The following is a 115,343-nucleotide window of genomic DNA, read 5'->3' on the forward strand; positions in this document are numbered from 1 at the left end:
ATCCTTCCGAATCCTCTGGTTCTTCCGAATCCTCTGGTTCTTCCGAAACCTCTGGTTCTTCCGAAACCTCTGGTTCTTCCGAAACGCCACTGAGGGCTTCTTCCACTATGGAGTCAATCTCGGTGCTCGCATTATTTTCCGATTTGTCTGGGGGATCTTCTGTAAACCCCAAGTCCGCCATTGTTTCTTCTATTTTTTTGTATCTTCTGTACTTGGGGAGGAGCCCCATGAATCATCTATTTCCTCGTCATTGGCAGGGGCAACTTCTGTAGATTGCTCCAAAAGAGAGTAGATACTCATTGTTGGGATACGATCTTTTTTCCTTCGAGGGTTGGGTCGTGAGGGTATATCTGACGAAGGCAGCCCCGCACTTTTTCAGCTTCCTCCATATTGCCCATTTTTTCACTGATCTCAGAGAGAAGGGCAAGGGCTTTCGCATTTTGCGGTTCCTTTTTAAGAACTTCTGTGATATGAGTATATGCTCCTGTGTAGTTGTCCGCCTCAGAATAACATTGCGCCAGAACAATCCGCCCCGTAACGTAATCAGGGTATTGTTGTACCCCCGTTTCAGCTATGGTTGTTGCCTTTGTTCGCTTGCCATTTCCTAAGAGGAGAGCTGCAAGGCGTGCAAATAAAAGGGTTGTCGGGTCTTCATTATACAGCTTAAGAAGTGATTCTTCATTCACAAGGGATAGTGCCATGTATCTCTCCGGAGCAGTTCCTCAAACCATGAGTATCATCTGTAATATAACCCTCTCAAAGGAGGATGTCGGTATTTACTTGGAAAAAATAGTCCTGTTCATCTCTTTGTAGGTTCTTTGGTGTACAGTATTCGAGGAGTATCACAGGATTGTGAGGGAGACCGGTGCCACTCCTCTATCACGTATGCCTAGACGATCTGCAGCACGGCGGGAAAGGTCTATCACACGTCCTTCAACAAAGGGACCGCGATCGTTGATTGTCACTATAACAGAACGACCTGTCTCTTGGTGTGTTACCCGTACTCGAGTACCGAAGGGGAGGGTTTTATGGGCTGCCGTCATGGCCCGCATGTTATAGGTTTCACCACTTGCGGTTGTACGACCATGAAATTTTCGTCCATACCACGATGCTTTTCCCTGCAGTTCATGATCGCCTTGTTGTGCCTTTTTACCTTGACGATTTTGTGCCTGAATAGTGGCATAGCGTGGTGATGGACTGCATCCTACAAGAAATATAACGAGAAAGAAAAGAGACCATTGAAAATGCACGAACCTACTCCTTTGTTGCAGCGACAATATCTGTATATGGAAGAGGGCCTCCGAAAATATCGAGGGCACTTCCGATGGTAATATCTATACGGTTTTTTCCCTTTTTGCGAATGTGCGTAAGGTCTTCTAGAGTGTGCACGCCTCCGGCGTATGTTGTCGTAATGGGAGAATTGTTTCCTAAAAGAGAAATGAGTTCATAATCGGGTCCAGCCATTTTTCCTTCAACGTGTGCGGCATGGATGAGAAACTCATCACAGTATTGAGAAAGGTATTCCAAGGTTTCCTGGGTTATGGCAAGAGTTGTAACATTTTGCCATCGGTTGGTAACGATATAGTAGGTAGCGTCGATTTTCATACAGCTGAGATCAAGAACCAGTCGTTCTTTTCCAATGGCTTGAACGGTTTTCTTGAGATTTGCCGTGTTAAGATGGCCGTCATGAAAAATAAAGGAAGTCATTATCACATGGGATGCTCCCCAGTCAAGATAGGTTTGTGCGTTATCATGCCGTATACCACCACCAATTTGTAACCCCCCTGGCCATGTTTGCAAGGCATCCCTTGCAGCTTCTTCATTTCCTGGCCCTAACATTATCACATGGCCGCCACGCAGGTTGTCCCTTTGATAGAGACGGGCGTAATATTCGGGAGAGTGGGGGCTTTCAAAGTTTGTTTTGGCGTAATTGTCTGAATCACGAAGGGTTGCGCCGACAATTTGTTTCACTTTGCCCTGATGTAGATCTATACACGGTTTAAAATTCATACAACCTCCATGGTAAATATATATTCTTTAAGAGATGTTCAACCAGTAAATTCATTCCTGCAGTGAGCATACACCTCTCAATTATGTTCTTGCATAGGGGGAATAGAAAAGAGATATATTTAGGAGAACCATTTTATAAAAGGAAGTATTTATGCAGAAAGTGTGTTATGATGACAGTTCTTTAAAGAGTCTCATCTCGCCGGACGTGTATACGTCGTTTGCGGATCAGTTAGAGGCTGTGGAGACCATGCTGAACAAGAAAACCGGTCCAGGCAATGATTTTCTCGGGTGGCTCGAATTGCCAGAAGAACATTCCCCTAGCTTTTTAGATTCTATTCAAAAGCAGGCCGATGATGCTCGTCAACAATGTGATGTATTTATTTGTGTTGGTATCGGGGGGTCATATCTGGGCGCAAAGGCTGCCATAGAGTTTCTTTCTTCAACATTTCCGCAACAAAGAACACCGGAAGTTCTCTTTGCCGGACATCACGTAAACTCCGATTATCTAAAAGATCTTTTGTCCCATATTGAAGGAAAACGGGTCATCGTAAATGTTATATCTAAGTCGGGTACCACCACTGAACCAGGAATAACCTTTCGCGTACTACGTAAGTGGATGGAAGATGCTTATGGGCAAGAAGAAGCAGCACGTCGAATTATTGCTACCACTGATCCTGAGAAAGGTGCCTTACGTAAGTTGGCCGAAAGAAATGGATACAGGACCTTTGATATTCCGGACAATGTGGGAGGACGTTTTTCTGTGCTTACTCCGGTGGGATTACTTCCCATTGCTGTTGCAGGTATTGATATAAAAGAGTTGGTTTCAGGTGCTCGTGAAGCTATGAAGTACTGTAGTGGAACGGACCTTACAACCAATATTGCAGCGCGGTACGGGGTAAACCGAAATTGCCTCCTCCGTGAAGGGAAAACTATAGAGATGCTTGCGGCATTTCAACCTCAGTTTACCTTTGTGAATGAGTGGTGGAAGCAGCTTTTTGGTGAATCAGAGGGAAAAGATAGAACGGGGATTTTTCCTGCTTCCGTAGTGTATACCACAGACCTTCATTCCATGGGGCAGTGGATGCAGGAGGGCCTTCGTACTATTTTTGAAACCTTTCTTCGCGTTGATGAAACACGAGAAACCGTAGAAGTACCTCATTTTGAAGATAATGAAGATAATCTCGGATATCTTGTGGGCAAAAGTTTTGAATATGTTAATGAAAAAGCCTATGAGGGCACCCTGAAAGCACACCGTGATGGTGGTGTTCCTGCTGCAACAATTACCGTGGCAGATCGGAGTGCTGACTCCTTGGGACAACTATTCTACTTCTTTGAGAAAACCTGTGCTTACTCTGCGTATCTGCTTCGGGTGAACCCCTTTAACCAACCTGGGGTAGAAGCGTACAAGAAAAATATGTTTGCCTTTCTTGGCAAACCCGGTTTTGAAGATTTTGAATAATACTCGGTGAGAGGAATTCCGGGGAGTTTATTCTCCCCGGGGTTTTACTTTGTAAGATGCTTTAGCTTATTCCGCTGTTCCTGCTCAATGGGAAGCACATCTTCTGATTTATAGGCAAGGGCCTTATGAACGGCCGTAAGATCTCGCACAAGACGTCGCACGCCGTCGGGCTCGAGAGAGGCGGCATGGTCGGTTCCCCTCCATGTTCTATCCAATGTGTAGTGTCGCTCAATAATCTCAGCGCCCAGCGTATAGGCTGCTATATCAACAGCTATTCCCAAGTGATGTCCGGAAAAACCGATATCCTTGATACGTTCTCCATATGCTTCTATAAGGTTTTCAATTTCCAAAAGGGCAACATCTTCAAAGGGAACAGGGTACCCCGATGTGCAATTATAGAGTACGGTGTCTTTTGCTCGGTCGTGGTTTTCAAGAAATTGGACAATTTGTTCTATTTCTTCCTTTGTGGTCATACCTGTGGAGATATGTATTTCTCCTTCATACTCAGTGCATAGCCACGTAAGCATGGGAAAGTCCATATTGCACGCCGAGGGGATTTTAATAAACTTTGGAGAAAGTGATGCAATATCCTTCGCAGAAGGAAGGTCCCAGACAGAGCAGCTGTAGAGTATATCCATATCGTCACAAAATGCTTTAAGTTCCCTGTGTTGTTCCCGTGAAAATTCAAGGTTTTCCCGGTGCTCCCGATAGGTGTTTCCGTAGGCATGGACGGGGTTTGGGTGAGCAGCTTTGTATTGCTGCGGCTTTCGATCTGTCCATGTGGCAATGTCACGTTTTTGAAATTTCACGGCGTGGGCTTTACAAAATATCTTGGCCGTACTGATTAGCTCTCGGGCAATATCCATATCCCCGGTGTGATTACATCCTATTTCTGCGATTACCATTGGGTCATTCATGCTTTCACCTTTACTCATGAGTTACAGGATAAAATATCTCATTCCTCTATGAGGGAAAAGACCCTTTCGAAATCTAGGGAGAAAAGATATTGCAGTGCACTGTTTTCATGGTATACTCATAGGGTAACCTTTTTTATGGGGGCGTTTATGGCAGTTTATAAAAAAGTAACCGTGGAGTCTGCTGAGAAACATCTATGGGGTAATGCCGCCTCGTCCCGTGTTCTTGTGGAACACTCTCATGTTAGTATTGCGCAGCGTAGTTTGTCTTCAGGGTTGCGGGAGGTTGCGCACTATCATAGAGCGGCATGGCAGTTCTTTTATATTCTTTCTGGAGGGGCAACCCTTTCTGTCGATGGTGAGGAAATTGCTCTTGAAGCTCAAGAGGGGATTGAAATTCCCGCTGGAGCGACGCATCAGATGCGTAACACGGGGGAGGGAGAATTGCACTATTTGGTGGTTTCCACGCCGGATAGTCGCCATGATCGTGTGGAGGTATGATGGGAGTGCCTTCCGTTCCTCTTTTAACCAAATTTAAATCGGCAAAAAAACTAGGTATCCCAGCCCATGAGTTTGAAATATTAGTAAAAAGTGGAACCATAACACCGCGAGTACATGATAAATTTGGAGAGCGCTTCGGTGCAGATGATCTTGAACGTGTATATCAAGCAGGAGTTCGTCGTGTCCTGAAGGAGGCGGTTGAACGGTATCGCGTTATGCTTCAAGAACAGAAAAAAAGAATGATGGTCTTGCTCAGCTCTGTATACAGTCACCAGAAGATTATATCCGTGAATTAATTCAGTCGGTACAACAAATTGTATATGAGGGAGATTATTATCCTATCCCCTTGGCAGACGTACCCTTTCTTTCAAATACTGACCTGTATGTGCGTGATGCAAAGGGGGAGATGCAGTTGTACAAAAAGGCAGGGGTTGCGGTGTCTTCATCTCGTCTTGCAGAGTATCGGCTTCCGCAACTTTATGTACATAAGCTCAATTTTGAGAACTTTTCCTTAGATGTGCAGGCAGGGTACATTGAGGGGCTGAAAGAAATCTACACTTCTTATAAGAATACTGCAGAGAGTCAGAAGCAAAACTCTGAAAAAGAAGCGCAGGAAGATGTATTTGATCTCTTAGGACGACTCTATGAAAAGCTGGGGCGTACCCCCACCCCTGATTCATTACAACATCTTCTCCGTGGTGTTACGGAGTTTATTGATAGCACCATTGCTTCTCGCGATATGGTTAACCTTATTTTTGCCCGGGCAAAGCAACAACGAGGGGTGCAACAAAAGGCGGTGTCAAACCTGCTTCTCGCTCTTCATTATGGTCGCCAAAACAATTTTTCTCGTGATGATATTCGAAATATGGCTCTTTCGGCGTTTTTGCAGGATGTTGGTATCTACCGGTATTTGGGAAAACGAGTATCAGAAGAAGAGATTCAAAAACATCCGGAAAAAAGCGCCATGGTTTTGGAACGATGCAATATACAGAACGATGCGATCAAGTATGCGGTACTGGAACACCATGAGCGACTTGATGGAAGCGGTATCCCCTACGGAAAGCGACGGCTTTCATCCTTTGGACAACTTGTTGGTATTATTAGCGAATTTTATGGAATTTATTCAGAAAATAGTGTTCGTGATGTGCGACCGATCCACATATTTCAATATATGAAGCAAGATGTGCAAGATCAAAAGTTTAATCCAGAGCTGTTTAAACAGTTTGCGTACAGTTTACTCTAGGAGTACGGCATGTGCAAAAATGATACCTCTCTTTCAGATATGGTCGATGAATTTCGAGCGAAAGCGTATGAATCTTTTAAAGCACTTTTTTCTCCGGATCAGCTGGAGACAGGTTCGTGGGCATCAAACAAAAGCCTTCGTTCTTCCTTTGATTACATCCTTATTATAAAATCAGATAATGAAGAGTATTCCTCCATTATGTGTGTGGGGCTCGACCTTCATAAAATAGACCAATTTTTTCGAGACTCTGTTGATTCGGACAGGTCGTTAGACCTGCTCAAAGATGCGTTGACAGAATTTGGCAATGTGTATTGCGGGTTGATAAATGATATTCCTCTCTTTTCCAAGAAATACGGTATCTTGCGTCAGCATCCACCGCAAGAAGCGGTAAAATACGCTTTTTTTTCTACCATGGATAGTGCTGTTGAGGGGTATCTACTGCTTCCTGAGTATGGTGAAGAGCTCTATGTTGGTTATGGAATACATACCAAAAACAAGGCAGAACAGAAACAGGTGTCAAAGGAGTTCTCCACCCTGTTTGAGGGATTGTAAGGGGATGCGTATATTTTTATCTTACCGCAGTGACCGTGTGGGAAAACGTATATTTACGTTTGTAAAACGGTTTAGAAAGGTACGGTATGCAGGAGCAAAATATACGAGTTGGACAAAAAATAGCGGGTTTCATCCTTCAGGATGTACAAACGGTTACAGAGCAAAATAGTGTTGCTTACACACTTACCCACGAGAAAACAGGCGCGCAATGTATCCATCTGTTTAATACTGATGCGAACAATCTTTTTTCTGTTGCCTTTAAGACTCCGGTCTTTGACGATACAGGGGTTGCTCATATTTTAGAGCACTCGGTTCTTGCAGGATCGAAAAACTACCCTCTTAAAGACCCGTTTAAGGAAATGTTGAAAGGGTCCATGCAAACCTTTCTCAATGCCATGACCTATCCTGATAGAACGGTGTATCCCGTTGCCAGTCAGGTTGAACGGGATTACTTTAACTTGGTAGATGTTTATTGTGATGCTGTTTTTAATCCTCTTTTGCGTGAGAACACCTTCCGTCAAGAGGGGTGGCATTTTGATGTGCCCGAACCTGATGCCCCTGTTTCTATAAAAGGTATTGTCTATAATGAAATGAAGGGCGTTTTTTCAGACTTTCACAATAATGTCGCCCGTAAGATGCTTTCCGGTATTGCTCCGGGGACAACCTATTTTCATGAAAGCGGTGGTGATCCTAAAAAGATTCCCGATTTAACGTATGAACAGTTTTGCGATTTTCATGGGCGTTTGTATCATCCTTCAAATGCATATTTTGTACTGTATGGAAACATTCCTACAGAAAAAACATTGCAGTTTGTAGAAGACCGATTTCTTTCTTCTTATGAGCGGCAGGATGTGGATACATCTATCGGCGTTCTTGCTCCGTGGAATAGCCCGCGCCAAATGGATATTACCGTTCCGGCCTCGCGGGAAGATGACGGTTATGCATCGGTGTTGCTTAATTGGTACTGTCCGGGAGTACTCGATGGCTATGAGGGGTTAATTGGAGATGTGCTCAGTCACTACCTTTTTGACGGGGAAAGTGCGCCACTCAAGCGAGCTCTTCTAGATAGTGGTCTTGGTGAAGATCTGGACGATATGTGCGGATATGATAATGATCTTTTTATTACGGTTTTTACGGCCGGATTACAGCGAGTGCTTCCCCAAAATTCTGAAGCTGTGTTTTCCTGTATTATGAAAACTCTTCAAAATATTGCGGATACCGGCCCAGACCCAGAACTCCTCGAAGGAGCTATTCGTCGGGTGGAATTTACTTTGCGGGAGATTCGTGAGGGCGGGGGGTACCCCCATGCTCTGCAGGTTGCAACCCGTATTCATCGTAGCTGGATATATGGGGGTGATCCTCTTACGCATATTGCCTATGAGACGCCCTTGGCACAACTAAAGAAAAAGCTGGCGGAGCCGGGAGCTTTTTCAGCTTTTATTCGGCGCTTTTTCCTCGATAATGACCACTGTCTGCGCATGGTTGCCGAAGGCAGCAGTGCCATGGGTGAACAGCTGTCACGGCAAACAGAGGAGCAGGCGACTCGCCTCAGTGCTGATTTTACAGAAGAGGATCGTCATCGCTATCATGAAGAAACAAAGGCGCTTCTTGCAGAACAACAGCGTGCGCACACCCCTGAGGAGCTTGCCGTGTTGCCACAACTTGATAAGAGTGATATACCTCTTGAAAATGAGCTTGTGCCGTGTCAGGAGGAGCGTATTGAAGGTGTACAGATGTATACCCATCCTGTATTTACGGGCGGAGTGTATTATCTTGATTGGGCCTTTGATATTTCCCGAATTCCCCATAACCTCATTCCATTTTTCCCCCTCTATGCCTCCTATATTACCAAGGCGGGAGCAGGGGAGTATACTACGGCAGAGATGGCAAAGCGACTCAACCTGGTAACGGGAGGGTTTTCCTGTAATGATACGATTATTGAGGATGGTGAAGATTCGGACAAAATCCACGCGCGAGCAGTTTTTTCTGGAAAATGCTTGCGACAGAATGTACCGGCACTATTGGAGGTATTTGAAGATGTTTTTCTTCGTCCAGACTTTACGGATACCACCTTGGTGAAAAATATTCTTTTTCAGCAGGTGAATCAGTATGCTCACTCCATTGTAAGTGCAGGACACTCCTACGGAATTCGTCGTGGCTTAGGACAGCTCCTCCCTTCGAAACAGCTTGATGAAAAATTGAACGGTATCACGCAGTATCGTTTTATAAAAAAACGAACCGAAACGCATGACTATGATGAGATTTTACGTGCCTTTTCACAGATTCACAAGGCGTTACTCACACGGGATGGGTTGTTTCTCAGTAACACCTGTACTACCCCCGTTGAAGACGGAGATATGCTTTCGCGGATTATTCGTGCTCTTCCAGAAAGCAGTGAGGAGACGACATCTCTGAGTTTATTGGAAAACAGCTCTGCCGTAGCTGTTGCTGTGAACTCCTCTGTAAATTACGTGACACAATCGTGGAAACTGCCACATTTTGCCCCTTCCCTTGTGGGAACTTCCTATATTCTCGCTCGACTTCTTTCTACGGGTCTTCTCTGGGATACTATTCGTGTAGAAGGAGGGGCGTATGGTGGTATGGCGGTGTTTTCCTCTGCTCAGCGGGGGTTTTCCTTAGCGTCGTATCGTGATCCAAATCTGGAAGATACCCTGACGCGGTTTGTAGGGGCGTTGAAAACCTTGGCGGAGACGGTCACCCAAAGTGATGTTGATCGGACGATGTTTGCAGTGGTATCCAAGTTTGATGCCCCCCGTGGTCCCCATGCAAAAGGAGTAAGTGAGTCCTTTGCTCGTGTTACGGGTAACAGCCCAGAGCGGCGCCAAGCATTTCGTGATGCTGTTCTTTCCTGTACTGCCGAGAAGGTTTCTGATCTCTGTCGGTATCTCCTTGGATCAATAGAGCAGAGCCAAGTGGCAGTAATTGCCAATGAAGAATCAATACAAAAGGCCCGCGATACAGGGCGGGCCTTTGCAGTAGAGCAGTTATAGTGCCTCAGAGTTGAATGGAGATTGCCTCTTCCATGCGGAGAGCTTTCTCCTGTGCTTCAGAAATTGTTTTACCCGTTGACAAAAGCACTCCCATGCGGCGTTTTCCCGTAAGGGAAGGTTTTCCAAATAGCCGTAGGTCTGTCCCCTTTTCTGAAAGTGCCTTATCTATTCCGGAGAAGACTGCCGTCGTAGATTCTCCCTTCACAACAAGGGCACGAGATGCGGCAGGGGTATATTGAATGATTTCTGGTATGGGAAGACCAAGGATGGCTCGAGCATGGAGGGCGAACTCAGAGAGGTTTTGAGAGATGAGAGTCACCATACCTGTATCGTGAGGACGTGGTGATACCTCGCTAAAAATTACTTCCTCACCTGATACGAAGAGTTCTACGCCGAATAGGCCATATCCGCCCAGACTCTCTGCCACTGCTTTGGCAACTTCTTGCGCTCTTGCTAAGACCTTCTCTTTCATGGGGTGTGGTTGCCATGATTGTGCATAATCTCCATCTATTTGAACATGCCCAATGGGAGGACAAAAGGAGACTCCTGCAGAGTGGCATACCGTAAGGAGGGTTATTTCATAGTCGAAATCGACAAAACCTTCTACAATAATCCGTCCGTTCCCTGCACGTCCGCCCTCCTGTGAATACTGCCATGCTGCATCCAAATCATCGGGAGACCGAAGTATGGATTGCCCCTTACCGGAGGAGCTCATTATGGGTTTTACGACCGCGGGATATCCAATTTCTTCAAGAGCATCTTTCAGTTCTTCCATAGATGCAACGAATCGATAGGGTGAGGTGGGGAGGTTCAGGGTTTCTGCGGCAAGAGTTCGGATACTTTCCCGGTCCATGGTGATGCGTGTAGCCTTGGCTGTAGGGATAACGGTATACCCCTCTGATTCAAGCTCAAGGAGAGTGTCCGTAGCTATGGCTTCTACCTCAGGGACAATGAGGTCGGGTTGCTCTTTCTCAACAATGGCACGAAGAGCGTTGCCATCAAGCATGGAAAAAACAGAACTCTTTTGTGCAACCTGCATGGCCGGAGCGTTTTTGTAGGCATCACAGGCGATAATTTCAACGCCATAGCGGATCAATTCTATGGCAACTTCTTTTCCAAGCTCACCAGATCCAAGTAGAAGTACTTTTTTTGCTGTTTTACTTAGGGGGGTTCCCACGGTTGTCATATTACACCTCCAAGGATATTTGACGAAAAAATAAACTATGCACCACCGCAGGGTGGATATATTTCTATACGGGGAAAGTCCCTTCTTGGCAGGGGAGCATGCCCTGTGGTGTGAGGAGGTGAGTTACAAACTCATCGTGAAGAGCTTGGGGTATTTGTGAAACAATTCCAGCAGGAAGTGTTGGAGCAATGCGTGGGATGTTCTGTGGTATTTTTGAAAGATATCTATCATAATAGCCGGCCCCACGACCAAGGCGCCCTCCCCTTGTATCAAAGGCAATACCCGGCACAATAATGCAGTGCGGAATAGGGGTGTCACTTGTAGAGCACGAATTCTTCGGTATCGGTTCTAAAATACCGTATCGACCGACTCGGAGATCTTTATGCGTCGCAACGGGGAAAAAGAATAACTCTTTTGTGGCGGTAGTTTTGGGCAGAAAGAAGAGCTTCCCGTCACGCCGGCATTGATCCCAGAGGGTGGTTGTTTCTATTTCACCACCAAACGCCTTGTAGGCGAAAATATGGTGGCTGTTTTTGTAGAGGGATGAACAGAAGAAGTGGTCCCACATCTGTTTTGTTTCAGCACCCGAAATAACTGAACTGCCGAGACAGTTCAGCATCTTTGCGCGCAGGGCTTTCTTCCTGTTTATTGTGCTTCTAAAAGGTAGTATTTTTTCTTTCCTCTCTGGACAAGAAGGTACTTATCATTTACGAGGTCATCTACCGTAACCATCCGTGATTCCTTCTCAATACGTTCTTTATTAAGAATGACTGCGTTTCCTTTAATGTCACGGCGGGCTGCCCCTTTCGATGGGAATAGTTCTGTGCAAAGGGTTAACAGAGAGATAATGGATACTCCTGAATGAAGCTCATCTCGCGAGATAGTACCATGAGGAACACCGGAGAATATGGATAAAAATTGCCCTTCCGTAAGAGAGCGTAGTTCCCGTTGCGTATTGTTTCCAAAGAGTATTTTTGTGGCAGCAAGGGCTGTTTCGTAGTCATCACGGGAGTGTACCATGCAGGTTACTTCTTCAGCAAGACGTTTTTGCATGGGGCGTGTATGCGGTGCAGCGGCATGCTCTTCCACTAAACCTGCTATTTCTTCTTGGCTGAGCAACGTGAAAACCTTGAGATATTTTTCTGCCATGGCGTCTTCAACATTGAGCCAGAATTGATAAAACTCATAGGGACTTGTCATTTCCGGATCAAGCCACAGTTTTTGTCCCTCTGCAGATTTTCCAAATTTCGTCCCATCCGCACGTGTCACAAGTGGTGCCGTGATAGCAAAGGCATCACCGCCACCCATACGACGGATAAGCTCGGTTCCCGCTGTTATATTACCCCATTGGTCAGATCCGCCAAATTGCACAAGACAGTTTTTCTCTTTTTTTAAGTGATAGAAATCATATCCTTGCAGAAGCTGATACGAAAACTCCGTGTACGACAGGCCTGTTTCAAGGCGATTTTGAACGGAGTCTTTTGACATCATGTAGTTGATGGTAAGATGTTTCCCTACATCACGAAGGAAGTCTAGGAAGCGGATATTGCCAAACCAGTCGTGATTGTTCACGATCTGTGCAGGGTTTTTGGTCGCGGAAAAGTCGAGGAATTTTTTCAACTGTTTCTTAAACTGCGTCAGATTATATTCCACTTCCTCAGTATTCAACAGATTTCGTTCCTTTGACTTTCCCGATGGATCACCCACAACACCCGTAGCGCCACCCACAAGGGCGATGGGGGTATGGCCGGCTCGCTGAAAGTGAACCATAAGCATAATCGCAGCAAGGTTCCCCACTTGCAGGGATGGTGCACTGGGATCAAAACCGCAGTAGCCAGTTACTGTCTCGGTGGAAAGCTTTTCTTCTGTCCCAGGAGTCATTTGGTTCAGCATGCCTCGCCATCGCAACTCTTCAATAAAATTCATTCCCGTATCCTCTTCGTTTCAAGGAGTAAGTGCCATATCGTTATTCTTCAAAAATAATTTATTTTACTACAGGAAATAGATCTTGCTCGGAAAAGGTTGTGTAATAATTGCACAATACGTACAATAGATGTATATTAAAAGTACACATTGCAGATACACAGGTATATTCAGGGAGTTTCTATGAAAATGAAATCGGACAAGAAGTTTGTGGCTGTGCTCATCCTTTTCGTGTTTTTTATTATGGTAAGTGTTGCCGCTAACCTTACACCAGATCATTTTATTGAAGCGATTGAGCAGGTGCGTGATACTCAGCAGCGTATTTCAGATGTAAAAATAAAAAGGGGGCAGAGCCCCCCGGAACAATCGGTTGTGGGTAGTTGTCTATTTGATACGCAGATATTCCACAGAAAGAGAGCTTTCTCCTCCCACTTCAGGGTTTAGCTGTGGCACAAGGTACAGGGCGCTTACATTTTCCAGAAGTAAGGGGGTTTCGAGAGACTCTTCCGGTGCCCAGTCTGGTTGTTCAAAGTCAGCAATGGCTACGGTTGCCGTAGTTATTTCTCCGCTTGGAGGAAGAACATATTCGTAGTGCGCATAGGTGGCATCTCCTTCGTAGGAGAAATCGCTTTGGGCAAGTTTCAAGATAAGCGGTGCGTCACACTGATAGGCAATCTGAACTGTTTCTCGTTCAATAAAGTCTGCTTCTGTTGTCGCGATGAGTTCAACGTAAGGCCATTCTTCTCCTGTTTTCTCCGTCATGGTAAAATGTACCGTGGCACCGTCCTCCGAGAGTAGAGCGTCTCCTGTATCAACAATAGATCCGAGAGTGTCTGAGGTGGCATACCACGTAGCCCCGGAAGTAAGCAGGTTGTATCCAGGGTCAAAGGAGTGTTGTGCCTCCGACTCTTCAGCTGCTTCCGTGGAGGGAGTTTCGTCAATTTCAATCTCCGGTGGAGTTTGCTCGCCACACGCAAAAAGAAGAAGGATACCGATAAAGAGAAAAGAACATTTCATAAAACCATCCTGTTGAAAAGTGAATATTATTTGGATAATATACTATTTCGAAGGGAGGATCGGAGGTATGTAATCTACTTTTTTGCAAAAAGGATTGACAAAACTCTTTTCTATGGTATATATTGTACACACATCGCGGGATGGAGCAGCCAGGTAGCTCGTCGGGCTCATAACCCGAAGGTCGGAGGTTCGATTCCTCCTCCCGCTACCATTTATTTATATGATCACCAAGCAATTTTGTTTTTATTTCTTCCCTCGTAGTACGATGGGTACGGTTTGCTGACTCTTGTCAGCTGATGGTGCAAAGCAATGAGAAGTATCACGTAGGTATAAAAAAAGGTCTCTTTTAAAAGAGACCTTTTTACATGTCAATTCTTGTCAGCTTATGCTTCAATGCGAGCAACAGCTTTAGACAATTTTGATTTTTGCGTGTTAGCCTTGTTGCGATGAATTACATTGCGCTTTACCGCTTTATCCAGCACGGAATATGCGGTCACCAAGGCACGTTTTGCATCTTCAACAGACTCGGCACGTTTGACGCGCTTTGCGGCTGTCTTTACTTCAGAGCGTACTGCCCGATTTCTGACACGTGCTTTTGCGCTCACTTTCATTCTCTTCTTACATGATTTATGCTGCGGCATATCCTGTATACTCCTTATGTAACATCAATTCCGTGGAAAAATAAACCATGTTTGAATTGAATGTCAAATAAAATGTTATAATGATTGATATTTGGTATTCTAAAAGCGTATTTTTAGAGGTGATTACTCCAAATTCGGGAGATTATGAAACTTTTTTGTACACGTTTTGCGGATATTTTTTTTCTCCTTCGTCCGGTACTTTTAATACCGGTTTGGGCTGTTCTGTTTCTTGCTGCCATAACGGGGGCACCCCTTCCTCTTTTTTCGGGCATACGGGAAATTACCCCTGAGTTTTGGTATCTGTTCTTTTCTTTTTCTGCTGTTGCTGCTGCGATTTTCGTTCTGAATCAGATACGAGATATTGAGGGAGATCGAGAAAATAATAAACTATTCCTTCTTCCCCACGGGCATATTTCACTCTTTACGGCATGGGTTGTGTTGCTTGTTTCCACGGGGATATCTCTGCTTGTTTCTGCCCTCTTTGTAGGGAGCTTTGCCATGGGATGTATTTTCTTCTGTTTGCTCCTTGGGTATGCCTATAATATGCCGCCCTTTTCTTTGAAAGATCGCCCTGTGGGTGGGCTTGTTGCAAATTTTTTAGGACATGGGATTTTAACATACTATATTGGTTGGTATGGAATGCAGTACGGTGAGTTTGACTCTGTGCTTATGGGCTTTGTGTATGCGATTCCCGCAGGGTTTGCAAATGCTGCGGTGTATGCTGTTTCTACAATTGTTGACATGGACGGGGACGCTCGTGCAGGGAAAACAACCCTTGCAGTAAAGTATGGAGAGCGGAGTACTGTCTGGGTTGGGTTTTCCTTGGTTTTGTGTTCCTTTGGCACATCCTTTCTTCTCCCCCATAATGCCGTGGTAATGATTGCTACTGCTGGGGTTAGTGTACTTGTCTTTATATCGCTTCTCATACGCTATTCCCGTCAGAGGGTTTTTTCTGCCTTTCGCTGGCCTGTGGCATTTCTCTCCATATGTATTACCTTGTATATTCCCTTTTATGCTCTCTTAGTTGCAGGGGTTGTTCTGTGTAGTAGGGTTTACTACAAGCATCGCTTTTCCCTCTGTTATCCTGCTTTTGGGAGAGAGCGATGATACTTCGCAGTGTGGCTGACTACTTTTTCCTGACCCGTCCTGTTGTGGCGCTTCCCGCACTTGGCTTTGCTCTTTTTGGATACCGTATTGCCCAAAATGATCAGGGAGCAGGGAATAGCTGGACGGGGGATGCCGTTGTACAGCTTCTCCCATTCATTGCGTCTGTCCTTGCTGTATATGTGATAAATCAGGTGCAGGATCGGCATGTTGATGAGAAAAATGGGGGAGTACCTCTTCTTCTCCTAACAGGGATTTCCCATAAGGGGGCGCGTTTTTTTGCTTTTTTCTTGCATCTGTTTCTCTTTTGCTGCCTGTGTATTGGGGTAATTGGGGAATCTTTTTTGTTCTTTCTTGTCTCTTCTCTTGGGCTATGTGTACTGTTTTCGTCCGTGTTATGCTACGGGACGCCCCGTGGTTGATTTTATGACAAATGCAGTTGCATATGGCGGTGTAGCCTTTCTTGCGGGAGGGTATTCTGCTTCTCTTTCATTAGACAATACCCTCGATCTATTGCTGCATACGCCCCCCTACATTTTATATATGGCTGCAGGATCTATTAGTTCAACCCTTCCTGATATCTCAGGAGATCGGGACGAAGGCAAGCATACCACGGCCGTTGTGTTAGGTGCCCGGAATGCACATCTGCTTGCTTGTGTGTTGCTTCTAGGGGCAATTTGGTTATTTTATCTTCAGAAAGATTTCTTTGGTATGTGGATTGCCGTGAGCGCACTTCCGTTGTATCTTTTATTTTTAGTATATCCCACAACATTACTCATGGAACTGGTTTATAAGGTTGGTGGGGCAATTGCCATGGTGGCAATTTCCATGGTATACCCCCTGTTTTTTATTGTTGGAATTACCACATTCATTTTTACACTTCTTTATTTTAGGATGGTGCATCATGTCTTGTATCCTTCGCTTCGTTCCGATTCAGAGTAGTATCGTTCTTCTGCTGGTACTGGGTATCACTCAAGCCTATACCATTTCTGAAGAAGAAGTACGTAACGCCGCTATAATTAACGATCTTTTAGTAAACTGTGAATTTGAGCGTGCGCGAAGCAGAAGTGACTCACTTCTCATAGAGTCTCCTGAAAGTATACTGTATTACTATATGGGTGTTGCCGTAATTGGGCTTGAATCTCTTGATAGAAATGAAGTGGTTGATTTGTCACGTTTTGAGGAAATTTATACTGCTGGTTTGAAGCGAGTTGCTGCGGCGCAACGGCGCACGTCCGATGTGGTGATGTTGGAGGGGTTTCTTCAGGCGTCATACTTTTCGATACTTCTTTTGGATGGGCAATATGTGCGCGGAGTTCGTCAAGGCAGGGGAGCCTTAGATCTTATCAAAAAAACAAAGGAAATGAATCCTCAAAATTTTGATGCAGATTACTTTATTGGGTTTTATAGTTTTGCTCGCGGTGAGCTTCGTAATCGTCTCCGTTTTATGTTGTTCTGGATGCCTGATGAAATTGAAGAGGGGCTTGTTGCGCTCCAACGCTGTATGGAGCATGCCCGTTTTATGTCTACGGCAGCAGCCATGGTGCTTGCCGATGTGTCTGTTCGTGATGGACGGCTTGAAGAAGGGCGAGAGCTTTTAGATTCTCTTCTTGTGGAGTACACAGACAGCCGGTTTCTTTTGTGGACAAAGGCGCGGTACTATGAAGCTCTGGGGGAATACTTTCTTGCGGCTGATGTATATGGCGATCTTGCTCATCGATATGTTTCCGTATCTTTTTATACAAATGCCCTTAATACGGCAGAGCATGCCATGGATCTATATGAAAAAAGTTCCTATCCCGCTGAATCTGCATTGTATGAATTAGCCCGGACAATTACAGAAGGAGTACCTCGACGTGGTCTTTCTCGCGGTGATACCCGTTTGTTAGATGCCTTGGAAAAATATTTGTAAAGGAGATAGAATGATTACTCTTGATTCCCAGCGGTGTGATTCTTGTGGTACCTGTGTGGCCGTATGTCCTGTCGCTGCAATTTCCATGGAGAAGCAGCCCTGCATTAATTCATCCTGTATTGGATGTCAAAAATGTGTCCTCCTTTGTCCTTGGGGGGCTCTTTCTGCACAGGCGAAGGCAAAGGCATGAAAACATTTCGTATCTGTGATGACTCCGTGTTTTGTGCCGATTCTATGGCCTTGAATTATGTCGGAAATGGGGCAACCCTCGTTATTCCTTTTGGTGTGTTAGAGTCACTGCGAAGAAAGCAAACTTCGAAAGGGGTGGAAGGACGGAATTGTCGTGAGTTTTTCTCCTTGTTGAAACAAAAGGAGCTTGAAGGATGTGTTGGCACGGCTATCCAGGGGGATACGTCTATTCTTATATGGCGTGAGTCTAAGCAGATTATGAAAGAAGTGACCACCTTTCATACCACCGATAATGTGAGCTCATGTCTTGTTGCTGCTGCCTTTGAGCTGGGTGAGGAGACGGATTGTAATACCGTGATCGTAACGGCCAATAGTTTGGTTCATATAATTGTGGGCTCTTTTTCCCTGTCTGTGGAATATTTTCGCCCACGACCCTTCCGGGCAGAAGATGTATATCCCGGATGTGGAGAGGTGCAGCTTTCTTCCACGATGGTTTCTGCCCTTGCGGATGGAGATGTGGTTCCCTTTTCTGCAGCTCTTTTTCCCAATCAGTACTATAAAGCGTACAGTCCGGATGGTGCGTATGCGTATGGACGGTATGATGCAAAAAGCCATTCCTTGGTTCCATTACTTCCTGCTGCATCCACTATCCCCGGGTGGATATCGCCGCGAAATAGCGAGCAAACCTTTGCCCTTGATGCGCTTTTAAACGATCAGATCTCCTTAGTATCCTTAGTGGGACAAGCAGGCACTGGAAAGACCTTGCTTGCCTTGGCAGTGGGATTATATAAAAGTTTGGATGATATGGTGTATAATAAGGTTTTGGTTTCGCGGCCAACCATGCCTTTGGGAAATGATCTCGGTTTTCTTCCCGGTTCAGTGGAAGATAAACTTGGCCCGTGGATGCATCCCATTGCGGACAATGTGGAGTATCTTTTGAAAAATAAAAAAGTGGGACGGGCGAATTTGCGTAATTTTGAAGACCTGCTTAATATGGATTTTATCGTAACGGAGCCACTCAGTTTTATACGTGGACGATCAATTCATAATCAGTTTCTCATTGTTGATGAAGCACAAAATCTTTCCCTCCACGAGTTAAAAACAATTCTCACAAGAGCTGGAAAAGGGACTAAAATAATTTTAGCGGGTGATCCCTATCAGATTGATGCCCCCTATCTTACCACAGCGACCAGTGGTTTTGTGCAAATTGTAAAGAAATTTAGGGATGAATCTATTGCTGCTCATATTACTCTCAAGGCGGTAGTACGCTCTATTTTAGCAGAACGTGCTGCGACAATTCTATAATGTGAACTTTCCCCTTTGTAATGTTAATTCTGTTTTATATCAATAGTTGCTCATTTTTTTGATATGTTTACACGTACTTTTTGTTATGGTAGATGCGTATGAAAAGTATATGGTTCTGTGCTATCTTTAGAGCAATGGGTATGACAAAAAAGGAGAACAAATGGGTACAGATGCATCATCAAATAGGGGAGGTCAAGAGATAGCGCAACTACGTCAAGAAGTGCGTATGTTGAAACAAATTCTTCAAAATGAACTTACGCGACATCACCGCGACTTCCTCACGTATCAAAAAGAGAGTGATATGAAATTTGCGAAGCTGTATCGCCTGTTTCGCATAGAGCAGAAAAAGAATCTTCAAAGATATCGTGCGTGCTCCTCAGAAGTGGAACTCTCAGGTGAAGAAAAGTATACTACAGCGGAAGCATGGGGTGGGCGTGAGGCAAAGAGTTTAAAAGCAGGGGAGGACAATATGCGATATCAGCAAATTGTACCTCCTCCATCACATCATAGGAACTATTGTAAATAGTCCGGTACCCTAAAGACATCGGCATACCACTGTCCACCATCTTTTTTTAGGTAGAGCGTGTTGTCAGTGGCTTGGCCGTCTTCCCAGGTTGTTCGTACAACTAACCGTGCTTCAGTTGAATCAATTTCTTTAGTAAGAATATCAACGTCTGCTTCAGCAAAATGAGATACGACTTCTCCCGCAAACTGGTCTTCGAATTGCTCTAAAAACGCCTCTCGGTCGTCCTTGTGAATAAGACGAGCCGCAGCAGTGATATTGCCGTCACGCATGGCATCGTAATAGGAATGTACTATCCCTTTTGGAGATTGATTCTGATTTGTACACCCTGCAAAAAAAAGGATAACAGTAGAATACAGAAGGAATTGTTTCATATAAGATCCCACCTTTCTATATATGAAAAATTACAAATACGTCTAATAAATATATATAATTTTACCTAAAACAGTAACTGTTGTATGAATCGTTGAAACTCAAGAGGAAGCAGTACGGTGTTCCACAGGTTAAACCAAGGAAGAAATAGAGGTCGAATAATTAGCTGAGAGAAAAAGGGATACCCAAACCACTCCAGTAAAAGCAGGACAAGAAATATCTTGGGCAGCTCACGGGAGTAGCGTGCGTACGTAAGGGCTTTTTGTTGCGGAAGAACTCCTGTGAGAACAGTGTAGCCGTCAAGGGGCGCTATGGGAAGCAGATTGAACAAGGCAAGACCAAGACTTATAATGTATAAGAGCAAAAGAAATATAATAAGGTGACTCATTCCCTGCGAAGCTGCTGCCGCCCCTCCTCCCATGGAAATAGCCCGAAGCCCGAATCCAACAAAAACAGCAGTTGTTATATTCGACAAAGGTCCGGCTAATGCCACTTTAACCATATCTTTACGGGGCGATGTAAGCAGTTGTGGCTGCACCGGTACAGGCTTTGCCCACCCTATCGGGCCAAAGAACAGCATAAGTGTTCCCAGAAATGATAAGTGCGGAAGTGGATTAAGAGTGAGTCGTCCTGCATGAGCAGCTGTGGGGTCACCATTTTTATAGGCAACAAATCCATGGGCATATTCATGCACTGTCAAGGCAATGAGTATTGCGGGTATTCTCAGGATGGTAAAGATATCCATTGGGAAGCATGCCTTTTAAAGTCCGGGGCTCATAAAAGAGCCCCGGAGGAGTGTATTATTTATCAATGGGCCATTTCTTATTTAACTGAATAAGCACTGGTGTGGCAATAAAAATTGAGGAGTATGTCCCTGCAATTACCCCCACCAGCAAGGCGGCAGAAAAATATTTTAGTACATTTTCTGTTGGGAGAAATGTAACAAATATTGAGGTTACCACAAACAGAGTGGTAATAGAGGTGATAACTGTTCGTGACAAGGTTTGATTTACACTAATATTGAGCGTGTCAGACAAGCTAAGAGATTTGTCTTTATGCTCATTAAGATTCTCCCGGATACGATCAAAAAGAACAATAGTATCATTGAGCGAGTATCCCACAATAGTCAGTATTGCCGCGATAACGGGAAGAGATATCTCCCAATTAAATATTGAGAAAATACCTATGGTAATAATGATGTCATGGACAAGGGCAGCTATGGCGCCGATACCGTATGCGAGCTTAAACCGGAAAGCCACATATAAGATGATTACCAATAGGGAAAAGGCAATTGCCTTGAAGGCATTTGCCGTAAGTTCCCGTCCAACACGGGGGCCAACAACCTCGGCGGAAATTTCACGATTATGGAGTAGGTTCGGATAGATATCCTGTAATTCTGAAAGTATAGATTCACGGACTTCCGCTGCATCATGTTCTCCCTGACTTACAATAATCTGAAGATATGCCGCATCAGCATCTGAAAGGGTTTTGAGTTCATAGTCTGCGAACTGCATTGTTGCAATACGCTCTTCTACTCGTTCCCGGTGCTCTGCGATATCATCAGTATCAAAGGGTATCGTGAGGCTTACACCACCGGTAAAATCGATACCAAAGTTTGGGCCTCCACGGAGAATAAGGGAGGTGCACGTAAGAAGAATCAGAAGTGCAGAAAAAATAAGTGCACTTTTGCGTTTTCCAATAAAATTAATATTAAAATTTGTCGTATACATAAACTATACCTTCACTTAAATGCTGAGTTTTTTAAGGGCGTTCTTTTTTCCAAGGTAGTCAATTACAAAATGGTATACCATTTTTGTAAAGACAAGGGCTGTGAATAGAGATACAAAGATCCCGCTGATAAGCGTAACAGCGAATCCGCGAATTGGTCCCGACCCAACTTGATAGAGAATAAAGGCGGTAAAAAGGGTTGTAATATTGGCATCCATAATGGCAACAAAGGCTCGGTCGTAGCCCATATCAATCGCCTTAGATACGGTCTTGCCAGCTACCAATTCTTCCTTAATCCGTTCAAAGACAATTACATTTGCATCTACGGACATACCGATGATCAATATGAGACCTGCTATACCGGGGAGAGTAAGGGTTGCACCAAAACTTGCCATGATTGCAATTACTAAGATTAAATTCAGAAGAAGGGCGCATACTGCAAGAAGCCCGGAAAGTTTATAATAGAAGACCATAAAGAGCAATACCATGGCAAGGCCAAAAAGAGCTGCATTGAGAGCTCTTCGAACTGCATCTCGCCCGAGAGATGGTCCCACCGTTGTTGCTTGTTCTACCACAAGCGGGGCATCAAGGTCGCCCGATTCAAGCACAATAGCCAGTTGCTGGGCTTCTTCCCGCGAGAAATTTCCCGTAATTGAAGCTCTCCCAGAGGGGATACGCTCATTAATGTTTGGGGCAGAGTAGACAGTGTTGTCTAAGACGATAGCAAGTTGCCGTCCCGTATTTCTCCCCGTAACCCGACCAAACTCACGAGCACCACGAGGGTTGAATTGAAGTGATACTTGGTAACCGATTCCCTGATGTGCAGGCATTGCTTCTGCTCGTTCAAGATCCTTGCCGCCCATACTGGGTTCTGCCGTAAGGTAGTAGAGACGATAAATCGGGCTTCCATTTTCTGCACGAAGTGTATCGGTTCGTCCACCTTGTTGGCGAATTTCGGGAATGTTGCTCCATCGAAAAACGCCACCTTGCAATGCTCTTTGTACCCCAGGGAGAGCTAAGATAGAGTCAATGCGTGGTTTGGCAGAAGCAGGGGCCTGTGCGCTCATCTCATCGATATGGTAGATAAGATCGGAAAAGGTTGCGGTATACTCATCGTCGGCAAGATCTTCAAGATCCTCTTCCGCTACAGGTTCATCGTCCAATAGGTCCAGCTCATCAAGTTCGTCTAACTCATCTGCAGGAAGGTCTTCTTCAGCACCGCGATGATCTGCCACCGCCAGGGCTCGGTCAACATTGTCCAGTATTTGTTGAATGCGTTGATTTTCGTTGGATCGTACTAGGTGAAAATTAAGCTGGGCTGCTCGAGAGAGCATGTCGCGGGCTATTTCTTCATCACTGAGTCCGGGAAGTTCGACAATAAGGCGTTCATTTCCTTCTATCTGAATAATTGGCTCTGTCAGACCCAAGGCATTCACACGGTTTTCTACAACGGTGTAGACCCGATTCATGAGATTTTCGTCTTGGCGGATTCGTTCTTTTTCTTCCTCGGTTGCATGAGAGGTGTCTATACCGAGGACCATGCGAATACCACCCTGTATGTCAAGGCCGAGATTCAGGATTTGCCCACCCAGCCGAGGGTTTTCGCGAAGCATTTCTTGCTGCACCTCGGGAGATTCACGATACACCCTGAATGAGGGAATAAGAAATGCAACGGCCATTACACAGAACAGCAACGTAAATAGTAAACCCCAAATGTTGCTTTTTTTCATAGTGTACCTTTCATAAAACTGTTGAGTTTGTCAAATAATGTGGTAAAATACATTCACTTTCTCTGTATATTCAATAGGAGGTCTTAAAAACTTCTATGTGTGATATTCAGCATTGATTTTTACATAGTCGTAACTGAAATCGCAGGTATGTGCCACCGCATGAGTTTTGTGGGCAGAGCCGAGATCTATTTCAATGGTTACCGCTTTCGTTTTGAGATGCTGAGAAAGCTGTTCCGGGGAGAAATCGGTTGGTCTTCCCTGGGAAAAAACCACGGTGTCAGCCAAGGTTACGGTAATATCCTTTTCACGGCATTCGGCACCGCTATACCCAATAGCACAGAGAATTCTTCCCCAGTTTGGGTCGTTGCCAAAGAGGGCTGTTTTTACAAGGTTAGAATTTGCCACAGCCCGTGCTGCCATGCGGCAGTCATCAAAGGTGTTTCCTCCGTAAACATGAATTTCTACACGCTTAGTTGCCCCCTCTCCATCTGCTGCTATTTTTGCGCATAGAGCATTGTAAACGGTAAAAAGAGCACTTTGCATAATTTCAAGATCTTTTTCGCAAGAGATGCGAATCTTTGATTGACCATTGGCAAGGGTTAATACCATGTCATTTGTGGAGGTGTCACCATCAACCGTAAGATTGTTAAATGTCATCTCCACAGCTCGTTTATGCAAATAGTTTAAGTCGTCTGGAGCAATCTCGACATCGCTTGTGATGAAACCGAGCATGGTCGCCATATTTGGTTGAATCATTCCAGCCCCCTTGCATACTCCGCCTATTCGGGCAGTGCCGGTAGAAAATTCAACCTCTATGGCATACTCTTTTTCCACAGTGTCCGTGGTGAGAATTGCCTGTGCAAAGTCAGTTGACCCCTCTGGCATGAGAGCTGCTACAGCATGGGGCGCTGCATCGCAAATACGTTCAACGGGTAAATATTCACCAATAACGCCGGTGGAGGCAGTAAGGATTTCTTCTGGAGCTATGGACAGTTTTTGGGCAAAGGTTTCGGTGATGGTGGCTACATCGTCAAAGCCACGTGATCCTGTGCATGCATTGGCGTTTCCGCTATTACAAAATACAGCCCGGATATTCTCTGCCGGGACTTTACTCCGGTTGATTTGCACACAGGGAGCGCAAATACGATTTTGCGTAAATGAGCCTACTGCAACAGCGGGGTGACTACTGCAGAGAAGCCCCATGTCTGTTTTGTTTGATTGTTTTATGCCGGCTTTGCTGCCACTTGCTGTAAATCCAGCGGGGGCAGTAATTCCCCCAGGTATTTCCGTGTAGGTGATTTTTCGCACTAAACCTCCATGGTCACTCTTTTTTATGGGTTATAAAATAACAGTTGTAAAACAAAAGGGGTATTATATAATTTATTTACAAACACAGGAGTATCCTATGCGTAATAGCTTATTACTATGTCTTTTTACAGTGTGTGCGCTCACTGCTTACGAGTATCGGATTGAGCCCTTTGATAATCTTTGGAATCTGTCCAAGCAGTATTATGGGGACGGATTTCGTTGGGAGAAGATCTGGGAGCATAATCCCTACATCCAAAATCCTCATCTTATTTACCCCAACGATATTGTATACATTCCCGGTGTAGGGCATGTACAAAACGGTACGGTTATTCGTGACGACGAAGGAAACTATCGAGGAGACTCCTTTGCAGAAGCTGTAGCAGGGTTACGTGCAACCTCCGCAGAAAATATGTCACAGGGAACGGATCACCCTACTTCTTCTTTCTGGCTGCGAAGTGAAGCACCAGCGGCCTTTGACTTCATGCAACACCCGTTCTTTTCTCATCGAATCCCTACCATTGCGCAGGGGGAAGAATCAAAGGCGGGTGAAGTGTTGTTGCGACGAGACATGGGTACAGCACGGCACAGAACTATTCCTGTACGCTTCAACAACCATGAAGATGTTACAGAAGGGCAGTATTATTATCTTGTTGACACTGAGGATACTTTCCGCCATGCAGGGTTGGGGCGTGGCCGGGTGGTTCAGCCTGTTGGTTTTGGACAGGTTGTACAGGTTGGTGATACCCCCGAGGATACCTCCTATGTGCAGGTAGAGGCAAATTGGGAAGTGGTTTCGCGAAACAGCAAGCTTGCACCTTTTTCTCCAGACGCATCAGTACGTCTTACCGGCGACTTTGAATCTGTTGATTCTGTAAAAGCTGGCCTTGTTACTCGTTTGCGTACAAGCCCTCTGGTGCATCCTTACGAATTTATTCTTGTTGATCAGGGAGCTGAGGGAGGAGTCTCCATGGGCGATCTTTTTTCCTTGCGGGATCTCCGTTCAGGCCGAGAGGATCAACAAAAAATAGTAGCAGTAGCTGTGTCTGTACAGGATGATACGGCGACCCTCTTCGTTATTCATGTTGGTGCGGCAGAACCTATTGAAGATTTTACCTTTGTCCGTTTTGGAAATATTAAATAAGGAAACCTCCGCTCTTCCGCCTTGTTTCTATGCTGTGCAGTAATATATATTGCACAGCTGTATATTTTATACAGTAAGGTTGTGCAGTTTTCCTTACTAAAAGGGAGTGCTGTACGTAATTAAGAACCGTAAACAAATCTCAAAATAAAATGGTAGGGTATGGCAAAAAAGAATGATAAAAGCATGTTCTTTGTAGAGGAGGGAAGCCTCGGTTTATATCTCAAGGACATTGCCAAACATGAGTCTCTCACTCAGAAGGAAGAGCAGGAGTGTGCTCGTCGTATTCGGAAGGGTGATAAAAAAGCGGTAGAAACGTTGGTTCGAGCAAATCTCCGTTTTGTTGTCAGTGTTGCTCGTAACTATCAGAATCAGGGGATGCCCTTGGCAGATCTCATAAATGAAGGTAACCTTGGGTTGATTCGTGCTGCCTATCGCTTTGATGAAAAGAAAAATTTTAAATTTATTTCCTACGCTGTATGGTGGATTCGTCAAGCCATATTGCAAGGTCTTGCGGATCATTCACGAATTGTGAAGGTTCCCTTGAATCGGGTTGCTACAATTCATAAAGTGGGAAAAGCCCGAGTGCGTTTAGAGCAAAAATATCGTCGTTTGCCCAACGACAAGGAGATTGCTGACGAACTTGATATTCCCGAAAAAGAAGTGACCTCGACACTTAAAATCAGCAATCGTCACGCCTCTCTTGATTCTCCCATTAAAGATGAGAATGGCGGAAGCCTCTTTGATATTATTGGGAATGAAGATGTTGAAGATACTGATCAGCGTGCCATGGATACTTCAATTACACGGGAAGTGAAAAAAGTTCTTGAAAGCCTTACGGAGCGTGAGCAAAACGTGGTATGCATGTATTTTGGTATCAATGAAGATACGAATTACACCTTGGAAGAGATTGGTCAGCAATTGCAGATTACTCGTGAGCGGGTGCGTCAAATTAAAGATGCGGCATTGCGCAAGCTCCGGCGCTCGGGGAAGGCGCAGAAGCTTATCAAAAATGCCTTGTTTTCGTAAGAAATCAGTTGATTCTGCTGGGTACGTTGTGCTATGAAGCGTATTCTTAGCATCTTGTTGCTTTTTATGGCGTGGGGGTGTGGGGCCTCGGTGGATCCTCCTGAAGAGGAGGTGCTTTCTCTTTTTTTGCATGATATATCATCTGTGCCGTCTCTCTATTCATATCAATACGATGATTCTCTTCAACATCTCAGTGATGAGGCTGTATGGGAGTGGTATCGGCATGTTCGGTTCACGGCAATTGACTATCATGAGCAGGGTGAACATGCTTTAGCGGCAGCATTTCGCCTGAAGGCGGCAGAAGCTATGGTGCATTTGCATCGTGTTGATATTGCTGCATGGCAATTTAATAATGCGGGCAAACATTTACTCGATCTTTTCGAAGATGCCAAATCTCAGCATAGTGATGTCTCTATGGATGAGCTCCGTGATACCTACGGTATTTTTCTGACCTTAGCAAATCTCTATTTTACTACCGCCCATGAATTTACGTATTCTGCGCCAGATAGGGAGCGATCCCGAGTGATTGCGGCAAATCGTGCGTATTTAAAAAATATGGGTGTGGAACAACGGAAGGATTCTTTGTGAAACTCTTTGTCAATTTTATAACACTTTTGCGGTTACCATGTATATCTGCTGTGGTGATACTCAATCTTTTTTGGAACCCCGTTGAGTATCCTGCTATCTTTATTTCCACCTTGGTTTTAATCGCTCTCTGCGGCATAACAGATTATCTTGATGGGTATTTGGCACGACGTTTTTCTGTGGAAAGTAATTTTGGAGCCCATGCAGATCCCCTGTTAGATAAGTTGTTTTTTACAGGTATCTTCCCCGTACTTGTTTTTTTGGCCGCCTTAAATTGTGATACCTTCCATGCTCTTTTACTCGTTTTAACGACTGTGGTGTTTTCATTTCGCGATCAACTTGTTTCTTTTTTCAGAATGATTGGAGATCGTCAAGGTATTTCGCCTCGAGCATCAATGTGGGGTAAGTTGCGTACTGCAACGGCATTTCCCGGAATTATTCTTATCTATTCGTATCTTGGGTTTCCCCATGAATATGGTTCTTTTTTCGTTCCCCGCGGTTTTATTATTGCTGTAGAAATGTATCTTATTACGGTAACCTTGGTGACATTTTTCCTCTATCTCGTACAATATTTTCCTGCCTTGCGTAGGGAAATGGAGTAAGGGTGGAGTTTCTTACATCCTCCGAGACGTTTCTTCTTGATCTTGATGGAACGCTCTATCTTTCTGGTGAGGTGTTACCCGGGGCGTGTGAGTTTGTACACCGCTTACATAAATCAGGACGTTCATTTTTTTACCTCACGAATAATTCTTCAACCTCTCCCTCGGTGTATGAAAAGAAGCTGATTTCTTTAGGATTTCCCGTGCCCCCCAATACGGTACTTACCTCAGGAACTGCAGCAGCCCTTTTTCTTACTCGGCATTATGCGCAGTCGCGTATTGCCGTGGTTGGTACACAGGCCTTGCGTCAGCAACTTTCTTCGGCAGGTTTGTCTATATATACCGAACCCTCTCACGCAGATGTGCTTCTCATGGGATATGACACGGAGATTACCTACGATAAAATTCGATGGGCATGTGGGATCGTTGATCGCGGCATTCCCTTCTTTGCCACACACGAAGATCGCCTTTGTCCGCATCGGTTGGGGTGTTTTCTCCCTGACTGTGGAGCGATGACCAATTTAATTACTGAAGCGACCGGGGTAGAACCAACATATTTAGGTAAGCCCCATCAAGCCATGATTGACCTCGTATTTCGGTACTGCAATACCGTTCCGGGAAAGATTACCCTTGTTGGTGATCGTCTCTATACCGATATTGCCATGGCACATTCTGCGAAGATGAACTCTCTTCTGGTTCTTACGGGTGAAACAAAATTAGCCCCGAGCACTGGTCGATATCTGCCTTCAGGCGTTGTAGAAAATCTTCATAAAGCATGTGCGTATATATAAAAAAGGTCCCCTTTCTACAGAAAGGGGACCCAAAAGGCTCAAAGGAGGTAAACAGCCTTTTGAGAGGTCTATCACAGAGGACACCCATAAGCTATCTGCAAAGGATATTTTTTGCTTAAAAAAAAGCAAATTAAAAAAAGTATCAACTTTTCGTAGAAAAAAGTAAAGAGAGATGCTGGTGGTGTGTTTCTAGAGACGCGTCACACAGGATGATACCATGCTTATCTTCCCCGAATCGATCTGTTTTGACGAATACCAACACTGCCCCACATGGAAATTGCGTCAACGGGACATACCTTAATACATCTTCCGCACCCTATACATTTTGTTTTATGTACAATATGTCTTTCTTGATCTGTACCGGTAATGGCTCCTTTTACTGGACAGATACGAACACACTCACCACATCCGATACAGGCTGTACTAATATTTGCCTTGGGACGACTCTGTATATGATCAGAAAAACAGTTTGAGGGGCATTTATAGGCAGAGGTAAGGAAGTTTTCTTCCGTGGTATAATCTAGGCGTGGTAAATTGTCTTTCATGACAGCAGATCCGGGAATTTCAACTGCTTTTACGCAGAGTGTGCAAGCGGTACACCCAACAGAGCAGTATTTTTTAACACGGCCTCCACGGTCTTTGTTATTACAGGCGATAAAGATATTTCGACTTTTCGGCATCATCATAATAATAGAACGAGGACAGGTAGACACACATGCTTCGCAACCAGTACATTTATCAGGATCAATATAGGCAATGCCTGTATCAGTGATGGTAATAGCTTCAAATTCACACGCTTTTACGCATGAGCCAAGGCCAAAACAGCCGTACAGACACTCCTTAGAACCATGGGCTACAAGTTCTGCAGCGTTGCAATCAGGGAGTCCATCATAGACTGCGCGTTCTACGGATCTATCTTTCCCTCCTTTACATTGCACAACTGCCTTATACTCTTCCATTTCCTGTGCTGTTACGCCCACAATTTCTGCTACTGCCTGAGCTACGTCGTTTCCTCCGGCGATACATCCGGTGACCGGTGCCTCTCCTGAAACAACCGCCTTCGCGAATTGTGCACAGCCGGCATAGCCACATGCCCCGCAATTTGTTTGTGGTAATACGGCATCAACTTTTTCTACAGCAGGGTCTTCTCGAACGTGTAATTTTTTGGCACTGATACTGAGGGTAAGCCCGAAAAAGAGGCCCAAAGTACTGAGTATTATAAGTGGCGTAATCACTGACATATCCTTTTGTTAAAAACTCATTCCGGAAAAACCGAGGAAGGCAATGGAGAGTAATCCCGCGGTGATGAATGCAATGGGTAGCCCTTCAAATGGTTTGGGAATTGGGTCGAGCTCTATTTTTTCACGAATTCCAGCCATTAACACTAGGGCAAGGGTAAATCCTCCCCCGGACATAAAGGCATTTACCAAGGCTTCGAAAAAGGTAAAAGATTCTGTGGAAGCTGTGAAATTATTCGGACCGAGATTAATAATGGTAACCCCGAGGATGGCACAATTTGTTGTGATAAGAGGAAGGAAGACCCCAAGTGATTCATACAGAATAGGGGAGTGCTTCTTAAGAATCATTTCAACCAGCTGCACAATGGAGGCAATAACGAGAATGAACACAACAGTTTGAAGAAATACCGTATCCGATGTCTCCAATACAAAGGAGTAAATAGGCCAGGTAAACAGGGTGGCGATAGTCATAACAAAAATAACAGCCATACCCATGCCTGAAGCGGTGGAAAGTTTTTTTGAAACCCCCATAAAAGGGCAGAGACCAAGAAACTTTGTTAATACAAAATTTTCTATGAAGATTGCTCCCACAGATATTTGCAGAACCCGGATAAATAGATCTACCATATCCATTAATGCAACTCCTTATTTCTCAATTTGTATGCCCGTATACCGGCAATAATAAACCCGATTGTGAAAAAACCTCCTGGTGCAAGAATAAACAGTGTCATCGGTTCAAAGGAGGGGATAATCTCAATCCCCCAAAGTGTATTTGCGCCAAGGAGTTCACGAATTGAACTGATACATACGAGACCGATTGTAAATCCAGCACCCATTACCAGAGCATCAATAATAGAAGAAAATATTCCGTGTTTTGATGCAAAGGCTTCTGCCCTGCCAAGAATAAGGCAATTTACAACAATAAGGGGGATAAAAATACCAAGACGTTCATTTAACGCCGGAAAATAGGCTCCCATAACGAGCTGAACAATGGTTACAAAGGTGGCTATAATTATGATATAGCAGGGAATACGTATTTCCGTTGGTATTACATTTTTTATGAGAGAAACGATTGTATTTGCCGCAAGAAGGACAAAGGTTGTCGCAAGCCCCATGCCCAAGCCGTTTTCAAGGGAGGTTGATACCCCTAGGGCAGGACAAAGCCCAAGGGCGAGGGTGAAAATTGGATTTTCCTCAAGGATCCCCCGTTTTAACTCGGAGATGATCTTATTTCCCATGGGAAGAACCTTTCTCAAGAAGTTTAGAATGCAATTCTACTGGTGTAGTGAATAGAGAAGAGAGAACAGCTTCAGTTGAAATAGTAGCACCGGTAATGACCGTAATTGTATTGGTGTCACGTAGATGTTCCTGTTCTGTTTGAGAAAGAGATGGCCATTCAGAGGAAGAACGATCCGCCGTAATCTGAGAGGTGACGGAGAGACCGGTAAATTGATCAGTAAACCATGGCGTTGGAGCACGCTCTGCTGAATCTCTCCCCAATAGGATATCCATCATAGTACGCGAAGAGGGAATTTCGGAAATTCGCGCGCCAAGGCCGGGGGTTTCTTCATGGGAAAGTATTGACATACCGGTAATGTCACCCGATGGGCTAATTCCCACAAGATATTCAATCGCACCTGCGTAGCCCTGAGTTGTTTCTGAAAAGATATACGCTGCAAGGGTATCACCATGTAAAACGGTCCAGTATTCATGGAGTGAGTCCTTATACTGTACGGTATCATGGATAATTGAGTCGTATTCAGGAGCAACTTGGCGAAGGGCTTCCTGTTCCTGTTCTTGGCGTAATTCATACATTTGTGGCGCGGTAGAACGGTTTACAAAGGCGATGGAAAGAGCAGATATGGCTGAAATGACCATGAGGGTTAAGCTGAGGTGCAGAATCTTATTCATGGTTTCCTCCATAGCCATAGACACGCGGCTTCATATATCGGTCAATAAGAGGTGTGAGGCCATTCATGAGAAGTATCGCATAGGTTACCCCTTCAGGGTATCCACCAAATTGACGGATAAGAAAGGTTAGGAGGCCACAGCCGAAGGCAAACACCGTTTGTCCCTTTGCTGTAATGGGCGAGGTTACCATATCCGTCGCCATGAAAAATGCTCCAATGAGGAGACTTCCCGCCAGCACATGGTATAGTGAAAAATATAATACTTCTGGTGAGAAAAATTCATAATTACTTTGCAGTGGAGTGATCCCATAGGTGAGAAAAAAAACGGTTCCTACAAAGACAAAGGGTATTCGTACAGTAATGATTTTACGAAAAATAAGATAAATTCCCCCTATGCAGAGGGCAAGGGCTGAAACTTCACCAAGAGAGCCATTTACTGATCCCCAAAAAAGAGAGGGAAGAGCGTCAAAGGCGTGAGAAGCTGAAAGAGATGAAGAGGCTTCAAGGGGAGTTGCTCCGGTAAAGGCATCAATGGTTGAGGGGGGGGCTGGAATACGACCTCCCATTCCTGCTGATAGATAGGCACTTCCTGTGGTAAGAGCTGGGTAGCTTGCTACAAGAAAAGCCCGGCCTGCAAGGGCTGGATTCATGATATTGCCACCAAGTCCCCCAAATACCCATTTTACCACGGCAATGGCAAAAATGTTTCCCAAGGCGATTATCCAAAGAGGGGTACTTACCGGAAGAGAGAGGGCTAAGAGAACGGAGGTTATAACAGCGCTTTTATCAGAAACTGTACTGGTTCTACGAAGAAGTTTTGTACAGATAAAATGCTCCGTGATACCACCACAAAGCACACTGAAAAAGAGTAGAAAAAGAGCTCGTGCGCCGAAAAAATACGCGCTTGCTACGATTGCGGGTATCAAAGCAATAAGGACATCACCCATAATTGTCGATACAGATCGAACATCGCGAATATGGGGGGAGGAAGAAATATGGTGCTTCTGATTCATAGCGTTCTATTATTTTCCTTTAAGGTCTGTTTACCAAGTTTAATTGCATGGACAATATTAATTTTTGACGGACAGGTAAAGGTACAACATCCGCAATCAATACAGTCAGTAATGTGGGCTTCTTCAAGGGCATCAAACCGTTCGTTCTCAACAAATTTTGCAAAATGAGAGGGGACGAGCCTCATGGGGCATGCTTTGACACAGTTTCCACAGTTGATGCACGGAGCACTTTGTTGGGCGGGAGTTTTCTCTGGCAGACAGAGAACTCCCGAGGTTGATTTTAAAATGGGAGCCCGAAGATCAGCAAGGGCAAGTCCCATCATGGGGCCACCGAGTATCACCTTTGATGTTGCCGAAAGATCCGCCTCACACTGCGATACGATGTCTTGTACTGGAGTTCCAACGGGGATTCGATAATTTCCCGGTTTCTGCACAGTTGGCCCTGTTACGGTAACAATACGTTCAACAAGGGGTTTACCAAGAAGAACCGCATCATGGATTGCCTTTGCTGTTCCTGTATTTAAAACCACCGTTTGAACAGCCAAGGGGAGTTTTCCGTGGGGAACTTCTCTTCCTGTGAGTGCTGAGATAAGTTGCTTTTCTCCTCCTTGGGGATATTTTGTTTCAAGAGGGACAAGCTCTATAAAAGAGTACCGAGATGAGCGCTTTATGGCCCGTGAAAGGGCAGATATGGCTTCGGGTTTATTTTTCTCAATGCCGATAATCGTTTGTTCTGTATCAAGAATGCGCTTTGCTATGGCTACACCGTGGAGAAACTCTTCGGTATTCTCAAGCATGAGTCGATAGTCTGCAGTAAGATAGGGTTCACACTCCGCTGCGTTAATGAGCAAGGTATCTATATTCACGCCCGGTGGAGGGGTGAGTTTCACCGCCGTGGGAAAACTTGCCCCGCCTTTCCCGATAATACCCGCTTCCGAAATCCGTTGTATTAATACATCTGAAGCAGTTTCGTGCCAATTATGAATTGGCGGTAAGGTAACTTCGGTGTCGGAAAAGTCGTTCTCTATTTCTACGGTAGTAATGGTATTTCCCGCAGGATGAGGATAGGTAGCTACCTTGACAACAGTACCCGATATGGAACTATGAACCGGCGCAGAAATCTTTCCCCCTGCTTCACCGATACAGGCTCCTTTGCGTACGGTATCGCCTTTTTTAACTAAGACGCGAGCAGGAGCCCCAATGTGCATTACCATTGGTATGAATACACGAGCGGGAGCAGGAAAAGTGGTGGTTTTCTCAGTAGCCGTATCTTTACAGTCGGGTGGATGTATTCCGCCGCGAAACGTTTTTTTTCTAAAAAACAAGGAAAATCTCCAGGATTTATGGGGTATAGAGCAGTGCCTTTGCTAAGGAGCTACTTGTTTCTACATCACAGAGTGTCTCCACAATGGAAAGGGAAAAGGCAAGGGCCGTGGCCGGCCCGCGTGACGTAATTAGAATGCCATCATGAACTACGGGGTCAGTCGTATGAGTTCCCGATGAAATACGTTCTTCAATGCCGGGGTAGCAGGTGTATCGTGCAGAACCGATAACCCCTGCTGCATCAAGGACCTGCGGGGCAGCACAGATTGCACAGCAGAGCTTTTGTCGTCCTGCATGCTGGGCGACCATGTCCAATAGCTCCCTGTTTTCTATCAGGTGCTTTGTGCCGGGGCCCCCTGGAAGCACTATCGCATCGTAGGTAGTATGGCGTATTTTTTTTACGACCGTATCACAGACGATCTGAACACCGTGAGCGCCGGTTACTTTTTTCGAGGAGAGCCCTGCCCGGGTAACACCAATACCAGCCCGGTCTAAAACGTCCATGGGAGTAATTGCTTCGATCTCTTCAAAGTTATCAGCGAGGATTACTAAGGCTTGTTTCTTCGTCATGGGTTCCGTCCTAAGGCAAGTCTTGTACAGTGAGGGGGAAGTGCCTGCAGATACATACAGTGTTAGGTTCGATTTTTGAATTCTTCAAAATCTTTATATATCGTGATTCGTTGAGGAAGCCGAACAGTCTCGAATATCTTTGATATGGGTTCATTCGCCCCAAAAACGCAGACATACCCACCTTTTTGGGAAATACTTTTATGGGCAGTGATAATTTTACCCAAGGCACTTGAATCAAGAAAGGGAACATTTGAAACATCTATGGCAAGAAGGGGATGATCCATTTCAAGGGCTTGATCTATTATTTTTTGGAATGTATTTACTTTTTTAATTGTAAAAGCACCGTGCAAGGATGCAACGATCCAATTATTTACCGTGGTTGTCGAAATTTCCATAAGCACCTCCGTTATTCACTGCAAATAATATAATGTGCTCACTCCTATTGCAAGATCTTTTGTGACACACCCCGTGGTTCACTTGTTTTGAGGAGATCCTTTTGTATGATATGGTGAACCCCGCCCGTGTCGTTCTTGGTGAAACGAATTCGCCCTGTAGCGGTTCGTATGTTCCACTGAGGAGAAAAGAGTCGTAGAGGTGTATCTGTTGGTTTTTCGTTCTTCGAAAGAGAGTATAACCGATATTTTCCTGGAAACTTTTGCTCTAAGGTCTGCTGTATATTTTCAAGCTTTGTCGGTTCTTGCTCCACAACAAGAGTAATATCGTGCGTAGCACCCTGTTGTACCCATTCCCAGAAGCGGTCTCGATGAATTTGTCGTGCGGATGTACCGGTAAGGATAATGAGGTTCTTGCCGGGGGATATATAGGTGCTTCCCCTTTCCTTAGTGAAGTGATATGAATTCGCCTCAGACCCTGGAGCGTAGATGTGAATTGTTGCAAGGAGAAGGGCCAAGCAGATACAGAGTTTTCGTAGTGTGCCCGATGTACCTATGGCACCATAGAGAGCCGTCCATATCAATGCGGTGGTAAGACCTATAGAGAGTGGTAATTGAGAAAGAGAGAGCGTATCGGACAGGTATTTCATGAGGTTGAGCGTATTGGCATCGCTGTGAGTCGCAATTGATTGCAAGAGGATTCCCATGTTTGTCCAGAGGGGTGTGATAATAAGGGAAAGGATAAAAAGTTGTAGGGTAAGGGTGAGTTGTGGAAGCAGAAGTATGTTTGCCCATATTCCTGCTGGGCTAATGCTCTGAAAATGGTATGCTGTGATGGGCCATGTTACGAGGGTTATCACTGGAGGGATACAGAGAAAACCTCCCAAAGATCGGAGGTGTGAAGGCAGCACCCGTAGTATCCTTTGTGCTGCAATAATAATTGCTGCTGTTGCGCCAAAAGAAAGGTGGAATCCTGCTTGGAATAGTTGGATAGGGTCTATCCAGAGAAGTATGAGTGCTGCTATAGAAAGGGTTGATAGCGGGTGTGCAACGCGTCCTACCAAGGGCGCACCGAGATAGACGGCTGCCATGGTAAGAGCGCGCAGGGTGGCCGCAGAAACACCGACCAACGGTACAAAGGTTCCCAGTATGATAAGGGCCAATGTTCGAACAATGCTTCGAGGTAAAGGGAGAGGACTGAGGATGGTTGCGATGGTGATAAGGAGCATTCCGATGTGAAGCCCCGAGATGGCCGTAATATGCATTATTCCGTAGGTTGTAAAAAGTTCTTCGACTTTTTCGGGGAGCCGATAGCGTTGGCGTAAAAGAACCGCTGCATAATAATCTCGATGCGCTACAGAAAGAGCTTCGATACGGTGGCGTATATATTGATACAGTGTGGAGAGATGATTTTTGTTTTGGTCAATCGATCTCTCTATTTCTCCCCGTGCCACGATATTCCTACTTCGGAAGAACTTCTTTTCATTAAACCCCCATGGGTAGGAAGACGTAGATTGTGGTGGGGTGAGGGTCAGAGATACGGTCCGTTCTTCTCCTGGTGTAAGAGGTTTTTGTATGCTGGGGAGGTGGATATTTCCGAAGGATGTTCGTACAATTTGGCCATACCGGTATTCTCCCCGATAGAGAGGGGGAGAGTGAAAACGGAGTGTTGTTTCCTGCGAAGTGTCTACGTCAATATCCTTGATTCCACGAAGATATGCAGCTTCACGGGTGGCATAAACCCCTGCTCCCAAGAGAAAAAAGAGAAGAATGATATGGGGACTACGGGGTAAAAGGGAGATAGCAATAAGAGCTCCCGCACCAAGGATGATCCTTGGAATGGGGATAACAAGATGCAGCGTATGGGCTATAATAATACCTGCGGCAAAAAGTATAGTTGCCACGGGAGGTTTGTAGAAGGTCAATACACTTGTTTTATTCTTCTTTGTGCACATGATGGTTGCAAAAATATGTATCTATGATAATATACACGTTGTTGGTAGAAAAATACATACGAGGTAAAAAATGAAAGTATTACTGGTAGATGATTCCAACACCATGCGGAGAATACAGGCAAATCAATTGAAGCAGCTTGGTGTTGATGATGTCGTTCAGGCGGAAAATGGTAAAGAGGCATTACAAAAATTGTCAGAGAATATGCCCATTGATGTAATGCTTCTTGACTGGAATATGCCTGTTATGGACGGGTATGAATGTCTTAAGGCCGTACGCGGAGACAGTACGTATAAAAATGTTCGTATTTTTATGTGTACGTCTGAGTCTGAGAAGTCAAATGTGGTACAGGCCTTGAAAGCTGGTGCAAACAACTACATCGTGAAGCCCTTTACTCCTGACGTCCTGAAAGAAAAGATCGGTTTATAACACGGGAGAGGTACGAGATCTTTCTTCACTCTTTCTTTCTCTGTAAGGAGACTGTATATTCTGACATATACAGTCTCTTTTTTTGAGGATATGCCATGCCGTCGCAAGACTTTTTGATATTAGATTCACATGCCTTACTATTTCGCGCCTATTATGCCTTGATCCGAAATCCCCTTATAAACTCAAAGGGAGTGAATACCAGTGCCTTATTCGGGTTTTCACGATATCTTTTGCATCTGATGGATACCTTTCCGGATGCTCACATTGCTGCGGCCTTTGATTCCCCTGGTCCAACCTTACGGAAGCAACGATATTCCGAATATAAGGCAAATCGATCAGCGGTTCCCGACGAATTAAAAGAACAGCTCCACCGTTCGCGAGAGCTTACCCAGGCTTTGGGAATCCCCTGTTTTCATAAGGAGGGGTATGAGGCGGATGATTTGATCAACGATTTAGCAAAATGGGGGAGTTCCCAGGGGTATACCGTTCGTATTGTTTCAAAAGATAAAGACCTCATGCAGCTTGTTACAGACTCCATACACCTGTTTGCCCCCGGAAAAAACTACACCTTCGATGATATGGGGCCAGAGCAAGTGTTTGAGAAAATGGGGGTATATCCCGATCGTATTGTCGATCTTCTTGCCCTTATGGGAGACTCCTCCGACAATATTCCGGGTATCCCCGGTGTTGGCCCCAAGACTGCTATAAAACTCTTGGAATCATGTGATTCGGTAGATGTGCTTCTGGAGGACCCCAGTCGTGCGCACACAAAAAAAATTGCGGAGAAAGTACGTACACACCGCGAAGAACTCATCCTTTCCCTTGAGTTAGTTCAGTTTCATCATACGGGCATTACCCTAACTCCGTCCAAAGTTGTTCGTCAAGATCCCGCCCACGGGGAAATACAACGTCTCTTCGACGAGTTTGAGTTTTCCAGTTTGTTTACACACCCCTTTTTTCAACGCCATCCTATCACAACAGAATCTGCCCTGAGCTTTTCTACAACCATTCTACGTGACCCGGAAGAGTTTGCAAAAATTTGTGCAGACATAGAAACGGAGGGGGTTATCGCCTTCGATACGGAGACAACTTCCTTAGAGTGTCATGAGGCAGAGCTTGTGGGGTTTTCTCTCGCCTGTTCCTGTGAAGAGGGGTGGTATATTCCTCTGGGGCATGAAAATGGTGAAAATGCTCCGCGTGAGAAAATACTGCCCTTGTTGCAGGCTCTTTTGGAAAATCCACGTATTGAAATTGTGGGACAAAATCTTAAATATGATATGCAGGTATTATACAAGTATGACATTACCATGGAAGGTCCTCTGTTTGATACCATGGTTGCTGCGTATATTCTTGGTCCTGATGATGGTCCGTTCAATCTAGAACATCTTGCTCAGACATGGCTCTCTTACAGAATGCAACCTATTGAAGATCTCCTTGGATCAAAGCGTACGGGACAGCTCTCTTTTGCTGCGGTGGAGCAGGATGTTGCCGGGGAGTATGCCGTGGAGGATGTTGTTGTGCCTCTCTGTTTACGCAAGATCTTCATAAAGAAATTGACCGAAATGTCCTTGGAAAATCTCTATTACTCCCTTGAAGCACCTCTAATTTCTATACTTGCATCTATGGAGTATACCGGCATATATTTAGATGCATCACACCTTGCTCAACTGGAGGATGAATATTGCAAGGGTATGGAAGATCTCAAGGACGCTGTCTTTACGCAGGCAGGGGAGGAGTTTAATTTAAATTCCCCCAAACAGTTGGGCCATATCTTATTTGAAAAGCTGGGCCTACCCAAGGGGAAAAAAACAAAGACCGGGTATTCTACTCGGGTTGATATTCTCGAGAAACTGGCTCCTACCTTTCCCATTGTGAAAGATATTCTTGCGTATCGGGAAAAGCAAAAACTGTATTCAACATATATCCGTGCCCTACCGGAGAAAATATGTGGATGTACGGGACGTGTTCATACCAGTTTTATGCAAACAGGAACCGCCACGGGGCGACTGTCCAGTAAAAATCCAAATTTGCAGAATATACCTGTGAAGACACCGGAAGGGCGTTTGATTCGTTCTGCCTTTGTTGCAGAAGCTGATCACGTACTTCTTGCGGCGGACTATTCACAAATAGAGCTTCGTCTTCTTGCCCACTTCTCACAGGACCCCGTATTACTTGAGGCGTTTCATCGTGGTGCCGATATCCACCGGGAAACCGCCGCTGCATTTTTTGATGTTCCCGTGGAATTTGTTTCCGAACAAATGCGTCGCACGGCGAAGATTATTAATTTTGGCTTAATGTACGGCATGGGGCCATATAAGCTTTCCAATGATCTCAACATTCCCTTTGGGAAGGCTCGTGAGTTTATTCAACGGTATTTCGAGCGTTTCTCAACCATAAAAGAATTTATGGATCGGGTGGAATATGAGGCAAAGGACCGGGGATATAGCCAAACCTTACTGGGAAGAAAGCGCTGGATTACCGGTTTTACCGAATCAAATCAGCATCTTCGCGACGGAGCACGTCGCCTCGCGGTGAATACTCCCGTCCAAGGAACTGCGGCGGATATTATCAAAAAGGCCATGATTGATATTGCTGCACAACTTCAGAAAGAATCCTATGATGCTCGTCTTATTCTGCAGGTGCATGATGAACTCGTTTTTGAGGTATTACAAAGGGATGTTCGTGCGGTAGAAGAGTTGGTTGTAGAAAAAATGAGTAGTGCCGTATCACTTTCTGTACCCTTGGAAGTATCATCTCACTATGCACTAAATTGGAGTGATGCGCATTAGATTGTTTTCTTGAACACCTGCTTTTTCCAGGAGAAAGAGCCGAAGACACCGCGAAAGACAGAGTAGAGAACGATGCCGAGTTGCAGAATAGAAGCGGGAATTATGGCCCAGCCGTGTGCCGGAAGAGATACTTGAAACAGGCGTGCCCCAGGAATAAGAAAAAAAGATTCTCCCACGATCTTTACCATGAGCAGCAGAATGGGGGTGTAGGGCGACCAAAGGCCTATTATGGCAGGGAGTAGGGAAAGCGGTATTGCAAGATAAAAGAGGAATATCGCTCCTAAGAAAAGCCGCTGCATCGGTGCATAAAACACGGTTTTAGATCCCCAGCGGGCACGTTGATTTAAGAGTTCCCGCCAGGTATAGCATGGGGTTGTTTGTACGCGCACATCAGGGGAAAGGCAGAAGTGTATTTTTCCTTCTTTTTTCTGCCAGAGATGTTGCAGAAGGAAATCATCATCGCCGGAAACGATACGATGAGTTGTTTCCAGCTTTTCCAGTTGTTCGTACGCCCTTCTTCGGTAGGCAAGGTTATTTGCATTCGAGCTCAGGGGAAAGCGCGCACCTATTGCGGCTGCCCCAATAATATCATAGGAAAGAAAGTCGACATCTTGGTATGTCCTAAGAAAAGGGGAACTCTTTTCAGCAAAGGTATAGAAGGTAATACCTTGTACTAAGGCCGTCTTTTCCTCTCTAAAGGGGGCGGTCATGGTCTCAACCCATCGCGGAGGCACAAGCGCATCAGCATCAGTTTGGAGCAGTATTTCAGAGTGAGATTGACGAATTGCTTCTGTCAAGGCATGTTTTTTCGGGCATACACCCCCAGGTATGTCATGAATCGTATACGTGGAGAGGTTTTTCATGGTACGCATGTACCGTGCTATTACAGCGGCGGTACCATCTTCAGAACGGTCGTTGACAATAATAATTTCATTCGGAGGAATACTCTGTTCTTTTAGGGAGTCGAGAAGATGGGGAAGGGTTGTTTCCTCGTTTCGCGCAGCCACTAATACGGCTACGGAAGGTAGAGCAGCCCCTTTTTTATGGGAAGGCATTTCAAAATTCTTTTTTCGAAGCCCCCGTGCAAGAAACAGGCATAGGGCGAGATAGATGAGAGAGAGTATAAGGGGGAGTATCACGGTGATACTCCCGCAGCTATTATCGATTGAAGGTGTTCATGAAGCTGAGCCATCTCATCTTTGGTAAGGTTTTGTGGGTGTACTGGGGCGTGGATTTGTATGGAAACGGTGCTTGGTCTAATGCGGCGTGTTTCTTCAAAAATGCGAAAACTTCCAGAGATACTCACGGGAATAATGGGCACCTTTGATTTTGTAGCAAGTTTCATACTTCCTTTCTTAAAATTCCCCACACTTTTCCCTTTGCTTCGTGTTCCCTCTGGAAATATAACCAAGGGGTTTCCTTGTTGCAGTCGCTGTGCCCCCGTAGTAATAACAGAAAGAGCTTGTCGTGTACTGCTTCGGTCGAGAAACAGCACTCCAATTGCTTGCATCCACCATCCAATGAGGGGAGTTTTGCGCAGCTCCTCCTTGGCGATAAAGGCAATATTTTGCGGTACTACCGAAAGGATAAGGGGTATATCAAAAATACCTTGGTGGTTTGCTATAAGGCAGTATCGGTTATCTTTAGGAAAATGCTCTTTTCCATGTACCTTAACCCGGGTTCCGGTGATGAACAGTAACATACGAGCCCAAAAGTGAGCAAGAATGGTTGTTAGCCAGATACGTTTCCTATGGAGGTGTAAGATATGTAGAATACCGAGAGGGATAAAAAAGGTGACACTGATGAGCATAAAAAGAGTAACAAAAAGAAGAAAAAAGAGGGTGTACAGAGATGCGATAACAGGCATGGTGGATTCCTTCTTATGATTGGGTAATAAGTATTGCACCTACGGTAATACAGAGGGTGCCCGTAAGTAATTTTATAACAGAAAGGGTTTCATATTCTTTAAATAATATGAGGCTGAGCAATGCGGTAATCAAGGCGTTTGTGGCGGCAAGAGAGGCAGAGACAGACATGGGGAGATTGAATACCCGTACACTATAGCTCATGAGAAATGTCCCAAGGCCCCAGAATATGCCAACGGAAATCCCCCCCACAACTCCGCGCAGGGAAAAGGAGGAGGATTCGGGAATAAGAAGGGTTGTGCCCAGACCTGTTCCAAGTACTCCAATGCCCGCAAGAATCAGGAGTCCTTGCGGTGTGACCCCTTTTTCAAGCACATACTTAATACCCGTAAGGGCAAATCCGATAAGAATGGCCGGAAGAATACCTCCGGCAAAAATGCTTTTCATTCGATTCCTCCAAGGGTGGCCACGGGGAATATATATTATTCACTTACAGGGTAATAATCTCATATCCCTTTTGTAGATACGCCTCCATTGATGGGTGTCCAGACATATCAGCACCGAGGGGGAGCTCTTGTTTTTGCGCTTCTTCAAGGGTGCCGAGCTTCGCACAGCATGCTTTACAGACACAGCTTAGCAGCTTTTTATCGATGATTGATCGATATGCCTTGTGAAAAGGGGTTTGTTCTTCGTTGAGTTCTTTGAGAAGTGAGCACGCAGCCCCTTCTATAATAAGGATTGCATCATAGCCTTTTTCATGAAGATCAAGGACATTTAGCATGGCGTGCGCAAAACACATAAGGTTTCCATTAAAAGCGAAAAGGGCTGTTTTCTTCATTGCTGCTCCTTTGAGGACAAAAGGGTTACTATTTCATTTTGTAATATATTGTGGGAGGCAGGTTTTTTAATAAACCCAGTCCGTTCTAATTTTAATAGACTGGAGATGCGCTCAGTGTCGTAATATCCCGAATGTATCAGAATGGGTATGTCTGCTCGATGATTGCGTAAGTGAGTGAAGCATTCTTCACCGCTCATTTTGGGCATAATCATATCAAGAATGACCAGGTTAAAATCTCCCTGATTTTTGAAAATTTCAAGGGCTTCCCTGGCATCCTGGGTTGTTGTAACGTTACAGCCCATTTTGGTTAGCATGTGCTTTAGCACCATGACAATGGAAGCTTCATCGTCAACCACGAGGATTTTCTTTTGTGTAAGATCAATGGAATCTTCTACTGTGTTGGAGGAAGACAGCTGTCTTTGTGTGGTCTTTGGCTCTTCCATGAGGGGTAGATACAAATGAAACACCGTACCTTCTTCTTCAACGGATTGCACAGTCATAGTTCCCATATGCTTTCGTACAATACTAAAGCATCGGGTGAGCCCGAGGCCTTTTCCCTTTGTCGAATGAGAGTGAGAAAAGAAGGGGTCAAAAATTTTATCCAGGTGTTCTTTTTTTATGCCGCAACCGGTATCACGCACATCTATCTCAATATACTGTCCCGGTGAAACAGACTGTCCAGGTATTTCAGAGAAAGATTCATCAAGCTCAACAGTTCGTGTTTGTACTTCAATATGTCCACTATGAAGAATTGCCCGTTGGGCATTAATAATGAGATTGGAAAAGGAATTAAAAAGTGCTGTGTGATTACCGTAAACACGGTGAGATGTGGCTTCATATTTCTCCGTAAGAACAATTCGTGTGTCAAAGGAGTTAAAAAGTACTGCTTCGGAAAGTACTGAGTGTATATCTAATTCAGATCGTTCTGTAATTCTATTATGAGAGATATCAAGAAGCTCTTCGGTCATGGCAATGGAGTTTTCTATCCCTTTCTGTATAATATCAAAGAGTTCGGGGAAATCTTCATGGGTAATATCCATGAGACGTATAAGATCTGCTGCTGATTTAATGCTGCAAAGGATATTGTTAAAATCATGGGCAATTCCTCCGGCCATCTTACTTACCGAATCCATTTTTTGCAGTTGCATTTTTCGCTTTGATTCTGTGGTCTCTATGGCAAAAAGATACACACTGTTTTTATCAATGGGGATAATAATCAGTTTATAGAATGCGTTTTGAGAGGTATCCCGTAAGAGCACATCGTGAATTTCCGTATTTTTTTCAGCATGGCGAATACTTTTTTCAATATTCTGTTTCGGATCAGCAAAGATGGTTGAAATAGAGTGCGGTCCTGTTGTGTAGTCTGCAAAGGCGTCGTGTTTTTCCCACGCAGGATTTTGTAATAAAATATGCCCATGAGATCGATTAACAATACTTGTAGGCGTTGCCGTTCGTTCAAAGAGGAGACTTAATTTACGTTCTGCCTTTTTTCGTTGACTGATGTCAAAGAGGAGCGTAAGAATTTCCCGTGGGCCGTGGGTCGTACTTCGCACCAAGAGAGTTCGGGGAGAGGATTCGTTTGTACGGAGTTCACACTCTGTTATACTGCTTTCTCGGAGCGTATCTCTGATATGGTGATACAGGGTATCACGATCAGCTTCGTGAATGCATGCGCTCAAAGGTGTATACGTGATATCCTCTTTGGTTTTTCCCAAAATTCGTACCGCCTCGCTATTTGCATCACGAATTGTATAATCAAAATCGACAGTTAGATAGGCCGCTGGTGCTTTATGAAAGAGAGTGCGATATTTTTCGGATGTTTCTTCAAGCTCTTGCTGAGTAGTGCGGAGGGCCTCGTTTTGATGTTCCAGTTCAATTTGATGAATGCTGAGTTCCTCTGCGAGGTCTGTTATGTCCGTAGAGATATGCGGAGAAATATCTTCCTTCTTTTTCTGTAAGAGTTCTTTGGCTTTTTTACGTAGTTTGTCCGAGGCGTTGCTCATTTCATATCTCCTTCACTCGTTTCTTCTAAGATAACGATGCCGGCAATGGTTTCTATTTCTCCATCTTTACTTTGCTTCACAATGCCGCCAATATCATGATATTGGGCATAAGAGCCGTCTTTTTGTCGTATTCGGTAGCGTACGTTATATTCCGCACGCTTTCCTTCCATATGTTCCCGCATGGTGTTCATCACCATGTCTACATCATCTGGGTGGAGCAGAGAGACCCACCCTTCATAGCCGGAACCAATATCGTTGCAATCATAGCCAAGCATTGTTGCTTTCCCCGGACTTGTTATGACACGGTTCTCCTGCACATCCCACTCCCACCACGCAAGATTCCCCATCTCCATGGCTCGATTTAGACGGTCACGGGTCTCTTCTTGATGACGACGCTGAATATAGGATTCTGTTGTGTCCATGAAGGAAACAATGATACCGTTGACAGCATTTTCACTGTCTCGGTATGGAAGTATTTTTATGGTGTACCATCGTGATGCATCCATCTTGATTTCTCGGTACACTTCTGTGAGTGAACGCGAAACTGTATGAATGTCTTCGAGGAATTGGGGGTATATTTTCTCCGTGGCAAGCTCTTCAATACTTCGACCAATGTCACTTTTTTGCACATGGGTTATTTGCTCAATTACATCGGTGTACTTACGGATTCGCAAGGAATTATCAAGAAAGAGGCTTCCCACATGTGTCGTTTTTAATACATTTTTGATATCGCTATTAAGCTCATGGAGTTCTTGTATTTTTTCTTGATGTTCTGTATTTACTGTATAGAGTTCTTCGTTTACGGACTCCAATTCTTCATTACTACTTTGTAGCTCTTCGTTAGACGCAATAAGCTCTTCATTGGATGTTTGCAACTCTTCATTTGCACTTTCCAATTCTTCGATAGTTGCCTGGAGGCTCTCATCTTTTTGTTTGAGCTCTTCTTCAAGAGAGGAAATCCGTTGGCGGTAATTGTGTACGAGAGAATAGTCTTCGTGCAGAGTATCTGTATCTGAAGTAGGCGCGTTTAGAGATGGGGTCTCCGCAAGAAAGGAGATGCGATAATAGGTATTGCCCTGAGTGTTCGTTACGCGCTGTACGGAGAGAGTTACTCGCGTATTGTTTGTAAGAGCGATATTGGTGTAGCGGAGTTCTTTCTGGGTTGTTTCTGCTTTTTTAAGCAGGCTTGAAAGAGCAATGGCAAGAGAATCATAGCGTATCATGGCAGTGATGCGTAAGTTCATTTCCCCCGTGGGAATGGATATATAGTCGCTACTATCAGAAAGGGTGTATACCAGCCTCTGGTGCGCATCGGTGATTACTGTCGGAGGCAGCAAAGGGGCTATGAGAGCGGTGAGGGTTTCACTGCGTATGGTGCTGTTATCATGACCTTTATTTTCATGAGGGCGGTAGAGCTTTGTTTTCTTGTCCTTCATGGGGGTAAACGTGTTTTGTATGAAGGGCAAGCGGAGGCGTTCCTGCAGGGGGAGTCCTTTTTTATATTTGTAGATCTTCCATTTTGTATCCATTGTTTCAAACCCCTCAACCATATTGCCAATGGCTTCACTGCTTCCTAAAAAAAGTACACCATGGGGCATAAGGGAGAAGTAGATTAAGTTGAGGAGGCGTTGTTGTGTCTCTTTTTTTAAGTAGATCATCATATTTCTGCATACAATAAGATCGATGCGTGAGAAGGGGGGATCGTGTAATACATCCTGCCGGGCAAAGATGATCATATTTCGAAGAATTTTTTTAACCCGAAATCCCGTGTCTGTTTTGGTGAAGTAGCGTGAAAGGTAGGTGGCTGGAATATCTGAGACAATATTTTCCGGATAGTGTCCGGCACTGGCATAGTCAATGGAATCACTGTCTATATCTGTGGCAAAGATTTTTATGTGTCGCAGACATTCGTGTTTCTCCATGTATTCATGGAAAAGCATTGCTAAGGTGTATGCTTCTTCTCCCGTAGAACAGCTGATAGACCAAACACGAAGCGTGTCGGTTGCTTTTTGTGCAGCAAAAAGATGCGGTATAACATCGGTTCGTATTTTTTCAAAGGCCTCAGGATCTCGAAAGAATCGCGTAACCCCGATAAGAAAATCTTTGTAGAGAAGATGTGCTTCTTTGGGGGTCTTTTCAAGGTAGGCGGTGTAGTCCTCAATACGTGTTAATTGGTTGATCGTAATTCGTTTTTCAAGTTGACGGTAGATTGTACTTTCTTTATACTGAGAAAAATCTGCCCCTGTACGATTACGTAAGAGAGAGAAGATTTTTCCAAGGTGATTTTTGTTTTTTTCAACGGTGTCAGAAATAGAGATGTTTTGTTGTACAAAGGGGTGTTTTGAATATCGTTTGAGGGTTTGTGCGATTTCACCGGGAGAAAGAATGTAGTCAACAATACCGGTTGAAATAAGGCTTTCGGGCATGCCGGCAAAGCGGGCAGACTGATTGTCTTGACACATGATCATTCCACCGGCCTCTTTTATGGCTCGACATCCTAAGGTGCCATCACTTCCTGTTCCGGAAAGAATTATGGCGACGGTTTTTTCTGTACGTTCTGCTGCGAGGGAACGGAAAAAAATATCAATGGGAAGGGTGAGCTTCTTATCAGCGGACGGGGTGGAGAGGTAGAGCCTTTTTTGATAGATCTCCAGGTTATGTCCCGGTGGTATGAGGTATACATGCTGTGATCGTACTTCCAGGTTGTCTTGGGCGTATTGAATTGGGAGATCTGTGTGACGAGCGAGAAGCTCGTCCATGAGACTTTTGAAATCGGGAGAGAGATGCTGTACAATGATGTAGGATGCCTGTATTTCTGGATCAAGATGATCAAAAAAACTTTGCAGGGATTGTAACCCTCCGGCAGAAGCCCCGATGCCCACCAGAAGAAAATCTGATACTGTTGTATCTATGTGTTTAGAGCTCATTATCCCATTCCTTGTAGAGGGGGAGTGTCAGGCACGTCCGAAAATATCGGTAAACTGTGCTAACTCAGCAAAATAGGGAAGGTGAAGCATATCCCAAGTAAAACGGAAATCCCAGTTTTCTCCTACAGTTCCCGGAGTGTTAAAGCGGTACTCACTTCCCATACGAAGGATGTCTTGCAGGGGGAGCAGTGCCATGGTGCTCACTGAAGCCAAGGTTTCACGAATAATTTTTCGTGGAATCTCTTCCTCGCAACAGTCTAAATAATCCATAAGGGAGGAACGGGTTTCTTGGTCAAGGGAGGTGATCCATCCCACAAGAGTATCATTATCGTGTGTTCCTGAATACATAACACTATTTTGACCGCAGTTATACGGGAGATACCAGTTGTCTCGGTTCCCGTCAAAGGCAAATTGAAGAACCTTCATACCGGGAATATCAAAGCGCATGCGCAAGTCGATAACATCTTGGGTAATGGTACCGAGATCTTCAGCGATAAGGGGAAGCTCACCCAGAGTTTCTCGAAGCACACGGAAAAAATCTTCTCCCGGGCAGGGAACCCATTCTCCCACTTTTGCCGTGGTACTGTCTGCGGGAACGGCCCAATATGCCTCAAACGCACGAAAATGATCAATACGGACATAATCTGTATAGAAGTGCAATCTCTTAATTCGTTTGATCCACCATGCATAGTTTGATTTTTGCAAGGCATCCCAGTTATACAGAGGGTTTCCCCAGAGCTGTCCGTCTTCACTGAAGTAGTCGGGGGGCACGCCGCCAACCCGCAGGGGCGATCCAGTCTCATCAAGCTCAAAGAGTTCTCTATGTGCCCAAACATCGCTGCTGGCATAGGCCACATAGTATGGCGCATCGCCGAAGAGGTGTACCCCCTTACTGTTGGCGTAGGTTTTGAGGTCAAACCATTGTGATTGAAATATAAATTGAAGAATCCGATACTCCTCAAGTTCTGCATGGTGCTCCTCTTGCCATTTTTCTAAGGCGTGTTTGTCTCGAAGGGAGTAGGGTTTGGGCCATGTATTCCAATCGTTTGTCTTGAAGTATCGGGACAGAGAAAGAAAGAGTACATAATCTTCAAGCCAATATGCTTCTTCAGTGCAAAAGTCCTGATATTCTGGTGTTGGGGTGAAATTAAGAAACGCTCTGTGAAGGAGGTCTTGTTTATAGGAATCAACAGCAGAAAATTCCACATGAGTATTAGAAAAGTTGGGATGTTCCACGTCTTCTTTCCCAAGATACCCCCATTGGCATAGCAACTCCGGAGAAATGAGCATCGTATTTCCCGCAAAGGCGCTGAGAGACATGTAGGGAGAATAGCCGTATCCCACGGGATTTACGGGGCACATCTGCCAAAGAGATTGTTTATGTTCTGCAAGAAGGTCTATCCATCGATACGCATGTGGACCAAGATCTCCAATGCCGAAGGGAGATGGGAGAGACGTTATATGAAGAAAAACACCTGACATTCGTTTCATACTAAGAGTCCTTTGTTGATACTGGCTATAACCATAGCATACTTATACGAGTTTTGCAAGGGATTTAAGCTTTTGCCACGGCGTATAGTAGTGTGGGGCGAAGCGGATTGTATTATGCCGAAAGGTGGCAACAACACCTTTTTTACGGAGAAAGTTATAGAGTGATTTGGTTTTTGTTCCATGAGAAAAGGTAACAATGGGGCTTCCCTGAGCAGGGTTTTCAGGTGATAGTAGGGTATATCCTTTTCTCTTAAGCGTGTGGTAGAGAAAGGCTCGTCGCTCCATGGCGCTGGCGTATATATGCGCAATCCCTTTTTCTTGAGCTATCCGTAAGGCTCTACGATATGCTGAGAAGAGGGTGAAATTCATGGTGCCGCTTTCAAATCGACGTGCTGTTTCTGCAAAGGAGAGGTCTTTCTGTAGCGTTTCAAGAGGGGTTTGTACGGAAAACGCACCGGTTATGACCGGGGTTATATGTGTAAGAAGTGCCGGTTTGATATAGAGGGTGCCGATGCCCGGTGGTGCGAGGAGCCATTTCTGACTTCCGAACGCAGCAAAATCAACCCCAAGAGAATTCACGTCTACCGGGAGCACCCCAACAGACTGGATGAGGTCGGCACAGAGGTAAATAGTATGGGTGGAACAGACCGAGCGGAGTTTCTCTACGGCGCATCGATGCCCTGCAAAATACTGAACATGACTAAGGGCAATCAGACGTGTTTTGTCAGTTATCGCTTCTAATATTGCTTCAAAGGAGGGGGAGGGGTCCTTTTCCGGGAGGTGCCGAAGAACTATGCCACGTCGTTCCAGGTTCTTCCAAGGGTAATAATTGGCAGGATATTCTACGGGAGATACAATTATTTCATCACCGGAGTCAAGGCAGAGCCCTTCTGCGATAAGGGAAATAGCGTGGGAAGTATTCTGGGTGAAGGCAATCGATTCTGGGGGGGCATTGATGAGGCGCCCCGTTTCTTCTCGGCACTCCTTGAGGGTGTTCACCCACTCCTGTATGTCAGGAATCCCCCGACTCAATGCCGCGAGACTGGTTTGAGCCTCTTGGGCTACAGCAGGAGCTATGGGTGATATGGCTGCATGGTTAAGAAATATTTCATTTCCTCCCTGCGGTACCCTTTGATTATTATTTATCATGTTCTTCCGCGTCTATATCGGCTTCCACTTCAAGAGTACCAACAATTTTTTCGGTATCTTCAGAAAGTGTTTTCATAAAACAGTAGATTGTAAGGAGAATAATACTGAGCCATGATACACTCATAAAGAGAAGCCCTGCTGGTGTAAGTTCCATAATTACGCGTCCTTTCGTTGAAATGCATAGAAGATAGCACCGTTTATACCTGCAAACAAGGCTATAAAAAGGCCACGGAGAAGAAGTATAAAGTGTCCTTCCTTCATTTCAAACCCTCCCAGCAATTCAATTGTGCTGGTCTGATCAATAGTGCGCATAAGAAGGTGTTCCATGCCGCCATCGTAAGCCCAGAAAAAGAGAAGAACTAAAATAAAGGTGGGGGTGATCCACGTGATAATATGTCGGTATATTTGAGGAATTCCGATGTCTGCACCTTTTTGTATCTCCTGCCATCCTTTTTTGCCTCCGAGAACCCAAGCAAAAAGTACTGCTTCAACAGCCCCGAAAACGAGAAGTGCAAGTTGAAAGCCCAGGATGTCTGCCTCATTAATTGCGGTATCACCACCGGCAATGATAAGAAGAGAAAAGAAGAGGGTAATTACCCCAAGAAGAGAAATTGCCTTTTTTCGCTGTAAGTTGAGTTCATCTTCAATGAAGGAAAGACCCGGTTGCAGTATTGATATTGAAGAGGTTACTCCACCAATAAAGAGGAGCACAAACCATGTGAGCTGAACAACCCATGAAACGGTTGGCCCCATCTCTTGAAACAACATGGGCATGGTGATAAATCCCAGAGAAAATATCCCTCCCGTTGTTACTTCCTGCGCTTGAATTGCGCCAAGACAAATAACGGCAGGTACGATAACAATTGTTCCGCCCACAATTACTTCAATGAACACATTTGTACTGTTTGCCGTTAATGATGAGAGGGCAATGTCTTGATCTTTTCGTACATAAGATGCATACGTCAGTATTGCCCCAATTCCAACACTGGTAGTAAAAAATACTTGACTGGTGGCATCAAACCAGACCTTCGTATCCCGCAGTTTTGAAAAATCGGGATTCCACATAAAGGCAAGACCTTCAGAAAGGTTTTCTAAGGTTAAAACCTTTAGTACAAGGGCTATTCCCAGAAAGAGTAACAGGGGCATTAGTACCTTTACAGTCTTTTCTATTCCTCGACGGATACCGAAATAGATAACCGCAAAGTTAATAAGGAAGGTGAGGCCGAAGAAAAAGAGAGATGCCGGGATTGGGCCGATACTTTTTTCATGAGAAATAAACCGGGAAAAGAGCTCTCCGGTTGTGTTATTCTGTGCAGCTTCACTGAGAACTCCCGTAAGACTGTACCAAATATATGCAAGAATCCATGACTCCAGATAGACATAGAGGAAAAATATGAGGAGGGGCCCCATGACCCCAATACTTCCTAAATATTTTGCGTACGGTTTTTGTGTTACTGCATTCAGTATTCCGGGACCTGAACCATGGCCTTGTCGCCCGCCCCATCGTCCCATGGACCACTCAATCCATGCCAAGGGGATACCGATGAGAATAAAGGCGATAAAGTAAGGGATCATAAAGGCCCCTCCGCCATTCTCAACAACTCTTCCTGGAAAAACCAAAAAATTACCAAGTCCAACGGCACTTCCAGCTACCGCAAGTATTACACCAATCTTTGATCCCCACTTTTCTCGTTCCCTATTCATAGTAGACGGGGCTCCTTTTGAGAAATCTCATAGTTGCATATATAAAAAAGATAGTATATTACTCCCAAGAGGGAAATACTTTTTTTGGATTAATGCGTTCTCCTTCAGCCTGTGCAAGGGCGATGGGAGTATTCTTTCTGTGGAGCAAAAGCAATTGTGATAATGGGGCAAGGGTATTTTGGAGGAACATTCCATGCAGTACTCGCTTCTGATCAGCCTCGTTTATTTCGTATGGAGTCCAGTTATCCGGGAAGTCAACGGGAGAGCAGAAATTGTTGTTGGAACAGTCATCCGGTGCAACAGCATGGGAAAGAGAATATGCTCCGATTTTGTCCCGGTGGATTTTTGACGCGTGCCCAACACTTCCTACAGCACGAGCAATATCTCGACAGAGGGAGCGTATATAGGTGCCTGCAGATACGTCTGCACGAAACTGAGCTATGCGGTTTTGCTGATCAAAGGCACAGAGGGTGAGTTCATAGATCTGCACTGTACGGGCAGGAATATCAAAAGTTTCGCCGTGTCGTGCTTTTTTATATGCTCGTTTTCCCTGTATTTTAATGGCAGAGTAGCGAGGCGGTTTTTGTTCTATGGTACCCCGGAATTGTGCAAGGCAGTTCTCCAGTTCCTCTTTGGAGGGGCAGAAGGGAGATGTGGAACGAGGGCTCCCCTCACGATCGTCCGTATCTGTTTCTGTTCCGAAGGAGAGTTCAAACAAATAGGTTTTTCGATCTGTGTTCATGTAGGGAAGAAGTTTTGTTGCTTCTCCTACGGCGATAATGAGAAGGCCTGAAGCAAGGGGGTCGAGTGTTCCTGCATGGCCCATTTTTCGTATACCAAGTTTTTTTCGAAGGGTTCGGATTACATCAAAAGATGTAGGACCAAGGGGTTTGTCGATCAGAAGGAACCCCGACTTACCCACGTAAGACGCCTGCGATACGTTCTATCATACACGATTTTGCTTCATCAAGAGGCGTTTGGGTGAAACTGCATCCTGCGGCACAGCAATGACCACCGCCACCGGGAACAGTTGCTGCAACAGCACCAATATCAATTGCTCCTTGTGAACGAAAAGAGAAGTGAATATGATCTTTCTTTTGTTTTATAAGGATACCCACTTCCACACCGCGCGTATTTTTAGCAATGTCGGCCATCCCTTCTGTATCACCCCTGTCTGCACCTAGCTCATCGATACGTTTCTCATCAACGGTCATAACGGCAATACGACCGTTTTCATAAAACTCAAGGGTTGACCAGACTTCGGCACGTAATCGAAGTGCTTGAATGGAGTGTGCTGCAAAGAGCCCACGATATATGGATACACCATCGGCACCGCGCTCGAGAAGCAGTGCTGCATCACGAAGAAGAGTGGGCGAGGTGTTTTCAAACTGAAACCCACCGGTGTCAGCAAGAATACCAGCATAGAGAGCATTTGCAACCCATGAAGGGTAGGATAGGCCTGCTCCTTCAAAAAGTTGTGTAAGTATCTGACAGGTTGCGGCTGCTGTTTCATCTACAATGTTAACAGTTCCAAAATGACTGTTGTCACGGTGATGGTCTATATTAATGCAGCTTGTATAGGTGGTCGTAACATTTTCCCAGGAAAGACGACTTAAATTAGAAGAATCCAGTACAACCAAGGTGTCAAATGACTCTTCGGGGAGAGTGCTTTCAATATCCGCAGCTTCCGAAAGGAAGAGAAATTTTTTTGGCACCGGGTCTGTATTGTATAACACCACCTCTTTTTTAAAATAGTCACGGAGCAACCAATACATGGCTAGTTGAGAACCGATATTGTCGGCATCCTGGCTCACATGAGAGGTAATACAAAAGCGAGAATTTTTCTCTATAAGCGAAACAAGATTATTCCAAGTCATCTTTAATATTGTCCAGAATGGAATTAATATTTTCCCAGTTTTCCGAGGAATCATCCACTTTAAAGAGGAGGCGAGGGAAATGTTTTATTCGTATTTTTTTAGCAACTTCTCGCTGAATAAATGGGGCTGCCTTGTTCAATATCTGCACAGCTTCTTCCTTTACCGCCCCCGTATCAACAGAAGATATATATACCGTGGCGTTTCGTGTGTCCCGTGAGAGTTCTATGGCGGGAACAGTCAGAAACTCTGGTATGCGCGGGTCTTTTACTCTGTTTGTAATAGTCCAGAGAATCTCCCTTCGAAGATTCTCTGTTACGCGCTTATTATGCCATTTATTTGTGGCCACTATTTTTTACTCCTCAAGACTAGTTCGTTCTATTTCCACTTGCGTGTAGGCTTCGATACGATCGCCTGTTTTGTATTGGGTAACATTTTTCAAAATAATACCACATTCAAAACCAGCACTTACTTCTTTTGCCTTATCTTTTCCACGTTGAAGAGACCCGATTTTTGTTTCGGTTACTACCAGATCATCGCGAACGAGTCGTGCCTTTGCATCTCGAGTTATCTTTCCCTCAATGACATAACAGCCGGCAATTTGGCCGATCTTAGAAACCTTAAAAATATCTCTAATTTCAGCCACACCAAGTGGTTTCTCCTCAATGCGCGGTGCAAGCATACCGATCATTGCTTTTTTCACATCGTCAATAGCTTCATAAATAACGGGGTATGTTCGAATTTCTACTCCCGCTTGCTTCGCATGTTCTTTAATTTTTGGGTTTGGACTAATATGAAAACCAACAATAATACCCTGAGAAGCTTGGGCGAGCATGATGTCTGCTTCGGTTACACCGCCCACGCCGTTATGAATTACCTTCACTTTTACTTCTTCCGTAGAGAGTTCTTCAAGAGAAGCTGAAAGTGCTTGCACAGAACCGTCAACATCACCTTTAACAATGATATTCAAGGTCTGCATTTCGCCGGCTTTGATTGTATCATAGAAATTATCGAGAGATACCGTATTACGATAGCGCATTTCCCGTTCTTTCTCTGCAAGGCGCCGTTTCTGAGCAATCTCACGGGCATCTTTGTCATTTTCTGTTACGCGGAAAGAATCACCTGCTTGTGGGGTTCCGGAAAGTCCTAAGATGATTACCGGCTGTGAAGGGCCGGCTGTCTTTACTTTCTTTCCATGATCATCAAGAAGCTCACGCACTCGGCCACTATGGTTTCCTGTCACAAAGGGGTCACCCTTGCGAAGAGTACCTTTTTGCACAAGCACGGTGGCAATGGCGCCACGTCCCGGATCAAGCTCAGACTCTATAACGACTCCCTTAGCAAAACCTTGTTTTGGAGCGGTGAGCTCAAGAAGGTCACTTTCAAGGGCGAGGAGCTCTAACAGATCGTCAACACCTTTTCCAGTTTTTGCTGATATTTCAACACAGGAGATCTGACCGCCGTAATCCTCTACAAGGACATCATATGCAGCGAGTTCCCCCTTAATCTTGTCAATATTTGCCGTAGGAAGATCTGTTTTGTTTATGGCAATAACAATGGGTACATCCGCTGCACGCGCATGGTCTATCGCTTCTTTTGTTTGTGGCATGACTGCGGAATCGGCTGCAACAATAATCACGACAACGTCTGTTATCTGTGAGCCTCGTGCTCGCATAGCTGCAAAAGCTTCGTGTCCTGGTGTATCGAGGAATGTGACATTTCCTCGAGGAGTTGAAACTTCGTATGCCGCAATATGCTGCGTGATACCACCATGCTCTCCTGAGGTAACATTGGTTTTCCGAATATAATCAAGGAGAGACGTTTTACCGTGGTCAACGTGCCCCATGACAGTGACAACAGGAGAGCGAGGCTCTTCCGGATAGGATTCTTCTTGAATTTCATCCTCAGTAATATCAGCAAATTCATCCATGAGTACAGCCGTATAATCCCACTCTTCAGCAAGAAGCTGTATTGTTTCAAAATCAATCCGCTGATTAATTGTTACAAACAGCCCCAGTTCAAGGCATTTAGCGATAACTTGAGAGGGGTTTACATCAATCATGTTGGCAAATTCACTAATGGAAATAAATTCGCTCACATGAAGGATTGTATCGTTTTCAGATATTTCATCGGCATCACGGCGTTGCTTCTTATATTTCTTTTTTGTAGAGCCAGAGCCAATTTTTGCCATGGTTTTCTTGATGTTGAGTTGAAGATCCTTCTCACTGAAATTCTTAGGCTTTTCTTCTTCAAACTTCTTTTTCTTATTCTTTTTCTTATTCTTCTTGCGAGTGTCTTCTTTCGCAGGAATATCGCCACCTGGAGGCGGAAGTGGAATGTCATCTTTTTTCCGCGGTGGTCCACCGGCACTTTTGCCCATGGGTTCCGTTGCCGGTCGCTTCGGCTTGTTGGTCGTTACACCGGCTGGTCGGCGTGGTGGGCGTCCTGCGCCTGTTTGGCGACCTTGAGAGCCGTCTTTCTTTTCCTGCAAAGGTTTCTGCTCTTCTGTTTTCTGCGGCGTTGCTTCTTCTTTCTTCTTTTCCGGGGCACGTCGACTTCTACGTCTGCTCTTTAGTCGTTCTTTACTTTTGGCATATTTCTTTTTAATCGCAGCTCTTTCACTGTCAATTTTCTCGACAACTTGTTTCTTTATATCTTCGTCAACAGTGCTACTATGTGACTTGGCCGGTACGCCGATGGAACGGAGTATCTGTACCAAAGCATCACTTGAAATTTTCAATTCTTTTGCAAGAGATGATACTCTAATTTTTGACATAATATCCTTTCAGGAGATCGCTCTATTGTCCCAATTGTTTATTTCATTCCCTATGTTCTGCCGCAATCAAAATCACGACAGGTACCTTATTGCTCGAGGCGGTCCTCTTCGTCATATGAGACAGACTCTTCTGTTGCAAGTTCGGTTTCTTTCCCGATCTCATGGGGGGCGTCATCGCCAATCTCCTCGTCATCGAGAACATCTTCTACCGCATCAATTGTCTCAGTTGTTTCGTCGAAAGAGAGAATTTTTGCCCGCTCTTCTTCGCTGAGTTCATCAAACTGATCTTCTCCATAGATGTCTATGTCATACCCCGTAAATTCAGAGGTGAGTTTTAAGTTTTTCCACTCCTTACCAATAGCCTTTGCTAAGTCTTCATCATCTACTATAATAATTATCTTATGACTTCCCACAGGGATGACCCGATTGATATCAACAGAAGCGAGGGCGCGTCGTGCAAGGATAGATATCTCATCTGTCCACGTCATGATATCCATACGTTCGTTGTTTACTTCACGTACGATTGCTCGAATTCGGTTTCCACGCATTCCCACACAAGCACCAACAGGGTCAATGCGTTCATCCCGCGTTTCCACGGCTATTTTTGCACGATACCCTGGTTCACGAACAATTTTTGTAATGGAAATTACTCCTTCGAAAATCTCGGGAACTTCTATTTCAAAGAGTCGTTCAAGGAACACCGGACTGGTACGAGAGATAATAACCTGGGCACCCTTTGCATTATCCTTTACCTCGATAATAACACCGCGAACAGTGCCACCTTGGTGAAACTTTTCACCACGAATTTGGTGACTTTTCGGCAGGAGGGCTTCGGTTCTTCCCAGGTCGATGATAATGTTGCCCCGTTCAATCTGTCGTATTTTTCCCGTAACCATATCACCAATTCGTTCAGAGAAGTCGTTGTATATCTTTGTGCGCTCATGTTCACGAATTCTCTGTATAATGATCTGCTTTGCTATCTGAATAGCCGTTCTACCAAATTCAGAAATATCAAGATTCTCTTCCCAGACTACCTCGTCACCTATTTTAAGGTCTTCGCCATAATCTTCCTGCGCTTCACTGAGCGGTATCTCTTGATAAATATCTTCAATCTCATCGTCATCAACCACCTTTTGGTAGGTGTAGGCGGAAATATCCCCTGTTTCTTTATCGATGGTAACTCCAATGGCAGGCGCCTTTTTGATTCCCTTGCGAGCTGCCTGGGCTATTGCTTCCTTTAAGGAGTTTTCTGCAAGGTCCCAGCTAATGCTCCGTTCTTTGGTAATCGCTTTGAGGCCTTCTATAATTTCTGTGCCATTCATCTTAAATTTTCTTTTTCGCGCCATTATTCCTCACAAAACTCTATAATAGAGGGTTATATATCTAATTTACCGCTGAGTATGTTGTCCATGGGCAACACCACTTCTGTTCCCTTGTCAGAGAGGGTTAGCTCTGTTTCAGTACAGCTTTGTATTTTTCCTCGCTTACGCGCATCACTCTTTTTGGTGTATTCTTTCAGCCGTATTCTTACGTCTCGCCCAATGTTACGAGCAAAGTCACCGTGTGTTGTGAGTGGACGGTCTACTCCCGGAGAAGAAACCTCGAGGGTATAGGGTGTTGTCCCAAACTCAACCTCATCAAGGTAGGCAGAAATCGCTCTGCTGATTTCTGCACATCGGTCTAAGGTGATTCCATCTGGGCTGTCAGCAAGCACTCGTAAGGTTCGCGAGCCTCCAGCTGAGAAATATCGTATCTCAACGGGGATCGCCCCCTGTTGAACGATAATTTCTTCCACATGTTTTTGATGACAATCTTGTAGTTTCATACGCTCTTTCTCCGGTAATACAAAGAAAATCGGACCTTTGGCCCGACTCTCATCTTCTAAATATAATATATGGAATAGAAAAAGGCAGATACTTTTATTCCATTGGGGTGAGGGTGATGCTTCCCCGGGGACGATGATGAATACGGTAGGTTGTGTTTTTATGCAGGCCTTGAATGTTTTTCGGAAGAATATCTGAGAAGGTGTCGGAGACAGAACGAATGGTGAGCCGAGGGGTAAGGGTTGAGCGGATGTTCATAAGGTTTTCTCGGGATGTGGGGGCTGTGAGAAGAAGAATGTCTGTTTCAATACGCCGGGAAAGCCCCTGGGATGGACGAAGCATCACTGCTGTGTTGAGGTCGTCTCGTCGTATAAATAGGATGTCTTTGCTTAGAGAGAACTGACCGTGTGAAGTGTGGACAATTGTGGTTGTAATGGTTGTGTCGTCACTAACATGGACAAGGCTGTCTTGACACGAGGGGTAGATGTATGGGGTCGATGGGATGGCTTTTTCAGAAGGAGGAGAGAAGAAAAGGTGCAGGTACGGGGTTTTTGTGAAGGTTGTTGCTTCGTAGAAAAGGAGGTATTCCTCTTCTGTTGTTGTCCCTATGGCTATCTCACGATGAGGTTGAACCGGATTTGTGTAACGTTGTTTTGCGTACCATGTAATAAGAGGGGTGACCATAATGAGTAGTATGAGACGAATCTTATGTAGCCGCGGAGAGATTGGTATGCCCTTTGGCCTCATGGAGAGTTCTCCTTTCTGTAAAAATGAATATGTGGTGAGAAGTAGACTTTGGGTGCATTGGTGTAGGCCTTTTTGCGGTGCAGTTTGTTATTTTACCAGTTCCATTGACTCTTGCGGGGCAGAGTTTGTTTTTGTTGCTCCTTTTTTGTGTAAAATATGATATTGTGTTGTGATAAATTTTAATCAATAAAAAAAGGGAGAACCCTGTATCTCCATAGTATCTTACCGTTATATATTTTGAATGTCAAAGAATTATTTATGAAAAGGAGTTTTTATGAGAAGGATGGCGATTACCTGCGCAGGATTTTTACTCCTGCTGGTAGCAACAGGGTTTGCATCGCGCGACGATGTGAAGCTTACTAATCGGTATGGACAGGTTGGGTTGTGGAATACGCATTCGGCAAAAACCTTGAACCGATATGGGCTACAAACCAATTTCTGGGGAAGTTATACCGCTCATGATGACTTTTTGGTGAACTTTTGGGATCGCGATGGAGATCCTGGATTAAGCGACCCCATCGATCCGATACCCGGATTTAATGCCGGAGAGTTTAATATCTCTGTGGGCTATGGGTTTACGGACTTTTTTGATCTTGCAGTGATGGTGCCGGTCTACCTTGATAAAATTGCGAAGGACAGCAACGAGGATATTATTACTGATAACACAGTAAAAGGTGGAGCTGGTGACCTCGAGGTCTCCATGAAGTTTCAATATCCTCCGAATCAAGAGAGTGACTTCTTTAAGATGGCCTATTATGGCGCCATGAGTTTTCCAACGGGAAATACAACACAGGGACGATTTCCACGACACAATTATTACTATGCATGGCCCAGTGAAGATACGACCTATATCTACAGTAATGATGGGAACGTAGAAGTTGATATGAAAATGCTATGGACGTGGGATTTTCGTGAGCTTTCTGAAGAGTTTCCCGTTCTCTTTCACTTCAACTATGGGTTGCGATGGAATACAAACCCTGATCTCGAACATGTGTTCATGCTCAATGCAGGCTTGGATATTCGCCCTCGCCCGTGGGTAAATGTCTTTCTCGATTACAGTGCTCAGCCGAGTTTCTCCTCTGTGGAGCGACGAGACGTAGTCCTTCCAACGGGAGAAGAGCGGCAGCTGGGTCTTCTTGATGACCCCATGCGTCTTTCTCCAGGTATTGCCTTTCTTACTCCTGGTGGGTTTAACTTTAGTGCTGGTGCTCAGATTAGTGTTGCCAATGAAGATAAACAATTCCTTTTCTATGGAAGAGAGGATGCGCTCTTTGAAACAGCCGTTGAGCCGAAAGCAAAATTTGTTGCCTCCATTGGGTGGAATGGTATTGTTTTTGAAGAAGAAGAGCCACGTGTTGGAAAGGATAATCCAGAAGTATATTCCTGGCCTCGTGCTGAAAGCATTACCTATGGACAGTCTCTACGCAATGCACGCCTGTACGGCGGTTCAGCCGATATAGATGGAGAGTTTTCTTTTGTTCACCGTGATTCTGTGCCGAATGCGGGGGTTCGAGAATATTCCGTGGTTTTCACGCCCCGTGATACCACAAACTATGCCGCTGCCTTTAATGATGTTTCTGTAACCATAGAAAATGTGGAAACCTCAGTTACTGCATGGCCACGGGCTCGAAGCATAACGTATGGACAGTCTCTGAATGAGGCTGAGTTGCGTGGAGGGCGTGCAGATGTGGATGGGGAGTTCTTTTTTGTAGAAGGTGATACAAAACCAGATGCAGGTACTGCTTCTCATGTGGTCCGATTTGTGCCGGAAGATACGGTTAACTACACTATTTCAAACCGCGATATTGAGGTTGAAGTTGCTAAGGCGCGTCCTGAGGTTTCACAATGGCCTGAGACAGATACGATTACCGAGGGAGCATCTCTTGCTGATGTGTCTCTCTCAAGTGGGCGAGCGTCTGTGGCGGGTAGTTTTGCCTTCGCAGAGCCTGAAAAAGAGCCCAGTGAAGGAATAGAAAGTCATGAAATGATCTTCACTCCCGATGACACTGATAACTATGAAACAGTGCGCGGGTCTGCATCTGTGACAGTGGAGCGGGAAGCGCCTCGGGCACAGGTGATTCAGCGTGGAGCATTGATCCTCGAAGGGGTAAATTTTGAGCTTGGAAGTGCCGATTTAACCCGTGAGTCCTATTCTGTTCTTGATCGTGTGGTTGAATCTCTTCGTGATTGGCCTGAAATTGAGCTTCGTGTTGAAGGACATACTGATGCTACTGGATCAGACTCACTTAACCGTCGCTTGTCCTATGAGCGAGCCAAGGCTGTGGTTGATTACTTTATTTCTCAAGGAATTCAAGGAAGTCGACTTAGCGCTGTTGGGAAAGGTCCCGATGAGCCTATCGCATCAAATGCGACGGCCGATGGACGGGCAGAAAACCGTCGTGTAGAGCTGCATCGTATTGACTAATATGAAGTATGCACCGTGTATTATTTTGGCATTGATGCTTCCGATTTCGGTGGCGTCAATGCCCTTTGTGCCAGGTGTTCATGCACCTGGTAATTCTTTTTTGGAGCATGTCGTGCAAGTGAGTGCGCGAGATGCAGAGCGTCTTACCACAGATGATCCCGATGCCTCTTTATCTACGGTAAATGGTCTTTTGGGTCTGCAGTACTATTTTTCCCCGCAAGTGCAAGCCGCTGTACATCTGCCCTATTTTGCAGATCTTCTTACATTTCACAACGATCAGACAGCCTATTTTGGCCCAGGTGATCTTTGTGTTACAACCTATTTTTCTCCTATGAATACTCCTTCAGGGGCGTCCTATGGAATGCATATGGGAGTTGGTTTTCCCACGGGAAACTCCTCTTCAGCAGTTATTCCACGGTATGCGGGGGTGAAAGAGGCTTCTTTTACTGCGGGCACAATACGGTTACTGCCGGGTTTTTTTGGGGCTGCAGACTTTTCCCTCCTTGGAAAAAAGGCACTTCCTCTCACTGCGCACGCCTTGATTCGCGGGGACATACCTGTTGATCAGGAGAAAGAATATTCACATTTGCAGGTTCAGACTGGGCTTATCTGCGACATTCCCAATCACCCATTCTCCTTTTCGCTTGATCTTGATGTGCTCCTACGTTCTGATTACCTTGTGCGTTCATATCGTGCTGGGGAATATCCGGCCATGGTTCGTACGGGAATGTTTATCGATACAAATGAACGTGGTGGTGTTCTCTACGCGTCTCTTGATTTTGGGATAACTAAAGATCGCACTGTAGAGATGGATGCTGCTGATCCCATTGTGGGTGAGTACTCTGCCACGTCCGGTTTAGCCTTCACTCTTGGTTATCGTCACCCCTTTGGTCAGAGATATGTTGATACGACCATCGCCACTGCTTCTCATATAGACACAGAGGAGTTTTTCACGCCAATAGATATGAGCGAAACTATTCGCTCTCTTATTATTCCAGAATATTTTGCAACCCCTTCGGATGAGGCTCCTTCTTTGAGATTAGAGAAGGTTGCTCGTGAAACTCCCCTGTATTATGACAAATGTGTTGATACAACTGAAAATATGGAATTGTTAGTTGATTTTTTGTTTCAGAATGATCCCTATAACCCACCCTATGGTGAACGATACACGCAAACGATGATTTGTCCTTCCGATGTACGAGATTCCTTGGGGCCCATTGTGTTATATGGCGTCACCTTTGGAGTGGGGAGTACCTCAATCTCTCCTACCGCAGCTGTTCACTTGGATCCCCTTGTGGATATTTTAGGGACATACGAATCATTACGCGTTCGTATTGGAGGACATACCGATGCTTCAGGGAATTATGACAGGAATGTTGAATTGTCACGTCAGCGAGCTCGAGCGGTGCATGACTATTTAGTATCACAGGGGATTTCCTCAGAGCGTCTTTCTGTAGAGGCCTATGGGCCAAGTAAGCCCATTGCGGATAATAGAAGTGCCACAGGACAGCAGGTAAACCGCCGTATAGAGGTGCTTTTTTATGACGATTCTATCCTTCAATGAGGGTTATTTCGATAGGGTATTTATCGTCCACGATATATCGATGCCGTAAAAGTGGTGGTCGGTGTGAATCACTGAGAACAGTTGCCTGTGGCACGCTGATAATAAAGTGCTTGACCACGGGTTCAATTTGCAGGAGGTAGGTGCCGATAATCGTATTGAGAAGTTCCCCCATGAGATCTTTTTTGGCAGACTCCCCATGGCGACGAGATTGCTCTGGGGCAAGGGCATCAAGGAGTTCAAGAATGTGTATCTCTGATATTATCAGTTCTGCATAGTACTTTTTTTTCCATTCTGTGAGCAATATTTCCAAGGAGCTTTTATATTTTCGAATATTCCGTTTTTCAGAAAATGGTTGCTCGTAGGCGTCTTCATTTTCGATGGTTGAAAAGGTAAGGTTCTCAAAGGCTGCACGGGTTGATTTACGTAGTGCCGGTTCGCTTTTAACTATTTCTGCATTAATATCCATAGGGGGTTCTCTCCTTTCTCTTTCGTTTCCCCTTGAAAAGGGACGCAACAACCGTGTTCATCTGCTCTTGGGTAACCGGTTTAGTGAGAATATGCTGTACTCCTAGGGCAGCAAGCTCCTGTCGCTCTTCCTGATTTCCAGAACTGGTAATGACAACGATATTTTTTGCAGGAAAGGCAGAAGTAGAACTTGTAAGCCTCTTTGCCAGTTCAAGGCCACCTGTGTGGGGCATGGTAAGGTCTGTGAAAATAACATCAACCTTGTTTGTTTGTACATATTCAAGGACTTCTTGACCGTTTGATGCTTCTGTAAAATGTGTCTCTGAAATAGTGGTGTTGCGAAGAAGTTTTATTATAAAGGACCGAGCAAGTGGCGAGTCATCGGCAATAACAAAATGGTTCATAAGACCTCCGGTAGTCATAATTGTAATTGGCTTCGGGTTGCGGTATATGCTGCTTCTACAGCAAGCATGGCTGCGGAGAAATCATCTTCTCCTATGGGTATATGCTCAGGATACGATTCGTCAAGGAGGTAAGAAAAACTATCAATTCCAGTTCCGGTTCCCGTAATCATGGACGCGATATCACCTAAATGAACGGCATATGTCAAGGGTTGAAACCGCTTGTTCGCTTGAGATGGAGCATGATGCCACGTAATAGCTTGCCGGAGCGATCGGGGAAGTTTCCATGTCTTTGCAATAAGCTGTCCTGCTTCGGTGTGGGTAAACCCCGTGAGTTCTTTCTCTTTCTCGAGAAAATCTGGGCTGTCTACAAGGAGGGAGTGTTCTTTTGGAAGATGTGGAGACAGGAGTATTTTTCCAATATCATGGATGAGGCCGGCTGTATAAGCTACTTTTGCCAAATGTCTGTCTTGTACAATTTTTTCTATAAAATAGTGACTGTATAAGGCTGTTTTAAGGGAGTGATCCCATAAGCTTGTCGCATTGGTAGAATATCCTGGAAGCTCGCCATAAATATGAGCTTCTCGAGAGAGAATCAGCGCAGTGAGTGTGGCTTCTCCGATAAAGAATATTGCCTCGTCAATCGTCTCAATTTTTCGTTCTATGTGTGTGCAGTAACGGTTGGCATGTTGGAGCACACGGAGAGACAATACAGCGTCTGTTTGAATAAGCTCGGTAAGGTTATGGAGGGAATGAGTAGGATCTCCCATAATAGCAAGAAGACGGGTTGTGGTATCATTAAATGGTTTTAGTTCTTGTGCAGATTGAAGTACTTCCTCTTTTGTCACACCCATATTTGACTCCTCTCACAGTTTCCAGTCAGTTTTTCCGGGGCTTGTTATTTGCGCTATACCGTTTTTCTGGAAGAGAGTAACTGTTCTGCTGAACCCCTCTCCTGTATCCTCAGCTTTTGGGGTTATACCATATTTCCAGAGGGCTTTTTTTACAGCAAGGGTGTTGCGTTTTCCGATATTAAAGGTGTTGTTGCTATCAGATATACTGGCGCCTCCACAGAGCTTCACAATCAGTTGCCGTGGTCTGGAAATCTCTCCTGCAGTTTTTTTCATTTGTTCAAGCAGTTCTGGAACGGCGGTATCAGCAAAATAACCGGGAAGTAATTTTGCCTTTGACGGACTGATCGCTGATTCCGGGAGGGCAACATGAGCCATGCTTATACATTTTTGGCGTGGGTCAAGAATCATCACTGCTACGCATGATCCTAAGGCATATGTTTTTAAAATGGCTCCCCCCTTGTTTGTTGCTTCAAGGTCTCCAACGCGAAGTATTATGGTGTTACTCATGATGCTTCATTTCCTTACCGGTTCGATGATAGAGGCGGTTTTTGATAGATTGCAGATTGTACAAGCCTGAAATTATGTGAAAGGCTGTTGAGAGACTCAGAATGTCCCGTAAATAAGAAACCTCCTGGACGTAACTGGTCATAGAGACGCTGTACTAAGGCTTCTTTTGTAGGATTGTCAAAGTATATCATGACATTACGACAGCTGATAAGATCAAAGTCTCCTTTTAGTGGATAGGGAGGAGTAACGAGATTCAGTATTTTAAACAGGACCTCTTTCTTGGCCTGTTCCTTTACCTCATATGTCCCGTCGGATCGTTTTTTGAAATATTTTTGAATACGTGCGGGTGATATATTTTTCATTCGGTCAGCTGCGTAGATTGCGCGGTGGGCTTTGTCGAGGGCGTCTCTGCTGATATCAGTAGCAAGAAGTCCCCCGTCCCACTGGCTGTACTTGTGGCCAAAATAGTCTAAGATTTCAATCATGAGAGAGTATGGCTCTTCGCCACTTGAGGCAGCAGCACACCATATTTTGAATTTTTTTCGATGAGCGTCTTTGTTGCGATCTTCGATGTCGGGAAGTACATAGTTTTTTAGGAAGGTGAAATGTTGTATTTCCCGAAAAAAGAAGGTGTGATTTGTAGAGATGCGATTAATAAGTTCCACGAGGGCATCTTTGTGTTCACCCTTTTGAATGTAACTGATGTACTGGGAAAAACTGGTAAAGCCATATTTCCTAAGGATGCTCTGGAGCCGACTATTCACGAGGGTTCGCTTTTTATCTGTAAGGTGTATGCCAAATTTGTCGTAGACAATACGCGATATGGTTTCAAACTCTGTATTCGATGCGGTAATCATATTCATGGTGCTTATCCCGTGGTTGTTTCTTGCAGAGAGAGCATTTCGTCAGCAATTTCAATAAGAGAGCGAATATCAAGTATAAGAGACACAGATCCATCACCGAGAATGGTACATCCAGAGGCGCCCCGGGCTTTTCCAAGGTAGTCAGACAAGCCTTTAATAACGGTTTGCTGTTGGCCGATAATTTCATCTGCTAAGAGGGCAATTTCTTTTCCTCCTTGGTCAACAATAACGAGAATTCCCTCGGTGGTGTTTGTAACTGCCGTCTCCTGTTGTAATATTTCACCCAATTTTAGAACGGGGAGAAAGGTGTTATCAAGGTTCAGTATTTCTGCTCCCTCAGGGGACGTGCTGAGCATTTCCTCTGTACAGGTAATACTTCGTTTTATGGACAGGGTCGGTAGGGTATATTGATGCGGTCCAACCTTAATCAGCATTCCATCAATAATTGCCAGGGTAAGAGGGATTCGTATGATAAAAGAACTTCCCTGGCCGCTTACACTCTGAATGTCAATTTCCCCATTCATTTTTTCAATGTTCTTTTTCACCACATCCATGCCGACCCCACGACCGGATACATCTGAGATTGATTCTGCTGTGGAAAATCCCGGGTGAAAGATGAGACGGTAGATTTCTTCATCGGAGAGAGCGGGGATTTCCTTTTCTTTGAGAAGATTGTTTTCTATGGCTTTTTGAATAATCTTATCCCGATTCAACCCCCGGCCATCATCACTGACAATAATCCACACTTCACCCCCCTCATGGCGTCCCTCAATGCGAATATTGCCTAATTCGCTTTTCCCATTCTGGAGGCGCTCTTGTCGTGATTCGATGCCATGATCACAGGAGTTTCGAATAATATGTACAAGGGGATCGCCAATCAATTCAATGACTGTTTTGTCAACTTCCGTATCTTCACCGATAATTTCAAGCTTTATCTTTTTGTCTATTTTTTGTGAAAGGTCATGCACGACGCGTATCATCTTTTTAAAGGTTGATGAAAGCGGTACCATGCGAAGAGCCATGGATGCATCTTGCAATTCGCTGCAGATGCGTCGTAATTGGTGAATTGAACGGCTAAATATCTCATCTTCAATAGTTCCAAGAGCGGGATTTCGTGTTACCATGGATTCGGCAATAACTAATTCTCCTGAAAGGTTGATGATGTGATCAAGCTTTTCCAGTTTAACCCTGATATCATTGCGCATATTTCGCTTTAACCCCGTAAGATTTTTCGAAGAGGAGCTCTCTTTCTTTTCTTGGCCAGGACTGTCTTCTGAAACAGGAGATGTTTTGGGTTGCGGAGTGGGATCTATTTCTGGGGTATTTGAGCTGGGAGAGAGTTTGACCACCTCTGTTTTTTGCTCATGAGCTGCTGCAGCGGGGGGCTCCTTGGGAAAGCACTGGGAGAACACATCTCGCATAAGCTCAGTGTATGTTGTGAGGTTTTCAATAGACGTTCGTGTATGGTCTTGACTGATATTTCCGACGGTATTTCGTAGTAAGTCAATTGCTTCAAGGAGAAATGATACTGTATCAGGAGTGATATCAACTTTGTTTTCACGAACACCGGAGAGTATCGTCTCTACAAGATGACTGTAGTCTTCCAGGTCGTTGAAATTCATGAAGCTGCAATTGCCCTTAAAGCTGTGCATTGTGCGGTAAGCCGTATCTACAACTGCGCGGGAAAACCCTTCAGATTCTAACTCAAGGAAACATTGTTCAATCATATCTAGCTGTTCATTGGCTTCACTAATGAATGCATTGTACATATCAGGTGAGAGAAGCTCCTGGGTGGACTCATCATCGTCGGTTTCGGAAATCGTACCTGCTTGTGCAGTAGGGGTTGACGGAGGTGCTTCTTCCTCTTCCACCTTTGGCTGCGGTGCTGCTTTCCCTTCTTCCAGATGTTGACTGAGCAGAGCAGTTGTCTGTGCAATACGGTCTTCAAAGCCAGAATCATCCCTGTCATTTCGGATCTTTACAAGTATCTCTGTAATGAGATCGGTTGTTTTACAGAGGGTGGAGGCGATGTGCTCGGTGAGAAAAAGCTCCTCTTCACGAATGCTTTGGATGAGATTTTCCGCAACGTGCGTAATTTTTGCAATGTTCGAAAACCCAAGAAAGGCTGCACTGCTTTTCATGGAGTGAAACAGGCGAAATATGGAGTTGATTGTCTCCTTGTCCGGTGTAGGGGTGCCTGAACTTTTTTGCGAGAGTTCAATAAGGGTTGGTTCTACCTCTTCTAGTACCTCATTGGTCTCTTCGATAAATCCGTCAATCAATTCAGCATCATAACTCATGGTGACTCCAGAAACGTTTGCGGTTTACTGAATTCTACCATGAGTTTTATGGAAGTGCAATAAAAATAACAAATACCTTGAGGTCTCGCTTATAAGCCAAACTCTTCTGCCGCACGGGCCACCGTAGGAAGGTCACTACTTTGTTTAATAACGGTAAAGTCTTCGGCGGGAATTGTCAATACACGGGAGTTGTCCACAAGAGGGAGGAGGTCCGTTGCTGCGTATCCCGTTTTGGCCGCATGAGGAAGGTCTGGGAGAACCTCTTTATCCCGTACTGCAAAGGGGGGAAGACTTTTCTCAGCAAGAACGCTATTTGAAAACACGTAGAAACCTGTATTGAATGGGAGATGTTTGCCTGCAGGGTCGCATAGCGAGTAGGTATGCGGTGTCCGTGCATCTTTTTCGATGATGTAAATGCGTCGGGAGCGTTCGACAAAACTCCCGTAGGGGTCATCTTGCGGAAAGGAGGTACGGCTGATTCCTATTCCAAGGGCGTCACAGGTGGTTCCTGCTGATGCCATGAGCGGAAGGATTTCTGGACGATATACGGCAGTCCCTTGAAGAACGATCGTTTTGGTTCTTCCTAAGTTGCGAAGCCAGGTAAGCACCATTTCGCCCTTTGGGAGTTGTGACTTGAGTTTCATTATAGGGCCGCCGGTCTCGTCAGGACTGGTGATGAGTTGAACCGTACCGTGGTTTTCAACCCAGGCAATTTTGTTTTCGTGAGTAAGGTGGAGCCGTTCATTTTGTGGAAGAACCTGCAGATTTGAGAGGCCGAAATTGTTGTTGCGTGAGAGTAGGTCCGGGATCACCCGTGCCGTGGTGCTTCCCACAGGTCCGGTTGTGACAATAACAGGTATTTCCGGAGAAAAACGACGGATCATGGTGAGGGTAAGCTCAAGGGTGCCGGCCTTATCTGTTCTTCCCGGAAGAGGAAAGGTGGCCTTGGTAAAATCGGTCAGGTCTTCGGGGGAATATCCCTCTGCCAGAAGACTCTGTTTAAGCCGTTCTCCTGCTCCTCCTGCCATGATGAGTACCGCAGAGGTGCTCAGATCTTTCGGTGTTGTTTCTATTGATTGGGCATCCATGGTTGGGGGGAATCCCTGGGGGAGTGCTGTGTTTTCTGATTTTGTGCGTTCAAGGCGGCAAAGAGCTTCTTTTTTAAAAGCCACTTCTTCCACATACGCTTCATAGGAATATTTCTCTGTCACGGCATGGGCGATCCTCTCCTGGAGTTCAGGGGAGCAATGTGCGTAGTTATGAATGGCATATTGAAGTTGTGGTTGGGTCCAAGAGTGCATAAGTGATCCTTTTTAAAGCTTATGAAAGGCGGGGATATGGGGTATTCCATTTCCAGAGGCGCCCTTCTCGTAGGTTATTTGCATTGCGTCTCGTGCAGCATGAAAGGGGTCGTATCCCTTTGCAATAGAGGATAAAAATGCCCCGTTGAATACGCTGCCGATATGTACGAAGGCGGTGAATTTTTCTTGTGTCGGGGGGCAGGTGTACTCTTCTATCTTGCCATTATACCCCACCATACACCCTGCTGGGCCGTTTTTTACCACGACCACATTGACTCCTCGATCCCAGAGGAACCCAATAACATCAACGGGGCGTTCGTAGCCAAAAAGAGCCTTTGTTTCCTGTGGTGCTGAGGGAAGGAGAACATCTACAAAGGGGAGTATGCTCCAGAGAGCTTCCCGCGCATCTTCAAGGCTCCAGCGATGGAGCCGTAGGTTTGGGTCATACGCCACCATACACTCATTTGTGTGTCCTGTATAAAATGCTTTAAACAGCGTTTGCCGGCACTCTTTCGAAATTGCCTGAAACTCACCCGAGCCGTAGACAATTCTGCTGTTGGTAATAATGCTCTTGTCGATGAGTGAAGGGGTGATTTCTTTTGCGGCTGTGCCCGGGCGGTTAAACTGGTATTCTCGCAGGTCTTCGCTTTCGACTCCCGTGTCAATAAGATTGATGCCGTTGTTTCCAAATACGGAAATAAGCAAGTCTGTATTGATGTTTTCGTCTTTGAGACTACTGCGTATGAGGGCGTGATAGGGGTCACGGCCTATGGCGGAGAGGTACTGTACTTTGGCAAGTTGACGTGCTGCTGTTACAGCCGTATAGGTAGCGTCACCACCGATGCTGCGGGAAAATGTTCGAGCATCCGCAAGGGGCGCGTCTTCAGCAAGAAACTCAACGAAGAGTTCTCCCAATATGGTAAGGTCGTATTCCCGAAGGTGTGCTGGTTTTGACATGGTTTCCCCGTTTTAAACTGTTATTTCGTCAGTACCTATTGTATATTGAATGGTGCCTAATTCAATACTTTTGCACAGGACGTTGCATGAAAATACTTGCGGATAAAAATATACCTTTTGTCAAAGAAGCCTTCAATGTTTTTGGTGATGTCTGTACAGTACAGGGAGAAGATATTGTTCCTGAAGCACTTACGGGGGTTGATATTCTTCTTGTCCGATCTGTCACAGAGGTTACCGCAGATCTGCTTGCAGGAAGTTCCGTAAAGTTTGTTGGCACAGCAACTATTGGTACCGATCACGTGGATGTGGCGCATTTGCAAGAGGCTGGAATCGGCTTTGCCTCAGCCCCGGGATCAAATGCGAACTCCGTGGCAGAATATGTTATATCTGCCATAACGTCGCTGCTGCCTGATTATGCAGAAAAGAAAATTGGTATTGTGGGAGTGGGGAATGTTGGTTCTGCGGTGTATAAAAAAAGTGCCGCCTTAGGAATGAAGGCGTTACTTAATGATCCACCCAAGGCACGTAACCTTTCCAGCTTTTCAACCTTACAGGAAACACTTTCTGAGGCTGACGTGGTTACCGTGCATGTTCCCCTTACGTATGATGGCGATACATCTACCTACGGTATGGTAAATGATCACTTCTTGTCTTCTTTAAAACCAGGGGCTCTTTTTATTAATACAAGCCGCGGAAAAACCCTCTGTGCAGAGCCTCTGCTTGCCCACGCTGGACGGCTTGGTGGGTATGTTTTGGATGTATGGCCCGATGAGCCGGAGATCTCCAACGAGTTACTCTCGGTTACTCGTATCGCCACTCCACATATTGCGGGGTATTCCTATGATGGAAAGTGTATGGGCACGGCCATGATTAGTCGTGCTGCGGCGGCGTTCTTTTTCCAGGAGACTGACTGGGTGTATGAGCCGGAACGCGCTTCGGAGGCAACACGGGAGATAGACTATACTCCAGAGGGAGGTGTTGCTGCGGTCGTTCGTGCGGCTTATAATATAGAAGAAGATTCCGGTAAGCTTCACAAAATGACCTCCTTGACGGGGCAGGAGCGGGTTTCGTATTTCCGTTCTTTACGCAGGTCATATCCGCAACGGTATGAGTTTTCACATTATCGAGTACGGGGCATATCTTCGGATACGCACGATGCAAAAAAATTGCGGCTTCTTGGATTCCGCCTGTAAAAAAAAGACTGGTTTTGTTTCTTTGTTCATAGTGGGCGTATATTATCATATATTATACGATACATGTATTGCGTTGTTTGGGGAGGATTGATGAAAAAAGGTCCGGCAAGTCTCTTTTTGATGGGGGTGGTGTCTCTACTCATTCTGGTCGGGGCGTGTTCATCTCCCGATGAGCTTGCGCACCCCGGGGAGTACCCACGTTCTCAGACGTTGTATATGGGGGGGCATGTGTGGGATGCTCCGCGCAACTTCAATCCACTAAATTCATGGCCGGTGACATGGCCGGCAACAGCAAATTCAAACCTGCTTTTTGAGACACTCTTTGCGTTTAACATCAACTCAGGTCAATTGGAGCCCCTTTTGGGGCGCGAGTGGTCACTTTCTGAGGATTTACTTGTGGTTTCTCTGCATGATCGTGCACGGTGGAATGATGGTCGTTCGGTTACCAATGATGATGTTCTCTATACCTTTCATCTTCATCGTCAGTACCCAACTCTGTTCAGTGATGTCTGGGATCATATCAATGACATGTTTGTCCTAGAGGAGACGGGGCAAATTGTTTTTGAATTGTGTACAGAGGACTACAATCCATTAGTGGTGAAAGATGCCTTGGCGACAGTACCCATTCTTCCTGGGCATGTGTATGCGCCACTTGAGAATGCTGCAAGAACCACGGTTGAGCAACAGGGCGGCCGTGGAGAAGACCAGTTCGCCAAAGATGTTCTTTCGAAGTTGCAATCCTTTGAAAATCTTGATCGCCCCGTTGGTTCTGGGCCATATACCGTTATTGAAGCAACAGAATCTCGTGTTGGCCTTGTACGAATCCCAACCTACTGGGGCAATGATGTGCTTTATGAAGGACGCCAGGCGGGCCCCAAATATATTGTCCACCCGATCTATGAATCAAACAGAGAGTATAATGATGCACTTCGGTGTGGTGATATAGATGTCTCTTCCACCTTTTCTCAAAATATAGAAGAGATGCGCAGTGATGGTGTTGGTACGTGGTTTGACGAAGAGCCCTACTACGTTCCGGGTTCCATTCCTTCCCTTGTTGTTCAGCATTTGCCTGAGGATGTTTTGCAGTATCGAGGGGAGTCGCTTCCTGCAGGTTGGACGAAAAATGTGTTGCAGGATCGTGTGTTTCGACGTGTTGTTGATATGGCCATTGATCGGGAGGCAATTCGTTCTGAAGCAATGCACTCGTACGCACCTCCCATACATCCGGGGTATATTATCTCACATGATATGCCTACGGGGAATATAGAAGGTACGTATTTCTCCGTAGACGATGCGCATGCCGCTGCCTCTTACTATTATGAAGAGGATCATGGTCGATCTCTTGCGGCTGCACGGAGAAAACTTCGTGAGGCGGGGTATGAGTGGTCATCGGAAGAAAATCTTATCTCCCCCGTGGGCGATACGGTGTATCAGTTGCGTGTTACCTGTCCTGCCGGCTGGACTGATTGGGAGGATGCGGTGGAAATTGCCGTGGCGAATATGCAGGAAGTTGGCATTCCTGCTGAGGCTGTCTTTATTAATGAGGGGGAGTATTGGGAGGCCCTTGCCCGTGGAGATTTTGACTTCATTGTAAAAACGCCCCAAGCAAACCAGGTTCCCTCTCTTCCGTGGTCTCGTTTTGAATCAGCCTTGGCCTCTTCCTCGGTTGTTCCGGTCGGAGAGTGGGCCTCAGGTAATGAGGGGCGCTATGTCCATAGCGGTATGGATTCTCTGTTGAAGCGCATCCCCGCTATTTCATCTGATGAGGAGCTTGCTGAGGCGTATGAAAAGCTGAATCGTATTTTTATGGAAGAGGTCCCTCTTATTCCCCTTATGTATCGCCCCAGTGTGTTTTATCAGTTTACCACTACCTATTGGAGTGGGTTTCCAACGCATAATGACGGTAAGGGGATATCTCCGCAAAATTTGAATGTTGGATCGGCCGTGAAAGGTTTGTGGGAGTTATACCCCACAGAGAGATAAGGCGGGGGTGGCGTTGCCATGGTTTTCGCAAAGTTGGTTTTTTAAAAAAGAGTCCATCTGTTACTATTTTGTATAATTTGTATGTGTTGTTGATATTTTTGCCAGTAAAATGGGCAAAAAGCAGGAGAGACGGCAAAAGAGGTCTTTCTTTGTATATATTTATGGTGAATTACTACTGCCTTCAAAACAGAGGAGGATATTCTTGTATAAACGATTTATTCTTTTGGTAAAAGCGGTTTTTGCAGTCTGTCTTATGGCACAGTCTGTGTTTGCCGTTTCACAGAGGGTGATGCATACTCCCTCTCATGAGCTTCTCGATTCTGTGGAGAAGAGTCGTGATGAACTTTCTGACAAGTATGCATCTACGGTGGTTGATGCGGGGTCGTTCCCCGTAGAGTTTGGTGGGCACGTACAGCTCATCACAGATCTATATCGATATGGTGATTTGGCCGACAGTTCATACCTCATGTATGATCGGCAGAACTTGCTTGTTGGCCATGGAAATCACCTACTCAATCTTGAAATGCGTGTAAATCCGGGCAGGAATGTTGATTTCTGGGCAACCATGGGGGTGTACGCGGCCTACCGAGGCTTTTCTTTGTTTGAAAGTGATCCAGCTTATCGCCCGGGACATCACTATGAAGGAGAAGGTGTTTCCGTTGACGAGGACCTTTCAGCGGGTATTGCCATCCGCACGCAACTTGCTTCTTTTATGCTCCAGGCAGGGGCGATAAACTGGATTGAAGCATCGCCTCTTTCTGTATGGAAAGGACAACCTCGTGTGTTTGCATGGGAACGGATGCCCTACGAAATAGAGCAGCCTATCAGTCAGTTTTATGAATATAATATTGCCCACGGCTATCGTGAAGGGCGTGCTGCATGGAATAAGAAACCTTTCCAGGGTATTCATTTGCAGTCGGAGAATCTTCCCGGTGATTTTGGCCTCGACTTTTTCTATGGCGTTGGAAGCCCGATTGACAAGGCGTTAAGAAGTCACGTGGGAGCCTCAAATGAACTTGAGTATCAGGCTGATTATAGTGAGCTTGCCGGCACTGGCTATGGGGATTCCTATACGAAGCAGCTGTTTTATCGCATTCATAGGAATATGCTCGTCGGGGAGCAAAATAATCAATTGCGTATTGGTGTGGGGAATGGATATACCCTCATTTCTGATGATATTCTCTATGCAGAAGAGCATTCCTATCGCCATAATAGTCATCGCTATTTACTCAATCGCTTGTATCAATTTGGTATGATGAATTCCCTTTGGCGCGATTCAGAGGGGAATGAACATACGCCCCGGGACATGGGGCTAGAGGCAACCCAAGATGGGGATGGGAGGTTCTTTTCAGCAGAGCCGGTACATTTTGGCTATGGTCAGTGGATGGAGCCTCGGTTTTTCAATCTTGATGTAGCGGGAACTGCGGGAGATCGCATCCGCTGGGAAATGGATCTCGGTTTTAGTTATATCGATACCAATCGAGTGTATGTAGATCCTCATATTGATGGATGGAGTGACTTAAGTCTTACCAATAGAACCAATTGGCTTTTGGGACAACGGGTTGATGGGATGGATGACCGTATTGAGCAAATGCCCATACATACCGCAGAGACAGAAACGCTTCGCAGTGATGTGGCAGCAGCTCTGTATGGACAGTTTCAATATGGCAATGACAACACTCCATGGAACTTTACCGTAGAAGGGATATATGCGGGAGAAGGGTATAATGCTCCCTACTCCTTTGTGGCCTCACATGACTACTTTTACCCCTTGGGTTCAAACATGCTTGGAGCTCAAACATTTGTAAACGGAACCTCGGCATCTCCCTATTCTCAAAACACCGCTGGTGGGATGCTTACCGTAGAGCCAGAGCTACCTCATTGGTATGGTCACCTTCGGATGAAGTATGGGTATACCCAACAACTTTCTGATATGCGGGATATTATTTTCTTTCCCTATCGTCTGAATGGGGCTGAGTTGAATGCCTCCATGGAAAGCTCTTACAGCAGATACGGTACAGGGGAGATGACACAGCCTATTGGTGGAGCATCTCGGGAATATCAGGCTCGGTTGGGAGATGAAAGCTTTCGAACCGCAGGTGAAACGCCGCAGTCTCCATCCAGTGGTGGGCTTCGCGGAGATTACATGTCTACCTATGAAGGGTTTGTTCCCTATACTGAGCCGCACATGGCCATTCTAAATCTCCTCAGTGCCTCAAGTGATATTGCACGAACCCGGGACCTCTCACGTGTGTGGGATCCGGAAGAAGCAGGGTTGCAGGATGCGGGTTTTCTGAATGTCTTGGATGATACGCGCACCCTCTATTTCAACGGTCGTGATGACATTGAGATTAATCCAGGTTCCATACGAGTTGTAGATAATGGAACAACTCAGTATTACTCCTTTGAGCATTCTGAGGGAGATGATTTCGTCACTGTTCGTGTACAAGATGAAGAGGGTGATGAGGTTCATTCCTTTGAAGAGAGTCTCTTGAGTGAGACCGGGTTTGTTCCTGAAAGCGCGAAAAACAGCTTTTCCTTTGCCTTTGACTGGGGAAAAGATTTTAGCGAATATCTCGGGTATTCAAATGACTTTTTTCTTTCGCTCTACTATGAAATAAGCGGTATTGCCAGTGATGGTTTTACTCCCTTTGCGTTTGACAGTTCTGATGATGATGTTATGCTCTTGTCTCACTATCTTCGTAGTGAACCTGCAGTGGGCTTTCTGAATAATACCTTATATCTTGTTGGTCTTTTTGGTATAGAGACGTGGAAGTCGGATCACGGATGGGTTATTCGGTCGGATGAGGATGGTGAGTATCTTGCCCGAAGCAGTATTGACAAGGTTGACATGGCGTATGGTATTGGCTTTGACTGGGATGTCCTTCGTCGGGTAACCTTAAGTAGTCGGTATAAACGATATACCCACGAAGATAAGAATATCGGTTTCAATGATTATACGGGAAACCATTTTAAGTTTGAAATTAAGGCGTTTTTCTAGAAAACGATAAAGGAGTTTAGAATATATGAACTGCACAAAAGGTTTTACTACAGTATTGGTATGGGTGGCGCTGTTGTGTTTTTCGGTGACAACTCAGGCTCACGCAAGTCAGGGCAGCCACGAGGCACGACTTGACAGTCTAATGGAACAGGTCGATGCAATAATGGCGAAGGCCGGCATCGGGTTTGGCGGGGCGTTTCAGTCTCGGGGGTTTATTTCAAAAGTTGAGAGTGATAGTCCAGAAATGGTACGTCCTAATGCAAAGCATCGCGAGGATATTATGAGTACCACCCTAGACTTATCTATGACCGCTCGTCCTCTTGATGCCTTGGGTGCTCGTGCGGAGTTTCGCCTGCATAATGACTGGCGGAATATGCACACCTCATCAACGACTCCTGTGCATACACGGTGGTTGAGTATTGACGGCCACTTCAACTATCGGGTTTTGTACAATGTCGGTGATTTTAAAACGCGTATCTCTCCTTTCACAATTTGGGCACCGGAACCCACAATTATGTATGAACCGGAGATATTTGCGCAAAGTAGACGAAATACCATGGGTGAGGAGTTCTTGGGGGATAACAACCGTGTGTTACAAGGGCTTAATGTTCGCGTTCCCATCGAGATAGATCCCGTATTTGACCTGTTTGATTTTACGGTGCTCGGAGCGCGTCTCAGTTCAACGTCAAAAGATGACCCCTTTGCCCCTTCCGTGATGGATCCGGTGATGATGGACCGTTATCTTTTTACATCAAATCTTGATCTGGTTATTCGTGAAGGTCTCGGCCTTGGTATGACCTATATGTATAACGGTGATGCCCTTGATACCTATGGCGATACATCGCGAACTCGTTTCTCAGAACATTCAAATAACGTACTTGCTGTGCGTGGTATGTTCGGGTCTGATCTTTTTTCAGACATGAACGAGACATTCTCCTTTTTACTAGATGGTGAGTTTGCCCTTTCTGATTTTGAAGAGTCTCCTAAGCGGTTTACGAGTGATGAAGGGGTTGTTGATGATGATGATACAGAGGGACGTGATTTTTCAGGGTACGCTCTTCGCCTTGGTGCTGAAGCCGGACTGCATACCGATGCGGGACAGGTGATTCTCAATGGTGCTTTTATTAGCAATGAGCATACTTTTACAAACGAGCTTGCACAGAGTCCTGTTTTTTGGCGCACCAATGTTATCAATACTGAAGCGCTTCCTTCAGACCATGGCCCGTTAAATTATAATGCTTTTAATGCCTTATATCGCCATGTGTTTCATTTTGCTCCTTCCGGTGACAATGCCGAGCGTCTCGACTATCTAAAACGCCCTATGAATAAGATTGCGTGGACGCGGGCAATTATGGGTACTGATGAGCCTGAAGCGCTTATGGGGTCTCGCGGGTTTTATACCCTCGAAGAGTATCAGAAGGGTGAACATCTTGGTATGATTGATCGTGAACTTTCTCCGATACTTCCCTTTGGTCTTGCCACTCCAAATCGTCTTGGTGCAACTCTCGACCTTACTGGTGATGTCCTAGACAAGGCTGTCCAATTTAGTGGGACTGCACAATTCTACGAAGAGATGGAGCGTACCACCGTGGTTGATCCAACGGATGCTTCTATGCTCTTAGACAAAACTTCCTATGCGCAGTTTGGCGGTGGTGCAAGTGTTGATATCGCCCGATTAGGACAGTGGTACGAGCGCCCCATCCTCCTTTCAGGGAGTCATCTTTTTAGTTCTGTAGAAGGGCAATTAGGCTTAATTGACGAAAATAATGATGCCCAAATACAGGATTACACGCAGGATATTAATTTTACGAATCTGGGGCTTGATTTTCAATTTCATGACAGAATGGCTTTGCTCGGCGGGGTACAACTCTTACATTCTACTCATGATGTAACAGAGGTAGATCACGATTTAACCCAATGGTCAACCGGGATGCGTTTTACTGTTCGTGAAGGTGCCTCTATTACGACATCCTATGGTGTGATAGATCAGAAGTATACCATTGGCGGTGAAGAGCGTTCTGCAGAGTCAAAGCAGTTTGATCTCCTAATGACCATGAAGTTCTAAATTGAGGGTATCTATGTTGAAAAAAGAACTACTAATTCTATGTATTGGGGCTGTGCTGTCTGTGTATGGTACAGTCACCCTGGATACGCTGGATGTTGTTGATACACGGGTCGGTCCTGTCTCGGTTCGACCGTCTTCCCATGTGTTAGACAGTATACAACGTCATCGTGAACAATTTATCCGTGATGTTGATACGTCCCTGTTTTTCGTTTTCTTTGATGAAGATTATCCTTCAGGGGCATATACGTATGAGTATCCAGAGAATCTTTCCCGCATCTCTGTGCCGGAAGGTTCAGGACGAACTGGAGAAGTTGCTGTGCGATACGACTTGTATCCCGGTGATTATTCCGGTGCAGCCATTGCTTTGTATGGACGCCAGTTGGACATGACCGATATTGTGCATACCGGCGCTCTTGAATTTTGGGTTCGAGGGACAACCGGCGGAGAACAGGCACAGATTGGGTTTTCTGATAGTGAAGCAAGTGGCGTGAAGGTGCAAAACACGCTTCCCTTGTCTCGATATGGCGCAATACGTCCTTTCTGGACACGAATATCCATTCCCTTGGCCGACTTTGGGCGTCGGGGGTCTTACTGGGATGATCGACTTGATCGTGAGGAACATCTTCCCTTTGGATGGGATGAAGTTACGGAATTTCTCGTAACCATTGCTAAAAATGAAAATCCCGCATTTCAGGTGTATTTTGATGATATCGTCATTCGAACTGATGTATATGACTCTTCAAAAGCCTTTGATGAACCATATTGGGATGAAGTAGAACAGGTGTTATCTGCACCCGGCGCTCTTCCTGAAGGAATCTCCATACGTGAAGAGCTTTTCTCCGGGTATTTTACGGATGGAAGTTATGGAACGGTATACGGAGGTCTCACTTCTTTTACGTCGCAACCTGTAGGAAGTACTACCTCAGGCGATTCCGCTGTAGCGATGTATTTTGATAATAGTGATTTTTCCGGTGCTGCAATTAACTTTGGTGATACCTATGACCTTGATTCGCTTCGGCAACATGGTGCTGGTATCGGTTTTTGGGCAAAAGCTGGTCCGGGAACTGATATTGTTCATTTTGGCCCATCTGATTGTGAAGATGTGGACGGTCGTTCTGTTGGAACATCCTTGAATCTTGCTGATTATGGAGATCTTGGTACAGAATGGAGCTATTTTACGGTACCACTCAGAGAGTTTCCTGATGATGGATCATGGTGGAATCCAGAAACATTTAGCACTTCTCCGGGAGTGATTGACTGGAAACATATTTCTGATTTCAGTTTTACCACAAATAAGTATGGAAATCGGGTTCCTGTGGGAGAACCGGCGAAGCTTTTTGTGACAGATCTCGCCATTATTGATTCTGTACCGGGGTATGTAGATCCTGAAGCATACTGGGATGAGTTCTACTCAGATGCGCCGGATCAACTTGTCTTTGATTTTGAGGACTTAAGTGGCAGTTTTGGCGCCTATTCTGGAAGTGGGTCGAGTATTTCTGCGCAAGTTGAATATCAAGCTGACGTGAGTCTTCGCCCTCGTTTAGGCCGGAAATTCTTAGAGGTAAGTTATACCTTAGGTGATTGGGCGCAAGCAACGTATGATTTTGTTGCGCGCAATGCTCCGTCTCAAATGTATGATTGGAGTAACCATAAAGCAGTACGTTTTGACATCTACTCCCAAGCTGAAGAACAGTACATTGGGGTACAGGTAACCGATGCTGGTGGAGAGGCGTGGTCTGCAAATATTTCCGTTAAGGAAGGGTGGCAAAATGTCGTGGTGCCCCTGCGTCGATTCCGTAGAAATATTTACCAGGATGCCAGTGCTGATGCTGATGGCAAGCTTCGTCTCGACCAAGTGCAGCAGTTCAGTATCGTTCCACGAGATGTGGGGCACTCAAGTGTAGTGCGCATAGATAATGTGTATCTGACCAACTCTCTTGAGAATGATCCCTTTGAAGTTGAATAAATAAGGGAGTGAGGGTGTAAATCACCCTCACTCTGCTGTTGTTTCGAAAGGTGTTTTTATGAAAAAACGGAATGTTCTCTACCTCATAGGCTTGCTTTTCTTGTCAGTAGGAGTTGTGTGGTATGGAGGTACAAACCGATCTCTTTTAGCCTTTTGTGATACTCTCTTTGCGGGGGCAATGATTACACTGCTATTTGGGTTGATTCTTGTGATAATTAATAGCTCCCGTCTTCATTACTACAAGTATATTACGGAAAAATTCCGACGAAAAAAAGGCGCTGAGAGTGCTGAATCTTTTGAAAAAAGCGAAGCTCGACGCTTTTCCTATGTTGTCTATGGTGTCTATTTTGCTGCTGCAGGTGTTCTTGGTGTAGCGGTGTGTGCTTATCTTACAGTGCACTACTCTCTATAAGTTTTCAGTATTGTTACATCAGCAGATAATCCTATGACGGGTAATCTCTAAAAAACTCAAAAACATTCTTGCCGAGATATTATATTATTGTGAATTTGTGTTCTAATTTTCCACGTGGATTAAGAAAGGAAAAGGGTAATATGAGAAAAATGTGCCTGATTTTGTCTCTTTCTGTTTTGGCCCTTGCGATGGTGTCATGCGGAACTGATGACAGGAGTTTTGGGTATCCCCGAGAAGAAACATTGTATGTCGGGGGGTTGCAATGGGGATCTCCAACAACGTTTAATCCTCTTGCATGGTGGTCAGCTTTTCCTATTATGGAAGGAGGGAACAACACTGTTACGTATGAACCTCTCGTGTTGTTTAATAGTTTTACCTCCGAAATGGAACCGCTTCTTGGTACCATTTACGAAGAATCAAATGAGTACATTTCTGTTATTATGAACTCCGCAGCGCGCTGGAGTGATAACCGCCCACTTACCGCAGAAGATGTTAAATATACCTACGAGTTAGCTCGAGATAATTCTGTGCTATATTCCGGTGTGTGGGAACATCTCACTGATATTACTATTGACACCGTGAATGTTGACACCCTAGCAGATATCGTTTTGCCGGATGATCATTACGGGCAGCACGAGCGAATCACTTTTCACATGGAGGGAGCCGCACAACAAAATCCCCTTGCTGTATATGGGGCTCTTCAGTCGGTTCGAATTCTTCCAAAACATTTTTTTGCTGAAAAGTTAGAAGAACTGGATGGTGATTTTGAGGCACTGCGCAGTTTAACCCTTGGAGATTCGCCCATTATTTCAGGGCCGTACCAAATACACAACTATACCAATGAACGAATTATCTTAAAACGTCGTGATGATTACTGGGGCAATGACGCTCTTTTTGCAGGAGAAGAACCAGGGCCTCGGTATATTCTACATCCCATTCTTGAAGGCAATAGTCACTTTAACCTTGCTTTGCAGCAGGGTCGTATTGATGTGACTTCTACTTATCTTCCCCGAGTCTGGACGCGCCGCGATATGGGTGTGCAAACATGGTATGAAGAACAGCCCTATTACATGGCAGGTTCTATTCCAACTCTTGTACTGAATACCGAACATGAAGAGCTGTCAAGTAAGTATATGCGCCGGGCCATTGCTAGTGCCATTAATTATGAAGATGTGCGAGATCTTGCTATTTCGGGATACAGCGAAGATATTCAACCTGGTCTGATTCTTCCCTTTGGTAATGAAAAACAGTATTTTTCTGCCGAAGATGCTGAAAAGTATGGTACATCCTTTGATAAAGAGAAAGCCCGTAGCTACCTCGAGAAAGCTGGATATACTTCGGTGTGGCATGATGATGGACGCTTGAGCCATATGGAAAACGAAGATGGCGAGCCTGTCCGCTCTTTACGCATTATGTGCCCCTCTGGATGGACTGACTGGGAAGCCATTGTGCGTATTGTTGTACGAGATCTACGGCGAGCCGGTATCGATGCGTATCAAGATTTTGTGGATCAAGGTGTATATAGGGAAAGTCAGCCTGTTGGGCGTTTTGATATGATCTTGTTTACTCCTGCCCCTGAGCTTTCTCCCACAACTCCTCTTTCTCGTCTAGAGGGCGTTATGTCATCGCAGTTTTGGGCGCCCATCGGAGATAGAATGGAAGAAAACTATGGGCGATATAATAATCCTGAGTCTGACACATATAACCCTGCTGTAGACAGCTTGATTAAGAATATCCCCTTGATTACCAATCAAGACTCCTTGGTAGATGCCTATAGAAAGCTCAATCGTATTTTTATGAAAGACCAGCCAGCCATACCTCTGGCATATCGTCCAGAGCAGTATTACCAATTTACAGAAGCAGTATGGGAAAACTTTCCCCATGCGGACAATCCCGTTGGGCCTCAGTTAGTACCCACCATCGGTGCAGCACGGAATGTCCTTTGGAAATTACGATCCACGGAAAAAGGAGAATAGATGTTAAAACACAATCCTACGTTGAAGTATGTTATCAATCGTATTTTATGGTATGTCCTTACCTTTTTTGTAGCGATTACAATCAATTTCTTCCTCCCGCGTATTGGAGGGTCTGATCCGGTAACCTTAACTCTTAATAGAATGTCTTCTGGGATGACCCCTGACCGGGTTCGTCAGATGGAAGAAGATCTGAATGTACGGTATAATCTTGCTCGTCTTGATGAAGACGGGAACGCTATCCGTGCGAAGGTTGGGGCTGATGGTAATTTTGTGCGCGATGCCGAAGGAGATCTGGTTCCTGATGAGAAGGGGCGGGTTGTTCGCCGAAGCTTATTTAACCAATATCTCAATTACCTCGGGATGACCATGCGAGGTGATCTTGGTATGTCCATACAGCAAGATCGTCCCGTTGCGGAAATTATGCGGGAGTCCATACCTTGGACGTTGGCCCTACAATTTCCTTCCATCGTTATTGGCTGGATTGTTGGTAATATATTAGGTGTTCTTGCGGCGTATAAACGTGGCTCTTTTGATAAGATCCTTTTTCCTGCTTCTATGTTGAGCACCTCAATTCCGTTTTTCGTATTTGGTATGGTTTTAGTATATGTGTTTGCCATACAGCTAAACCTCTTTCCTGCGTATGGAGGGTATGCCTGGGAGTACACTCCAGGTTTAAATATGGGTTTCATCATGAGTGCAGGATATCACTTTATATTACCCTTTTTGTCAATTTGTCCGGTCATGGCTGGTGGGCAGGCAATTGGCATGCGTTCTATGTCGATTTATGAGTTGGGTACGGATTATATTAAGTTTTCTAAAACCCTTGGTATTCGCGAACACCGCATTATTAAGTACATCTTTCGTAACGCCATGCTTCCACAACTTACGGGATTGGCCATGATGTTGGGGCAAATGGTTGGTGGTGCTTTGATTACAGAGCTTATCTTCTCATACCCCGGCTTAGGAACAGCATTACTTGATGCGGTAAATCAAAATGACTATTTTGTTATTCAGGGGGGAGCCTTAATTGTGGCAATATTCCTTCTTATAGCAAACTTCACCGTGGATATTCTCATTGGTATTTTTGATCCCCGGGTAAAAGCCGGAAGAGTGGAGGGTTAATCTATGAAGCTATTTAAAAATCTTCTGAAAGAAAAAACGTTTGTTTTTGGATTTTTTACGTTTATAATTGTTATTCTTTTTGCCGTCATTGGGCGTATGTTTGTAGATCCCGTGACTTACGATAACTCCGTAGCGGGAACATATACGCCTCCATCAAGTTTGGCACTTCTTGGTACCGACCACATTGGGAGAAGTGTTCTTCCCATGCTTATCATGGGGTTGGGGTCATCCCTCTATGTTGGTCTTCTGGCAGGGGTGATTGCAACCTTTGTGGGCACCTTACTCGGTGTGTATGCCGGTTTTATTGGGGGGGTGCTTGATGATATCATTAATATGGTGACAAATCTCTTTATGGTTATTCCCATATTCGTGGTGTTACTCTTAATAAGTTCTGCCATAGAGGACGGGCGGTCTTTAACCTTAGTTGCCGTTATTATCGGCTTAACAGCGTGGACATGGACATGTCGGTCTGTGCGAGCACAGGTTTCCAGTCTTCGTACGGGAGACCATATTTCCCTTGCGCGGCTCAATGGTGACAGTACATTTAAGATTCTTTTTGTGCATGTACTACCCTACCTCTTCTCGTACATTTTTATGGTGTTCATTATTCAGCTTGCTACGGGAATCTTAATGGAAGCAAGTATCAGTATGATTGGTCTTGGTCCGGTAGAAGGTGTTTCCTTGGGTATTATCCTTAATGAAGCAAATGCAAATTTTGCTCTCATTGACGGAGCGTGGTGGGCCTTTTTCCCCGCTGCATTTCTTACCACTATTCTGGTCTTTGCCCTCTATACCCTGAATACCTCTATGGAAGGTGTTTTTAACCCTCGTTTGCGAAAAGAATAGGAGAAGCCTTATGGCAGTATTTGAAGTAAAAAATTTATCACTTCACTATAGAACACGATTTGGAAAACGGATTCACGCAGTGCAGGATGTGAGTTTCTCCATGGAAGAGGGAGAGATTCTTGGTATTGCCGGAGAGTCTGGATGTGGGAAAACCACTCTGGTAAGTGGGTGTATGGGGCTTTTTATTCCCCCGCTCTACCCCACAAGTGGTGATGTTCTTGTGCGGGGAGAATCTCTCATGGGACGAAGCCCAGATGAAGTACGCGAAAACGTACTCTCAAAAAAAGTGAGTATGATTCCTCAAGGGGCATTTAATGCTCTCAATCCGACTCGGAAAATTAAAGACCTTGCGGCAGATTTAATTATGAGCCATGAGAAAGATACGGTATCACGAAAAGATCTCTATCCACGTATTCGTGAGCGTTTTTCTATTCTCGGCATGGATACAGACAAGGTCCTCAATTCTTTCCCCATACAGCTTACTGCTGGGGAAAAACAGCGATCGGTTATTGGTATCTCAACGTTGCTGAATCCCGGTATGGTAATTGCCGATGAGCCCACTTCTGCCTTGGATGTAAGTACGCAGAAAAAAATTATCGGCATGATCTTTGACCTGCTTGATAAGAAGATTTTCTCAACAATGATGTTTATCACCCATGAGCTAAATCTTTTGCGTCATGTGGCTGACCGTATTGCCATTATGTATGCTGGTCAGATTGTGGAGCTTGGTACAACAGAGCAAATTGTTTTTGATGGAAGACATCCGTATACACAAGCCTTAATGGGCTCCATTATGAGCGTTGACGAAAATGAGAAAGACAAGAAACCGGAATCCCTTGAAGGGGCGCCCCCGAATCTTGCAAATCCCATTGAGGGGTGTCGTTTTGCTCCTCGATGTAAGGTTGCACGGGAAGATTGTAAACATACTGAGCAGGTAATTCGTATGGTGGGTGATCGTGAAGTGAGGTGTAAATATGCCGAATAAAGATGTGTTTGAGTTTAAAAATGTTACCAAAAGCTTTGGTCATGGCAAAGATGTTACCGTTGCGGTAAAAAATCTTGACCTTGCCATTAAAGATCAAGAAATTGTTACCGTTGTAGGGGGCTCAGCCTGTGGAAAATCGGTTTTTGGAAAACTACTCCTTGGCCTATTGAAACCCACCCAGGGTGAACTGCTCTTTCGTGGGGAACCTATTGGTGACCAGATTGAGCATTGGCAGGAAGTGCAAATGGTCTTTCAGGATCCCTTTACTTGTTTTAATCAGTTTCTCCCTATCCGCCGTCAATTGGAAGCTTCTTTTGGAGTGTTTAAGGGAAAAAAACCTTCGGCTAAGGAGATTAAAAGACGGGTTGATGAAGGATTAATGGCGGTGAACATGAAGCCACAAGAGATTGAGGACAAGTATCCCTTTGAGCTTTCCGGGGGGCAGATGCAGCGTATGTTACTTGCGCGTATCTTTGCGCTTCGTCCGAAAGTATTGGTTGCAGATGAACCGACCAGTATGGTTGATGCATGTGTGCGTGCCGGCATACTTGATTATCTGCTGAAGCTGAAAGATGAGCTTGATATGACAATTGTCTTCATCACTCACGATATCGGTCTCGCCTATTATGTAAGTGATCGTATTTTTATTATGCACGATGGGGAAGTTGTTGAAGCAGGTGATCCTGATCAAGTCGCTTTTTCTCCGAAAAACCCGCATACGATTCAATTACTTGAGGATATTCCAGAAATTCACCGAGAGTGGATACAGCGATAAAAAAGAGGGCTTCGGCCCTCTTTTTTTATTTCCAATTAAAATAATTTAGCCCTTCAAGCACTCCTTCAGTAGCTTCACCTTGTGCGATAAAATTTCCTTCAATTGTACGTGCTTCCTTTTTGAGCTCTTCGGGTGTATTTCCTACAATGATTGAAGGAATAGTACTCATAAATACGGCATGGTCATTGCCTGAATCGCCCGCGTAAATTTGTTCATTCACGGGTATGCTGAGATGCTTTGTCAGCCATGATATTGCAAATAATTTTGACACCCCCGTGGGAACTAAATCTATAAGCCAATAGTCTTCTCGATGATCACGGCTGATAATTGGTTCCCACGGTGTATTCCGAAGGAGCTCTGCAAGCTTTTTTGTAACGCCATCTTTGTCCTGCGGCTGTACTGTATAACTTGCTTTAAACGGACCGTTGTTGGACTCATCCTGTGCCTGTATGGGAAGCGGGGAAAGCTTTTTTTTGAGTGATTCCACAGGAAGCTCTGCACAGATTTCTGCTAGGACATCATGATAGGCTGATGAGGGAAAGAACCCCTCTTCCCGTCTGATATATACAGAGGTTCCCACATCAGCAATAAGGTAGTCAGGCTCTGGAAGAGCGTAGGTTTGGATTGCTGCAATAATTAAGGCGTGGTTTCGACCTGAGGCATAGGTCAGTTGCAATTGAGATGACTGCTTTCTCCGACGAAGAATCTCCTGTAAGGCAGCACGTTCACCAGCACTGCCCCTGTTTGGGATCAAGGTTCCATCAAGATCTGTTATGAAAAAAAATGCCATGGGCAACTCCGTGTCAAAATAGTATAAAAGTATATGTTGTTCCCTCTTCTCATGCAAGGATCTCTTTGCCTGTCTTTGGTAAGACGAGGAGCGTTGTGTTTATTACAGCATGATTTTGCTTGAATTTTACTGTGCCATATTATATCGTTATATACTACCATCATAGAAAGGATGGACCATGAAAAGAAGTGTATTCGTATTCGGGGAAGTCCTCTTTGATAGTTTTGATACGGGAAAAACTGTTTTAGGCGGAGCCCCGTTCAACGTTGCGTGGAATCTGCAAGGATTTGGTCATACACCTCGATTTATCTCAGCTGTTGGTGCCGACGAAGATGGTGCGGCAATTTATTCTGCCATGGAACGTTGGCAGCTTAGTCGTGAATTTGTGCAACAAGATTATATTCATGGCACCGGACGTGTGATCATACACCTTGATAAAGAGGGGGAGCCACAGTATGATATCCTGCCGCAGCGTGCGTATGACTTTATACCCCGTACAGAGTTACCCCTAGAGGACGGAGATATCCTCTATTATGGCTCTCTTGCTGCACGAAGTGAAGTATCACGAGAGAGTCTTTTTAATCTTTTAGATCGTGATGAGCTGCTGTGCTTTTGCGATATTAATATTCGAGAGCCCTGGTACGATTCTACCTGGGGGGAAGAGTTGTTGCGTGCTGCGGATATTCTGAAGGTAAATCGTGATGAACTCTTTTTCTTGGCAGGAGGTTTCACCGAAGATATTGTAGATGCCGCTCACTTACTTCGTAAACGCTATGAAATTTCCATGATTGTGGTTACCCTCGGTGAAGCGGGAGCATGGGTCGTTGATGATACAACATCTATTAATGTACCCGCAGCACCGGTTCAATCGTTTGTTGATCCCGTCGGTGCGGGAGATGCCTTTGCATCAGTTGTTTTAGATGAGTTAGCGCACCATAAAAAGTGTACTAAAGAAACGTTACAAAAGGCGGGGGGCTTTGCTGCCCGAGTCTGTGGAATGTCTGGGGCAACCTGTTCAGATCGGCAGTTTTATCAGTCGTACTAAGGAGAAAAAATGGATAAGAAGCTAGTTATTGGGATGGTAAATATACACGGTCTGTTTCGTGGATATGATCAAGAATTAGGAATTAATCCTGATACGGGTGGACAGACGAAGTATGTACTCGACCTTGTAAAGGCTCTTTCACAGCGGGAAGAAGTAAAAGCCGTGTATGTATACACACGCCAGATTATTGATAAGAAGTATGATGCTTCCTATGCGCAGCTGGAAGAGCAGATAAATGAAAAAGCGTGGATTATTCGTATTCCCTTTGGTCCGAAACGATATTTACGTAAGGAAAAACTATGGCCACACATAGATAGCTTTGTCGATCAAACCCTAAATTACATCAGAAAGTCAAAGATTATTCCTCATGTATTTCATGGGCACTATGCTGATGGTGGATATGCGGCCAGCCAATTGGGGCTTCTCTTGGGTGTTCCCTCTATTTTTACGGGACACTCCTTAGGAAGAAGTAAGAAACGGCGTCTCCTTGAGAAGGGAAAACAGGAAGAGCGTTTGCAAGAAACCTTTCATTTTGATGAACGTATTGATGCGGAAGAATTCTCTCTTGACTCAGCAGCTTGTGTCGTTACCAGTACTGTTCAAGAGGTTGAGGAACAGTATGCTGAGTATTCCTGTTATCATCCCGAAACCATGGAAGTAATACCCCCAGGGGTTGATCTTGACTCCTTTGAGCCCTATGATGAAAGCAATACAGATACCGCTTTGACGCGGCGTTTTGAACATTTTCTCACAGAACCGGATAAACCTGCTATCCTTGCCCTTGCTCGTCCCGATGACAGAAAGAATTTTGCCACCTTAATACGAGCGTATGGAGAAAACAGAGAATTGCGTAACAAGGCCAATCTCATTCTTATTATGGGGAATCGGAAGGATATCAAGAGCTTCAGCCCAGAGCAGCGTAAAGTGCTCTATGAGGTATTATATTTAATTGATTACTACGATTTATATGGAAAGGTGGCCTACCCAAAACAGCACGATGGAGACGAGGTGCCCTTTGCCTATCGGTGGGCTGCATCGCGGCGCGGTATTTTTGTGAATCCCGCCTATACAGAACCCTTTGGCCTTACCTTGCTTGAGGCATCGGGGAGCGGCCTTCCCATAGTCGCTACTAATGATGGTGGCCCCCAAGATATTATAATGAATTGTAAAAATGGATTGTTAATAGACCCTTTTGATACACGGGATATGGCGCAGAAGATGTTGCGTCTGCTGACTTCCCCTGATCTTTGGCAACAGTATTCCCGTGCTGGTATCGAAAATACGCGTATCTATTATTCGTGGGATAACCATGTTGAAAAATATCTTAAAGATCTTGGAGAGATTGTTGTTGGTAATCGTCCGCGTATATTTAATGTTGCAAAACGAGATTACCGTCTTTCCCAGATTGATCGGATTATCATCACAGATATCGACAATACCCTGACGGGTGATGAAAATTCTCTGAAGGAGTTTTCTCAGCTGGTGCAGGAGATGCAGGGGCATATTGGGTTTGGCATTGCCACGGGCAGAAATAAGGATTCAGCCATGAAGCTCCTCTCCGAACTTGATGTTCCAGAGCCGGATATTATGGTAACATCTGTAGGTACAGAAATTTTCTATGGAAAGAAACAAATTACTGATGAGTCATGGCAGAAGCGGATCAATTACCGGTGGGATCGCCAGGGTATCAGAAATCTGTTTGATAATGTGGAGGGCTTTTACTATCAGGATGAGCCGCAACAATCAAAATATAAGATAAGCTATAAGCTTGATATGGAACGATCCATGTCGATAAAGAATATTAAGGAACTCCTATGGCGTGAAGGGTTTCATGCCAAGGTTGTTTTTTCCCTCGGTATGTACCTTGATTTTATTCCCATTCGGAGTGGAGACGGTCTTGCAATTCGCCAGCTCTCTTTCCGATGGGGTATTCCTTGGGAAAATATTTTAATAGCTGGTGACAGCGGTAATGATGAGGCAATGTTGAAGGGTGAAACCCTGGGCGTCGTTGTGGCCAACCACAGCATGGAGTTGGAGAAATTACGCGGATATCCTCGTATCTACTTTTCTGATAAAAGTCATGCTGGCGGTATTATCGATGGTATATCCTACTATAACTTTTTAGACACGATTGAGATTCCCAATGAACGAATTGACTAAGAATAGTGATACAGATACCTATCATGAGCATGCGCGTATCACCTTACGGCGGCTTATGCCCGTATTTGAGCGGCAATTGTCGAATACGGAAGAAGAGGTGCGGGAAACCTTTCTTGAACGGGTATCAACCCACTGGCCGCGCCTTTTCTCCCTGCTGTTTCAGCTTTACGGTCATCGATATGATTTCTTCTATCACCTGGAACAGCTTGCCATAGAGCTTTCGCAAACCTATTTAGAACGCCCCCAGCGTCTCAAAGAACGTGATAAGCAGCGGGAGTATGACCCAACGTGGTTTATGTCCAACGAAATTGTTGGAGGAGCGATGTACGTGGGGCTTTTTACGGAAAATCTCCAAAGTCTCCGTGAAAATATTTCCTATTTTAAAGAGTTGGGCATTACCTATGTACATCTCATGCCACTCTTTGAAGAGCGGGAAGGGGAGAGTGATGGGGGATATGCCATAAAGGATTATCGTTCTGTCAATCCTGAATTGGGAACCCTTGATGATTTACGTGAGGTGGCGCAGGCCTTTCAAGAGCAGGGGATTCTACTTGTTCTTGATTTTGTATTTAACCATACTTCGGATGAGCATCTATGGGCAAAGAAGGCACAGTCGGGCGATCCGGAGTTTCAAGATTTCTACTATATATTTCCTGATCGTACGATTCCCAATCAGTACGAAGAGCATTTGCGCGAGATCTTTCCGACGGTGCGGCGGGGAAACTTTTCGTGGCATAACGGCATGAAAAAGTGGGTATGGACTACCTTTAACAGTTATCAATGGGATTTAAAATATGCCAATCCATCAGTATTTCGTGCCATGCTTGGTGAGATGTTTTTCCTCGCAAATGTGGGAGTTGATGTGCTTCGTTTGGACGCCGTTGCCTTTATTTGGAAAAAAATGGGTACGAATTGCGAAAATCTACCGGAGGCACATCTGCTTATTCAGGCATTTAATGCTGCTGTACGGATTGCCACACCAGGGCTCATTTTTAAATCAGAGGCTATCGTCCATCCCCGAGATGTACTAAGTTATGTTTCACCGGAAGAGTGTCATCTGTCCTATAATCCGCTTTTAATGGCCATGCTTTGGGAAGCCTTGGCAACACGGAAGGTACATCTTTTGCATGAATCGGTAAGTCGAAAATTCTCCATTCCGCAAAATACAATGTGGTGTAACTATTTGCGCTGTCACGACGATATCGGATGGACCTTTGACAATGATGATGCATGGCGTATCGGCATAGATCCGGAAGGACATCGTGATTTTTTAAACCGTTTTTACACGGGGGATTTTGAAGGCTCTTTTGCCCGGGGGGTTCCCTTTCAGTATAATCCCGATACGGGGGATATGCGCATTTCCGGCACCCTCGCTTCCCTTGCGGGGCTTGAGCAAGCCATTGATGCTGAAGATGGGCTTTTGCAGGATATGGCTATCAAGCGCATAGTTCTCCTGAATAGTCTTATTATGAGTATGGGGGGAGTTCCCTTACTCTACCTTGGTGAAGAGTGGGGGGTGCTAAATGATTATGACTACATACATGATCCTCGAAAGTCTGAAGATAGTCGTTGGATTCACCGTTCTACCATGCGATGGGATTATATTGAAGGGCTTGACATGGAAGATTCGCTGCAGGGACGGATTTATCGACATATACAGCGGTTGATTCATTTGCGCAAAGAGCATACGGCCTTTTTTGGAGCGGCAATCGATGTCTTTTATAGCGGTAACGAACATGTTTTTGCCTTTATTCGTAATAATATGGGGGCGCAAATTGTTGTTTTGGCGAATTTTTCTGAGGAGCCTCAAGAGGTTTCCGGCAATGTCATAAGGTCTCACGCCATCGGTCGCTTCTTCTATGATATCTTTACAGAAGAGGAGATTTCCACCGCAAAACCCATTCCCCTTGGGCCATATCAGTTTCGGTGGTTAGAGCGTCGTTAGAAAGTGACCCGTGCCTGAAATGACATGGTGTGTACCCAGTCTGTTTTTTCTGCATAGTTGCTGAGCCAAAATCCTTGAACGCGTGTGCGTTTTCCCAGAGCAATGTGGGAGGTAAGGTGTATACGGTGATTATGCCCGCCATGATAATTCCTGCCGAAGGGTGAGGGAGGTTTTTCCTGCATATCTAGGTACGCTCGGGTATAACTGAGTTGGGTGTGATTCTGGAGGCTGGGGGAAAGGCGTATCCCCGCTTCCATACTGGCAAAAGAGCCCGTTTCATTGCCGGTTGATATAGCGCCTGCACTTTCCGTGAAAAAGAGGGTAAGTGCATCGCGTAAAAGAAACTCCTGCGTAAGATCTCCATATCCTTCTCTCAGACGTTCTCTTTGAGAAAAACGGACACGTTTTTCAAAAGCAGCGGGCAGTTTTATCCCTATCGCGAAGCGTGGGGTCAGCTCTTTTTTGTTTCTGCCTTTGGACGAATGCTGTGAAGCGTATCTCCTCGGGACGCGCGATGGGACATGGTATTTGAAAGGCGGTGCTGTGCCTTGGCTGCATGGCGATACCAATAGGTTTCACCGTGTAACTCTGTGAAGGTATAGAGCACGGAGTCAACATTTTGAGACAGGGTGGCGTAGCCGGGGAGGCGGGTTTTGGAAACTCCCTGAGTAGTATCGTGCATGTCTTCATGTATGGAAAAATTGAGGGACCATCCGTAGGAATGATCAGCGGTTCCCGATGAATAGGCTACATCCCACAAGAAGGCATTTGAAATGACCGGGGAATCGTCGTCACTCCACAGGGTTATTTCCCGTGCAAGGTAATCGCCGTACTCATCGGGAACGAATTGCCCCGTAAGGCTGTCTCTACTATGCGTTCCGGTACCTTTCGGTACGGGGGTATATTCCCAATTTTTCTCACGGGAACTCTCAGACCTGGTTGTATACTGGATATAAGATGAGAGCCGGTTATTGAGACGGTGTTGTCGGTCGGTTATGGAAAGGAGTACACTTTTTTGGTCTTGGTCCCCCTCGGTTCGTACGGTGTACGTACCGTGATACGCGATATGGTGGTTGGGTGATATATCGTGAGCAAGTTCTTGCTCCAGAGAGGTGAGGGAAAAACTATCACGGGCTGTACGGTGTGTTTCGCCCCCGCGTCGTTGCGTGTGGCGGTTGAGGCTTGTTTTTACTCGTAGTGGACTTCGTAGTTTTGTGGTAAGACGCGCTTCTAGCTCGCCATAATTGTTTTCCGGTTCGGGGGTTGTTCTCCACCGCTCCTCAGCAGAGAAGAGTAGTTGAAGGTTTTGCCGATCCATTTCGGCAGAAAAGGCTTGCTGTCTGAGGGTTTCTTCTCGCATTTCATTGCGCTGTACAGCGTAGGAAGTCTGGAGTATGGGGTGAGTACGCAGGGCTATTTCTCCGCCATAGCGATTCCCCAGTTTTTCCACAGTGCTGTGTATTTGTCCACCTGAAAGGGTGAGGAAGAGACGTTGCGCGTAGGAAAGCGAGAGGTCTTGTTGCCACAGAAAGAGGCTGAGGCTATTGTCTTGGGAAATATCCCACTGACGTGCCAGGTCGTGATAATTTACCATTTGCGTACGATCAAAAAGAGAATCAAAGGCGGTCAGGTGACTTTCAACAGTAGTTATCCACAGGTTATCAACATCTGTTGATAACTGAAGGGATGTGGATATACCTCCCGTAGAATGTGGGCTGAGAGCCTCATTAAAGGTGTTGGGATTTCGTAGTTCTCCCATCATATGTGACTGTATTCCTATCTGCTCATGAGGTGTATATTTTATCCGTGCGGCGCCGGTTGCGGTTTGCTTTGGAAGGATCGCATCCATTTCAGCAGAGTAGCGCCCTCCTTCTCCTACATAGAGATAGATATCTTCAAGAAAGGGAGTTTTTGCGGTATAGGATTCAAGGCGTGCAAGAAAAAGAGAGTCATATGAAGAGAATTTCTCCGGTGAAGTGGGGTCGTAGGGAAGATAGGTCCCTTCGGGGTCGGGAGAGAATTGTACCGTATATATGGGTACATTGGTGGTGCGTGCCTCCTCAGGAGGTTTCCAGAAATAGTTCCGAGTTTCCTCATGACGTTTATAGAGCCGATATCGTGACAGCATTTGCGGTATTTCATCGCGAGGTACTTCTCTGCCGGAGAGAATCCGCGGTGACTCCCCTGTACTTTTGGCAAGACGATCCTGTTCCTCCGGGCTATACTCCATGGTGCTGCGAGAAGGGGTATCTCCGAATATATGTAGCATTGCTTCCGTAATAAGGGTTGAGTCGGGGGCTGCAAGGGTAGAATGAATACCCGTAGTTGCCTTGTCATACACACTATTTTGGTAAGAGTATTGAACTTGAATCAGGTGTGTTTCGCGAATTGCTTTTCGATTGGTAAAGTGAATGGAGCTTTCTCCATAATCAACATAGTAATGTCCTGTGTCACGTCCTTCTGAAAGGGGTACGCCGTTAATAGATACGTCTACACTTCCTGGCACAAGATATAAGGGGCCTACATGTTCTCCGTCAAGACGATAGATGCCCCCCTGTATACCTGTTTTCCCTTGAAAATACTGTGTTGCCCGTTGGACCGTGGTAAGCCCACCATAGATTGTTGTGTACCCGTGTTCATAGGTGAGTGTTCCCCCAATACCGGTTGGATACAGTGGGTCTTGTCGAAACGAAGGGGGGGGGGTAATCTCTATGTCTCCGGCAAAGACTTCCCAGCGAGGGTTTTCCACATGGATAAAGATGCGGTCAAGCTCTCCAATGGCACGGGTTCCTCCCTCAAGAGATGAATTTTTATCTACAATAGAGCCGGAGATTTTTGTACTGTCAGTAATTGATCCCGCAAGGGTAATAGTAAGATCTTGCTCAATAGTACTGCGTCCCTGTCCTACTGCCAGGGTAATACCGGAACTTCCTTCTATGCGAATCGATTCAGAGTCCTGTGCTGCACGAGGAGAAGCGCGAGTAGTAAGATCGTGGGCGGCACTATCTTTTCCATGGTCGGTATATCGCATGTACATACGCCGGATATCGGGGTAGAGGCGTGTGTAGGAGATGTACAGGGTTGTTTTTTGGCGGAGGGGAGATTCAAAATAGAGGGCGTTCTGTCCATGGGCGTAGGTCCATGCGGGCAGTAAGAGTGAGTCCTGCGTTTCTATGGTAATGGTTTCCGAGTTGATATGGTAGGGAGAAAGAAAGAGCGGGCCGCGCGTTCCTGCATCCACAGTGATAGTATCCCGGTGTGTTTCCATGGTAGTACCGGCACGCACCACAAAACAGAAAAAAAACAGAGTGAGAATGGTGACGTGTATCGGGGGAGGATGAAAAATAGCTCCTCCTGACGCCCTTAGAGTAAATCCATGAGCTCATCCTGCTGGCTGTCAAGGATGGAGTCAACACGGGTACTGATGCCCGGTGCAGTAGACTCTATTTCTCCCCACTCTACTTTGCGAATAATACGTAACTCGATGGGGGTTTTCAGGGAGAGTTCGTTTATTACGATAAAAACCCGCTGATTCTCCTTCCAGTTTCGTGAGGACGTGATAATAAAGAATCCGGTATCAGAAATATTCAGGGTGGTCGTTTTTTCCTGCACGCCCGTAAAATCGCGAGTGTCAGAAAGGGTTACATTGAGATTAATCTCTTTTCGTTGGGATGTACGCATGATTCGAGGATCAAAAAGACGAGCTTCTTTTTCTATGAAATCTTCCACTGTTTCTACATCATCGCGGTGATGCATGAGATTAATCTGTCCCGAATCGGTATTCCATTTTACTCGTGCAAAGGGATAGATTTTTTCCATCTCCTTCAAGATTGTTTTTTCATGGGGATCCATTTTTACAAACGTAGAAATATCAACCAAAACGCCATTGATGGGCAGGATTTGGGGAATGTTTTCTATTTCATGGCCCGAAGAAATAACGTAGTGACGAATATTGAGATTTGTAAAGTGGGTTTTGTATGCTTGAGCTCCCGCACTTTTACACACAATCATTATATTAATATCGTTGCGATCTATTTTTCTCATAACTGCCTTTAGGTAGTTTCTTTTCGTAAGAATATACGTTTTTTAAGGAAAAAAAGCACCCTTTTGTTGTTTAAAAATAAAAAGAAGGGTGGGGAACCCTTCTTTTTACCTACTGAACGGGGAGGTTCAGTATTCAGTTTTCACGGGGAAAAGGTACTACGCTAAATCTGTATAGAGGGCATGGGTTGAATTGTCCGGTGTATTAAACCAAAAGTACATTTGTCCGTTCTCTATGGTAAAACACTCCAAGAGATTTTGTGTTCCTCCACAGGGAAAAATATTTTCATATCGATCCCGTGCTTTTCGAATAAGTTCATTTTTAATTTTGTCCATGGCGACCTCCGTGTCAAGCCTTTATTCTTTTGTCGGAATGTATATTTGGAAAGTTTAAGGTTTTGTGAAAAAATATGAAATATTCTGTAGCAGCACCACCACATATTTCTGCAATTGCAACGTTGGAGAAAGAAAATTTTCCAACGCCGTGGACGTACTCACAATATAGAGATCATTGTGAGAGTGGCGGTGATATGATTGTTGCCCTTGAAAAGAACGTGCTATGTGGCTATGGCGCCTTACGGCGGTGTGGCCCTGAGTGGGAACTTTACAAACTTGCCGTGGTGAAAAAAAACGAAACCAGGGAATTGGACGTGGACTTCTCCGGTTTGCTATGATACACTTTGGGTTTCAGGCACCACGGGATGCTCTATTTCTTGAAGTACGACGTTCTAATGCTGCACGTTCCTTTTATGAAACTGTTGGATTTCGGCGTGTGGGAGAACGAAAAAACTATTATTCGGATGGGGAAGATTGTATTTTATATCAGTACGGTGGGATATAAAGAGGGGGTTCAGTGTCTACACTGGAATTTAAGGAAAAAGTGTGTGCTGTGTGCGGTACCCGGGGTAATTTTCCTCAAATGGCGAATGTGTCAATTGAGGTTCCCGTAGGAATCGACGGACATCCGGGAGAAGCAGACGCCCTTTCTGTGTCAGTAAATTATTGTACTCACTGTGGCTATGCCACTGAAGATATTGCTACGGCCTTGCCAGGCACCGAGCAGATTGTGTATTCCCCAGCCTATCAAAAACTTGTGCAGGAAAGTACGTACACAGAGTCTGTTCTCAAATTTATAGCAGCATCCTTACTCGCATACAAACAAGGGGACATTGCCCTTGCAATTACCATGCTTATTCGTGGTGTTTGGGTTGCAGAAAGCTATCATGTACCGTCAGAACGTATCTCTCGTATTCGGCGTAAGGCCATAGACCTTATGCTCATTTGTCGCAGTAAGGGTGACTCCTTTGAAATGACTGTATGGCAGGAGGCATATATGATTGTCGAATTTCTTCGCCGTGAAGGGGAGTTTGATGATGCCTTGGAGATTTGCCGTGCGGCTCTTTCACATCATGAGGTTACGGGGGAAGTGCGATACATGCTTCTTTTTGAGGAAGCCTGTTGTGTCGCCCATGACAGCAGTTTTAAGGTCCTCGATGATTTTCAAAAATTTAAGGCTTCGCACTCATCCTGATACGCCACGTGCTTTTAGTCGTTTCTAGGTGCATCTTATCGATTTTCTGTTTTCTCAATCGGTTTCACAGTGCATTTTAGGGCTGAAACAATTAGAAAGAGGATGTGTATGAACCGCCGAGTAGTTGTGACCGGACTTGGAGTTGTAACTCCTATCGGAACAGGCCGGGAGGCATTTTGGGAGGCTGCTGTTAAAGGAACAAACGGTGTTCTTCCTATTACGAGCTTTGATACAACGGAATTTCGTACTAAAACAGGTGGAGAAGTGCGTGATTTTACTGCCACGGATCATCTTCCTGCTTCAGCTGTTACACGAATGGGCCGTGCCAGTCAATTTGCCATTGCTGCAGCGCAGATGGCTTTGGATGAGGCGGGACTTTCTCCCGAAACTATCGATCCATTTCGCATCGGTGTTTCCATGGGAACAACCATGGGAGAGCCACAAATTATAGAAAAATGTGTCGAACTTTTGTGTGCGGCTGACACCCATCATGATATTCCTCAAGGGTTTGCTCCTCAGTATCCTGCCAATGTTATTCAAGCACATATGAGTTCATATTTTAATCTTCGTGGGGCTTCAACCATGATTCCCACAGCATGTGCGGCGGGAAATCATGCTATTGGGTACGCCTATGATCAAATTCGCACGGGATCCCTTGACTATGTGTTTGCCGGGGGGAGCGACCCCTTTGCAAAGGTTGCGTTTACGGGGTTTAACCGTCTTTTGGCAACGACCTCAGATGTGTGCCGCCCCTTTGATAAAGAACGCAATGGTATGGCTGTTTCAGAGGGGGCTGGAGTCCTGGTTCTGGAAAGTCTTAGCTCTGCACTTGAGCGGGGTGCACCTATTTACGGTGAAGTACTTGGCTATGGCCTTGGATGCGATGCCCACGACATGACGATTCCCCATCCGGAGGGTGAGGGCGGAATTCGTGCACTCTCACGGGCTGTAGAAAATAGTGGCGTGGCGAAAGAAGAGGTTGATCTTATTTGCGCTCACGGTACCGGTACACCCGCGAATGATTCGGCTGAAACACGGGTCTCTAAGCACGTGTTTGGCGAGCTAGCTCAGAATATTCCCATGATTTCCTTAAAATCGATGCTGGGACACACCATGGGAGCAGCATCGGCCATTGAAGCTGCTGCTTGTTGTATGATGCTACAACGAAAGAAGATTCTTCCAACGATTAACTATGCAACAGCTGATCCTGATTGTGATCTTGACTACGTTCCCAACACAGCTCGAGATGCAGACCTGCGCGTTATTATCTCCAATGCGTATGCCTTTGGGGGCAACACCTCAGCCATTGTCTTGAAACAGTATACAGAGGGGGCATAAATGAAAAACGTATTGTGATTACCGGCGTCAATGCCCTCACTTCTCTCGGTCTTGATTTTAAATCGTTTACCGAAAATTTGCCCAAACCACCGAAATATTCCATGGTGAACACCTTTGAGGAGCACGCCTTTGGTAGTGATACTCCTGCGTGCAAAGTTCCCTTTGATACAACTGTGGCAAAAAAAATATTGGGACGCAAGGGGTTACGAACAAAAGATCGGGCTACGCAACTCCTTTTTGCCGCCATGGAAGAACCTTTTCAAGACGATCTTGCGCAAACAGAAGAGGATGATCGTCCCGGCTTAATGGTGGGGACTGCCTTTGGAAGTATTGAGAGTGTCGGTAACTTTATTACCGTCGGTGAACGTACCGGGCCTGGTTCGGTTAATCCCCGGCTTTTTGCAAATACGGTTATTAATTCAGCCACGGGTAATGCCAATATTCGGTATGGTTTGAAAAATCATAGCGGCGTTATGTCCACGGGGTTTAACTCTGGCCTTGATGCCCTTATTTGGAGTTGTAACTACATACATAATGAGTACCTTTCCGCAGTGTTTGCTGTGGGACTGGAAGAGTTATCTATCTATACTCTGTTTGGTATGGACCGGGAGGGGTGTCTTTCCAAAAGTGGTACGGCCTCGCCCATGAGCACCTCTGCGGATGGGCTTGTTCCGGGAGAAGGGTGTGGTATTCTTCTTCTTGAAGAGGCAGGTCGTGCATCACAGCGCGGTGCCGCAGTACTGGGTGAGATTGTCGGCTATTGTGCCGCCTTTGAGCCACAAGGGTGGGGCGGTTCCGGTGAATCCATGGTGTATGCCATGGAAGAGGCGCTTCGTATGGCGGGACTTACCGCTAAGGATATTGACTTTGTTGTTTCTGATGCAAATGGGGTTGCCCATGGTGATGCGGCAAAGATGGACACTCTTGCCCGCGTATTTACCGATACGACCCCCGTTACCTCCTATCGTGGACAGCTGGGAGAATCGTACGGTGCGGCTGGTGCCTTGGATGTTTGCGGTATTATTGCTGATATGCAACAAAAGCGGGTTTCTCCCGTGCACCATGAGACGCCACATTCTGGGTGTAACGTGGTGACCCAGGAGCTTGCTTTAGAGAGTTCTTATGCCATGGCGGTTTCCTATTCTGTGGAAGGCCATTGTAGTGCAGTTATTGTAAAAAAACGATCGTAATACTTATAGTAAGGAGTGGTAAATGCCTTCTCATGATGAAATTAAAGATGCAATTCGTGAACTGATTGTGGAAATTGCCGAGGATATGGATATTGATGAGTCTGAGGTACAGGATGATTCTCATCTTGTGGATGACCTTGAACTTGATTCCATGGCACTCTTGGAAGTACTTGCTGGCATGGAAAAAGAGTTTGGTGTGAAGATTCCTGAAAGCGATTTCCCCAAGCTGATTTCCATCGACAAATGTACTGAAACCGTTGAGGAATATTTGGAAAAATAACAGCTTTGATGCGGTGCGCACTCATAAGACCGGCTTACTCAGCCGGTCTTTTTTTAGTAATGGGGGGGCGGCGGTTCTTCTGAAATATGCCCCACTGAAGTAGTATCGTTATTTTTTACCTTTTCTTGAAGCTGCCGGAGGCACTCCTGGAGTAGCTGTATCTCTTCTTCCTGACGAAAAAGGGTCTTGTTTACTTCATCAAGGTGGTGTTCAAGAAAGGCTATTTTTGTTTCTACATTGATTATCTGTTGATCCATAGGTCTTCCTTTGGGATAAATGTATTTTCCAATATACTATCTGTAGAGAGGGTGGGAATGAATAAAAATGTGAAAAAAGGCGTTGCCGCTGCGGTTGTTCTCATGTTTCTGTCCAACGTGCTTAGCCGCGTTATCGGGTTTGTACGGACACAGATACAAGCCGGTTTTATTGGGACTGATCATATCGCTGATGCCTATGCGCTTTCGTTTCTCTTACCTGATACACTCAATTACATCTTAGCCGGCGGTTGTCTTACTGTTACCTTTATCCCGCTCTACCAATCCTTAGAAAAAAGGTCACCCCGTGAGGCCCATGAGTTTGTGTCAAACCTGTTAAACGTGGGCACGGTGATCTTTCTCTTTTCTATTGTCTTGGGCTATCTTATTACACCGGCATTCATTGCATTTGTGGGAGGACAGGAACTTCATGGAGAGTCGCAAGACCTTGCCGTATCGCTGACCCGCTTGGTACTGCCGGCACAACTTTTTTTCTTCTGGGGAGCCGTTATAAAGGGCATACAATTTTCACGGCAGTCGTTCTTATATCCCGCTCTTACGCCGCTGATCTACAACGTGGGTATAATTATTTGTGGTGTTGCCTTGTTTGAATCCCATGGTGTAGCCGGGTTTTCTGTGGGGGTATTGGTGGGGGCTTTCCTCGGTAATGTGGTATTCCAGCTTCCCGGTATGCAGTGCTGTGCAGTGCAGTGGTATCCACGGTTTTCATTCCGTGACCCCCATCTTCGCCATTGGGGTCTTAAGACGCTTCCCCTTATTATTGGGGTTGGGTTTACCTATTCCAACATGGTGTTAATTCGTTTTTTCGGTGCACGAAGCAGCGATGGTATTGGATCGGTTAGTGCCTTAGACTACTCCTATAGATTGTTCATGGTGCTGGTTGCGCTCTTGGGGCAATCTATCGCTTCAGGGATGTATCCCTTTATTACAGAAATGGCCATGGAAAATAGACGAAAAGATATTGAGGAGACCCTTTTTCCTCTCATTGTACAAATTGGAGTTATCCTGTGGAGTATTACGTGGATACTCCCCTTTGTCAGCTATGACCTCATTGCCCTGTTGTTTGAACGCCGTGCATTCACAGCCCACTCTACTCTGATTACCTCACGCGCCCTTACGGCGTATGCACCGGGGCTCTTTTTCTTCACAGCGGTTTTTTTGTTTAACCGGTTGTATTATGCATTTGAAAAAACCCTGACCCCCACCATCATCACAACAATTTCTCTCGTACTGGTGCTTCCCCTCTTTTTTATTTTGAGTCAGACCTGGGGCGTTGTGGGCGTGGCCTTTCCATCGGCACTGTTTTCAGCCCTTATTTTCATTCTTCTTTCAGGATACTGGAAGAAGCTCTTCCCTGATTCAAAGGTCCACTTCCTCTGGCTTCGTCTAGTGGGGGTAATTGCTCTCTCTTCTCCCGGGGCACTTATGGCTTTAGGTATTTCACGTTTCCCCATTGTCGATCAGGCACCTCCAGCGGTCCGCATTTTTGTGGTCGGGGGTATGCCCTTCTTTCTCCTTCTCTCGCTCTTTAATTACCTTGGTTTTATTTCCGCACGGGATCTGCTAAATAAAATTCGGAGGAGGAAGTAACTCTGTATTATATTACTGGATATATTCTTTGGAAAGGTTGTTTCTCTATGAAGATGATTTTATTTTGTGTATCTGTGGTAGCTCTTCTTATTGGGTGTGCTTCGCGTCAACGCCCACTTCCTTCACGACAGGAGATGGAAGAGTATATGGCGACCCATGACATTAATTCCATTGATTCTACTAGCTTGTACGATGGTGAGTACAACGTGGGAATGAGTCGTGATGTCCTCATTTTTATGCTCGGTGAGCCCTCGGAAGTGACCCATGTTCGTGAACCCTGGGCAACCCAAGAGCATTTGTACTACGACCGCGGGGACGATGTCCTTTTTATGCTTGAAGATGACGTTGTTGTGGGAATTCAGCGGAACTGATCTATGGAATATTCACCGATATATATGGGGCTTGCCTTCTTTGGAGCAGGCCTGCTTTTCGGATCTTTTTTTAATGTCCTCATTCATCGTATGCCTCTCGGGCTTTCTATTATCTCACCGCGATCCCGCTGTCCCCGCTGTGAAAATACGCTGAGTTGGTATGACAATATTCCTGTTGTGAGCTACCTATATCTGCGAGGAAAATGCCGTTTCTGCGCAGCTCCCATCTCTCAGGAATATCCTGCAGTTGAGCTGGCGACGGGAATATTCTCCACGATGCTCTATTATTTTCTCTTTCGGCATACAATACAGGAGCAACACGTTGCGGTGTTCTTTCTGCAGTATGCGACACTGGTATTGCTGATCCCCATCTCTCTTATTGATATGCATCATTATATTATTCCTGACTCCTTTACCCTTGGAGGGCTTGTTTTGGCCATGCTTCTCAGTTTTGTACCGGGAGGGCTTTCTCCTGTTGAAGCGTTCCTCGGCGCGATATGCGGGGGAGGAATTCTTCTCTTCTTTGCCCTCACCGGAAAAAAATTTCTTGGACGTGAAGCCATGGGCGGGGGTGATGTAAAAATGCTTGCATGGTTTGGCGCTGTGTGGGGAGCACCCATAGCGGCAGGAACTATCTTTTTGGGTGCCCTGGTGGGGTTGGTTTTTTCGGTTGTTTTTATGATACGGGGAGAGGACGGGGCAAACACGCCCATACCCTTTGGCCCGGCCTTATATCTTGGTCTTTGTATCTCCCTACTGTGGGGGGAGCCCTTGTGGTATGCGTATATGTCGCTCTTTTAAGGGATGAGATTGTTTGATTTTCCCTGTGGCTGTATGTGAGGCGTAACATATATTTTGAGTAAATGATTAATCAGGTAGGAGTGATTTTGCAGTACGAAGTAGTTATAGGGCTGGAAGTTCACGCGCAGTTAAAGACCAATACAAAGATATTTTGCGGATGTGCCACATCCTTTGGTGATGCGGCAAATAGTCATGGTTGTCCTGTGTGTCTCGGATTACCCGGGGCGTTACCGGTTATGAATAAGGCAGCTCGTGATATGGCTGTTCTTGCAGGAAAGGCAACCCATTGCTCGATTCGTGAGCACTCCATTTTTGCTCGAAAGAACTATTTCTATGCAGATCTTCCCAAGGGGTATCAAATCTCCCAGTATGAAGAACCAATTTGCGAAGGGGGCTATCTGGATATCTCCCTTCCTTCTGGTCCAAAGCGACTTGGAATTACCCGGATTCATTTGGAAGAAGATGCGGGAAAGCTCATTCACGATAAAGATGTGGACTCTCTTTTTGACGTAAATCGATGTGGAACACCTCTCATAGAAATTGTGAGCGAACCCGATATGCGCTCATCCCGCGAAGCATACTTATATTTGGTGCAATTGAAGAAAATATTGGAGTATCTTGATATTTGCGATTGCAATATGGAGGAGGGAAGCTTCCGTTGCGATGCCAATATTTCCTTACGTCCTCAGGGGCAGAAGGAGCTTGGAACAAAGACAGAGCTGAAAAATATGAACTCCTTTCGCAATGTAGAAAAAGCAATTGAATATGAAATAGCACGGCAAAAAGATATTCTCATACGGGGTGGTGAGGTGGTACAGCAGACGTTGCTTTGGGATGCTGCACAGAAGATTACAAAGACCATGCGGACAAAGGAAGATGCACACGACTATCGCTATTTTCCAGACCCCGATTTGGCGCCAGTGGTGATTACCGCTGAAGAGATTGCAGAGATTGAGAAATCCCTTCCAGAGCTTCCCCGGGAAAAAGAGAGTCGATTTGCCCGAGAATATGAGTTGGACGAAGATGCCGTACAGGTATTAACCGAATCAATTTCCCTTGCCGACTATTTTGAAGAGGTTGTCTCTCAGACACAGGATATTAAAAAATCTGCCGGATGGATAATGAGTGAGATTTTACGTCTTCGGAAAGAGCGGGGAGTCCCCCTCGAAGAGCTCCATGTTACTCCCACCGTGCTCGCGGATATTATTATGATGGTGCGAGATGGAAAGATTTCTGCCTCGGCGGGAAAACGGGTGCTCAATGAAGTAGAAGAGTCGGGGGAGTCCCCCGCAGCAGTGGTTGATCGCCTCGGGCTGGTGCAGATATCAGACTCTTCCGAACTTGCAGGGATTGTTGATACCATTTTTGCCGAAAACCCCCGCGAGGTAGAACGCTTGCAAGCAGGGGAGAAGAAGTTGATTTCTTTCTTCATGGGACAGGTTATGAAAGCAACTCGTGGAAAGGCAAACCCCGGTGAGGTAACCAAAATTATTTCGGCGAAACTCTAATGAAAGTTGCCATTCTTTCACTGGTGTGTATCGTTCTTCTCTCGGCGGAAGATACCATTCCAGAGGAGCTCATCTTTTCCATAGATAGTATGTACGCTGAAGCATATTTTGGTGATTCCCGTGACTTTCGTACGGATGTCCCCCATGAATCAAGCCCTTCACACCGTTCACATGTGTTGAGCGGTGTGTTTTTTATGCTCTTTGTTGGTGGTGCTGTTGGGCTTGCACAAAATAATAATCCTGATTAATCGTAATTCCCTTTGACTTCCCACACACAAAGAATTATATTTATGCCGACTTTGAAGCGAGAGTAGCTCAGTTGGTAGAGCACCACCTTGCCAAGGTGGCTGTCGCGAGTTCGAACCTCGTCTCTCGCTCCAGCTTATTTTCTTTGATATATCGCGGGATGGAGCAGCCAGGTAGCTCGTCGGGCTCATAACCCGAAGGTCGGAGGTTCGATTCCTCCTCCCGCTACCATATATGCGAGAGTAGCTCAGTTGGTAGAGCACCACCTTGCCAAGGTGGCTGTCGCGAGTTCGAACCTCGTCTCTCGCTCCATATTTCAGGCGGCATAGCCAAGTGGTAAGGCAGAGGTCTGCAAAACCTCCATTCTCCAGTTCGAATCTGGATGCCGCCTCCAACTTTTACAAACAAATACCATATCAATCAGAATTATTACCGTGTTATAAACGTACCCCGATACATCGTAGTACTCCCCCTTGTGGCAAGACAAGGTTGGGCGAATACGGTATAAACGGGAGCGTGCCAGAGGTCCCTAGTGGTTTTTTCCATTGCTTACTCCACGGTGACGCTTTTTGCCAAGTTTCGTGGCATGTCAACATCATTCCCGAGACGGATTGCAATCTCCAGGGAAAGAAGCTGTAGCACCACCATCATTTCAAAAAATTCACACATAGGGTGTTCTGTATGTTTTGTGTAGATGAGGTCGTCGGCGAGGGAAAAAGGCTCCGGAGTAATTGCACAGATGGTTGCATCCCGGGCACTCAGCTCTTCAACATTGCTTCGATTTTTTTCATAGAGGGTGGTTTTGGGCATGAGACAGATGGTAAAGAGTTCACTGTCTACAAGGGCAATGGGCCCATGCTTCATCTCTCCCGAAGGGTATCCTTCGGCATGAAGATAGGATATTTCTTTTAATTTTAAAGCCCCTTCCAGGGCAAGGGGATAGAAAATGTCTCGTCCGATGAAAAAGAATCCGTGCCCATGGAGATACCGTTTTGAAAGGCGTTGAATTCGTTCATGGGTTTCGGTGGAAACCTGTGTAGCCGTTGGAATCTTTCGCAGAGCGCGGATATTTTCGGCATATTCAGTACTGGTCATAGTTTCTTTTCCCATTTCCAATGCGAGCATCCAGAGTACTAGCATTTGCGTGGCAAAAGCCTTGGTACTTGCGACCCCCTTTTCTATGCCGGCTCGGGTAAGGAGAGTGGTGTCGGCTGTGCGGACGATGGATGAATTGTCCACATTGCAAATGGCAAGGGTTTTGGCCGTGCTGCGTTTTGCCCTCTTCAATGCTTCTAGGGTATCAGCTGTCTCACCGCTTTGTGATATTACAATAAAGAGAGTGCCCTCTTGGATATAGGGCTTTTTGTAACGAAACTCACTGGCAATTTCCACAGAGGTGCTCACCTGAGCTAAACGTTCAAATAGATAGGCTGCACTAAGGGCGGCATGGTAGCTTGTTCCACAGGCACAAAAGGTGATATGGCTGATATGGGACAGAAAAGAAGGGGTGATCTCTTCAAAGAAAATATCTTTCTCTCGAAGGCGTCCCAGCATGGCATTACTTAAGACACTACTTTGCTCATAGATCTCTTTCTCCATGAAAAAACGGTAGCCTTCTTTTTGTGCATAGAGCGTATTACGTTGTAAGGGCACCATGGGGGGAAGGATCTGTTTTCCCTGCACAAAGATCTCCAGGGCGCCTTTGTAAACTCGGCCATACTGTCCATCTTCAAGGTAGGTGACGGTGTGGGCTTTTCCGATAAGGGCTGCGTCAGATGAGCCGATGTAGACGTGGTTTTGTGCATCGGTACCGAGTATCAAGGGAGAGCCCTCTTTGGCAAAAAAGATATGATTCGGTGAAGCCTTGGTAATAAGGAGAATTGCATAGGCGCCCTGAAGATCGCCAATCGTTTTCTCAAAGGCACAAAAGGGATCAGTATGTATTTCGTTGTAGTATTCAAAGAGATGGACGATTACTTCTGTATCTGTTTGGCTGAGAAATGAAACACCCTTCTTTTGAAGCCTCCCTTTAAGCTCTTGGTAGTTTTCTATAATACCGTTGTGTACCACGAAGCTGTATTTTCCCAGATGGGGGTGAGCATTTATCTCATTTGGTTTCCCATGGGTTGCCCAGCGTGTATGCCCAATGCCTATGCCAAAGGAGGCACTCGTAAATTCAGCAGTTTTGGCTTCGAGATATGATAGCTTTCCCGCTGCTTTAAAATGATGAATGCCCGCCTGATCCATAAGGGCAATTCCTGCGGAATCATATCCGCGATATTCAAGTTCCCGCAATCCACTCAAAAGGATCTCTTTTTTTTCGCCTTCTCCCACATACCCAACAATTCCACACATGGTACACTCCTTAACGCGTCGTATGGATGGAGTATACCATGAAGGTTCCTGTTCTTCAAGAATACGGTGAGTAAAAAAAGGGGAACCAGAATGGTTCCCCTTTTATGAATGTACACATACTATCGCTTTTTATGGCGGTTCATTCTGCTACGTTTTTTTCTCTTATGTTTAGAGATTTTTTTCTTTCTGTGCTTCTTCACACTTGCCATATACATGCCCCTTATACATCATGGTTCAAAATTTTATTCGGTTAAATATATATTTAATGACGGCAGAGATGGTGAAAAGATTTTATACTTTACCAGAGTTCCATTCTTTCATTTTTATTCATTGTGGGAGGCGGTGTGGCATACTCCATTCTCTTGAAAAAACTACTCGAAGGCGATTTGCTTGATATTCTTGCCCGAAAGATATCGACAAAGAGAAACACCTCCTATGGACGTTGTCGTGAAGAGCTTTTGCAGGGCGATTTTCCCTATGCAGAGGATGTTTCCTGGGAGACAGTGGTACGTACGGCTACGGCATTGCACAGTGTGGATATTCCCTTTCGAATTATAAAAATGGTGGATGGTAAAACGTCTGAGGTGCTGTGGAGTCCCACGGAAAAACATGGTGAAACAAACCGTTCTGCCCCGGATCATACCTCCATTCTTCATCCCATAGAAGTGGCACAAAATGAACACACGAGACGGTCCACCACGGCACCGCGAAGCTATACCCGTGAAAGTATTGGGCTGATACTTTTTCTCCTTCTTCTTGCCGGGGGTATCTGGCTGATCCAGTTTTTTTGGATGATTCCTCTACTCAAGCACCGACTCCGTCACCGCATACTCCTCGTGCTGTATCGTCTTTGGCTGAAGATGGCTTTTCTTCAGAGGAGCTCCCCCAAGACTATGCTGATGCACAACGTATGCAGGATGAAGCTCGAGAAATGTGCGGAAGGCATGGTTCGCAGGCAACGCGGCTCTATTTGGCTGCACTCTCATTTAATAAACATAATATTGATGCGTGGTATGGATTATTGCACTGTTATGAGCAGCATGGTATGCATGAAGAAGCTGTCCGGACGCGCCAGACCATGCGGGAGATTTTTGGAGAAGATGTATTTGACATGGAAGAGATTTTTTCTGACTATGGTGATGTGGAATATCTTGATGTTTCCGGGGATGCACCGCGCGTGACCTATTATTCTCAAAAAGGGACGGAAGAAGATATTCTGCGCGAAGTTCATGGCCTTTCCAGACGTCTCAGAAGTACAGTGTCCGGGAGATCTCTCACGGTGTATGCTCTTACGGGGGCGGATCGGTCGGGGTATCTTCTCACAGTACCCCTAGAGGAATTTCCCGAGGATTTTCGCGCCTTTCAACGCGAGGTTACTGTAACTGCCGTGGAGTAAGTATTAACGCTCTCTACCGATAGAGATAATATAGAGAGGGACTTCCTCATCGGGGTGATACAGGAGTGGTCGAAGAGCCTCTTCTGTGAAAGCACCCACGGGTACTCCGGACAGGCCAAGATCTGTTGCTTGCAGAAGCATATTCTGTGCTGCGTGACCACACTCCATATAGATGTACTGCATACCGCGACTTCCGTAGCGATTGGTGGTGCGTTGGGGTATTGCAGAGAATAGAAAGGTTGCCCCCGCTTCGGCAATGAAATCTTGCCCCAAGGCTGCCTGAGAAAGCATTTCTCGTGAATCTTCTGAGGAGATTTTTTTGAGGTGGTGCTCCGTGGGAACATAGAGAAACACCCCTTCTTCGGTAAATACATAGAGAGAGAGCGGGTAGGTTGCCCCAGCCGAAGGGGCTGTGCGAAACCCATGGGTGTCCTCTGTTATGCCTTGTCCAGCAAAGAGTATCCGGGATATTTCTTCTTCGGAGAGCGCGGTGTTTGTAAAGGTACGATGAGATCTTCGTTTCCGTATGGTTTGTTCGAGAGCGCTTTCAGCTGTAGAGTCTCTGGTTGGTAAGGCTTGTGTAGGGTACGTTGCCTGTATGAAGAATACAAAAAAAAGAATAAAAATTGTCGTTTGTTTCAGCATGGTTCGGGCCTCACGGGACACAGGGTGATACAGTAAATATAGTATCTGACCACGGGGGGGTTCCAGAGAGATATAAAATGGGGGGGGGAATGCTAAAAAAGTGGTGCGTCGTCAGGGGGTCGAACCCCGGACCCGCTGATTAAGAGTCAGCTGCTCTACCAACTGAGCTAACGACGCATCCAAGGACAATATATATTTTTTTGAGATTGGGCGTGTGTTTTTTTGAAAAAAGAGCCTGCCAAATAAAAGGCAGGCTCCATACCCTTAGTTTAAGGGGATATTGTATCCAAGGAACAGGCCAATGGCCATATTGCGGGAATCAAAATCTCGGCCATCATCAACGTTAAGAAGACCAAGGTTAAAGCGTGCATCAATTTCGAAGGCATCGTTAATTGTTACTCCGCCACCCATGGCAATACCAAGGTCGAAGGTTTCGAACCAATCTTTTACATCTTCACCCCCTACCTCTGTTTCTCCATCGTAGGTTGCAGTAAGGAGAAACCCCATGGAGGGACCGGCATAAAGAAAGGGCATGCCAAGGTCAACCTTTGCTAAGAGAGGGATTTCAAGGTAGTGAAGACGAAGAGCGTCACCATCTTCTGCACCCTTGACAGACCAAAGCAGTTCCGGCTGCAGGCTGAATTTCTCTGAAAGGCCCATTTCAAGGGCAACACCACCGGCAAAGTTTACAATCATGTCAGCATCGGCATCATCACCCCAAGCATTTGTAAAGGCAAGACCGGCCTTTGGCTGAAGGGTAAGATCCATGGCTGATACAGAAAAACCACATACGAACAGTGCCACAAAGGCTGATAGTAGAATTCTGCGCATAGTAACTCCTTGTTAAAGTATAAAAACGCGCACTCAAGACATGGGATAATATATTTCGTTTTTGTTAAACATTGGTAGAATTTTGTTTAAAAAAGATATTTTTTTTATAGATGCTCTGGTAATCCTATACTATTTTCTTGGTAAAAAAGAGAGGGTGCTATTACACGATTGAAAGAACAGCTCAATAGGTGGGGGGCAGAGCAAAGACCCTTCCTGTTGCTTCTGCCCTTTGACGGTACCGCCTATCGACTGCATCGTCTTGATCAGCTTCCCGGGGAGATTCAGTTTCGTTTTCCCCACGCTCTGCATGAGCGAAACAGAAAAAAAGCCAGGGAACTTCCTGATCTATCTCCGGTGTTTATGAGTCGTGAAGCCTATAGCCACGGTTTTTATCATGTGCAAAAACATCTCATACGGGGTAATACCTATCTTGCTAATTATACCTGCGAAACCCCTCTGAACACAAGGGCATCCCTTGAAGATATTTATGAGAACGGAGTTGCAAAGTATGCGGTACTTCTTTCAGGGGAGTGCACCTTTTTTTCTCCGGAAACCTTTATCCGTATCAAAGAAGGAGTTCTTTCGACCTATCCCATGAAAGGTACAATTGATGCATCCGTGCCCAATGCACGTATGCGTATTCTCGCCGACAAAAAAGAGGCTGCAGAGCATGCTACCATTGTAGACTTGCTACGCAATGATCTCAGCATGGTTGCTCGGCACGTGCGGGTTACTCGTTTTCGCTATGTAGAGCAGTTGAACACCTCCCATAAAAGCCTCCTGCAAGTAAGTTCTCATATTGAGGGAGTACTTCCCCCTGATTGGAGAACCCGCTTGGGGGATATTCTCCTGCCCCTTGTGCCGGCAGGATCTATTAGCGGTGCTCCTAAACAAGAGACACTTCGTATTATTCGTGAGGCTGAAGGGTATTCCCGGGGCTTCTATACAGGTATTACCCTGCTCTTTGATGGCACAACCGTTGATAGTTGTGTAAATATCCGCTTTATCCAGAAGGGGCCCGACGGGCTGTTGCGCTATCGCAGTGGGGGAGGAATTACGGCACAAAGCAGGCTTGAACAGGAATATGCAGAAATGCGGGATAAGGTGTATGTCCCTCTTGATTGAATCCATACGCCTTGAAGAAGGAGAGGTCTATCTTATCGACTACCATCAGGGGCGACTTGATGACAGCCGTATGGCCATGGGGTGGACAGGGCATCTTTCCATAGAAGAAGAACTATCCCGCATGGATCTTCCCCGTACGGGAATCCATAAAATACGTCTTCTCTACGGTTCTGCCTTTGTGGAGTCTACCTGTACTCCCTATACTCATCGTCCCATTCGTTCCCTTCGTGTAGTTCGTGCAGATTCTCTTACCTACCCCTATAAATATGCTGATCGGACGGGTATAGAACAGGTTTTTGCACAGCGCCGCGACTGTGATGATGTGATCTGTATTCGTCATGGTGTAGTGACAGATAGCTCCTATTGCACCCTCTGTTTTGGGGATGGTACAACCTGGTATACACCTGATACACCTCTTTTACCGGGTGTTATGCGGCAGTTTCTTTTGGATCAGGGGATACTGAAACCGCGACGGATTACCGTGGAAGAAATACCCTCTTTTCAAGCCATAGGGTGTATCAACGCCATGCGTCCCCTCGAACGGACAGAAGTTATTCCCTGTTCTGCCGTTGCCGGGTTAGACAAACTGCTGTAACACGCGCAGGGCTTGGGTGCGGTAGGAACCGCCAAAAAGATTGTAATGGTTGAGGATGTGATACAGCTGGTAGATGGGGCGGCGTGCCGCTTCATTTTTGTCGCGGGGAAAGTGTTCCTCGTAGGCGCGATAAAAGGCGCGGGGAAACTGTCCAAAAAGGGATGTCATGGCAAGATCTGCCTCGCGATGGCCGTAGTAGACTGCGGGATCAAACAGAACGGGGGATCCCTGCTCGTCAGCGCAGTGATTTCCTCCCCAGAGATCACCATGAAGCAGTGCCGGCGGTTCTGTAACCTGAGAAAGGAGCGTTTCAATTGATGAGCGTGCAGCGGAAAAACAGCGCTGTAGTGCTTCCCCTGCACCTCGACTTACTGCCCACTTCACTTGTGGCGCCAAGCGATGCTCGCAGAAAAAGAACGCCCATGACTCTTCCGGTGTATTTATTTGAGGTGTGGCACCGATATAGTTATCATGGGTAAAGCCGAAGGTTTGGCTGCTGAAACGATGTAATTGTGCCACGGCAGAGCCAAAGCGGGCATAAAACTGTTTGTTCGGTCTTTGGGGCTGAATGTATTCAAGGATAAGGGTTTTCCCTTTGGCGTGAATAACCCGCGGAATGCGTAGGGCGGTACAACGAGCAAGCTCCTGTAATCCTGCCGCTTCTTTTTCGGCAATCATATCATGGTGATACTGTTTGCAAAAAAAAGATTCTCCCGTATCAATAAAAAGACGAAATGCTTGTCCAATGTCTCCCCCGGAGAGAGCTTCATATCTGGTTACAGCATGTCCCATAACGGTCTTAGGACATTTCACGAAGATTCTCCTTCGCAGTAATATGAGCAAGAAGGCCCTCACAGCTGTCTTCAAGGATATCAAGGACACGTTCAAACCCCGCAGGACCGCCATAGTATGGGTCGGGTACGTCCTGTGCTGAGGTTGATTGAGCAAAATCGGTCATCTTGAAGAGCTTTTTTCTATCAGCCTTCGATGCCTGCTCTGCCATATCAGCATAATTCTGTCTATCTTGGGCGATAAGGTAGTCAAACCGAGAAAAATCAGCAGGGGTAAACTGACGTGCCCGACTTGTGAGGGTGTAGCCCCGTTTTTCTGCATGGCTCTGCATGCGCCGATCAGCCGGTTCATTGACGTGGTAAGCAGATGTTCCGGCGGAATCAATCTCAATACAGTCTTCCAGGTGATTTTTTTCAACAAAATGGCGAAAGACTGCTTCCGCAGAGGGTGATCGACAAATGTTTCCGAGGCAGACAAAGAGTACGCGTATCATAGTTCCGTGTCCCTGTTTGAATCTTTAAAAAGGTTGAGAAAGCGATGTTCGTAGAGTTCGTAAAGGTTCCAGCGGTCAAGCTCTTTTTTTAGCTGTGGGGCCTTCTCACGATCTTGCTTTACTTCTTCAAAGAGCTTTTCAATTTTATCCATGATAAATCGGGGGACTTCTCGTTCATGGTCAACCTCGCTGTCTTCAACAAGGTCATGCCATTCCTCTTCTTCTTCATTATCTTTCATAGCATTGGGATAGTATTGGCGAATGCGCTCCTCTATTTCTGAAAATTGTGAATCTACCAGACGAATGCTCTGTTCGAGCTCCTGTTTTTCCGTGTGAATCCCGAGGAGGGTTTCCAGAAGTTTGATAATTTCCAGTGATGCCTTAGGGTAGGAAAGGTTTGTCGCAAAGGAGGGGATGGTTCCCAAAAAACAGGCGGATTCAATATTGTATTTTGC

The 115,343-nt window shown here is 45.4% G+C and carries 108 protein-coding genes, 6 tRNA genes and 2 pseudogenes (1 of these 116 running past the window's edge); 55 read left to right on the forward strand and 61 right to left on the reverse strand.

Annotation, left to right across the window (positions count from 1 at the left end; genetic code table 11):
• The 4 genes and pseudogenes from CALK_RS03720 to hisA all read right to left on the reverse strand — a co-directional run.
• Nucleotides 1-181, reverse strand: a pseudogene (locus CALK_RS03720) (hypothetical protein); the annotation flags it as partial.
• 115 nt (nucleotides 182-296) lie between these two features.
• Nucleotides 297-701 (reverse strand): tetratricopeptide repeat protein, encoded by a 405-nt coding sequence (locus tag CALK_RS03725; protein ID WP_022636321.1) that lies wholly within the window; start codon nucleotides 699-701, stop codon nucleotides 297-299.
• A 141-nt stretch (nucleotides 702-842) separates the two neighbouring features.
• Nucleotides 843-1,286, reverse strand: coding sequence for a septal ring lytic transglycosylase RlpA family protein (locus CALK_RS13335; RefSeq protein ID WP_052569178.1), 444 nt, complete (start codon nucleotides 1,284-1,286; stop codon nucleotides 843-845).
• Complete coding sequence (hisA, locus tag CALK_RS03735; protein ID WP_022636324.1) at nucleotides 1,255-2,010, reverse strand: phosphoribosylformimino-5-aminoimidazole carboxamide ribotide isomerase; 756 nt, start codon at nucleotides 2,008-2,010, stop codon at nucleotides 1,255-1,257. The genes CALK_RS13335 and hisA overlap by 32 nt, the downstream gene beginning before the upstream one ends.
• Nucleotides 2,011-2,161: 151 nt before the next feature.
• Here hisA and CALK_RS03740 point away from each other — a divergent pair, with 151 nt between their 5' ends.
• A complete protein-coding gene (locus CALK_RS03740) occupies nucleotides 2,162-3,469 on the forward strand; it encodes a glucose-6-phosphate isomerase (RefSeq protein WP_022636325.1) in 1,308 nt (435 codons plus the stop codon).
• Between the two features lie 44 nt (nucleotides 3,470-3,513).
• On the opposite strand, the gene CALK_RS03745 is transcribed toward CALK_RS03740, so the two are convergent.
• Nucleotides 3,514-4,386 carry an N-acetylneuraminate synthase family protein gene (locus CALK_RS03745; RefSeq protein WP_022636326.1) on the reverse strand — a complete coding sequence of 291 codons (873 nt, stop codon included), beginning with the start codon at nucleotides 4,384-4,386 and terminating at the stop codon, nucleotides 3,514-3,516.
• Between the two features lie 147 nt (nucleotides 4,387-4,533).
• On the opposite strand from CALK_RS03745, the gene CALK_RS03750 reads away from it, so the two are divergent.
• The 5 genes from CALK_RS03750 (at nucleotide 4,534) to CALK_RS03770 (ending at nucleotide 9,690) form a co-directional block, all read left to right on the forward strand.
• Complete coding sequence (locus tag CALK_RS03750) at nucleotides 4,534-4,884, forward strand: cupin domain-containing protein (protein WP_022636327.1); 351 nt, start codon at nucleotides 4,534-4,536, stop codon at nucleotides 4,882-4,884.
• Nucleotides 4,884-5,180, forward strand: a complete 297-nt coding sequence (locus CALK_RS03755; RefSeq protein WP_022636328.1) for a hypothetical protein — start codon at nucleotides 4,884-4,886, stop codon at nucleotides 5,178-5,180. Before CALK_RS03750 ends, CALK_RS03755 begins: the two co-directional genes overlap by 1 nt.
• Nucleotides 5,181-5,290: 110 nt before the next feature.
• Nucleotides 5,291-6,127: an HD-GYP domain-containing protein gene (locus CALK_RS03760; RefSeq protein ID WP_155851779.1), complete on the forward strand. Its 837-nt coding sequence runs from the start codon at nucleotides 5,291-5,293 to the stop codon at nucleotides 6,125-6,127.
• A gap of 9 nt (nucleotides 6,128-6,136) precedes the next feature.
• Nucleotides 6,137-6,679: a hypothetical protein gene (locus CALK_RS03765; RefSeq protein ID WP_022636330.1), complete on the forward strand. Its 543-nt coding sequence runs from the start codon at nucleotides 6,137-6,139 to the stop codon at nucleotides 6,677-6,679.
• An 86-nt stretch (nucleotides 6,680-6,765) separates the two neighbouring features.
• On the forward strand, nucleotides 6,766-9,690 hold the full coding sequence (locus CALK_RS03770; RefSeq protein ID WP_022636331.1) for an insulinase family protein: 2,925 nt from the start codon (nucleotides 6,766-6,768) through the stop codon (nucleotides 9,688-9,690).
• A gap of 4 nt (nucleotides 9,691-9,694) precedes the next feature.
• On the opposite strand, the gene purT is transcribed toward CALK_RS03770, so the two are convergent.
• The 4 genes from purT to CALK_RS03790 all read right to left on the reverse strand — a co-directional run bounded on the left by purT (nucleotide 9,695) and on the right by CALK_RS03790 (nucleotide 13,816).
• Entirely contained in the window at nucleotides 9,695-10,876 is a 1,182-nt protein-coding gene (gene purT / locus CALK_RS03775; protein WP_022636332.1) for a formate-dependent phosphoribosylglycinamide formyltransferase, read from the reverse strand.
• Nucleotides 10,877-10,940: 64 nt separating this feature from the next.
• A complete protein-coding gene (locus CALK_RS03780; protein ID WP_338030994.1) occupies nucleotides 10,941-11,546 on the reverse strand; it encodes a 5-formyltetrahydrofolate cyclo-ligase in 606 nt (201 codons plus the stop codon).
• Nucleotides 11,522-12,802: a tyrosine--tRNA ligase gene (gene tyrS / locus CALK_RS03785; protein WP_022636334.1), complete on the reverse strand. Its 1,281-nt coding sequence runs from the start codon at nucleotides 12,800-12,802 to the stop codon at nucleotides 11,522-11,524. Before tyrS ends, CALK_RS03780 begins: the two co-directional genes overlap by 25 nt.
• 381 nt (nucleotides 12,803-13,183) lie before the next feature.
• Nucleotides 13,184-13,816, reverse strand: coding sequence for a hypothetical protein (locus CALK_RS03790; protein ID WP_022636335.1), 633 nt, complete (start codon nucleotides 13,814-13,816; stop codon nucleotides 13,184-13,186).
• Between the two features lie 134 nt (nucleotides 13,817-13,950).
• Here CALK_RS03790 and CALK_RS03795 point away from each other — a divergent pair.
• Nucleotides 13,951-14,027 (forward strand) — tRNA-Met (locus tag CALK_RS03795).
• Nucleotides 14,028-14,199: 172 nt separating this feature from the next.
• On the opposite strand, the gene rpsT is transcribed toward CALK_RS03795, so the two are convergent.
• Nucleotides 14,200-14,457 (reverse strand): 30S ribosomal protein S20, encoded by a 258-nt coding sequence (gene rpsT / locus CALK_RS03800; protein WP_022636336.1) that lies wholly within the window; start codon nucleotides 14,455-14,457, stop codon nucleotides 14,200-14,202.
• A gap of 144 nt (nucleotides 14,458-14,601) precedes the next feature.
• Between rpsT and CALK_RS03805 the strand changes: the two genes are divergently transcribed.
• From CALK_RS03805 to CALK_RS03835, 7 genes are all read left to right on the forward strand, one after another.
• A complete protein-coding gene (locus CALK_RS03805; RefSeq protein WP_022636337.1) occupies nucleotides 14,602-15,564 on the forward strand; it encodes a UbiA family prenyltransferase in 963 nt (320 codons plus the stop codon).
• Entirely contained in the window at nucleotides 15,561-15,983 is a 423-nt protein-coding gene (locus CALK_RS03810; RefSeq protein WP_022636338.1) for a hypothetical protein, read from the forward strand. The genes CALK_RS03805 and CALK_RS03810 overlap by 4 nt, the downstream gene beginning before the upstream one ends.
• Nucleotides 15,937-16,503: a UbiA prenyltransferase family protein gene (locus tag CALK_RS03815; protein WP_162146697.1), complete on the forward strand. Its 567-nt coding sequence runs from the start codon at nucleotides 15,937-15,939 to the stop codon at nucleotides 16,501-16,503. Before CALK_RS03810 ends, CALK_RS03815 begins: the two co-directional genes overlap by 47 nt.
• Nucleotides 16,466-17,473 carry a tetratricopeptide repeat protein gene (locus CALK_RS03820; RefSeq protein ID WP_022636340.1) on the forward strand — a complete coding sequence of 336 codons (1,008 nt, stop codon included), beginning with the start codon at nucleotides 16,466-16,468 and terminating at the stop codon, nucleotides 17,471-17,473. Before CALK_RS03815 ends, CALK_RS03820 begins: the two co-directional genes overlap by 38 nt.
• 10 nt (nucleotides 17,474-17,483) lie before the next feature.
• Entirely contained in the window at nucleotides 17,484-17,663 is a 180-nt protein-coding gene (locus CALK_RS03825) for a 4Fe-4S binding protein (protein WP_022636341.1), read from the forward strand.
• On the forward strand, nucleotides 17,660-18,967 hold the full coding sequence (locus CALK_RS03830; RefSeq protein ID WP_022636342.1) for a PhoH family protein: 1,308 nt from the start codon (nucleotides 17,660-17,662) through the stop codon (nucleotides 18,965-18,967). Before CALK_RS03825 ends, CALK_RS03830 begins: the two co-directional genes overlap by 4 nt.
• Before the next feature lie 160 nt (nucleotides 18,968-19,127).
• A complete protein-coding gene (locus tag CALK_RS03835) occupies nucleotides 19,128-19,493 on the forward strand; it encodes a hypothetical protein (protein ID WP_022636343.1) in 366 nt (121 codons plus the stop codon).
• On the opposite strand, the gene CALK_RS03840 is transcribed toward CALK_RS03835, so the two are convergent.
• From CALK_RS03840 to argJ, 5 genes are all read right to left on the reverse strand, one after another.
• Entirely contained in the window at nucleotides 19,481-19,864 is a 384-nt protein-coding gene (locus CALK_RS03840; protein WP_022636344.1) for a nuclear transport factor 2 family protein, read from the reverse strand. The genes CALK_RS03835 and CALK_RS03840 overlap by 13 nt on opposite strands.
• A gap of 65 nt (nucleotides 19,865-19,929) precedes the next feature.
• The gene (locus CALK_RS03845; RefSeq protein WP_022636345.1) at nucleotides 19,930-20,607 is read right to left on the reverse strand and encodes a site-2 protease family protein; all 678 of its coding nucleotides are present in this window, start codon (nucleotides 20,605-20,607) and stop codon (nucleotides 19,930-19,932) included.
• A 55-nt stretch (nucleotides 20,608-20,662) separates the two neighbouring features.
• Complete coding sequence (gene secF / locus CALK_RS03850; RefSeq protein ID WP_022636346.1) at nucleotides 20,663-21,592, reverse strand: protein translocase subunit SecF; 930 nt, start codon at nucleotides 21,590-21,592, stop codon at nucleotides 20,663-20,665.
• Nucleotides 21,593-21,607: 15 nt separating this feature from the next.
• Nucleotides 21,608-23,269 (reverse strand): protein translocase subunit SecD, encoded by a 1,662-nt coding sequence (gene secD, locus CALK_RS03855; protein WP_162146698.1) that lies wholly within the window; start codon nucleotides 23,267-23,269, stop codon nucleotides 21,608-21,610.
• A 144-nt stretch (nucleotides 23,270-23,413) separates the two neighbouring features.
• On the reverse strand, nucleotides 23,414-24,628 hold the full coding sequence (argJ, locus tag CALK_RS03860) for a bifunctional glutamate N-acetyltransferase/amino-acid acetyltransferase ArgJ (RefSeq protein WP_022636348.1): 1,215 nt from the start codon (nucleotides 24,626-24,628) through the stop codon (nucleotides 23,414-23,416).
• 97 nt (nucleotides 24,629-24,725) lie between these two features.
• Between argJ and CALK_RS03865 the strand changes: the two genes are divergently transcribed.
• The 5 genes from CALK_RS03865 to CALK_RS03885 all read left to right on the forward strand — a co-directional run bounded on the left by CALK_RS03865 (nucleotide 24,726) and on the right by CALK_RS03885 (nucleotide 28,770).
• The gene (locus CALK_RS03865) at nucleotides 24,726-25,769 is read left to right on the forward strand and encodes a LysM peptidoglycan-binding domain-containing protein (RefSeq protein ID WP_022636349.1); all 1,044 of its coding nucleotides are present in this window, start codon (nucleotides 24,726-24,728) and stop codon (nucleotides 25,767-25,769) included.
• A 159-nt stretch (nucleotides 25,770-25,928) separates the two neighbouring features.
• On the forward strand, nucleotides 25,929-26,795 hold the full coding sequence (locus CALK_RS03870) for a sigma-70 family RNA polymerase sigma factor (RefSeq protein WP_022636350.1): 867 nt from the start codon (nucleotides 25,929-25,931) through the stop codon (nucleotides 26,793-26,795).
• A gap of 33 nt (nucleotides 26,796-26,828) precedes the next feature.
• Nucleotides 26,829-27,383, forward strand: a complete 555-nt coding sequence (locus CALK_RS03875) for a hypothetical protein (RefSeq protein ID WP_022636351.1) — start codon at nucleotides 26,829-26,831, stop codon at nucleotides 27,381-27,383.
• The gene (locus CALK_RS03880) at nucleotides 27,380-27,982 is read left to right on the forward strand and encodes a CDP-alcohol phosphatidyltransferase family protein (protein WP_022636352.1); all 603 of its coding nucleotides are present in this window, start codon (nucleotides 27,380-27,382) and stop codon (nucleotides 27,980-27,982) included. Before CALK_RS03875 ends, CALK_RS03880 begins: the two co-directional genes overlap by 4 nt.
• A 2-nt stretch (nucleotides 27,983-27,984) precedes the next feature.
• Entirely contained in the window at nucleotides 27,985-28,770 is a 786-nt protein-coding gene (locus CALK_RS03885; RefSeq protein ID WP_022636353.1) for an HAD-IIA family hydrolase, read from the forward strand.
• A gap of 221 nt (nucleotides 28,771-28,991) precedes the next feature.
• Here the strand turns inward: CALK_RS03885 and CALK_RS03890 are convergent, their stop codons facing one another.
• The 9 genes from CALK_RS03890 to CALK_RS03930 all read right to left on the reverse strand — a co-directional run bounded on the left by CALK_RS03890 (nucleotide 28,992) and on the right by CALK_RS03930 (nucleotide 37,120).
• Nucleotides 28,992-30,005 carry an RnfABCDGE type electron transport complex subunit B gene (locus tag CALK_RS03890; RefSeq protein ID WP_022636354.1) on the reverse strand — a complete coding sequence of 338 codons (1,014 nt, stop codon included), beginning with the start codon at nucleotides 30,003-30,005 and terminating at the stop codon, nucleotides 28,992-28,994.
• 15 nt (nucleotides 30,006-30,020) lie between these two features.
• The gene (locus CALK_RS03895) at nucleotides 30,021-30,641 is read right to left on the reverse strand and encodes an electron transport complex protein RnfA (RefSeq protein ID WP_022636355.1); all 621 of its coding nucleotides are present in this window, start codon (nucleotides 30,639-30,641) and stop codon (nucleotides 30,021-30,023) included.
• Entirely contained in the window at nucleotides 30,641-31,246 is a 606-nt protein-coding gene (gene rsxE / locus CALK_RS03900; RefSeq protein ID WP_022636356.1) for an electron transport complex subunit RsxE, read from the reverse strand. The genes CALK_RS03895 and rsxE overlap by 1 nt, the downstream gene beginning before the upstream one ends.
• Nucleotides 31,236-31,919, reverse strand: coding sequence for an RnfABCDGE type electron transport complex subunit G (locus CALK_RS03905; RefSeq protein ID WP_022636357.1), 684 nt, complete (start codon nucleotides 31,917-31,919; stop codon nucleotides 31,236-31,238). Before CALK_RS03905 ends, rsxE begins: the two co-directional genes overlap by 11 nt.
• Entirely contained in the window at nucleotides 31,912-32,931 is a 1,020-nt protein-coding gene (locus CALK_RS03910) for an RnfABCDGE type electron transport complex subunit D (protein ID WP_022636358.1), read from the reverse strand. The genes CALK_RS03905 and CALK_RS03910 overlap by 8 nt, the downstream gene beginning before the upstream one ends.
• Nucleotides 32,928-34,256 (reverse strand): electron transport complex subunit RsxC, encoded by a 1,329-nt coding sequence (gene rsxC / locus CALK_RS03915; protein ID WP_022636359.1) that lies wholly within the window; start codon nucleotides 34,254-34,256, stop codon nucleotides 32,928-32,930. Before rsxC ends, CALK_RS03910 begins: the two co-directional genes overlap by 4 nt.
• A 16-nt stretch (nucleotides 34,257-34,272) precedes the next feature.
• Nucleotides 34,273-34,824 (reverse strand): DJ-1 family glyoxalase III, encoded by a 552-nt coding sequence (locus CALK_RS03920; protein ID WP_022636360.1) that lies wholly within the window; start codon nucleotides 34,822-34,824, stop codon nucleotides 34,273-34,275.
• Between the two features lie 62 nt (nucleotides 34,825-34,886).
• Nucleotides 34,887-35,219 carry an STAS domain-containing protein gene (locus CALK_RS03925; RefSeq protein WP_022636361.1) on the reverse strand — a complete coding sequence of 111 codons (333 nt, stop codon included), beginning with the start codon at nucleotides 35,217-35,219 and terminating at the stop codon, nucleotides 34,887-34,889.
• Between the two features lie 44 nt (nucleotides 35,220-35,263).
• On the reverse strand, nucleotides 35,264-37,120 hold the full coding sequence (locus CALK_RS03930) for a ComEC/Rec2 family competence protein (RefSeq protein ID WP_162146699.1): 1,857 nt from the start codon (nucleotides 37,118-37,120) through the stop codon (nucleotides 35,264-35,266).
• A 121-nt stretch (nucleotides 37,121-37,241) separates the two neighbouring features.
• On the opposite strand from CALK_RS03930, the gene CALK_RS03935 reads away from it, so the two are divergent.
• Nucleotides 37,242-37,598: a response regulator gene (locus CALK_RS03935; RefSeq protein WP_022636363.1), complete on the forward strand. Its 357-nt coding sequence runs from the start codon at nucleotides 37,242-37,244 to the stop codon at nucleotides 37,596-37,598.
• Nucleotides 37,599-37,693: 95 nt separating this feature from the next.
• The gene (gene polA / locus CALK_RS03940; RefSeq protein ID WP_022636364.1) at nucleotides 37,694-40,387 is read left to right on the forward strand and encodes a DNA polymerase I; all 2,694 of its coding nucleotides are present in this window, start codon (nucleotides 37,694-37,696) and stop codon (nucleotides 40,385-40,387) included.
• Here the strand turns inward: polA and CALK_RS03945 are convergent.
• The 17 genes and pseudogenes from CALK_RS03945 to CALK_RS04020 form a co-directional block, all read right to left on the reverse strand.
• A complete protein-coding gene (locus tag CALK_RS03945; RefSeq protein ID WP_022636365.1) occupies nucleotides 40,384-41,526 on the reverse strand; it encodes a glycosyltransferase in 1,143 nt (380 codons plus the stop codon). The two genes, polA and CALK_RS03945, sit on opposite strands and share 4 nt — an antisense overlap.
• Nucleotides 41,523-42,254 carry a lysophospholipid acyltransferase family protein gene (locus CALK_RS03950; RefSeq protein ID WP_022636366.1) on the reverse strand — a complete coding sequence of 244 codons (732 nt, stop codon included), beginning with the start codon at nucleotides 42,252-42,254 and terminating at the stop codon, nucleotides 41,523-41,525. The genes CALK_RS03945 and CALK_RS03950 overlap by 4 nt, the downstream gene beginning before the upstream one ends.
• Nucleotides 42,255-42,267: 13 nt before the next feature.
• On the reverse strand, nucleotides 42,268-42,699 hold the full coding sequence (locus tag CALK_RS03955; protein ID WP_022636367.1) for a hypothetical protein: 432 nt from the start codon (nucleotides 42,697-42,699) through the stop codon (nucleotides 42,268-42,270).
• Nucleotides 42,700-42,742: 43 nt separating this feature from the next.
• A complete protein-coding gene (locus tag CALK_RS03960; RefSeq protein WP_022636368.1) occupies nucleotides 42,743-43,090 on the reverse strand; it encodes a DsrE family protein in 348 nt (115 codons plus the stop codon).
• Nucleotides 43,087-45,093: a hybrid sensor histidine kinase/response regulator gene (locus CALK_RS03965; RefSeq protein WP_022636369.1), complete on the reverse strand. Its 2,007-nt coding sequence runs from the start codon at nucleotides 45,091-45,093 to the stop codon at nucleotides 43,087-43,089. Before CALK_RS03965 ends, CALK_RS03960 begins: the two co-directional genes overlap by 4 nt.
• Nucleotides 45,090-48,020, reverse strand: coding sequence for a CheR family methyltransferase (locus tag CALK_RS03970; RefSeq protein ID WP_022636370.1), 2,931 nt, complete (start codon nucleotides 48,018-48,020; stop codon nucleotides 45,090-45,092). The genes CALK_RS03965 and CALK_RS03970 overlap by 4 nt, the downstream gene beginning before the upstream one ends.
• A 27-nt stretch (nucleotides 48,021-48,047) precedes the next feature.
• Nucleotides 48,048-49,520, reverse strand: a pseudogene (gene malQ / locus CALK_RS03975) (4-alpha-glucanotransferase); the annotation flags it as partial.
• Between the two features lie 33 nt (nucleotides 49,521-49,553).
• A complete protein-coding gene (locus CALK_RS03980; protein WP_022636372.1) occupies nucleotides 49,554-50,660 on the reverse strand; it encodes an aminotransferase class V-fold PLP-dependent enzyme in 1,107 nt (368 codons plus the stop codon).
• Nucleotides 50,650-50,814, reverse strand: a complete 165-nt coding sequence (locus CALK_RS12780; RefSeq protein WP_022636373.1) for a hypothetical protein — start codon at nucleotides 50,812-50,814, stop codon at nucleotides 50,650-50,652. Before CALK_RS12780 ends, CALK_RS03980 begins: the two co-directional genes overlap by 11 nt.
• Before the next feature lie 2 nt (nucleotides 50,815-50,816).
• Complete coding sequence (locus CALK_RS03985; RefSeq protein WP_022636374.1) at nucleotides 50,817-52,364, reverse strand: sodium-dependent transporter; 1,548 nt, start codon at nucleotides 52,362-52,364, stop codon at nucleotides 50,817-50,819.
• Nucleotides 52,365-52,422: 58 nt separating this feature from the next.
• Nucleotides 52,423-53,286 carry a tRNA pseudouridine(55) synthase TruB gene (gene truB, locus CALK_RS03990; RefSeq protein ID WP_022636375.1) on the reverse strand — a complete coding sequence of 288 codons (864 nt, stop codon included), beginning with the start codon at nucleotides 53,284-53,286 and terminating at the stop codon, nucleotides 52,423-52,425.
• Nucleotides 53,279-54,241 (reverse strand): DHH family phosphoesterase, encoded by a 963-nt coding sequence (locus CALK_RS03995; protein WP_022636376.1) that lies wholly within the window; start codon nucleotides 54,239-54,241, stop codon nucleotides 53,279-53,281. The genes truB and CALK_RS03995 overlap by 8 nt, the downstream gene beginning before the upstream one ends.
• Complete coding sequence (rbfA, locus tag CALK_RS04000) at nucleotides 54,228-54,587, reverse strand: 30S ribosome-binding factor RbfA (protein ID WP_022636377.1); 360 nt, start codon at nucleotides 54,585-54,587, stop codon at nucleotides 54,228-54,230. The genes CALK_RS03995 and rbfA overlap by 14 nt, the downstream gene beginning before the upstream one ends.
• Nucleotides 54,588-54,593: 6 nt before the next feature.
• A complete protein-coding gene (gene infB / locus CALK_RS04005; protein WP_022636378.1) occupies nucleotides 54,594-57,014 on the reverse strand; it encodes a translation initiation factor IF-2 in 2,421 nt (806 codons plus the stop codon).
• 86 nt (nucleotides 57,015-57,100) lie between these two features.
• Nucleotides 57,101-58,360 carry a transcription termination factor NusA gene (gene nusA, locus CALK_RS04010; RefSeq protein ID WP_022636379.1) on the reverse strand — a complete coding sequence of 420 codons (1,260 nt, stop codon included), beginning with the start codon at nucleotides 58,358-58,360 and terminating at the stop codon, nucleotides 57,101-57,103.
• Between the two features lie 29 nt (nucleotides 58,361-58,389).
• Complete coding sequence (locus CALK_RS04015) at nucleotides 58,390-58,839, reverse strand: ribosome maturation factor RimP (RefSeq protein ID WP_022636380.1); 450 nt, start codon at nucleotides 58,837-58,839, stop codon at nucleotides 58,390-58,392.
• 94 nt (nucleotides 58,840-58,933) lie between these two features.
• Nucleotides 58,934-59,584, reverse strand: a complete 651-nt coding sequence (locus tag CALK_RS04020; protein WP_022636381.1) for a hypothetical protein — start codon at nucleotides 59,582-59,584, stop codon at nucleotides 58,934-58,936.
• 274 nt (nucleotides 59,585-59,858) lie between these two features.
• Here CALK_RS04020 and CALK_RS12035 point away from each other — a divergent pair, with 274 nt between their 5' ends.
• Together CALK_RS12035 and CALK_RS12040 are read left to right on the forward strand one after the other, a co-directional pair.
• A complete protein-coding gene (locus CALK_RS12035; protein ID WP_052569176.1) occupies nucleotides 59,859-62,009 on the forward strand; it encodes an OmpA family protein in 2,151 nt (716 codons plus the stop codon).
• Nucleotides 62,010-62,067: 58 nt separating this feature from the next.
• Nucleotides 62,068-63,573, forward strand: coding sequence for an OmpA family protein (locus tag CALK_RS12040; RefSeq protein ID WP_022636383.1), 1,506 nt, complete (start codon nucleotides 62,068-62,070; stop codon nucleotides 63,571-63,573).
• Here CALK_RS12040 and CALK_RS04035 read toward each other — a convergent pair.
• From CALK_RS04035 to CALK_RS04070, 8 genes are all read right to left on the reverse strand, one after another.
• Nucleotides 63,560-64,039 (reverse strand): hypothetical protein, encoded by a 480-nt coding sequence (locus CALK_RS04035; RefSeq protein WP_022636384.1) that lies wholly within the window; start codon nucleotides 64,037-64,039, stop codon nucleotides 63,560-63,562. The genes CALK_RS12040 and CALK_RS04035 overlap by 14 nt on opposite strands.
• Nucleotides 64,029-64,442 (reverse strand): response regulator, encoded by a 414-nt coding sequence (locus CALK_RS04040; RefSeq protein WP_022636385.1) that lies wholly within the window; start codon nucleotides 64,440-64,442, stop codon nucleotides 64,029-64,031. Before CALK_RS04040 ends, CALK_RS04035 begins: the two co-directional genes overlap by 11 nt.
• 14 nt (nucleotides 64,443-64,456) lie before the next feature.
• Nucleotides 64,457-65,293: an HDOD domain-containing protein gene (locus CALK_RS04045; protein ID WP_022636386.1), complete on the reverse strand. Its 837-nt coding sequence runs from the start codon at nucleotides 65,291-65,293 to the stop codon at nucleotides 64,457-64,459.
• Between the two features lie 12 nt (nucleotides 65,294-65,305).
• A complete protein-coding gene (locus CALK_RS04050) occupies nucleotides 65,306-65,800 on the reverse strand; it encodes a chemotaxis protein CheD (RefSeq protein WP_022636387.1) in 495 nt (164 codons plus the stop codon).
• A 14-nt stretch (nucleotides 65,801-65,814) separates the two neighbouring features.
• Nucleotides 65,815-66,663, reverse strand: coding sequence for a CheR family methyltransferase (locus CALK_RS04055; protein WP_022636388.1), 849 nt, complete (start codon nucleotides 66,661-66,663; stop codon nucleotides 65,815-65,817).
• A gap of 5 nt (nucleotides 66,664-66,668) precedes the next feature.
• Entirely contained in the window at nucleotides 66,669-68,963 is a 2,295-nt protein-coding gene (locus tag CALK_RS04060; protein ID WP_022636389.1) for a chemotaxis protein CheW, read from the reverse strand.
• Between the two features lie 89 nt (nucleotides 68,964-69,052).
• Nucleotides 69,053-70,264, reverse strand: coding sequence for a hypothetical protein (locus CALK_RS04065; protein WP_022636390.1), 1,212 nt, complete (start codon nucleotides 70,262-70,264; stop codon nucleotides 69,053-69,055).
• Nucleotides 70,265-70,276: 12 nt separating this feature from the next.
• Nucleotides 70,277-71,221, reverse strand: coding sequence for a PfkB family carbohydrate kinase (locus CALK_RS04070; RefSeq protein WP_022636391.1), 945 nt, complete (start codon nucleotides 71,219-71,221; stop codon nucleotides 70,277-70,279).
• A gap of 86 nt (nucleotides 71,222-71,307) precedes the next feature.
• On the opposite strand from CALK_RS04070, the gene CALK_RS04075 reads away from it, so the two are divergent.
• The 11 genes from CALK_RS04075 (at nucleotide 71,308) to CALK_RS04125 (ending at nucleotide 87,545) form a co-directional block, all read left to right on the forward strand.
• Nucleotides 71,308-72,414: a 4-phosphoerythronate dehydrogenase gene (locus CALK_RS04075; protein WP_022636392.1), complete on the forward strand. Its 1,107-nt coding sequence runs from the start codon at nucleotides 71,308-71,310 to the stop codon at nucleotides 72,412-72,414.
• Between the two features lie 90 nt (nucleotides 72,415-72,504).
• Nucleotides 72,505-74,397: an ABC transporter substrate-binding protein gene (locus CALK_RS04080; RefSeq protein ID WP_022636393.1), complete on the forward strand. Its 1,893-nt coding sequence runs from the start codon at nucleotides 72,505-72,507 to the stop codon at nucleotides 74,395-74,397.
• Nucleotides 74,398-74,599: 202 nt separating this feature from the next.
• The gene (locus CALK_RS04085) at nucleotides 74,600-77,398 is read left to right on the forward strand and encodes a hypothetical protein (RefSeq protein ID WP_022636394.1); all 2,799 of its coding nucleotides are present in this window, start codon (nucleotides 74,600-74,602) and stop codon (nucleotides 77,396-77,398) included.
• 25 nt (nucleotides 77,399-77,423) lie between these two features.
• The gene (locus CALK_RS04090; RefSeq protein ID WP_022636395.1) at nucleotides 77,424-79,463 is read left to right on the forward strand and encodes a hypothetical protein; all 2,040 of its coding nucleotides are present in this window, start codon (nucleotides 77,424-77,426) and stop codon (nucleotides 79,461-79,463) included.
• Nucleotides 79,464-79,476: 13 nt separating this feature from the next.
• On the forward strand, nucleotides 79,477-81,429 hold the full coding sequence (locus CALK_RS04095) for a carbohydrate binding domain-containing protein (protein WP_022636396.1): 1,953 nt from the start codon (nucleotides 79,477-79,479) through the stop codon (nucleotides 81,427-81,429).
• 58 nt (nucleotides 81,430-81,487) lie between these two features.
• Nucleotides 81,488-81,841, forward strand: coding sequence for a hypothetical protein (locus CALK_RS04100; RefSeq protein WP_022636397.1), 354 nt, complete (start codon nucleotides 81,488-81,490; stop codon nucleotides 81,839-81,841).
• A gap of 140 nt (nucleotides 81,842-81,981) precedes the next feature.
• A complete protein-coding gene (locus CALK_RS04105; protein WP_022636398.1) occupies nucleotides 81,982-83,817 on the forward strand; it encodes an ABC transporter substrate-binding protein in 1,836 nt (611 codons plus the stop codon).
• Complete coding sequence (locus tag CALK_RS04110; RefSeq protein ID WP_022636399.1) at nucleotides 83,818-84,939, forward strand: ABC transporter permease; 1,122 nt, start codon at nucleotides 83,818-83,820, stop codon at nucleotides 84,937-84,939.
• A 3-nt stretch (nucleotides 84,940-84,942) separates the two neighbouring features.
• Nucleotides 84,943-85,785: an ABC transporter permease gene (locus CALK_RS04115; protein ID WP_022636400.1), complete on the forward strand. Its 843-nt coding sequence runs from the start codon at nucleotides 84,943-84,945 to the stop codon at nucleotides 85,783-85,785.
• Between the two features lie 10 nt (nucleotides 85,786-85,795).
• Nucleotides 85,796-86,770, forward strand: coding sequence for an ABC transporter ATP-binding protein (locus CALK_RS04120; protein ID WP_022636401.1), 975 nt, complete (start codon nucleotides 85,796-85,798; stop codon nucleotides 86,768-86,770).
• The gene (locus tag CALK_RS04125) at nucleotides 86,760-87,545 is read left to right on the forward strand and encodes an ABC transporter ATP-binding protein (RefSeq protein WP_022636402.1); all 786 of its coding nucleotides are present in this window, start codon (nucleotides 86,760-86,762) and stop codon (nucleotides 87,543-87,545) included. The genes CALK_RS04120 and CALK_RS04125 overlap by 11 nt, the downstream gene beginning before the upstream one ends.
• A 25-nt stretch (nucleotides 87,546-87,570) precedes the next feature.
• Here the strand turns inward: CALK_RS04125 and CALK_RS04130 are convergent, their stop codons facing one another.
• The gene (locus CALK_RS04130; protein ID WP_022636403.1) at nucleotides 87,571-88,335 is read right to left on the reverse strand and encodes an HAD-IIB family hydrolase; all 765 of its coding nucleotides are present in this window, start codon (nucleotides 88,333-88,335) and stop codon (nucleotides 87,571-87,573) included.
• Between the two features lie 178 nt (nucleotides 88,336-88,513).
• Between CALK_RS04130 and CALK_RS04135 the strand changes: the two genes are divergently transcribed.
• The 3 genes from CALK_RS04135 to CALK_RS04145 are packed head-to-tail and all read left to right on the forward strand — an operon-like array spanning nucleotide 88,514 to nucleotide 93,485.
• Nucleotides 88,514-89,380 (forward strand): carbohydrate kinase family protein, encoded by an 867-nt coding sequence (locus CALK_RS04135; protein WP_022636404.1) that lies wholly within the window; start codon nucleotides 88,514-88,516, stop codon nucleotides 89,378-89,380.
• A 9-nt stretch (nucleotides 89,381-89,389) separates the two neighbouring features.
• Nucleotides 89,390-91,540 (forward strand): HAD-IIB family hydrolase, encoded by a 2,151-nt coding sequence (locus tag CALK_RS04140; protein WP_022636405.1) that lies wholly within the window; start codon nucleotides 89,390-89,392, stop codon nucleotides 91,538-91,540.
• Nucleotides 91,524-93,485, forward strand: a complete 1,962-nt coding sequence (locus CALK_RS04145; protein ID WP_022636406.1) for an alpha-amylase family glycosyl hydrolase — start codon at nucleotides 91,524-91,526, stop codon at nucleotides 93,483-93,485. Before CALK_RS04140 ends, CALK_RS04145 begins: the two co-directional genes overlap by 17 nt.
• A gap of 451 nt (nucleotides 93,486-93,936) precedes the next feature.
• Here the strand turns inward: CALK_RS04145 and CALK_RS04155 are convergent, their stop codons facing one another.
• The 3 genes from CALK_RS04155 to CALK_RS12785 form a co-directional block, all read right to left on the reverse strand.
• Nucleotides 93,937-96,753, reverse strand: a complete 2,817-nt coding sequence (locus CALK_RS04155) for a hypothetical protein (protein ID WP_022636408.1) — start codon at nucleotides 96,751-96,753, stop codon at nucleotides 93,937-93,939.
• Between the two features lie 95 nt (nucleotides 96,754-96,848).
• Nucleotides 96,849-97,529 carry a PilZ domain-containing protein gene (locus CALK_RS04160; protein WP_022636409.1) on the reverse strand — a complete coding sequence of 227 codons (681 nt, stop codon included), beginning with the start codon at nucleotides 97,527-97,529 and terminating at the stop codon, nucleotides 96,849-96,851.
• Between the two features lie 156 nt (nucleotides 97,530-97,685).
• Nucleotides 97,686-97,862 carry a hypothetical protein gene (locus tag CALK_RS12785; RefSeq protein ID WP_022636410.1) on the reverse strand — a complete coding sequence of 59 codons (177 nt, stop codon included), beginning with the start codon at nucleotides 97,860-97,862 and terminating at the stop codon, nucleotides 97,686-97,688.
• Nucleotides 97,863-97,936: 74 nt separating this feature from the next.
• On the opposite strand from CALK_RS12785, the gene CALK_RS13000 reads away from it, so the two are divergent.
• The 6 genes from CALK_RS13000 to CALK_RS04185 all read left to right on the forward strand — a co-directional run bounded on the left by CALK_RS13000 (nucleotide 97,937) and on the right by CALK_RS04185 (nucleotide 101,865).
• Complete coding sequence (locus CALK_RS13000; protein ID WP_022636411.1) at nucleotides 97,937-98,200, forward strand: hypothetical protein; 264 nt, start codon at nucleotides 97,937-97,939, stop codon at nucleotides 98,198-98,200.
• Nucleotides 98,197-98,367 (forward strand): GNAT family protein, encoded by a 171-nt coding sequence (locus tag CALK_RS13405; RefSeq protein ID WP_022636412.1) that lies wholly within the window; start codon nucleotides 98,197-98,199, stop codon nucleotides 98,365-98,367. The genes CALK_RS13000 and CALK_RS13405 overlap by 4 nt, the downstream gene beginning before the upstream one ends.
• 12 nt (nucleotides 98,368-98,379) lie before the next feature.
• Nucleotides 98,380-99,057: a hypothetical protein gene (locus CALK_RS04170; protein WP_022636413.1), complete on the forward strand. Its 678-nt coding sequence runs from the start codon at nucleotides 98,380-98,382 to the stop codon at nucleotides 99,055-99,057.
• A gap of 108 nt (nucleotides 99,058-99,165) precedes the next feature.
• Nucleotides 99,166-100,395, forward strand: coding sequence for a beta-ketoacyl-[acyl-carrier-protein] synthase family protein (locus CALK_RS04175; RefSeq protein WP_022636414.1), 1,230 nt, complete (start codon nucleotides 99,166-99,168; stop codon nucleotides 100,393-100,395).
• A gap of 14 nt (nucleotides 100,396-100,409) precedes the next feature.
• Nucleotides 100,410-101,585, forward strand: coding sequence for a beta-ketoacyl synthase N-terminal-like domain-containing protein (locus tag CALK_RS04180; RefSeq protein WP_022636415.1), 1,176 nt, complete (start codon nucleotides 100,410-100,412; stop codon nucleotides 101,583-101,585).
• A gap of 22 nt (nucleotides 101,586-101,607) precedes the next feature.
• Nucleotides 101,608-101,865 carry an acyl carrier protein gene (locus CALK_RS04185; protein WP_022636416.1) on the forward strand — a complete coding sequence of 86 codons (258 nt, stop codon included), beginning with the start codon at nucleotides 101,608-101,610 and terminating at the stop codon, nucleotides 101,863-101,865.
• 53 nt (nucleotides 101,866-101,918) lie between these two features.
• On the opposite strand, the gene CALK_RS04190 is transcribed toward CALK_RS04185, so the two are convergent.
• Nucleotides 101,919-102,122: a SlyX family protein gene (locus CALK_RS04190; protein ID WP_022636417.1), complete on the reverse strand. Its 204-nt coding sequence runs from the start codon at nucleotides 102,120-102,122 to the stop codon at nucleotides 101,919-101,921.
• Between the two features lie 57 nt (nucleotides 102,123-102,179).
• Here CALK_RS04190 and murJ point away from each other — a divergent pair, with 57 nt between their 5' ends.
• The 9 genes from murJ to CALK_RS04235 all read left to right on the forward strand — a co-directional run bounded on the left by murJ (nucleotide 102,180) and on the right by CALK_RS04235 (nucleotide 107,050).
• Nucleotides 102,180-103,730 carry a murein biosynthesis integral membrane protein MurJ gene (murJ, locus tag CALK_RS04195; protein ID WP_022636418.1) on the forward strand — a complete coding sequence of 517 codons (1,551 nt, stop codon included), beginning with the start codon at nucleotides 102,180-102,182 and terminating at the stop codon, nucleotides 103,728-103,730.
• A 47-nt stretch (nucleotides 103,731-103,777) separates the two neighbouring features.
• On the forward strand, nucleotides 103,778-104,101 hold the full coding sequence (locus CALK_RS04200; protein WP_022636419.1) for a hypothetical protein: 324 nt from the start codon (nucleotides 103,778-103,780) through the stop codon (nucleotides 104,099-104,101).
• A 3-nt stretch (nucleotides 104,102-104,104) separates the two neighbouring features.
• Entirely contained in the window at nucleotides 104,105-104,902 is a 798-nt protein-coding gene (locus CALK_RS04205) for a prepilin peptidase (RefSeq protein ID WP_022636420.1), read from the forward strand.
• Between the two features lie 80 nt (nucleotides 104,903-104,982).
• Nucleotides 104,983-106,410, forward strand: coding sequence for an Asp-tRNA(Asn)/Glu-tRNA(Gln) amidotransferase subunit GatB (gatB, locus tag CALK_RS04210; RefSeq protein WP_420806139.1), 1,428 nt, complete (start codon nucleotides 104,983-104,985; stop codon nucleotides 106,408-106,410).
• The gene (locus CALK_RS04215) at nucleotides 106,410-106,658 is read left to right on the forward strand and encodes a hypothetical protein (protein ID WP_022636422.1); all 249 of its coding nucleotides are present in this window, start codon (nucleotides 106,410-106,412) and stop codon (nucleotides 106,656-106,658) included. Before gatB ends, CALK_RS04215 begins: the two co-directional genes overlap by 1 nt.
• Before the next feature lie 56 nt (nucleotides 106,659-106,714).
• Nucleotides 106,715-106,790, forward strand: a tRNA-Gly gene (locus CALK_RS04220).
• Between the two features lie 20 nt (nucleotides 106,791-106,810).
• Nucleotides 106,811-106,887: transfer RNA gene (locus CALK_RS04225), tRNA-Met, on the forward strand.
• 5 nt (nucleotides 106,888-106,892) lie between these two features.
• Nucleotides 106,893-106,968, forward strand: a tRNA-Gly gene (locus CALK_RS04230).
• Nucleotides 106,969-106,975: 7 nt separating this feature from the next.
• A tRNA-Cys gene (locus CALK_RS04235) sits at nucleotides 106,976-107,050 on the forward strand.
• A 155-nt stretch (nucleotides 107,051-107,205) separates the two neighbouring features.
• On the opposite strand, the gene glmS is transcribed toward CALK_RS04235, so the two are convergent.
• Nucleotides 107,206-109,011 carry a glutamine--fructose-6-phosphate transaminase (isomerizing) gene (gene glmS / locus CALK_RS04240; protein WP_022636423.1) on the reverse strand — a complete coding sequence of 602 codons (1,806 nt, stop codon included), beginning with the start codon at nucleotides 109,009-109,011 and terminating at the stop codon, nucleotides 107,206-107,208.
• A gap of 787 nt (nucleotides 109,012-109,798) precedes the next feature.
• Between glmS and CALK_RS04250 the strand changes: the two genes are divergently transcribed.
• Entirely contained in the window at nucleotides 109,799-110,407 is a 609-nt protein-coding gene (locus CALK_RS04250; RefSeq protein WP_022636424.1) for a hypothetical protein, read from the forward strand.
• A gap of 3 nt (nucleotides 110,408-110,410) precedes the next feature.
• Here the strand turns inward: CALK_RS04250 and CALK_RS12525 are convergent, their stop codons facing one another.
• The 3 genes from CALK_RS12525 to CALK_RS04265 form a co-directional block, all read right to left on the reverse strand.
• Nucleotides 110,411-111,052: a SagB/ThcOx family dehydrogenase gene (locus CALK_RS12525; RefSeq protein ID WP_022636425.1), complete on the reverse strand. Its 642-nt coding sequence runs from the start codon at nucleotides 111,050-111,052 to the stop codon at nucleotides 110,411-110,413.
• 101 nt (nucleotides 111,053-111,153) lie between these two features.
• Nucleotides 111,154-111,229: transfer RNA gene (locus CALK_RS04260), tRNA-Lys, on the reverse strand.
• Between the two features lie 87 nt (nucleotides 111,230-111,316).
• Nucleotides 111,317-111,883, reverse strand: coding sequence for a porin family protein (locus CALK_RS04265; protein ID WP_022636426.1), 567 nt, complete (start codon nucleotides 111,881-111,883; stop codon nucleotides 111,317-111,319).
• A gap of 168 nt (nucleotides 111,884-112,051) precedes the next feature.
• Here CALK_RS04265 and CALK_RS04270 point away from each other — a divergent pair, with 168 nt between their 5' ends.
• Complete coding sequence (locus CALK_RS04270) at nucleotides 112,052-113,008, forward strand: aminodeoxychorismate synthase component I (RefSeq protein ID WP_022636427.1); 957 nt, start codon at nucleotides 112,052-112,054, stop codon at nucleotides 113,006-113,008.
• A complete protein-coding gene (locus CALK_RS04275; RefSeq protein WP_022636428.1) occupies nucleotides 112,992-113,603 on the forward strand; it encodes an aminotransferase class IV in 612 nt (203 codons plus the stop codon). The genes CALK_RS04270 and CALK_RS04275 overlap by 17 nt, the downstream gene beginning before the upstream one ends.
• Here CALK_RS04275 and CALK_RS04280 read toward each other — a convergent pair.
• The 3 genes in view from CALK_RS04280 to CALK_RS04290 are tightly spaced (each overlapping or abutting the next) and all read right to left on the reverse strand, a layout consistent with a single transcriptional unit that may run on beyond the window.
• Nucleotides 113,586-114,416: a fructosamine kinase family protein gene (locus CALK_RS04280; protein ID WP_022636429.1), complete on the reverse strand. Its 831-nt coding sequence runs from the start codon at nucleotides 114,414-114,416 to the stop codon at nucleotides 113,586-113,588. The genes CALK_RS04275 and CALK_RS04280 overlap by 18 nt on opposite strands.
• Nucleotides 114,403-114,888, reverse strand: a complete 486-nt coding sequence (locus CALK_RS04285) for a low molecular weight protein-tyrosine-phosphatase (RefSeq protein WP_022636430.1) — start codon at nucleotides 114,886-114,888, stop codon at nucleotides 114,403-114,405. The genes CALK_RS04280 and CALK_RS04285 overlap by 14 nt, the downstream gene beginning before the upstream one ends.
• A protein-coding gene (locus tag CALK_RS04290; RefSeq protein ID WP_022636431.1) for a PAC2 family protein crosses the window boundary here: on the reverse strand, nucleotides 114,885-115,343 show its end. It continues 507 nt past the right edge of the window; only the last 459 of its 966 coding nucleotides appear in the window; its start codon lies off the right edge, out of view; its stop codon occupies nucleotides 114,885-114,887. The genes CALK_RS04285 and CALK_RS04290 overlap by 4 nt, the downstream gene beginning before the upstream one ends.

Origin of the sequence: Chitinivibrio alkaliphilus ACht1 (genome assembly GCF_000474745.1) — a bacterium.
Taxonomy (GTDB): domain Bacteria; phylum Fibrobacterota; class Chitinivibrionia; order Chitinivibrionales; family Chitinivibrionaceae; genus Chitinivibrio; species Chitinivibrio alkaliphilus.

Coding starts and splice junctions, on each gene's coding strand:
- CALK_RS04200 (WP_022636419.1), top strand. CDS start 103,778: ATGAAGATGATTTTATTTTGTGTATCTGTGGTAGCTCTTCTTATTGGG.
- CALK_RS03805 (WP_022636337.1), top strand. CDS start 14,602: ATGAAACTTTTTTGTACACGTTTTGCGGATATTTTTTTTCTCCTTCGT.
- CALK_RS04070 (WP_022636391.1), bottom strand. CDS start 71,221: ATGTCAAAACCAGCACACCTTCGGGAATACGACCTTACCATATTGGGA.
- CALK_RS04275 (WP_022636428.1), top strand. CDS start 112,992: ATGTCCCTCTTGATTGAATCCATACGCCTTGAAGAAGGAGAGGTCTAT.
- CALK_RS03810 (WP_022636338.1), top strand. CDS start 15,561: ATGATACTTCGCAGTGTGGCTGACTACTTTTTCCTGACCCGTCCTGTT.
- CALK_RS03760 (WP_155851779.1), top strand. CDS start 5,291: ATGCAGTTGTACAAAAAGGCAGGGGTTGCGGTGTCTTCATCTCGTCTT.
- CALK_RS03740 (WP_022636325.1), top strand. CDS start 2,162: ATGCAGAAAGTGTGTTATGATGACAGTTCTTTAAAGAGTCTCATCTCG.
- CALK_RS04115 (WP_022636400.1), top strand. CDS start 84,943: ATGAAGCTATTTAAAAATCTTCTGAAAGAAAAAACGTTTGTTTTTGGA.
- CALK_RS03845 (WP_022636345.1), bottom strand. CDS start 20,607: ATGGATATCTTTACCATCCTGAGAATACCCGCAATACTCATTGCCTTG.
- CALK_RS04015 (WP_022636380.1), bottom strand. CDS start 58,839: ATGAAACTACAAGATTGTCATCAAAAACATGTGGAAGAAATTATCGTT.
- CALK_RS04075 (WP_022636392.1), top strand. CDS start 71,308: ATGAAAATACTTGCGGATAAAAATATACCTTTTGTCAAAGAAGCCTTC.
- CALK_RS04045 (WP_022636386.1), bottom strand. CDS start 65,293: ATGGGTGTGACAAAAGAGGAAGTACTTCAATCTGCACAAGAACTAAAA.
- rsxE (WP_022636356.1), bottom strand. CDS start 31,246: ATGGGAAATAAGATCATCTCCGAGTTAAAACGGGGGATCCTTGAGGAA.
- CALK_RS04185 (WP_022636416.1), top strand. CDS start 101,608: ATGCCTTCTCATGATGAAATTAAAGATGCAATTCGTGAACTGATTGTG.
- CALK_RS04190 (WP_022636417.1), bottom strand. CDS start 102,122: ATGGATCAACAGATAATCAATGTAGAAACAAAAATAGCCTTTCTTGAA.
- CALK_RS04160 (WP_022636409.1), bottom strand. CDS start 97,529: ATGAGAAAAATAGATCGCAACGATATTAATATAATGATTGTGTGTAAA.
- CALK_RS03965 (WP_022636369.1), bottom strand. CDS start 45,093: ATGAGCAACGCCTCGGACAAACTACGTAAAAAAGCCAAAGAACTCTTA.
- CALK_RS04055 (WP_022636388.1), bottom strand. CDS start 66,663: ATGAATATGATTACCGCATCGAATACAGAGTTTGAAACCATATCGCGT.
- CALK_RS04140 (WP_022636405.1), top strand. CDS start 89,390: ATGGATAAGAAGCTAGTTATTGGGATGGTAAATATACACGGTCTGTTT.
- glmS (WP_022636423.1), bottom strand. CDS start 109,011: ATGTGTGGAATTGTTGGGTATGTGGGAGAAGGCGAAAAAAAAGAGATC.
- CALK_RS13405 (WP_022636412.1), top strand. CDS start 98,197: ATGATACACTTTGGGTTTCAGGCACCACGGGATGCTCTATTTCTTGAA.
- CALK_RS03825 (WP_022636341.1), top strand. CDS start 17,484: ATGATTACTCTTGATTCCCAGCGGTGTGATTCTTGTGGTACCTGTGTG.
- CALK_RS04265 (WP_022636426.1), bottom strand. CDS start 111,883: ATGCGCAGAATTCTACTATCAGCCTTTGTGGCACTGTTCGTATGTGGT.
- CALK_RS04090 (WP_022636395.1), top strand. CDS start 77,424: ATGAACTGCACAAAAGGTTTTACTACAGTATTGGTATGGGTGGCGCTG.
- CALK_RS03970 (WP_022636370.1), bottom strand. CDS start 48,020: ATGAGCTCTAAACACATAGATACAACAGTATCAGATTTTCTTCTGGTG.
- CALK_RS04110 (WP_022636399.1), top strand. CDS start 83,818: ATGTTAAAACACAATCCTACGTTGAAGTATGTTATCAATCGTATTTTA.
- CALK_RS03790 (WP_022636335.1), bottom strand. CDS start 13,816: ATGAAATGTTCTTTTCTCTTTATCGGTATCCTTCTTCTTTTTGCGTGT.
- CALK_RS04040 (WP_022636385.1), bottom strand. CDS start 64,442: ATGAACCATTTTGTTATTGCCGATGACTCGCCACTTGCTCGGTCCTTT.
- CALK_RS03895 (WP_022636355.1), bottom strand. CDS start 30,641: ATGGATATGGTAGATCTATTTATCCGGGTTCTGCAAATATCTGTGGGA.
- CALK_RS04035 (WP_022636384.1), bottom strand. CDS start 64,039: ATGGATATTAATGCAGAAATAGTTAAAAGCGAACCGGCACTACGTAAA.
- CALK_RS03865 (WP_022636349.1), top strand. CDS start 24,726: ATGCGTAATAGCTTATTACTATGTCTTTTTACAGTGTGTGCGCTCACT.
- polA (WP_022636364.1), top strand. CDS start 37,694: ATGCCGTCGCAAGACTTTTTGATATTAGATTCACATGCCTTACTATTT.
- purT (WP_022636332.1), bottom strand. CDS start 10,876: ATGACAACCGTGGGAACCCCCCTAAGTAAAACAGCAAAAAAAGTACTT.
- murJ (WP_022636418.1), top strand. CDS start 102,180: ATGAATAAAAATGTGAAAAAAGGCGTTGCCGCTGCGGTTGTTCTCATG.
- CALK_RS04215 (WP_022636422.1), top strand. CDS start 106,410: ATGAAAGTTGCCATTCTTTCACTGGTGTGTATCGTTCTTCTCTCGGCG.
- CALK_RS04145 (WP_022636406.1), top strand. CDS start 91,524: ATGAACGAATTGACTAAGAATAGTGATACAGATACCTATCATGAGCAT.
- hisA (WP_022636324.1), bottom strand. CDS start 2,010: ATGAATTTTAAACCGTGTATAGATCTACATCAGGGCAAAGTGAAACAA.
- CALK_RS04130 (WP_022636403.1), bottom strand. CDS start 88,335: ATGGCATTTTTTTTCATAACAGATCTTGATGGAACCTTGATCCCAAAC.
- CALK_RS12525 (WP_022636425.1), bottom strand. CDS start 111,052: ATGCTGAAACAAACGACAATTTTTATTCTTTTTTTTGTATTCTTCATA.
- CALK_RS12035 (WP_052569176.1), top strand. CDS start 59,859: ATGAGAAGGATGGCGATTACCTGCGCAGGATTTTTACTCCTGCTGGTA.
- CALK_RS12785 (WP_022636410.1), bottom strand. CDS start 97,862: ATGGACAAAATTAAAAATGAACTTATTCGAAAAGCACGGGATCGATAT.
- CALK_RS04060 (WP_022636389.1), bottom strand. CDS start 68,963: ATGAGTTATGATGCTGAATTGATTGACGGATTTATCGAAGAGACCAAT.
- CALK_RS04125 (WP_022636402.1), top strand. CDS start 86,760: ATGCCGAATAAAGATGTGTTTGAGTTTAAAAATGTTACCAAAAGCTTT.
- CALK_RS04020 (WP_022636381.1), bottom strand. CDS start 59,584: ATGAGGCCAAAGGGCATACCAATCTCTCCGCGGCTACATAAGATTCGT.
- infB (WP_022636378.1), bottom strand. CDS start 57,014: ATGTCAAAAATTAGAGTATCATCTCTTGCAAAAGAATTGAAAATTTCA.
- CALK_RS03870 (WP_022636350.1), top strand. CDS start 25,929: ATGGCAAAAAAGAATGATAAAAGCATGTTCTTTGTAGAGGAGGGAAGC.
- nusA (WP_022636379.1), bottom strand. CDS start 58,360: ATGGCGCGAAAAAGAAAATTTAAGATGAATGGCACAGAAATTATAGAA.
- CALK_RS03745 (WP_022636326.1), bottom strand. CDS start 4,386: ATGAATGACCCAATGGTAATCGCAGAAATAGGATGTAATCACACCGGG.
- CALK_RS04065 (WP_022636390.1), bottom strand. CDS start 70,264: ATGCACTCTTGGACCCAACCACAACTTCAATATGCCATTCATAACTAC.
- CALK_RS04155 (WP_022636408.1), bottom strand. CDS start 96,753: ATGGAAACACACCGGGATACTATCACTGTGGATGCAGGAACGCGCGGC.
- CALK_RS03905 (WP_022636357.1), bottom strand. CDS start 31,919: ATGAATAAGATTCTGCACCTCAGCTTAACCCTCATGGTCATTTCAGCC.
- CALK_RS04050 (WP_022636387.1), bottom strand. CDS start 65,800: ATGAGTAACACCATAATACTTCGCGTTGGAGACCTTGAAGCAACAAAC.
- CALK_RS03955 (WP_022636367.1), bottom strand. CDS start 42,699: ATGAAAAGCATTTTTGCCGGAGGTATTCTTCCGGCCATTCTTATCGGA.
- CALK_RS03770 (WP_022636331.1), top strand. CDS start 6,766: ATGCAGGAGCAAAATATACGAGTTGGACAAAAAATAGCGGGTTTCATC.
- CALK_RS04100 (WP_022636397.1), top strand. CDS start 81,488: ATGAAAAAACGGAATGTTCTCTACCTCATAGGCTTGCTTTTCTTGTCA.
- CALK_RS03725 (WP_022636321.1), bottom strand. CDS start 701: ATGGCACTATCCCTTGTGAATGAAGAATCACTTCTTAAGCTGTATAAT.
- CALK_RS03935 (WP_022636363.1), top strand. CDS start 37,242: ATGAAAGTATTACTGGTAGATGATTCCAACACCATGCGGAGAATACAG.
- CALK_RS04175 (WP_022636414.1), top strand. CDS start 99,166: ATGAACCGCCGAGTAGTTGTGACCGGACTTGGAGTTGTAACTCCTATC.
- CALK_RS12780 (WP_022636373.1), bottom strand. CDS start 50,814: ATGGAACTTACACCAGCAGGGCTTCTCTTTATGAGTGTATCATGGCTC.
- CALK_RS12040 (WP_022636383.1), top strand. CDS start 62,068: ATGCCCTTTGTGCCAGGTGTTCATGCACCTGGTAATTCTTTTTTGGAG.
- CALK_RS03765 (WP_022636330.1), top strand. CDS start 6,137: ATGTGCAAAAATGATACCTCTCTTTCAGATATGGTCGATGAATTTCGA.
- secD (WP_162146698.1), bottom strand. CDS start 23,269: ATGGCCGTTGCATTTCTTATTCCCTCATTCAGGGTGTATCGTGAATCT.
- CALK_RS03920 (WP_022636360.1), bottom strand. CDS start 34,824: ATGACGAAGAAACAAGCCTTAGTAATCCTCGCTGATAACTTTGAAGAG.
- secF (WP_022636346.1), bottom strand. CDS start 21,592: ATGTATACGACAAATTTTAATATTAATTTTATTGGAAAACGCAAAAGT.
- CALK_RS03835 (WP_022636343.1), top strand. CDS start 19,128: ATGGGTACAGATGCATCATCAAATAGGGGAGGTCAAGAGATAGCGCAA.
- CALK_RS03755 (WP_022636328.1), top strand. CDS start 4,884: ATGGGAGTGCCTTCCGTTCCTCTTTTAACCAAATTTAAATCGGCAAAA.
- CALK_RS03985 (WP_022636374.1), bottom strand. CDS start 52,364: ATGAATAGGGAACGAGAAAAGTGGGGATCAAAGATTGGTGTAATACTT.
- CALK_RS03830 (WP_022636342.1), top strand. CDS start 17,660: ATGAAAACATTTCGTATCTGTGATGACTCCGTGTTTTGTGCCGATTCT.
- CALK_RS04205 (WP_022636420.1), top strand. CDS start 104,105: ATGGAATATTCACCGATATATATGGGGCTTGCCTTCTTTGGAGCAGGC.
- CALK_RS03840 (WP_022636344.1), bottom strand. CDS start 19,864: ATGAAACAATTCCTTCTGTATTCTACTGTTATCCTTTTTTTTGCAGGG.
- CALK_RS04120 (WP_022636401.1), top strand. CDS start 85,796: ATGGCAGTATTTGAAGTAAAAAATTTATCACTTCACTATAGAACACGA.
- CALK_RS03875 (WP_022636351.1), top strand. CDS start 26,829: ATGAAGCGTATTCTTAGCATCTTGTTGCTTTTTATGGCGTGGGGGTGT.
- CALK_RS03950 (WP_022636366.1), bottom strand. CDS start 42,254: ATGCCTGTTATCGCATCTCTGTACACCCTCTTTTTTCTTCTTTTTGTT.
- CALK_RS04080 (WP_022636393.1), top strand. CDS start 72,505: ATGAAAAAAGGTCCGGCAAGTCTCTTTTTGATGGGGGTGGTGTCTCTA.
- CALK_RS04135 (WP_022636404.1), top strand. CDS start 88,514: ATGAAAAGAAGTGTATTCGTATTCGGGGAAGTCCTCTTTGATAGTTTT.
- CALK_RS04285 (WP_022636430.1), bottom strand. CDS start 114,888: ATGATACGCGTACTCTTTGTCTGCCTCGGAAACATTTGTCGATCACCC.
- CALK_RS03960 (WP_022636368.1), bottom strand. CDS start 43,090: ATGAAGAAAACAGCCCTTTTCGCTTTTAATGGAAACCTTATGTGTTTT.
- CALK_RS03820 (WP_022636340.1), top strand. CDS start 16,466: ATGTCTTGTATCCTTCGCTTCGTTCCGATTCAGAGTAGTATCGTTCTT.
- CALK_RS13000 (WP_022636411.1), top strand. CDS start 97,937: ATGAAATATTCTGTAGCAGCACCACCACATATTTCTGCAATTGCAACG.
- tyrS (WP_022636334.1), bottom strand. CDS start 12,802: ATGAATTTTATTGAAGAGTTGCGATGGCGAGGCATGCTGAACCAAATG.
- CALK_RS04095 (WP_022636396.1), top strand. CDS start 79,477: ATGTTGAAAAAAGAACTACTAATTCTATGTATTGGGGCTGTGCTGTCT.
- CALK_RS03750 (WP_022636327.1), top strand. CDS start 4,534: ATGGCAGTTTATAAAAAAGTAACCGTGGAGTCTGCTGAGAAACATCTA.
- CALK_RS04105 (WP_022636398.1), top strand. CDS start 81,982: ATGAGAAAAATGTGCCTGATTTTGTCTCTTTCTGTTTTGGCCCTTGCG.
- CALK_RS03980 (WP_022636372.1), bottom strand. CDS start 50,660: ATGATAAATAATAATCAAAGGGTACCGCAGGGAGGAAATGAAATATTT.
- CALK_RS03925 (WP_022636361.1), bottom strand. CDS start 35,219: ATGGAAATTTCGACAACCACGGTAAATAATTGGATCGTTGCATCCTTG.
- rpsT (WP_022636336.1), bottom strand. CDS start 14,457: ATGCCGCAGCATAAATCATGTAAGAAGAGAATGAAAGTGAGCGCAAAA.
- CALK_RS03995 (WP_022636376.1), bottom strand. CDS start 54,241: ATGACTTGGAATAATCTTGTTTCGCTTATAGAGAAAAATTCTCGCTTT.
- CALK_RS03910 (WP_022636358.1), bottom strand. CDS start 32,931: ATGAATCAGAAGCACCATATTTCTTCCTCCCCCCATATTCGCGATGTT.